At 69.4% G+C, this 112,241-nt stretch carries 103 protein-coding genes, 16 pseudogenes and 2 riboswitches (1 of these 121 running past the window's edge); of the genes and pseudogenes, 52 read left to right on the top strand and 67 right to left on the bottom strand.

Annotation, left to right across the window (positions count from 1 at the left end):
* A protein-coding gene (locus ACWDEN_RS31255; RefSeq protein ID WP_450861157.1) for a hypothetical protein crosses the window boundary here: on the top strand, window positions 1-100 show its 3' portion. The gene continues 23 nt to the left of window position 1, outside the view; the window shows 100 of its 123 coding nt (coding positions 24-123); its start codon lies beyond the left edge, outside the window; the stop codon is at window positions 98-100.
* Between the two features lie 229 nt (window positions 101-329).
* Here ACWDEN_RS31255 and ACWDEN_RS31250 read toward each other — a convergent pair whose 3' ends face one another.
* Window positions 330-566, bottom strand: a complete 237-nt coding sequence (locus tag ACWDEN_RS31250) for a chaplin (protein WP_450861155.1) — start codon at window positions 564-566, stop codon at window positions 330-332.
* A gap of 463 nt (window positions 567-1,029) precedes the next feature.
* On the opposite strand from ACWDEN_RS31250, the gene ACWDEN_RS31245 reads away from it, so the two are divergent.
* Window positions 1,030-2,208 (top strand): Cmx/CmrA family chloramphenicol efflux MFS transporter, encoded by a 1,179-nt coding sequence (locus ACWDEN_RS31245; protein WP_450861154.1) that lies wholly within the window; start codon window positions 1,030-1,032, stop codon window positions 2,206-2,208.
* A pseudogene (locus ACWDEN_RS31240) lies at window positions 2,205-3,214 on the top strand (IS481 family transposase). Before ACWDEN_RS31245 ends, ACWDEN_RS31240 begins: the two are co-directional and overlap by 4 nt.
* Before the next feature lie 568 nt (window positions 3,215-3,782).
* On the opposite strand, the gene ACWDEN_RS31235 reads toward ACWDEN_RS31240, so the two are convergent.
* Window positions 3,783-4,088, bottom strand: a complete 306-nt coding sequence (locus tag ACWDEN_RS31235; RefSeq protein ID WP_450861152.1) for a hypothetical protein — start codon at window positions 4,086-4,088, stop codon at window positions 3,783-3,785.
* Window positions 4,089-4,496: 408 nt separating this feature from the next.
* Window positions 4,497-4,715 (bottom strand): hypothetical protein, encoded by a 219-nt coding sequence (locus ACWDEN_RS31230; protein ID WP_351623371.1) that lies wholly within the window; start codon window positions 4,713-4,715, stop codon window positions 4,497-4,499.
* Between the two features lie 38 nt (window positions 4,716-4,753).
* Here ACWDEN_RS31230 and ACWDEN_RS31225 point away from each other — a divergent pair, with 38 nt between their 5' ends.
* Window positions 4,754-5,395: a carbonic anhydrase gene (locus ACWDEN_RS31225; RefSeq protein WP_351623370.1), complete on the top strand. Its 642-nt coding sequence runs from the start codon at window positions 4,754-4,756 to the stop codon at window positions 5,393-5,395.
* 115 nt (window positions 5,396-5,510) lie between these two features.
* On the top strand, window positions 5,511-5,711 hold the full coding sequence (locus ACWDEN_RS31220) for a hypothetical protein (protein WP_351623369.1): 201 nt from the start codon (window positions 5,511-5,513) through the stop codon (window positions 5,709-5,711).
* Between the two features lie 20 nt (window positions 5,712-5,731).
* Here the strand turns inward: ACWDEN_RS31220 and ACWDEN_RS31215 are convergent, their stop codons facing one another.
* Together ACWDEN_RS31215 and ACWDEN_RS31210 are read right to left on the bottom strand one after the other, a co-directional pair.
* The gene (locus tag ACWDEN_RS31215; protein ID WP_450861151.1) at window positions 5,732-6,706 is read right to left on the bottom strand and encodes an L-threonylcarbamoyladenylate synthase; all 975 of its coding nucleotides are present in this window, start codon (window positions 6,704-6,706) and stop codon (window positions 5,732-5,734) included.
* Between the two features lie 99 nt (window positions 6,707-6,805).
* Window positions 6,806-7,234, bottom strand: a complete 429-nt coding sequence (locus ACWDEN_RS31210) for an ATP-binding protein (protein ID WP_450861150.1) — start codon at window positions 7,232-7,234, stop codon at window positions 6,806-6,808.
* A 571-nt stretch (window positions 7,235-7,805) separates the two neighbouring features.
* On the opposite strand from ACWDEN_RS31210, the pseudogene ACWDEN_RS31205 reads away from it, so the two are divergent.
* Window positions 7,806-8,075, top strand: a pseudogene (locus tag ACWDEN_RS31205) (TIGR02391 family protein); the annotation flags it as partial.
* Between the two features lie 63 nt (window positions 8,076-8,138).
* Here the strand turns inward: ACWDEN_RS31205 and ACWDEN_RS31200 are convergent.
* Window positions 8,139-8,750: a hypothetical protein gene (locus ACWDEN_RS31200; RefSeq protein WP_450861149.1), complete on the bottom strand. Its 612-nt coding sequence runs from the start codon at window positions 8,748-8,750 to the stop codon at window positions 8,139-8,141.
* Between the two features lie 625 nt (window positions 8,751-9,375).
* Here ACWDEN_RS31200 and ACWDEN_RS31195 point away from each other — a divergent pair.
* Window positions 9,376-9,555 (top strand): hypothetical protein, encoded by a 180-nt coding sequence (locus ACWDEN_RS31195; RefSeq protein WP_450861148.1) that lies wholly within the window; start codon window positions 9,376-9,378, stop codon window positions 9,553-9,555.
* On the opposite strand, the gene ACWDEN_RS31190 is transcribed toward ACWDEN_RS31195, so the two are convergent.
* Complete coding sequence (locus ACWDEN_RS31190) at window positions 9,552-9,920, bottom strand: transposase (protein WP_450861191.1); 369 nt, start codon at window positions 9,918-9,920, stop codon at window positions 9,552-9,554. The two genes, ACWDEN_RS31195 and ACWDEN_RS31190, sit on opposite strands and share 4 nt — an antisense overlap.
* Before the next feature lie 92 nt (window positions 9,921-10,012).
* Between ACWDEN_RS31190 and ACWDEN_RS31185 the strand changes: the two genes are divergently transcribed.
* Window positions 10,013-10,558, top strand: a complete 546-nt coding sequence (locus ACWDEN_RS31185; protein ID WP_450861146.1) for a hypothetical protein — start codon at window positions 10,013-10,015, stop codon at window positions 10,556-10,558.
* 25 nt (window positions 10,559-10,583) lie between these two features.
* Here ACWDEN_RS31185 and ACWDEN_RS31180 read toward each other — a convergent pair whose 3' ends face one another.
* Window positions 10,584-11,021, bottom strand: coding sequence for a hypothetical protein (locus ACWDEN_RS31180; protein ID WP_450861144.1), 438 nt, complete (start codon window positions 11,019-11,021; stop codon window positions 10,584-10,586).
* 112 nt (window positions 11,022-11,133) lie between these two features.
* Between ACWDEN_RS31180 and ACWDEN_RS31175 the strand changes: the two genes are divergently transcribed.
* Both ACWDEN_RS31175 and ACWDEN_RS31170 read left to right on the top strand, forming a co-directional pair.
* Entirely contained in the window at window positions 11,134-11,793 is a 660-nt protein-coding gene (locus tag ACWDEN_RS31175) for a hypothetical protein (RefSeq protein ID WP_450861142.1), read from the top strand.
* A 60-nt stretch (window positions 11,794-11,853) separates the two neighbouring features.
* Window positions 11,854-12,138 (top strand): annotated as a pseudogene (locus ACWDEN_RS31170) (aminoglycoside adenylyltransferase domain-containing protein); the annotation flags it as partial.
* Window positions 12,139-12,405: 267 nt separating this feature from the next.
* On the opposite strand, the gene ACWDEN_RS31165 reads toward ACWDEN_RS31170, so the two are convergent.
* Entirely contained in the window at window positions 12,406-12,924 is a 519-nt protein-coding gene (locus ACWDEN_RS31165) for a transposase domain-containing protein (RefSeq protein WP_351622872.1), read from the bottom strand.
* Between the two features lie 192 nt (window positions 12,925-13,116).
* Window positions 13,117-13,695: a fasciclin domain-containing protein gene (locus ACWDEN_RS31160; protein ID WP_450861140.1), complete on the bottom strand. Its 579-nt coding sequence runs from the start codon at window positions 13,693-13,695 to the stop codon at window positions 13,117-13,119.
* A gap of 207 nt (window positions 13,696-13,902) precedes the next feature.
* Between ACWDEN_RS31160 and ACWDEN_RS31155 the strand changes: the two genes are divergently transcribed.
* Window positions 13,903-14,442: a sodium:solute symporter family transporter gene (locus ACWDEN_RS31155; protein WP_450861138.1), complete on the top strand. Its 540-nt coding sequence runs from the start codon at window positions 13,903-13,905 to the stop codon at window positions 14,440-14,442.
* A gap of 214 nt (window positions 14,443-14,656) precedes the next feature.
* Window positions 14,657-14,788, top strand: a pseudogene (locus ACWDEN_RS31150) (replication initiation protein); the annotation flags it as partial.
* Between the two features lie 431 nt (window positions 14,789-15,219).
* On the opposite strand, the gene ACWDEN_RS31145 reads toward ACWDEN_RS31150, so the two are convergent.
* From ACWDEN_RS31145 to ACWDEN_RS31135, 3 genes are all read right to left on the bottom strand, one after another.
* Entirely contained in the window at window positions 15,220-16,512 is a 1,293-nt protein-coding gene (locus tag ACWDEN_RS31145; protein ID WP_450861136.1) for an NRAMP family divalent metal transporter, read from the bottom strand.
* On the bottom strand, window positions 16,509-17,855 hold the full coding sequence (locus tag ACWDEN_RS31140; RefSeq protein ID WP_450861134.1) for a magnesium transporter MgtE N-terminal domain-containing protein: 1,347 nt from the start codon (window positions 17,853-17,855) through the stop codon (window positions 16,509-16,511). The genes ACWDEN_RS31145 and ACWDEN_RS31140 overlap by 4 nt, the downstream gene beginning before the upstream one ends.
* Before the next feature lie 343 nt (window positions 17,856-18,198).
* Window positions 18,199-18,371: riboswitch (M-box (ykoK) riboswitch) on the bottom strand.
* 109 nt (window positions 18,372-18,480) lie between these two features.
* Window positions 18,481-18,753, bottom strand: a complete 273-nt coding sequence (locus ACWDEN_RS31135; RefSeq protein WP_351620251.1) for a hypothetical protein — start codon at window positions 18,751-18,753, stop codon at window positions 18,481-18,483.
* A gap of 225 nt (window positions 18,754-18,978) precedes the next feature.
* Window positions 18,979-19,161, top strand: a riboswitch (M-box (ykoK) riboswitch).
* A gap of 310 nt (window positions 19,162-19,471) precedes the next feature.
* Here ACWDEN_RS31135 and ACWDEN_RS31130 point away from each other — a divergent pair.
* The 5 genes and pseudogenes from ACWDEN_RS31130 to ACWDEN_RS31110 all read left to right on the top strand — a co-directional run bounded on the left by ACWDEN_RS31130 (window position 19,472) and on the right by ACWDEN_RS31110 (window position 25,488).
* Complete coding sequence (locus tag ACWDEN_RS31130; protein ID WP_450861133.1) at window positions 19,472-21,112, top strand: NRAMP family divalent metal transporter; 1,641 nt, start codon at window positions 19,472-19,474, stop codon at window positions 21,110-21,112.
* A gap of 34 nt (window positions 21,113-21,146) precedes the next feature.
* Window positions 21,147-21,893, top strand: a complete 747-nt coding sequence (locus ACWDEN_RS31125) for an MgtC/SapB family protein (RefSeq protein WP_351620245.1) — start codon at window positions 21,147-21,149, stop codon at window positions 21,891-21,893.
* A gap of 85 nt (window positions 21,894-21,978) precedes the next feature.
* Window positions 21,979-22,425 carry a hypothetical protein gene (locus tag ACWDEN_RS31120; protein WP_351620242.1) on the top strand — a complete coding sequence of 149 codons (447 nt, stop codon included), beginning with the start codon at window positions 21,979-21,981 and terminating at the stop codon, window positions 22,423-22,425.
* Window positions 22,426-22,497: 72 nt separating this feature from the next.
* Window positions 22,498-23,537 (top strand): annotated as a pseudogene (locus ACWDEN_RS31115) (magnesium and cobalt transport protein CorA).
* A gap of 979 nt (window positions 23,538-24,516) precedes the next feature.
* A complete protein-coding gene (locus ACWDEN_RS31110) occupies window positions 24,517-25,488 on the top strand; it encodes a hypothetical protein (protein ID WP_450861131.1) in 972 nt (323 codons plus the stop codon).
* Between the two features lie 119 nt (window positions 25,489-25,607).
* On the opposite strand, the gene ACWDEN_RS31105 is transcribed toward ACWDEN_RS31110, so the two are convergent.
* Entirely contained in the window at window positions 25,608-25,946 is a 339-nt protein-coding gene (locus ACWDEN_RS31105; protein WP_450861189.1) for an ArsR/SmtB family transcription factor, read from the bottom strand.
* 119 nt (window positions 25,947-26,065) lie between these two features.
* Window positions 26,066-27,436, bottom strand: coding sequence for a trypsin-like serine protease (locus ACWDEN_RS31100; protein WP_351620237.1), 1,371 nt, complete (start codon window positions 27,434-27,436; stop codon window positions 26,066-26,068).
* A gap of 383 nt (window positions 27,437-27,819) precedes the next feature.
* Between ACWDEN_RS31100 and ACWDEN_RS31095 the strand changes: the two are divergent.
* Window positions 27,820-28,017: pseudogene (locus ACWDEN_RS31095) on the top strand (DUF2397 family protein); the annotation flags it as partial.
* Window positions 28,018-28,203: 186 nt separating this feature from the next.
* Here ACWDEN_RS31095 and ACWDEN_RS31090 read toward each other — a convergent pair.
* The 3 genes from ACWDEN_RS31090 to ACWDEN_RS31080 form a co-directional block, all read right to left on the bottom strand.
* Window positions 28,204-29,868: an alkaline phosphatase family protein gene (locus ACWDEN_RS31090; protein ID WP_351620234.1), complete on the bottom strand. Its 1,665-nt coding sequence runs from the start codon at window positions 29,866-29,868 to the stop codon at window positions 28,204-28,206.
* A gap of 663 nt (window positions 29,869-30,531) precedes the next feature.
* A complete protein-coding gene (locus ACWDEN_RS31085; RefSeq protein ID WP_450861128.1) occupies window positions 30,532-30,813 on the bottom strand; it encodes a hypothetical protein in 282 nt (93 codons plus the stop codon).
* Between the two features lie 11 nt (window positions 30,814-30,824).
* The gene (locus tag ACWDEN_RS31080) at window positions 30,825-32,042 is read right to left on the bottom strand and encodes a hypothetical protein (protein WP_450861126.1); all 1,218 of its coding nucleotides are present in this window, start codon (window positions 32,040-32,042) and stop codon (window positions 30,825-30,827) included.
* Between the two features lie 4 nt (window positions 32,043-32,046).
* Between ACWDEN_RS31080 and ACWDEN_RS31075 the strand changes: the two are divergent.
* The 3 genes and pseudogenes from ACWDEN_RS31075 to ACWDEN_RS31065 all read left to right on the top strand — a co-directional run.
* A pseudogene (locus ACWDEN_RS31075) lies at window positions 32,047-32,397 on the top strand (hypothetical protein); the annotation flags it as partial.
* A 91-nt stretch (window positions 32,398-32,488) separates the two neighbouring features.
* Window positions 32,489-32,614, top strand: coding sequence for a hypothetical protein (locus ACWDEN_RS31070; RefSeq protein WP_351620226.1), 126 nt, complete (start codon window positions 32,489-32,491; stop codon window positions 32,612-32,614).
* Between the two features lie 21 nt (window positions 32,615-32,635).
* Window positions 32,636-33,046 (top strand): undecaprenyl-diphosphate phosphatase, encoded by a 411-nt coding sequence (locus ACWDEN_RS31065; protein WP_450861187.1) that lies wholly within the window; start codon window positions 32,636-32,638, stop codon window positions 33,044-33,046.
* 314 nt (window positions 33,047-33,360) lie between these two features.
* On the opposite strand, the gene ACWDEN_RS31060 is transcribed toward ACWDEN_RS31065, so the two are convergent.
* A complete protein-coding gene (locus ACWDEN_RS31060; RefSeq protein ID WP_351620223.1) occupies window positions 33,361-33,813 on the bottom strand; it encodes a sec-independent translocase in 453 nt (150 codons plus the stop codon).
* A 37-nt stretch (window positions 33,814-33,850) separates the two neighbouring features.
* Window positions 33,851-35,278, bottom strand: a complete 1,428-nt coding sequence (locus ACWDEN_RS31055; RefSeq protein ID WP_351620220.1) for an FtsW/RodA/SpoVE family cell cycle protein — start codon at window positions 35,276-35,278, stop codon at window positions 33,851-33,853.
* A 122-nt stretch (window positions 35,279-35,400) separates the two neighbouring features.
* On the opposite strand from ACWDEN_RS31055, the gene ACWDEN_RS31050 reads away from it, so the two are divergent.
* Window positions 35,401-36,306, top strand: coding sequence for a heavy metal transporter (locus tag ACWDEN_RS31050; protein ID WP_450861123.1), 906 nt, complete (start codon window positions 35,401-35,403; stop codon window positions 36,304-36,306).
* A 257-nt stretch (window positions 36,307-36,563) separates the two neighbouring features.
* On the opposite strand, the gene ACWDEN_RS31045 is transcribed toward ACWDEN_RS31050, so the two are convergent.
* Window positions 36,564-37,670 (bottom strand): IS110 family transposase, encoded by a 1,107-nt coding sequence (locus ACWDEN_RS31045; RefSeq protein ID WP_450861121.1) that lies wholly within the window; start codon window positions 37,668-37,670, stop codon window positions 36,564-36,566.
* Window positions 37,671-37,889: 219 nt separating this feature from the next.
* On the bottom strand, window positions 37,890-38,567 hold the full coding sequence (locus tag ACWDEN_RS31040) for a hypothetical protein (RefSeq protein ID WP_450861119.1): 678 nt from the start codon (window positions 38,565-38,567) through the stop codon (window positions 37,890-37,892).
* Window positions 38,568-39,163: 596 nt separating this feature from the next.
* Between ACWDEN_RS31040 and ACWDEN_RS31035 the strand changes: the two genes are divergently transcribed.
* The 4 genes from ACWDEN_RS31035 to ACWDEN_RS31020 all read left to right on the top strand — a co-directional run bounded on the left by ACWDEN_RS31035 (window position 39,164) and on the right by ACWDEN_RS31020 (window position 42,135).
* Window positions 39,164-39,826 (top strand): peptidylprolyl isomerase, encoded by a 663-nt coding sequence (locus tag ACWDEN_RS31035; protein ID WP_450861117.1) that lies wholly within the window; start codon window positions 39,164-39,166, stop codon window positions 39,824-39,826.
* 7 nt (window positions 39,827-39,833) lie between these two features.
* Window positions 39,834-40,553 (top strand): MobF family relaxase, encoded by a 720-nt coding sequence (gene mobF, locus ACWDEN_RS31030; protein WP_450861185.1) that lies wholly within the window; start codon window positions 39,834-39,836, stop codon window positions 40,551-40,553.
* The gene (locus tag ACWDEN_RS31025; protein ID WP_450861115.1) at window positions 40,472-41,068 is read left to right on the top strand and encodes a nucleotidyltransferase family protein; all 597 of its coding nucleotides are present in this window, start codon (window positions 40,472-40,474) and stop codon (window positions 41,066-41,068) included. The genes mobF and ACWDEN_RS31025 overlap by 82 nt, the downstream gene beginning before the upstream one ends.
* Before the next feature lie 509 nt (window positions 41,069-41,577).
* Complete coding sequence (locus ACWDEN_RS31020; protein ID WP_450861113.1) at window positions 41,578-42,135, top strand: HEAT repeat domain-containing protein; 558 nt, start codon at window positions 41,578-41,580, stop codon at window positions 42,133-42,135.
* A gap of 230 nt (window positions 42,136-42,365) precedes the next feature.
* Here ACWDEN_RS31020 and ACWDEN_RS31015 read toward each other — a convergent pair whose 3' ends face one another.
* From ACWDEN_RS31015 to ACWDEN_RS31005, 3 genes are read right to left on the bottom strand one after another with little or no spacing between them, the layout of a single operon-like run.
* The gene (locus ACWDEN_RS31015; RefSeq protein WP_351623157.1) at window positions 42,366-42,686 is read right to left on the bottom strand and encodes a DUF4265 domain-containing protein; all 321 of its coding nucleotides are present in this window, start codon (window positions 42,684-42,686) and stop codon (window positions 42,366-42,368) included.
* Window positions 42,673-42,906, bottom strand: coding sequence for a helix-turn-helix transcriptional regulator (locus ACWDEN_RS31010; protein ID WP_351623155.1), 234 nt, complete (start codon window positions 42,904-42,906; stop codon window positions 42,673-42,675). Before ACWDEN_RS31010 ends, ACWDEN_RS31015 begins: the two co-directional genes overlap by 14 nt.
* 9 nt (window positions 42,907-42,915) lie before the next feature.
* Window positions 42,916-43,323, bottom strand: coding sequence for a hypothetical protein (locus ACWDEN_RS31005; RefSeq protein ID WP_351623153.1), 408 nt, complete (start codon window positions 43,321-43,323; stop codon window positions 42,916-42,918).
* 76 nt (window positions 43,324-43,399) lie between these two features.
* Here ACWDEN_RS31005 and ACWDEN_RS31000 point away from each other — a divergent pair, with 76 nt between their 5' ends.
* The 3 genes and pseudogenes from ACWDEN_RS31000 to ACWDEN_RS30990 all read left to right on the top strand — a co-directional run.
* Window positions 43,400-44,644, top strand: coding sequence for an alpha/beta hydrolase family protein (locus ACWDEN_RS31000; protein WP_450861110.1), 1,245 nt, complete (start codon window positions 43,400-43,402; stop codon window positions 44,642-44,644).
* A gap of 343 nt (window positions 44,645-44,987) precedes the next feature.
* Window positions 44,988-45,128 carry a hypothetical protein gene (locus ACWDEN_RS30995; RefSeq protein WP_450861108.1) on the top strand — a complete coding sequence of 47 codons (141 nt, stop codon included), beginning with the start codon at window positions 44,988-44,990 and terminating at the stop codon, window positions 45,126-45,128.
* A pseudogene (locus tag ACWDEN_RS30990) lies at window positions 45,107-45,235 on the top strand (transposase); the annotation flags it as partial. The gene ACWDEN_RS30995 and the pseudogene ACWDEN_RS30990, both read left to right, overlap by 22 nt.
* A gap of 92 nt (window positions 45,236-45,327) precedes the next feature.
* On the opposite strand, the gene ACWDEN_RS30985 reads toward ACWDEN_RS30990, so the two are convergent.
* From ACWDEN_RS30985 to ACWDEN_RS30975, 3 genes are read right to left on the bottom strand one after another with little or no spacing between them, the layout of a single operon-like run.
* A complete protein-coding gene (locus ACWDEN_RS30985) occupies window positions 45,328-46,389 on the bottom strand; it encodes a DNA-3-methyladenine glycosylase (RefSeq protein ID WP_450861106.1) in 1,062 nt (353 codons plus the stop codon).
* 26 nt (window positions 46,390-46,415) lie between these two features.
* Window positions 46,416-46,589: a hypothetical protein gene (locus tag ACWDEN_RS30980; RefSeq protein ID WP_351623145.1), complete on the bottom strand. Its 174-nt coding sequence runs from the start codon at window positions 46,587-46,589 to the stop codon at window positions 46,416-46,418.
* Between the two features lie 54 nt (window positions 46,590-46,643).
* Window positions 46,644-47,648, bottom strand: a complete 1,005-nt coding sequence (locus tag ACWDEN_RS30975) for a GlxA family transcriptional regulator (protein WP_107100545.1) — start codon at window positions 47,646-47,648, stop codon at window positions 46,644-46,646.
* Between the two features lie 568 nt (window positions 47,649-48,216).
* On the opposite strand from ACWDEN_RS30975, the gene ACWDEN_RS30970 reads away from it, so the two are divergent.
* Complete coding sequence (locus tag ACWDEN_RS30970) at window positions 48,217-49,296, top strand: TDT family transporter (RefSeq protein WP_351623141.1); 1,080 nt, start codon at window positions 48,217-48,219, stop codon at window positions 49,294-49,296.
* Between the two features lie 97 nt (window positions 49,297-49,393).
* Here the strand turns inward: ACWDEN_RS30970 and ACWDEN_RS30965 are convergent, their stop codons facing one another.
* The 3 genes and pseudogenes from ACWDEN_RS30965 to ACWDEN_RS30955 all read right to left on the bottom strand — a co-directional run bounded on the left by ACWDEN_RS30965 (window position 49,394) and on the right by ACWDEN_RS30955 (window position 55,765).
* A complete protein-coding gene (locus ACWDEN_RS30965; RefSeq protein ID WP_450861103.1) occupies window positions 49,394-50,926 on the bottom strand; it encodes an SLAC1 family transporter in 1,533 nt (510 codons plus the stop codon).
* A gap of 53 nt (window positions 50,927-50,979) precedes the next feature.
* Window positions 50,980-52,939, bottom strand: a pseudogene (dxs, locus tag ACWDEN_RS30960) (1-deoxy-D-xylulose-5-phosphate synthase).
* Window positions 52,940-53,020: 81 nt separating this feature from the next.
* Window positions 53,021-55,765, bottom strand: a complete 2,745-nt coding sequence (locus ACWDEN_RS30955) for a multifunctional oxoglutarate decarboxylase/oxoglutarate dehydrogenase thiamine pyrophosphate-binding subunit/dihydrolipoyllysine-residue succinyltransferase subunit (protein WP_450861101.1) — start codon at window positions 55,763-55,765, stop codon at window positions 53,021-53,023.
* A gap of 380 nt (window positions 55,766-56,145) precedes the next feature.
* Here ACWDEN_RS30955 and ACWDEN_RS30950 point away from each other — a divergent pair, with 380 nt between their 5' ends.
* Both ACWDEN_RS30950 and ACWDEN_RS30945 read left to right on the top strand, forming a co-directional pair.
* Window positions 56,146-56,562, top strand: a complete 417-nt coding sequence (locus ACWDEN_RS30950; protein WP_450861099.1) for a MarR family winged helix-turn-helix transcriptional regulator — start codon at window positions 56,146-56,148, stop codon at window positions 56,560-56,562.
* 110 nt (window positions 56,563-56,672) lie between these two features.
* Window positions 56,673-57,254, top strand: coding sequence for an SDR family oxidoreductase (locus ACWDEN_RS30945; RefSeq protein WP_450861098.1), 582 nt, complete (start codon window positions 56,673-56,675; stop codon window positions 57,252-57,254).
* Between the two features lie 181 nt (window positions 57,255-57,435).
* On the opposite strand, the gene ACWDEN_RS30940 is transcribed toward ACWDEN_RS30945, so the two are convergent.
* From ACWDEN_RS30940 to ACWDEN_RS30895, 10 genes are all read right to left on the bottom strand, one after another.
* A complete protein-coding gene (locus tag ACWDEN_RS30940) occupies window positions 57,436-58,311 on the bottom strand; it encodes an ABC transporter substrate-binding protein (RefSeq protein WP_450861096.1) in 876 nt (291 codons plus the stop codon).
* A gap of 58 nt (window positions 58,312-58,369) precedes the next feature.
* On the bottom strand, window positions 58,370-59,125 hold the full coding sequence (locus ACWDEN_RS30935) for an SDR family NAD(P)-dependent oxidoreductase (protein ID WP_450861094.1): 756 nt from the start codon (window positions 59,123-59,125) through the stop codon (window positions 58,370-58,372).
* Window positions 59,122-59,748 (bottom strand): TetR/AcrR family transcriptional regulator, encoded by a 627-nt coding sequence (locus ACWDEN_RS30930; RefSeq protein ID WP_351622397.1) that lies wholly within the window; start codon window positions 59,746-59,748, stop codon window positions 59,122-59,124. Before ACWDEN_RS30930 ends, ACWDEN_RS30935 begins: the two co-directional genes overlap by 4 nt.
* A 141-nt stretch (window positions 59,749-59,889) precedes the next feature.
* The gene (locus tag ACWDEN_RS30925) at window positions 59,890-62,067 is read right to left on the bottom strand and encodes a SpoIIE family protein phosphatase (protein ID WP_450861092.1); all 2,178 of its coding nucleotides are present in this window, start codon (window positions 62,065-62,067) and stop codon (window positions 59,890-59,892) included.
* Window positions 62,068-62,167: 100 nt separating this feature from the next.
* A complete protein-coding gene (locus ACWDEN_RS30920) occupies window positions 62,168-63,370 on the bottom strand; it encodes a thiolase family protein (protein WP_450861090.1) in 1,203 nt (400 codons plus the stop codon).
* A complete protein-coding gene (locus ACWDEN_RS30915; protein WP_351618988.1) occupies window positions 63,367-64,011 on the bottom strand; it encodes a CoA transferase subunit B in 645 nt (214 codons plus the stop codon). Before ACWDEN_RS30915 ends, ACWDEN_RS30920 begins: the two co-directional genes overlap by 4 nt.
* The gene (locus ACWDEN_RS30910; protein ID WP_055704909.1) at window positions 64,011-64,766 is read right to left on the bottom strand and encodes a CoA transferase subunit A; all 756 of its coding nucleotides are present in this window, start codon (window positions 64,764-64,766) and stop codon (window positions 64,011-64,013) included. Before ACWDEN_RS30910 ends, ACWDEN_RS30915 begins: the two co-directional genes overlap by 1 nt.
* A gap of 222 nt (window positions 64,767-64,988) precedes the next feature.
* Window positions 64,989-65,849, bottom strand: coding sequence for a DMT family transporter (locus ACWDEN_RS30905; protein WP_351620749.1), 861 nt, complete (start codon window positions 65,847-65,849; stop codon window positions 64,989-64,991).
* A gap of 57 nt (window positions 65,850-65,906) precedes the next feature.
* Window positions 65,907-66,332, bottom strand: coding sequence for an SsgA family sporulation/cell division regulator (locus ACWDEN_RS30900; RefSeq protein ID WP_450861088.1), 426 nt, complete (start codon window positions 66,330-66,332; stop codon window positions 65,907-65,909).
* A 75-nt stretch (window positions 66,333-66,407) separates the two neighbouring features.
* Window positions 66,408-67,181 carry a sigma-70 family RNA polymerase sigma factor gene (locus ACWDEN_RS30895; protein ID WP_450861086.1) on the bottom strand — a complete coding sequence of 258 codons (774 nt, stop codon included), beginning with the start codon at window positions 67,179-67,181 and terminating at the stop codon, window positions 66,408-66,410.
* Between the two features lie 417 nt (window positions 67,182-67,598).
* Here ACWDEN_RS30895 and ACWDEN_RS30890 point away from each other — a divergent pair, with 417 nt between their 5' ends.
* From ACWDEN_RS30890 to ACWDEN_RS30875, 4 genes are all read left to right on the top strand, one after another.
* Window positions 67,599-68,732 (top strand): maleylacetate reductase, encoded by a 1,134-nt coding sequence (locus ACWDEN_RS30890; protein WP_450861084.1) that lies wholly within the window; start codon window positions 67,599-67,601, stop codon window positions 68,730-68,732.
* Window positions 68,725-69,594, top strand: a complete 870-nt coding sequence (locus ACWDEN_RS30885; protein WP_450861083.1) for a dioxygenase family protein — start codon at window positions 68,725-68,727, stop codon at window positions 69,592-69,594. The genes ACWDEN_RS30890 and ACWDEN_RS30885 overlap by 8 nt, the downstream gene beginning before the upstream one ends.
* Window positions 69,595-69,700: 106 nt before the next feature.
* Entirely contained in the window at window positions 69,701-70,198 is a 498-nt protein-coding gene (locus ACWDEN_RS30880; protein WP_450861081.1) for a flavin reductase family protein, read from the top strand.
* A gap of 125 nt (window positions 70,199-70,323) precedes the next feature.
* A complete protein-coding gene (locus tag ACWDEN_RS30875; protein WP_450861079.1) occupies window positions 70,324-72,543 on the top strand; it encodes a LuxR C-terminal-related transcriptional regulator in 2,220 nt (739 codons plus the stop codon).
* Window positions 72,544-72,562: 19 nt separating this feature from the next.
* On the opposite strand, the gene ACWDEN_RS30870 is transcribed toward ACWDEN_RS30875, so the two are convergent.
* Window positions 72,563-74,098, bottom strand: a complete 1,536-nt coding sequence (locus ACWDEN_RS30870) for a 4-hydroxyphenylacetate 3-hydroxylase family protein (protein WP_351620777.1) — start codon at window positions 74,096-74,098, stop codon at window positions 72,563-72,565.
* A gap of 158 nt (window positions 74,099-74,256) precedes the next feature.
* Between ACWDEN_RS30870 and ACWDEN_RS30865 the strand changes: the two genes are divergently transcribed.
* From ACWDEN_RS30865 to ACWDEN_RS30855, 3 genes are all read left to right on the top strand, one after another.
* Entirely contained in the window at window positions 74,257-77,112 is a 2,856-nt protein-coding gene (locus ACWDEN_RS30865; protein WP_450861078.1) for a helix-turn-helix transcriptional regulator, read from the top strand.
* A gap of 321 nt (window positions 77,113-77,433) precedes the next feature.
* Window positions 77,434-77,814, top strand: coding sequence for a hypothetical protein (locus ACWDEN_RS30860; RefSeq protein WP_450861077.1), 381 nt, complete (start codon window positions 77,434-77,436; stop codon window positions 77,812-77,814).
* A 34-nt stretch (window positions 77,815-77,848) separates the two neighbouring features.
* Window positions 77,849-78,439, top strand: a complete 591-nt coding sequence (locus ACWDEN_RS30855) for a malonic semialdehyde reductase (protein WP_450861075.1) — start codon at window positions 77,849-77,851, stop codon at window positions 78,437-78,439.
* Window positions 78,440-78,477: 38 nt separating this feature from the next.
* Here the strand turns inward: ACWDEN_RS30855 and ACWDEN_RS30850 are convergent, their stop codons facing one another.
* Together ACWDEN_RS30850 and ACWDEN_RS30845 are read right to left on the bottom strand one after the other, a co-directional pair.
* On the bottom strand, window positions 78,478-78,993 hold the full coding sequence (locus ACWDEN_RS30850; RefSeq protein ID WP_450861073.1) for a hypothetical protein: 516 nt from the start codon (window positions 78,991-78,993) through the stop codon (window positions 78,478-78,480).
* A 141-nt stretch (window positions 78,994-79,134) separates the two neighbouring features.
* Window positions 79,135-79,413, bottom strand: coding sequence for a hypothetical protein (locus tag ACWDEN_RS30845; RefSeq protein WP_450861071.1), 279 nt, complete (start codon window positions 79,411-79,413; stop codon window positions 79,135-79,137).
* A 314-nt stretch (window positions 79,414-79,727) separates the two neighbouring features.
* Here ACWDEN_RS30845 and ACWDEN_RS30840 point away from each other — a divergent pair, with 314 nt between their 5' ends.
* The 3 genes and pseudogenes from ACWDEN_RS30840 to ACWDEN_RS30830 form a co-directional block, all read left to right on the top strand.
* The gene (locus tag ACWDEN_RS30840) at window positions 79,728-80,516 is read left to right on the top strand and encodes an alpha/beta hydrolase family protein (RefSeq protein WP_450861069.1); all 789 of its coding nucleotides are present in this window, start codon (window positions 79,728-79,730) and stop codon (window positions 80,514-80,516) included.
* 115 nt (window positions 80,517-80,631) lie between these two features.
* Window positions 80,632-82,206 (top strand): FMN-binding glutamate synthase family protein, encoded by a 1,575-nt coding sequence (locus tag ACWDEN_RS30835; RefSeq protein WP_450861183.1) that lies wholly within the window; start codon window positions 80,632-80,634, stop codon window positions 82,204-82,206.
* 37 nt (window positions 82,207-82,243) lie between these two features.
* Window positions 82,244-82,753: pseudogene (locus ACWDEN_RS30830) on the top strand (IS701 family transposase); the annotation flags it as partial.
* A gap of 1,127 nt (window positions 82,754-83,880) precedes the next feature.
* Here the strand turns inward: ACWDEN_RS30830 and ACWDEN_RS30825 are convergent.
* The 6 genes and pseudogenes from ACWDEN_RS30825 to ACWDEN_RS30800 all read right to left on the bottom strand — a co-directional run bounded on the left by ACWDEN_RS30825 (window position 83,881) and on the right by ACWDEN_RS30800 (window position 88,038).
* The gene (locus ACWDEN_RS30825; protein ID WP_450861067.1) at window positions 83,881-84,120 is read right to left on the bottom strand and encodes a glutamate synthase-related protein; all 240 of its coding nucleotides are present in this window, start codon (window positions 84,118-84,120) and stop codon (window positions 83,881-83,883) included.
* Between the two features lie 111 nt (window positions 84,121-84,231).
* Window positions 84,232-84,549 carry a hypothetical protein gene (locus tag ACWDEN_RS30820; protein WP_450861065.1) on the bottom strand — a complete coding sequence of 106 codons (318 nt, stop codon included), beginning with the start codon at window positions 84,547-84,549 and terminating at the stop codon, window positions 84,232-84,234.
* 835 nt (window positions 84,550-85,384) lie between these two features.
* Window positions 85,385-85,478: pseudogene (locus ACWDEN_RS30815) on the bottom strand (IS5/IS1182 family transposase); the annotation flags it as partial.
* A gap of 49 nt (window positions 85,479-85,527) precedes the next feature.
* On the bottom strand, window positions 85,528-86,124 hold the full coding sequence (locus ACWDEN_RS30810) for a hypothetical protein (RefSeq protein ID WP_450861063.1): 597 nt from the start codon (window positions 86,122-86,124) through the stop codon (window positions 85,528-85,530).
* Window positions 86,064-86,438, bottom strand: coding sequence for a hypothetical protein (locus tag ACWDEN_RS30805; RefSeq protein WP_450861062.1), 375 nt, complete (start codon window positions 86,436-86,438; stop codon window positions 86,064-86,066). Before ACWDEN_RS30805 ends, ACWDEN_RS30810 begins: the two co-directional genes overlap by 61 nt.
* Before the next feature lie 223 nt (window positions 86,439-86,661).
* Window positions 86,662-88,038, bottom strand: a complete 1,377-nt coding sequence (locus tag ACWDEN_RS30800) for a carboxypeptidase regulatory-like domain-containing protein (protein ID WP_450861060.1) — start codon at window positions 88,036-88,038, stop codon at window positions 86,662-86,664.
* 291 nt (window positions 88,039-88,329) lie between these two features.
* On the opposite strand from ACWDEN_RS30800, the gene ACWDEN_RS30795 reads away from it, so the two are divergent.
* On the top strand, window positions 88,330-88,899 hold the full coding sequence (locus ACWDEN_RS30795; RefSeq protein WP_450702664.1) for a TetR/AcrR family transcriptional regulator: 570 nt from the start codon (window positions 88,330-88,332) through the stop codon (window positions 88,897-88,899).
* Between the two features lie 389 nt (window positions 88,900-89,288).
* Here the strand turns inward: ACWDEN_RS30795 and ACWDEN_RS30790 are convergent.
* Window positions 89,289-89,560 (bottom strand): annotated as a pseudogene (locus tag ACWDEN_RS30790) (transposase); the annotation flags it as partial.
* A 228-nt stretch (window positions 89,561-89,788) separates the two neighbouring features.
* Between ACWDEN_RS30790 and ACWDEN_RS30785 the strand changes: the two are divergent.
* Both ACWDEN_RS30785 and ACWDEN_RS30780 read left to right on the top strand, forming a co-directional pair.
* Window positions 89,789-90,336, top strand: a pseudogene (locus tag ACWDEN_RS30785) (NADPH:quinone reductase); the annotation flags it as partial.
* Window positions 90,337-90,406: 70 nt separating this feature from the next.
* Window positions 90,407-91,232, top strand: a pseudogene (locus ACWDEN_RS30780) (IS5 family transposase).
* Here the strand turns inward: ACWDEN_RS30780 and ACWDEN_RS30775 are convergent.
* Window positions 91,229-92,785 carry an oxidoreductase gene (locus ACWDEN_RS30775; protein WP_399070124.1) on the bottom strand — a complete coding sequence of 519 codons (1,557 nt, stop codon included), beginning with the start codon at window positions 92,783-92,785 and terminating at the stop codon, window positions 91,229-91,231. The pseudogene ACWDEN_RS30780 and the gene ACWDEN_RS30775 sit on opposite strands and share 4 nt — an antisense overlap.
* Before the next feature lie 86 nt (window positions 92,786-92,871).
* Between ACWDEN_RS30775 and ACWDEN_RS30770 the strand changes: the two are divergent.
* The 4 genes and pseudogenes from ACWDEN_RS30770 to ACWDEN_RS30755 all read left to right on the top strand — a co-directional run.
* Window positions 92,872-93,159: pseudogene (locus ACWDEN_RS30770) on the top strand (zinc-binding dehydrogenase); the annotation flags it as partial.
* 241 nt (window positions 93,160-93,400) lie between these two features.
* A complete protein-coding gene (locus ACWDEN_RS30765; RefSeq protein ID WP_450861058.1) occupies window positions 93,401-93,577 on the top strand; it encodes an ester cyclase in 177 nt (58 codons plus the stop codon).
* Between the two features lie 696 nt (window positions 93,578-94,273).
* A complete protein-coding gene (locus tag ACWDEN_RS30760) occupies window positions 94,274-95,470 on the top strand; it encodes an epoxide hydrolase family protein (protein WP_450861056.1) in 1,197 nt (398 codons plus the stop codon).
* A gap of 378 nt (window positions 95,471-95,848) precedes the next feature.
* Window positions 95,849-96,187, top strand: coding sequence for a hypothetical protein (locus tag ACWDEN_RS30755; protein WP_450861054.1), 339 nt, complete (start codon window positions 95,849-95,851; stop codon window positions 96,185-96,187).
* A gap of 679 nt (window positions 96,188-96,866) precedes the next feature.
* Here ACWDEN_RS30755 and ACWDEN_RS30750 read toward each other — a convergent pair.
* The 15 genes and pseudogenes from ACWDEN_RS30750 to nhaA form a co-directional block, all read right to left on the bottom strand.
* The gene (locus tag ACWDEN_RS30750) at window positions 96,867-97,196 is read right to left on the bottom strand and encodes a hypothetical protein (RefSeq protein WP_450861052.1); all 330 of its coding nucleotides are present in this window, start codon (window positions 97,194-97,196) and stop codon (window positions 96,867-96,869) included.
* A 73-nt stretch (window positions 97,197-97,269) separates the two neighbouring features.
* The gene (locus ACWDEN_RS30745) at window positions 97,270-98,139 is read right to left on the bottom strand and encodes an IS5 family transposase (protein ID WP_450861181.1); all 870 of its coding nucleotides are present in this window, start codon (window positions 98,137-98,139) and stop codon (window positions 97,270-97,272) included.
* 331 nt (window positions 98,140-98,470) lie between these two features.
* Window positions 98,471-98,980, bottom strand: a complete 510-nt coding sequence (locus ACWDEN_RS30740) for an isochorismatase family protein (protein ID WP_450861050.1) — start codon at window positions 98,978-98,980, stop codon at window positions 98,471-98,473.
* Between the two features lie 277 nt (window positions 98,981-99,257).
* Complete coding sequence (locus tag ACWDEN_RS30735) at window positions 99,258-100,418, bottom strand: oxygenase MpaB family protein (RefSeq protein ID WP_450861048.1); 1,161 nt, start codon at window positions 100,416-100,418, stop codon at window positions 99,258-99,260.
* Window positions 100,419-100,515: 97 nt separating this feature from the next.
* Complete coding sequence (locus tag ACWDEN_RS30730) at window positions 100,516-101,571, bottom strand: polyprenyl synthetase family protein (RefSeq protein ID WP_450861179.1); 1,056 nt, start codon at window positions 101,569-101,571, stop codon at window positions 100,516-100,518.
* Window positions 101,561-101,839, bottom strand: coding sequence for a polyprenyl synthetase (locus ACWDEN_RS30725; RefSeq protein WP_450861046.1), 279 nt, complete (start codon window positions 101,837-101,839; stop codon window positions 101,561-101,563). Before ACWDEN_RS30725 ends, ACWDEN_RS30730 begins: the two co-directional genes overlap by 11 nt.
* Window positions 101,840-102,063: 224 nt before the next feature.
* Window positions 102,064-102,615, bottom strand: coding sequence for a hypothetical protein (locus ACWDEN_RS30720; protein ID WP_450861044.1), 552 nt, complete (start codon window positions 102,613-102,615; stop codon window positions 102,064-102,066).
* Between the two features lie 225 nt (window positions 102,616-102,840).
* A pseudogene (locus ACWDEN_RS30715) lies at window positions 102,841-103,134 on the bottom strand (IS5/IS1182 family transposase); the annotation flags it as partial.
* A gap of 103 nt (window positions 103,135-103,237) precedes the next feature.
* Entirely contained in the window at window positions 103,238-103,651 is a 414-nt protein-coding gene (locus tag ACWDEN_RS30710; protein ID WP_450861042.1) for a hypothetical protein, read from the bottom strand.
* Window positions 103,652-103,996 carry a hypothetical protein gene (locus ACWDEN_RS30705; RefSeq protein WP_450861040.1) on the bottom strand — a complete coding sequence of 115 codons (345 nt, stop codon included), beginning with the start codon at window positions 103,994-103,996 and terminating at the stop codon, window positions 103,652-103,654.
* An 84-nt stretch (window positions 103,997-104,080) separates the two neighbouring features.
* Window positions 104,081-104,479, bottom strand: coding sequence for a hypothetical protein (locus ACWDEN_RS30700; protein WP_351623419.1), 399 nt, complete (start codon window positions 104,477-104,479; stop codon window positions 104,081-104,083).
* A gap of 9 nt (window positions 104,480-104,488) precedes the next feature.
* A complete protein-coding gene (locus ACWDEN_RS30695) occupies window positions 104,489-104,668 on the bottom strand; it encodes a hypothetical protein (protein WP_450861192.1) in 180 nt (59 codons plus the stop codon).
* Between the two features lie 134 nt (window positions 104,669-104,802).
* Window positions 104,803-105,660 (bottom strand): hypothetical protein, encoded by an 858-nt coding sequence (locus ACWDEN_RS30690; protein ID WP_450861038.1) that lies wholly within the window; start codon window positions 105,658-105,660, stop codon window positions 104,803-104,805.
* A gap of 249 nt (window positions 105,661-105,909) precedes the next feature.
* The gene (locus ACWDEN_RS30685; RefSeq protein WP_450861036.1) at window positions 105,910-106,860 is read right to left on the bottom strand and encodes a site-specific integrase; all 951 of its coding nucleotides are present in this window, start codon (window positions 106,858-106,860) and stop codon (window positions 105,910-105,912) included.
* A 629-nt stretch (window positions 106,861-107,489) separates the two neighbouring features.
* Window positions 107,490-109,370, bottom strand: coding sequence for a Na+/H+ antiporter NhaA (gene nhaA / locus ACWDEN_RS30680; RefSeq protein WP_450861034.1), 1,881 nt, complete (start codon window positions 109,368-109,370; stop codon window positions 107,490-107,492).
* A gap of 431 nt (window positions 109,371-109,801) precedes the next feature.
* Between nhaA and ACWDEN_RS30675 the strand changes: the two genes are divergently transcribed.
* The 3 genes from ACWDEN_RS30675 (at window position 109,802) to ACWDEN_RS30665 (ending at window position 112,198) form a co-directional block, all read left to right on the top strand.
* The gene (locus ACWDEN_RS30675) at window positions 109,802-110,563 is read left to right on the top strand and encodes an enoyl-CoA hydratase/isomerase family protein (RefSeq protein ID WP_450861033.1); all 762 of its coding nucleotides are present in this window, start codon (window positions 109,802-109,804) and stop codon (window positions 110,561-110,563) included.
* Between the two features lie 10 nt (window positions 110,564-110,573).
* Window positions 110,574-111,383 (top strand): maleylpyruvate isomerase family mycothiol-dependent enzyme, encoded by an 810-nt coding sequence (locus ACWDEN_RS30670; RefSeq protein ID WP_450861031.1) that lies wholly within the window; start codon window positions 110,574-110,576, stop codon window positions 111,381-111,383.
* Window positions 111,384-111,490: 107 nt separating this feature from the next.
* A complete protein-coding gene (locus tag ACWDEN_RS30665; RefSeq protein ID WP_450861029.1) occupies window positions 111,491-112,198 on the top strand; it encodes an SDR family oxidoreductase in 708 nt (235 codons plus the stop codon).
* Window positions 112,199-112,241 lie beyond the last annotated feature (43 nt).

Here is a 112,241-nt window from a genome sequence, read left to right as displayed (position 1 = left end):
GCCGACCGCCACGAGCGAGCAGGATGAGCGCACCGGTGAGCCGGAGACCGCAGCAGACGGTGTGATTCCCGACCTTCCGGATCCCATCGAGTTCAGGTGACGTCTCAGGGATCTCCGTTTGAAGGGCTTCCGGCCTTGATGCTGGCTGAGCCCCTAAGGTGTGTCCGGTGGAGCGGGTACTTGCCCACCGGACACGCTCCAGCCCTGCGGAGCCGGACGGAGCTTCGGTTTGGCCACGCATCCGTCCGGTCCATCCAATGACCCGTTCGGCGGGCGACCCGATCCGCGCCGGGAGCGCCCGCCCCGAAGCGGCTCCGGGCGGTCCCGCGTCAGTCGATGACGCAGACGTTGCCGCTCGCCGGGTTCAGCAGGCCGACGATGGCGATGGTGTTGCCGCACACGTTGATCGGCACCTGGATCGGCACCTGGATCACATTGCCGGAGACGACGCCGGGCGAGCCCACCACTGCCCCTTTGGCCCCAGCGTCGGCGAAGGCAGCCCCGGAGCTTCCGAGGATGGCTGCCGCAGCCGGAGTGCAGGCGGCGACGGTCGTACGGATACGCATTCCCTCCCATGGATGGTGATCTCGAACCGGCGGAGCCAGTGGGCAGAACTGCCCGAGGAGCGCCGGCCGCACGGGAGAAGATCTCCGGCTCGGCCCGGTACAAACGGCTCAGGCACCCGGTCTCACCGAACCGTTGACAACCTCGATTCGCGCAGTACAAAGGCCAGTTGAGCAGTCGACCCACCGGACACCCTCTAGGTGTTGCGGGACATGACGTTGGTGGCACCGGTCGACGCCAGTGAAACCGGGGTGCCTCGGCAGGCTTCGGTCGGGTAGCGTGCGGACCATGTCGAGTCCTGAGTCAGACAGGTTGGGGGCTTTCGGTCACGCCGTCAGCCCCCTGAACCACTGAGCTCACAGCCTGTTATCGCGCCGCGTTCTGCGGTCGGACAAGTGCGCCCTTGGGGCTGGCCGCGGTGACGAGATGACCTTCTCGTGCCTCTCCTCACCTCGGAGCCACTCGATGCCTTTTCCGCTGTACCTGCTTGCCCTGGCGGTCTTCGCCATGGGCACCTCAGAGTTCATGCTCGCCGGCCTCCTGCCGGACATCGCCTCAGGCCTCGGCGTCACCGTCGGGACAGCGGGCACGCTCACCTCGGCGTACGCGATCGGCATGATCGTCGGTGCCCCGCTCATGGCCGCACTTGCCCGCAAGCTGCCCGGACGATCGAGCCTGCTCGGGTTCGTCCTCGTGTTCCTGTCAGCCCACGTCTTGGGCGCCGCCACCGATAGCTTCGCGGTCCTGTTCGCGACCCGGGTCATCGCGGCACTCGCGAACGCCGGGTTCCTCGCCGTCGCTCTGACGATCGCCGCCACACTGGTCCCTACGGACCAGAAGGGGCGCGCGCTCGCCGTGCTGCTGTCGGGCACCACGGTGGCCATGGTCGCCGGCGTCCCCGCGGGATCGGTGCTGGGCACCCAGCTCGGCTGGCGGGCCACGTTCTGGGCCGTCGCCGCGCTCTGCCTGCCCGCAGCCATCGGCGTCCTCACCGGCATCCCGGCGCGCCGTGGACAGAAGGGCGCAGCTGAGGGGCCGCCCCTGCGAGCGGAGCTCGCACAGCTTGGGGGTCTGCGGTTGCTCGTGGTCGTGCTGCTCGGCGCGCTGGTGAACGCGGCGACCTTCGCCGGCATCACGTTCCTTGCCCCGGTCGTGACCGGCACCGCCGGGCTGGGCGAGCTGTGGATCTCCGTCGCCCTGGTGCTTTTTGGCGTCGGCTCGTTCATCGGCGTCACCGTCGCCGGACGGCTGTCCGACCAGCACCCCGGCCTGGTCCTCGCCGCTGGCGGCCCGCTACTGCTCATCGGCTGGCCTGCCTTGGCGGTGCTGGCTGACCGGCCGGTCGCACTGCTCGTTCTCGTGTTCGTCCAGGGTGCGCTGTCGTTCGCGGTGGGCAGCACCCTGATCACGCGGATCCTCTACGAGGCGGCCGGGGCCCCCACCATGGCTGGCTCCTACGCGACCGCGGCACTCAACATCGGCGCCGCCGTCGGACCGCTCATCGCCGCAACCACCCTGACCACTGCGGTCGGGGACCTCGGGCCGTTGTGGGTGAGTGGGCTTCTCGTCGCGGTCGGGCTGCTCATCGCGGTCCCCTTGCGCACAGTAGTCGTGGCCGGCCGGGGCAGCGAGGTGCTCCGGTGACGCATGCAAACGCCCCATTGACCGTCGAGGGACGCCGCAGGCTCATCGAACGCTGCCGCACCCGTCCGATTGCTCACGTCGCCGCCGAGGCCAGCGTCTCCCGGGCCTGCCTGTCCAAGTGGCAGAACCGGTAAGCACCTACGGCGAGACAGGGCTGAGGGACCGCTCCAGTGTTCCGCACCCCTCACCGACCCAGACCCCGCCCGAGATCGTCGAACGGATCGAGCGACTGCGGCGGAATCACAAGTGGTCCGCTCGCAGGATCACGCTCGAACTCACGGGCCAGGGTGTGCGGATCAGCGAACGCACCGTGGGCCGGTGGCTGGAACGCCTGGGCATCAACCACCGCCGGTTCCTCGACCCCGACGGGTCTGCCAACCGGCGCCCACCCAAACGGATCGTGGCCCGCTACCCGGGCCACATGGTGCACCTGGACGTCAAGAAGGTCGGACGCATCCCCGACGGCGGCGGATGGCGGGCCCACGGCCGCGATTCCGAACAAGCCAGGGCCGCCCAGCGTGCGAAGACCGCCGGTGCCAGAGGCGGGTACGTCTACCTGCACTCCGCCGTCGACGGGTTCTCCCGCCTGGCCCATACGGAGCCCCTCCCCGACGAGAAGGCTGCCACCACCGCGGCGTTCCTCAGCCGCGCCTGCACGTTCTTCGCCGCCCACGGCATCCACCGGATCGTCCGTGTGGTCACCGACAACGGCGCCAACTACCGCGCCGCGGTCTTCACGCGCTCCCTGACCTCCCGAGCCTCCCACCACCAGCGGACCAGGCCCTACACGCCCCGGCACAACGGCAAGGTCGAGCGGTACCAGCGCATCCTCGCCGAAGAGCTGCTCTACGCCCGTCACTGGGTCTCGGAGGAGGAACGGGCCCGGGCGATCGCGGTCTGGAACGTCCATTACAACTACCACCAGCCCCACACCACAGCCGACAACCGTCCTCCAGCCTCACGCCTCCGCAGGAGCATTACCAACGTCATGGCCAGCAACATCTAGGCGCCGCGGGCTTTCGTCCGGAGCCAGGACCGTGCCCACTCGTCTGCGGGCGATCGCCCAACTCGGAGAGCGCGGGAAAGCCCGCCAGATCCTGGACCGGACAGATCACCTCAGCCTCAGACGCCTTCCACAACGCTGTCCATCGCCGCCCCCAGCCCGAGCCCGTATCCAGACGAGCAGCCGCCTCCGCATCGACGGCGTAGCAGGTGGCGAGGTCATCCAGAGTGCAGCTGTGCGACCACACCGGTGCCGACTCCGCAGCAGCCGTACGAACGGGAGCCTTCATGCACCCAGCACAGCCCGAGCAAGCAGCACCCCATACCACTTCCCGCAAATTCCCGCAGGTGGGAGAACCGACCGCTACCCTGCGGGCCAACAGCACCGCGCAGAAAGGCCAACTGACACCGCTCATGGGCCGGATGAAGCGCTCGTGAGCGCAGTGGGCAGAGCCTGCACCCGCGCCCGCCCGGCATCCAAGGGCGTGTCAGCGGACGCCGCGAGGCGTGAAGGCGGCGCCCGCTCGCCGTCACCACCACGCGCCGCAGCGCCCCGGCCATCTGCTGGTCACTCAACCTGACCCGCCGTCGCGTGGCGGGTGCGCAGAGGTCTCACGTGTTGGCAGAATGCTCTGGTGCAGCCTCTGCCGGTTCCCTGCCCCGCGCACCTCATCCCGGATGCCACCGGCACCGACGCCTTCCACGACGTCTACCGCGACGCCATGGCGCACAACGCCGTATTCGTCGCCATCGAATCCGAAAAGCGCCAGCGGTGGACCGTGAAGGCGGACACCCTCACCGCCGGCTCCGGCGACGCGGTCGCCGATACCGTCAACGAGGCAATCCGGGACGCGATCAGCCGCCTGATCCACAGCCATGAGGTCGACCTGGACGCCTACACAGGGCCGGTCTACTTCATGATGCACGGCGTCGTAGCGAAGAACGCGCCCGTGAACTCGCGGCCGCACTCCACGCCGCCCTCTACGGCAACCTGGAACCCCTGGCCCGCGCCGTCCCTCCCGCACCCTGACGCGCACGCAACCCCCACGGCCGGCACCTCTGCGCACGAGGCGCACGGGCACGGGGCGGCTGCACCGCTGGGAGAACGGTGCAGCCGGGCGGGCGGTCCCGCAGGATCCGCACACTCCGCGGGAGGTGCGGGCGCCGCCGGAGAATCGGTCCCGCCGCACCGCCCGTCCGGGTGGTCATCCCGCGGCCCATTCGGTGGCGGCCGGCTGCGGCACGCCAGCTGCGCACCATCGGTTCCCCGAACAGCTCATAGAGGCTCACCTGGGCAGGTCACGCACCACGACGGAGACCACCGCGAGGAGCACGGTGGCCACCGCGATGGCGACTATCACCGCCCGTCCGTTCCCCGACGCCAGCCGGTCCGTCGCGCGTTCATGCGCGCCGGCATCGTTGTGACGGTCCGGCCAGGGCGGGAGCCAGTACACCTCCAGCGAGGCCGCAAGGGGCTGCGCATCGCCGCCGTTGTGAGCATCCACGCACTGCCAACGAACGGTCCGGCTCGTAGGCTGCGGCCATGACAGAGATCCACACCCCGACGCCCCGCGACGCCTTCGAGCTGCTGCTGGCCGGCAACCGGCGCTTCGTCGCCGGTACCCCTGAGCACCCCAACCAGGACGCCGCCCGCCGCGCCGAGACCGCCCCGTCCCAGCAGCCCTTCGCCGTGCTGTTCGGGTGCTCCGACTCCCGGCTGGCCGCCGAGATCATCTTCGACCGCGGCCTGGGCGACCTGTTCGTGGTACGCACCGCAGGCCACGTCATGGGCCCGGAGGTGCTGGGCAGCATCGAGTTCGGCGTGGACGTGCTGGGCTGCCCGCTGGTCGTGGTCCTCGGCCACGACTCGTGCGGCGCGGTCGGCGCCGCGTGCGCTGCCCTGGAGAACGGCATGACACCGGCCGGGTACGTCCGGGACGTCGTGGAGCGGGTGACCCCCAGCGTGCTGGCCGCGCGGGCCGCCGGACAGGTCGAGCCCGATCAGATCCTCGCCGAGCACATAAGGCACACCGCCGACCTGCTCCTGGACCGCTCCCGGGTCCTCGCCGACAAGGTCGCCGCCGGGCAGGCCGCCGTGGTGGGCCTGCGCTACCGCCTGGCCGACGGCAGCGCGCAGCTCGTCGCCGCCCGCGGCCTCGACGCCACAGTCCCCGCCGCGTCCTGACCGCCCCGGCCGTGGCTGCTCAGCGTGAATTGCCGCGGCCGCAGGACACGCCTATATAAGTGGAGGAGGAACCCATCGGGTTCACCGCTTGATCATCCACGGGAGGGGGCGCCCGATGGCTCACGGAGCCGAATACGCGCCCGGCACCGTCCCCCGCGCCGACCTGGCGCGGGCCGCGGGCTGCGAGGTGTGCCGGGGATGGGGAACGGTCGTCACCGACGAGGGGCGGCACGAGCTGTGCCTGGACTGCCAGAGCGGTGGGCGCCCGGCCGACCCCGTCACGCATCCGCCCGGCCCCCGTCCCCGGGAGCAGTAAAGGCACGGCGTCGGTGCCGGTCACACGGTGGGCCGGGGCCCCGCGGCGCGGCGCAGCCGGTTGGCGATCGCCAGTCCCAGCCCCTCCTCCACCGGCAACGAGGCCACGATGAGGTCGCACCCCTGCTGGTCCAGCTCACGCAGGAACCCGTACAGCCCGCGGGCGTAGGCGCCCATCGAAGACGGGACCGTCACCACGGCGTGCGCCTTCACCGGGGTGCCGGCGAAGGAGGCAGGCAGAAAGACGCCCACCCGGTGCCCCAGCTCCTGCGCCCGCTCCGCCTCGGCGACGACATGCTCCGGCTCGACGAGGACGACCCGCGCACGCGGAGCGTAGTGCGACGGATGCTGCCCCGGCACCCGGACGCGGCTGGTGGCAGGGACAGTGACCGGGCGCCCCAGCACCGCTTCGAGGTCCTCGCGCGTCACCCCGCCCGGCCGGAGAATGCTCGGGATCTCGCCGGTGACGTCGACGATCGTCGACTCGACACCGACCTCGCAGGGGCCACCGTCCAGCACGAAGTCGACCCCATCGCCGAGCTCGGCACGGACATGGTCCGCCGTGGTCGGGCTGACCTGGCCGAAGCGGTTGGCGGAGGGGGCCGTGACACCGCCGCCGAAGGCCGCCAGCAGCGCCAGTGCGACGGGGTGGTCGGGCACGCGCACCGCCACCGTCTCCAAGCCGCCGGTCGCCTCCAGGGGCACCCGGCGACCGCGCTGCAGGACCAGCGTGAGCGGCCCCGGCCAGAAGTGCTCGGCCAGCAGGCGCGCCGCCTGGGGCACGTCCTTCACCCAGTCGTCCAGATGCTCCGCGCCGCCGATGTGGACGATCAGCGGGTGGGAGGGCGGACGTCCCTTGACCTGGAAGATGCGCGAGACCGCAGTGGGATTCTCGGCGTTGGCGCCCAGACCGTAGACGGTCTCGGTCGGGAGGGCCACCAGCCCTCCGGCGCGCAGCACCTCGGCCGCCTTCTCGATGTCATTGGTCCTTGCCATCACCCGGCCCATCCTAGGAGCACAACGGACCGGCGACGGCCATGATCGATCTCAGTGCCAACCACGGTTCCTCACCAGTCGTCGAGGCCGCTGACGGCCTCAGCGGTGGCGGCCCGAGATGTCACCGCCGGGGTCGTCGGCGAGCATCACCGACCCGACCGTGCGCTTACCGACCGGCTCCCGGTGCACCTCGATCTCCTGACACACGGCCACGACGATCTCCAGGCCGTGCTGGCCCACCCGGCCGGGATCGGCGGCCTGGGCCACCGGAGGCACCGGTTCACTGTCCCAGACCGTGATCTTGATGGTGCCGCCGTGCACTTCCAGATCGAGCAGGCACGGCCCGGGCGCGTGCTCGCAGGCGTTGGTGATCAGCTGCACCATGCCCATCGCCCGGCCGGAGACCGAAAGACCGTGCTCTGCCTGCACACGCGCCAGGAAGCCGCGGGCGAGGTGGCTGGCGGCGGCGATGTCGGCGGGGCCGCCCTCGTACGCCGCCGACGCGGTCACCAGCGGCCTGAGGACCACCGATGCGTGGTCTCGGTTCGGGCAGCCTCATCCATGGTCACCGCCCTCTGCCTGAGCGTATTGGCCGTACGCAACGCGCCTACCCCCAAACCCTCCGTGCAGGCACGCCGCGCGGCCCCTCACTGGACCGGCTCTATCGCACCCCACGCGGCCCTGTACGGGGACCTGGAGCCTTTGGCCCGTGCCCGTCCCTCCCCGCCCTGACGGGCATGCGCAACGCCCCGCCTGGACCCGTCGGCGGGTCGCCGTAGTAGGTCGTAGTTGGCGGCTCCGGAACCCGCCCGAGGCGCTCCACCTGCGGATACGCAGCTCACGTCATGGTCTCGGCGCTTCCGCCAGTAACCGTGCACATCCGCCAACTACCGCGCACGGTCACAGGTGGTGGAGATCAGATGCAGGGAGCGCTCGCCGACGGCGGCCTCTGTCCACAGGATCGCTCCGGTGGAGTGCTTCAGCCACGTGATCATTCTGGCCGTCCGGTGCTTCCCGGCACAGCAACGGGGCGACACATCACGACAGGGCGAACGTAGCTTGACGCGGCACTAGTAAGGTCGCGCGCCGGGACGCCACCGAGACCGCCCTGTTCCAGAGCGTGTTCTCCAAAGACGATCCCAAGCCGGGACAGCCGCGGCTGCGGCTGATGCCCGACGGCGGCAGCGACACCTTCCGCAGTGTTCAGCGCGGCGCCGCTGCCTTCGCCGAGGGTTGCTATACCGGCATCAGAAACCCCAACAGCAACGAGGGCGGCCTGCGGGAACTGCCCAAGCACGCGGCGCTGGAACAGCTCGCGGCATTCAGCGTGCTGGCCCGCTGGGTCGACACCGCCGCCCTCACCACCTGAGAGCGCGGCCCTCGATCTCTGCTGCACTGATCGGCCGCATCGGCCACCGCTGCGAGGCGCGCCTCAGTACAGGGGCCAGGCCGAACGCGGGGTGTGAAGTCGTGCCTGGGTGGCACCGGTGCGCTCGAGCTCTGCGACGAGGACGGTCAGGACGACGCGCGCAAGCATCGGCATGACCCCGTCCTTGGCGTCCAGGGTCAGTGTCAGCTTCGTCTCGTCGACCCAGGTGCAGTTCGCGTAGTAAGGCGCGGTGGCGATCTGGTCGGCGGCGGGTACGCGGCCGTCTTCGGTGGCTTGGCCGATCGAGGGGGCGGCGGCTCGCAGCGCCGCGACGGCCGCCTGCGGGTCGCAGTCGGTGACCGCGACGCACCATACCTGGTCGGCAAGGACCTCGTAGTCCTCGCATCTGATGGTGGTGATCGGCAGTGTGTCGGGGTCGACGGTGATGCCGCCGGGCTGGCTCAAGGAGGTCGCGGCTCGGCGCATCCACGCGGCGGTGCAGGTATCGTGCGCCTCAAGGTAGGCCTGCGCGATTCGCCAAGGCGCGTCCAGGGCGCCGAGTTCGGCTGCCTCGGCGAATCGCTCCTCTGCGCCGTCGCGGTCGCCCGCGGCCAGCAGTTCGCGGCCGTGCTGGAGGGCGGCCTCGCCGTCGGGGCCGAGCTGTTGATCATCCATAGCATCATCCCTACCAGTCAGCTCGGGCTGGTGGGCCGTTTCCCAGGGATGGACACCAGCAGTGGGTGAGCCGGTCGACGCCTACAGGTCAGTCTCACCGTGCGTCTCCGCCCCCTCCACGCGCGGTGGTGCTCGCGCCGGAGGGCTGGCCGGGCTCGTCTCCTCGTCGAGCTCGCCCTCGATGAGACCGCTGCCGGCACGAGCCTGACATCCCCCAGCCGCACCCCACCGCACATACGCCCGGCTCACTGTGGTTTGCCCCCGCCTGGTTGGCCTGTCGCTGTGTTCTGCTGCGCGGGCGAGTCTTCTGCCACGGCTGGCCGGCGCCCCATGGAAGCACTGCGCTCCGCTCCGGCGCCCGCCGGGCTGGGAAGCCGCGCCAGACGGACGATCACCCGCAAGAGGCGTACATCCGTTGACGCGAAGATCCCGTCGTAAGGGAGCGCGGGGCATGAGACTCTCGCAGTCGATGGGACGGTGCCCGGCACTCGGCGCTCGAGGCAAGGCCCGTCTGATTGCCTCGAAACTGACCGGCAGCTCGACCAGGCGTCCGGGCCGGAGAGGCTGGCGTTCTCGAACGGCTGCGCTGCCGCCGGAATGTCCGGCGCGGAACTGAGGGGCCTACATGACCGATGTGCTCACCCACCCCGAGGCGGCACAGCTCGTCGACGCGCTGGTGGCCGCCCAGGGAGGCCTCGTCGCCTACGGGCTCGGCGCGTCCGGCTGGCAGGTGGCCGTCGCTGCGGGCGCGCGCCTCGCGGCTGAGCTTGACTCTGTCGGGGATCTTGAAGCGGTGGAGGTCTAACTGCCCAGCGTTCGCCATGACTTCGACCGGGGGATGCCGTGCTGGTCCAGGAAGGTCTTGAAGGCGTTCGGAGGTCTCGGCGAAGAGGGTCCCTCAGTCGCGGGCTGACTGCTGAGGCGTTCGATGTTCACGGCGATGGCCCTGAGTACGTGTTGCAGATGGGCTTTCGGCTGTCCTCGGTAGCGGCAGTGGCGCATGCCGTGTCCGTGAGCGAACTCGTTGATGGTGCCCTCGACTCCGGAACGCACCGCGTAGCGGGCCTTCCAGTCAGGGGTCTGCTGCTCGGCGCGGACGCGGAGCTGCAGGTCGCGGAGTTCTCGTGGGGGAAGCCCACGGTCCGGGCGCTGTCGGCGGTGGTGGTGCACCGGGTGCGGACCGGGCAGGGGCGGCACTGGTTCTTGGTGAACCGGGCCACGATCAGCGGGGCGGCGGTGGGCGAGGACGTCGGGTAGGGGCCGTGCCAGCCGGCGCTGACCTGACCCTGGGGGCAGGTGACCTGCCGGCGGTCGAAGTCGATGTGGAAATCGTCGCGGTCGAAGCCGTCGTTCTTGCGGTGCTGGCGGGTGGGATTGCCCGGCAGTGGGCCGTTGAGGGTGATCTGCTGTTCGCGCTGGGCTCGTTCCAGGTGGACCAGGGAGGTGTAGCCGCCGTCGACCAGGTGCTCGGCAGGCAGCAGCCCCCGGCGCGCCAGGCGGGCGTGGATACCGGGCAGGGCCTGGCCGTCGTTCGTGGCGGCCGAGGTGGTGGCCACATCCGTGATCACGTTGACGCCGCCAGAGGCACACGTCTCGGTGACATGCGCGGCGAACCCCTTCCAGCTGATGATGTGCCCGTGGCGGACGTAGCGCGCCGTGGTGTCGTAAGGGGAGACGACCGCCGAGGAGGAGGGCGGCAGCCCACCGTCGTCGGCGGTGCGCCAGCGCAGGCGGCCTGCCGCGTCGCGGTAGTAGTTCTGCACGACGATCTGGCCCGCAGGGCCTCGGCCTGCGGGCCGGGCCGGTAGCCGGTTCCCTGCTGATGGAGGAGTTTCAGCAGTCGGCAGGCGTCGTCGCCGGCGGCCAGGCGCCCTGGAAGGGCCCTCCGACCTCCTCCACCTCTTCATCACCGTCGGCCAGTACAAGGCCCAGTGCCAGGACCAGCTCGGCGCCACGCACGAGGCCCAGATCCTGCAGCTCATCGCACAGGCTGCGGGCGTGGCCGCCACCGCGCAGAAGAACGCGGCCGAGGCGGGCAAGGCTGCAGCCGCCGCTGCCAAGGCCGCAGACGAAGCTGCCGGCTACGCCAAGCAGGCCGACCAGGCGGCCAAGGACGCCAAGAAGTACGCCACGCAGGCCGACGGCTATGCCACGCAGGCCGAACAGTCCGCCAAGGACGCAGCGGCCTCGGCCACCACTGCCCGCAACGCCCAGCAGGACGCCGAGAACGCAGCTGCCGCGGCCGTAACCTCCGCCGCCCAGGCCCAGCACTCGGCCCACCGCCGCACGCGGCTCCGCCGACTCGGCCTGGACATCCGCCCAGCAAGCCCGCACCTCAGCCCTGGCCGCCGGCAAGGACGCCACCGCCGCCGACCAGGCGGCAATGGAAGCGCAGCGCCCCGCAGTCACCAAACTGCAGCAAGAGCAGGCGCAGTTTCGGCAGTGGTTGGAGAAACACAAGAGCGATCAAAAGGCTGACGACGGCAGCTGGGTACCCAGCTGGCTGAAGGACACCGTCTACACGATCGGCGACTACGGGCAGGCGATCCTCAGTAATCCTGACATCTGGGCAGGTCTGATCCAGACCGGTGCCGACATCTGGGGAACGGGCCAGGGCGGCGAAGTCGTCTTCGGAGGCGCAGAACTCTGCCTGAGCGGCTTCGGCTGCCTGGTGGGCGCACCGGCCATCGCCGGAGGCATCGTGATAGCGGGCGCAGGGATTTACGAAATCACCGATGGCATCAGCCGATTCAACAACGGCCTCGGACAAGCCCTACGCGAGGCTGAGGAAAGAAGACCTGTTGAGGGCACGTGCCCCCAGTGCTTCGTCGCCGGCACCAAAGTGCACATGGCCGGCGCCTCCACGGAGAACATCGAGAACATCAGGGCAGGCGACAAGGTCGTCGCGACCAACGCACTCACCGGGAAGACCGCGCCGCACAAGGTCACCCGTCTGATCGTCACCGACGGCGACCGCGACTGGCAGCAGCCGGTGTGTGGACTGACCGCGCGGCGCTGCGTGCCTATTCCCACGGGAACCTGAGCGAGTACTGGCTCCCGTTGCTCGACAAGCTCCGCGCCGGAGGGCACGGTTGCCGCCTGGCCGAGTGAGCGGGCCGAGTGGGTAACCGAGTGGTTCGTGCTGGGTGTCTCGCGCCTGCATCATCTGCTGGCCAGCGATCGGCTCACGTCCAAGGGCGGCGCTGGACAGTACGCTCTGACCACGTTCGGTGAGCGCTGGCATCCGATCGTCAACGAAGCCCTGCACATCCGCACCGGCTCTGCGGTAACGTCCCCTGCCTACGACGCTGTGCCAGCCGCACGCGAGCGGCAGACCACCGCGTTCGCCGAGATGGTCGTCGAGGCAGGCTTGGGGATCAATCCCTAGCCGCCGACTGCGCGAGCTACTTCACGCCCCTGGCCGTGGTCAAGCTCAGGAGCCAGCAATGGGTGGCCGGCACTCGAGTTGGCCCGGGCCGAGTGAACGCGGCAGGCGGCCGACCAGGGTTACTTCCTTGGTGCGGCAGCCGGCGAGTTCTGCGTCCAGTACCGCATGGCTGCCCACCTCCACCAATGCAGCCATCCAACCTGCGGAAACGCGCTCCTGCCTGACCCGCGGCCGCTGCCCGGACGTCCGAAGGCGGCCGCGTTGGCTTCAGTGTCCGCGACGTCCCAGCGGGTCCCGTCCACCGCCAGCAGCCGCAACCCGCGCCAGAAAGCGCCGGGAGCCGCCTCGGTGGCCATCGGCTTGGCCGTCGCGGCGAACAGCACACGAAAGAAATGGTTCACGGCCCAGCCGCTGCCGGGCTCGAAACAACGAGGACTTCGCCGGCACATGCCAGCCGCCCAGCAGCCCCTGACCTCGCAGACCCTCCACCAGGTGCCGCATCACTTCCAGATACGGAGCCGGAGAGAACAGCGCCAGCCCCAGCACGAAATACACCACCAGCCGGGCCGGCAGCAGACGCCTACGGCGCTCCGCACGACCACAGGCGGCCACCACACGATCCACCAACCCCGGCGGATACACCCGGGTCAGCAGCCCTAACCCCGATAACTCACCGACATCCGTAGACACCCGAACCACCCCCGGGGCACCACACAGCAGCGTCCCCCCTGACACGACCCTGATTAACTCGCACAGGGTGATCCGGGCAAACAGCTCAACCAGCACGCCAAAGACGGCATGTCACACCGTCATACAAGGTGGCTCCCGATCACGTTGCCGGAAGCAGGCCGTCGCCCTCGACGACCGATACGTGAGCTGGCACGAAGAGATCACCGCCACGGGCGGGAAGCTGCGGGAGGGAACTCCCGTTCCCGAGTCCGCAACGGGTCGCCCCGCGCCGTGAACGAGAGCCGTGAGTCAGGACGGGGGCTGGAGAACTGTGTCAATGACGTAGATGGTGGCGTTCGCGGCCGCGATGTTGCCGCAGACGATGTTCGCCTTGCCGTTGACCTTGAAGTGGGTGCCTGAGCCCGACGTGGTCAGTTTGCTGCCTTCCATCGTCGTGAAGGAGCCGTTGGAGAGTTCGTTCGGGGTGATCTGCTTGTCGACGACGTGGTAGGTCAGCACCTTCTTCAGCTGCCCCTGATTGCTGAGGAGCGAGGCAAGCTGCGACACGGTCACCTTCTGGAAGGCCTTGTCGTTGGGAGCGAAGATGGTGACCTGGGGACTCCCGTCGAGGGTGCCGCTCAGCTTTGCTCTGACCGCGGCTGAGACCAGGTGACTGAGCTGTGGATATGCGGCCGCAGCCTCTACGACCTTGTCCTTGGCCGTGGTGGCCTTCTGGGAGAGCGCCGAACAGCCGGGACCGAACGTTCCCGACGGGCTGGGAGACGCATCCTGTGCGTGACTCTGCGACGCCAGACCTCCCAGCGCGAGAGGGATGGCGACCAGAGCTGCCGCGGTGGCCTTTGCCGTACGCATGCTGGTGAACCTCATCGCAACCTTCCTCCCACGGAGGCGTGAACACTGCAGAGGTTTGGAATGCGGACGTCTTCGTTTCCGCTGGGCCGGGTGGGGCGGCTGCTGCGCCACGGCCTTGGGCCATCGTCACCCGGCCACTCAGCGAGCGTATCCAGCCCGTGCCGGTGACCGCATCCCGAAGCCCGGACGCGGAGAACCCCGCCCTGCTGGACCTGCGCCGCCGTGCTGTGGACCGCTCATCCGCGCCACCGTCCCGGTCGCCTGCATCCGCAGCTCACCGTCGTGCTGGGCCTTGCCGTGATGCCGCACATGATCATGCAGATCAACTCCGGTGCCGACGGCGCGGCCGCTCGCCGTGCCACCCGGTACGTCATCACGGTGATCAGCGTCTTCTGCCTGCTCGTGGCGATCGCCGGGCTGGGCGCGGCCGCGGTGGTCGGCGACCGCACCATCACCGCGGTCGACCCGAAGGGACAGATGTCGCTGCTGCTGGCCGGCGGACTGGAAGGGGGCACCTCGAGCGCTGCGGGGAGCGCGCTGTTCACGGCTGTGGCGTGCGCGGTGTTCGTCGCCGTCCTCGGGGTGGTCGCCGGTGCCACGCTCTCGACGGCCGCTGCGTTGGCCCACGACGTCCACGTGCACACAGCACGCCGCGGCCGGCTCAGGGAAGTCAGCGAGGTCCGGTCGGCTCGCTGGTCCGGGGTGTCGGCGTCGGCGTCCTCAGCATCGTCCTCGCTGTCCTTTCGCAGGGCTACAACGTGAACTTCCTGTCCTCCCTCGCACTCGCTGTCGCGGCCTCCTCGGTACTGCCCGTCGTCGTCCACACCCTCTTCTGGCAGACCCCGGTACCCGCCCGCCCTGCAACGACCAGCTCAACCGCCTGCCCCTAGCAGACCAGCATGCAGCCCGGATGACCATGCCCAGTAATGCCGCCGGGTCGGGCGTGCCAGGTCGGCGGAGTGGTTTTGGATTGGAGTTGCTTCGGCGCGCCACCAAACGCGCCGAGATCGCGACGGGAGCACTCGACCGCTCCCTCAAGTTCGCCACCGAACTCGCCCAGTTCGACATCAGCGACCACGCCCGCCGCCTCATTCGAACCGCCTGGTCCCGGTTGGGCCACAGCAGCTGACGGGCCGCGCTGATCTATCAGCACATGACCAGCGAACGGGACCGGGCCATCGCCGACCGGCCCGGCGCCGTGTTTTGGGGCGGCGGGGGAGCGGCCTCAGCCTCGTCCGAGACGAACGTGCCGGCCCATAGTCGCACGCGTGTGGCACGACCCCTGGAACGCCGAAGGCCCAGCCTGGGAGGAAATCCCTCCTGAGCTGGCCCTTCTCTCTGTGCCCCCGGCAGGATTCGAACCTGCGACACCCGCTTTAGGAGTGGGATCGAATCCTTGCTGGGGAGTGCTCGACGCTGCTGGGCGATGCTATTTCCCCTGGTCAGCAGCGAAGCGGCTGCGTACTCGATCTCGCGCATGACACCCTGTGCCGGACAGTCCGTTCACGCATCGCGTACGCACGAAGCCCGCGTCGGGGGTCAGCCGAGGCCGAACCAGCCGAGGATGGTCTGGACGAGCAGGATGGTGGACATGCCCGCGACGCCGATGACCACGACGGTGGCGCCGATCCGGTAGCGGGGGCCGTTGGCCGCCGCGCCGAGCACCGAGCGGCGGTTGGTCAGGACCAGAAGGTAGACCAGCACGATGGGGCTGATCAGGCCCTGGAGGACCTGGGTGCCGATGAGCAGCTGGATGACGTTCACCGGGGTCATGGCGACGACCGCGCCGAGCACGATCTGGGCGGTGAACAGGCCCAGGAAGAGCGGTGCGTCGCGGAAGCTGCGGGAGACGGAGCGTTCCACTCCGGCGGCCTCGCCGACGGCGTAGCTGGCGGAGAGCGGGACGACGGCACCGGCGAGCGCGGAGGCACCGATCAGGCCCACGGCGAAGAGGAGTTCGGCGTTCTGGCCGGCGACCGGTTCGAGGGCTTGTGCAGCCTGGGCCGCTGAGTCCAGCGGGCCGGTGCCGCCTATCGCGGCGGCGGTGGCGATGATGATCGTCAGGCTGATGATGCAGGCGAACACCGCACCGATCACGGCGTCCAGCTTGATGAGCCGGTAGTCCTCGGGTTTGGCGCCCCGGTCGACGACGCCTGCGGCGGCGTAGAACTGCATGTACGGGCTGACGGTCGTGCCGATCAGGGCGACCGCGAGGAGGATGAAGCTCTTGTTGGGCTCGATGTGCGGGACGACGAGGTGCTTGCCGACCTCGCCCCATTGGGGGTGGCCCAGGATCATCGCGATGGGGTAGGCGAAGAACGCCAGCGACATGATGAGGAAGATGCGTTCTGCCCACCGGTAGGAGCCGAACAGGACCAGCGACCAGAGCAGGATCGCGGTCGGCGGGATGACCGCCCACTTTGGTACGCCGAGCAGTTCGAAGGCGGCACCGATGCCCGCGAACTCGCTGACGACCAGGCCCGTGTTGGCCAGCAGGAGACAGAACACCGCAAGTGCGGTCAGGCGGAGGCTGAACTGCTCGCGGATCAGCGCCCCGAGACCCTTGCCGGTGTGCGCGCCGAGGCGGACGGCCATCTCCTGGACCATGACCAGGGCGATGGTGACCAGCACCATGAAGAACAGCGTGCCGTAGGTGTATTGAGACCCGGCGGAGGCGTAGGTGGCGATGCCTGCGGCGTCGTTGCCGGCGTTCGCGGCGACCAGACCGGGACCGGCGATGGCAGCGATCATCGCGAGACGGCCCAGGCCCCGCCGCCGCGTGGCGAGGGCGGCGGGGGAGGTGGCCGTTGTGGTGTCCAGGTCGCTGGTCACTGCAGGAACCTCCGGAAGTGCAGACGCCCGCGCTCGGGCAGCAGGTAGTCGAGCAGGTCGTCGGCGAGGATCCGGCCGAGGGGCCGGTCGGTGTCGTCGACCACCAGAAGTGAGGTGGCGCGGGAGTCGACCAGCTGGTCGGCGGCCTCGCCGAGGGGGGTGTCGGGGCGGACGGTGGCTGGCGGGCCGAACTGGGATCGCCAGGTCACCAGGTCGGCCATCGGGGTGGTGTCCTCGGCGACGGCCAGGTCGAACAGGGGGAGGTCGCACAGCAGCCGGCCGTTGTCGTCCACGACGGCGATCGCGTCGATCTCGGTGCGGTGCTCGGCCTGTTCGGCCAGCTGTGCCCGCACTTTGGCGACGGTCTCGTCCGGGCGGGAGGTGATCAGCAGTGTGGTCATGGCGCCGCCGGAGGTGCCCTCGCGGTGGGTCAGCAGCCGTCGCAGCTCCGCGGCCTCGCCGCTCGGCATGCGGGACAGCAGGGCCTCGCGCTCCTCGCGGGTGAGGTCGCGCAGGGCATCGGTGGCCTCGTCGGGCTCCATCTCGTCGACGAGGCGGGCGGCGTGCTCCGGCTGGGCCTCGCGCAGCAGGTTCTCCAGCTCGTGCGGTTCCATCTCCTCCAGCGCGTCGGCGGCCTGCTCCGGTTCCAGCCAGCCCAGCAGCTGCTGGCGTTCGTTGCGGCCGAGGTCTTCGAGGATGTCGGCGAGGTCGGCCGGGCGCAGCCGCTGCAGGGCGGCCCGGGAGGCGCGCAGCCGGACCTCCGGCGGGCCCTCGGTGGCCTGTTCGGCGAAGGGTGCGACGGCCTGCCAGTCCAGGACCCGCTCCGGGGTCGGCCGGGCCTGCCGGCGGCGCGGGCCGAGCCGGCGCAGCAGAGTCGGCAGGGAGACGTCCACGCCGACCAGCACGATCTGGCCGACCAGGGGCGCGAGATACAGGTCGGCGGCCCGGGTGACCTGGACGCCGTCCACGTCGACGAGCTGGTGGTCAAGGATGTCCTTGGCCAGCAGCACCTCGCCGGGGCGGCGGGAGAAGTCGCGCAGGTCGACGCGGGCGGTGCGCAGCTGTACGTGACCTGCCTGCACCTTGCCGATCGCGTCCGCGGCCACGAAGGTCTGCCGGCGGCCGATGCGCAGGATCAGCCCGGTGACCGGGGGGTACGGCTCCGTGCCGTACAGCCGGGCGACCACGTCGACGACGCGGCCGACCTCCTCGCCCGCCTGGTTGGTGACCGGTCCGCCGATCAGGCCGGCCAGCGAGACGAGGGAGGTGCGGACGGCTTTGGTGGCGGTGGCACGGCGTTCGAGGTGGACCCGGCGGTTGCGGAACCGAGCCTTGGTGGACATGAGCAGAGTGTGGGCAGCCAAGGTGAACACCTCCTTGCCCCGTCACGACGGGGCAGCGGGCGGCCCTCGGCGGTGCTCTTCCTCCCCGTACCGGCCGGTGACAGGTACGCCAGGACATACGCAGGCACGCCTGGAACAAGCCGGTGCGCAGTCGGACCACCGGGTACGAGCCGGATGGGTCAGGGAAGAACGAGCTACCGCGGGCCGCGGAAGGACGGCGCGGACAACACGAAGAGGGGCCGACTATGGCCCGGACTACTGTCCATGTCGCCTCCTCCCGGTCACGGCCGCGCATGAGGTGTCGCGGTCCTGCGGCAAGGGGCAGCCGGGCACGCTCGGTGCCGGCACACCCCAACTCGTCAGAGCTTTGGCACTCCACGGCGTGATCCCCGTGCGGGGAAGCCACTTGGGGTCACCCCTTAGGCCGGGGAGACCTGTCCTGAACCTGGGCGTCTCTCGACGTCGTCGGGTCAGTGGCCTGTGTCCGTGAAGACGCCTCACCGAACGAGGTGTCTGTTCAAACCGCATAAAGACTACGCCCGCACCCGCCCGCCTCCCTAATCCATGACCGGTCCTTGACCGAGGGCTGTCGAAGACAGGCCGTCACCGGCGTTGTCCGCCACGGTCACCCGTCACCGGAGTGTCCTGGCGAGAACCTGGCCGCCACCCAACCATGTACGACGGCCACGGGCAGGCGCCCGTCCGCGGCGATGATGTCCTCGGGTATGCCCGTGATCCAGGCGGAGAGCGCGGCTCTGCGCAGGTCGGCGGTGCGGGTGGCGAGCCCGGCACGAAACGCGTCCGCGGAGCCCGCGGTCAGTTTCGGGGCGTCCTCGGCCAGCTGCCGGGCGGCATGGCGCACAGCGCGGCGCGCGTACCGGATGTCGAGGTCGCTCATGCCGCCGTAGTCTCCCTTTCCCCGACGAGGCACGTGTCGTCCAAGTGTCACTGTAGATCGCGCTCGGGCGGCCCTGACCGGCGAAGGAAGCACGCATACTCGCTGAAGCAGGCATCCTCGCTGGGGCATCGGCGCTTCGTGAGAATGCGGTCAGTGTGCCGTCAAGGCTCCGTAAATCGGGTGAGCGGCACCCTGGGCGCGGGCGTAGCCTTGTGGAGGTTTGAAGAGGCACCTCGTTCGGTGAGGCGTCTTCACGGACACAGGCCACTGACCCCACGACGTCGAGAGACGCCCAGGTTCAGGACACCTCTCCCCGGCCTAAGGGGTGAGGCCAAGTGGCTTCCCGCCCGGTTCAACGGTTGGGATTACGCCGTGGAGTGCCAAAGCTCTGACGAGTTGGGGTGTGCCGCCCGCTTGGGCCGGCCGCTCCTTGCCGAGTCGATGACGACGCCGTTCACGGGCGTCTCCGGCCGGAAGGAGGCGAGAGACATGGAATGCAGTAGTCCGGGCCGAAGTAGGCCCCGCACCCGCTTGTCCTCGCATTCTTCCGGCACGCGGTAACCACCACCTCCCCTGCGCGGCACCTCCGTCGCGCCATGTCCACGGGCACGGCTGTGCCCGGTGGTGATGCTGTCCTGCGCGCATTCGGCGTGCAGGGGGTGATGGCTGCTGCGTGCCCCCGACCTCCCCCGGACCGGGGGACCGGGGAGGCACCACCATGACCGACACCATCGTGACCACGGTCGCCGCACCCCGCGCGGCGGTACTCGACGACGCGCACATCGGCGACATCCACGGCGCGCTGGGCACCATCCGCCTGGACGACCACGGCGAGCGCCGGGGTCTGTCGGCGAAGCTGAAGACGCTGCTGGCGATCGTCGGCCCCGGCCTGATCGTGATGGTCGGCGACAACGACGCCGGCGCCTTCGCCACCTACGGCCAAGCCGGCCAGAACTACGGCACCCACCTGCTGTGGACCCTGCTCCTGCTGGTGCCCGTGCTGTACATCAACCAGGAGATGGTGCTCCGCCTCGGCGCGGTCACCGGTGTCGGCCACGCCCGGCTGATCCTGGAGCGGTTCGGGAAGTTCTGGGGCGCGTTCAGCGTCATCGACCTGTTCCTGCTCAACGCGCTCACCCTGGTGACCGAGTTCATCGGGATCACGCTGTCCGCCGGCTACCTGGGCCTGCCCAAGGCGGCGGCGGTGCTGCTGGCCGCCGTGATCATCATCGCGTCGGCGTTCACCGGATCCTTCCGCCGCTTCGAGCGGGTGGCGATGACGCTGTGCGCGGCCTCGCTGCTGCTGGTGCCTATCTACTTCATGGTCCACCCGCACGCCTCACGGATGGCCGCCGACTTCGTCACCCCGAACCTGCCGGGCGGCTCCGGGCAGCTGTCCACGGTGATGCTGCTGATCATCGGCATCGTCGGCACCACGGTCGCCCCCTGGCAGCTGTTCTTCCAGCAGTCGTACGTGATCGACAAGCGGATCACCCCGCGGTTCATGCGCTACGAAAAGGTCGACCTGTGGATCGGCATCGTGATCGTGGTCATCGGTGCTGCCGCGATGATGGGCTTCACAGCCGCCGCGTTCTCGGGGACGCACGGCTTCGGCCAGTTCACCGACACCGCCGGGGTCGCGCACGGCCTTGAAGCCAAGGCGGGCAAGCTGGCCGGGGTGCTGTTCGCGATCGCGCTGCTGGACGCCTCGATCATCGGCGCGTTCGCGGTGTCGCTGTCGACCGCGTACGCGATCGGTGACGTACTGGGCATGAAGCACTCCCTGCACCGGGGGGTGGGCGGCGCGAAGGGTTTCTATGCCGTCTACGCCGGGCTCGTTGCCGCCGCGGCCACCATCGTGCTGATCCCGGGCTCGCCGCTGGGCCTGCTGACCGAGGGCGTGCAGACCCTGGCCGGCGTGCTGCTGCCGTCCGCGAGCGTGTTCCTTCTGCTGCTGTGCAACGACAAGCAGGTTCTGGGGCCGTGGGTGAACGGCCCGAGGACCAACGCCTTCACCGCGGCGGTGGTGGGGGTGCTGGTCATGCTGTCGGTGATCCTGACCGCGTCGGTCCTGTTCCCGGACATCAGCGCGGACGCGATCGTCGACATCATGGCCGCCTGCGGGGGCGCCGGGGTGCTCGCCGCGGCGTACGCCTTCACTCGGCGGCGTACGGCCACCAAGGAGGACCCGATCGACCGCACCGGCCGGGACGCCTGGCGGATGCCGCCGCTGGGGAGCCTCACCCCGGCCGTGATGTCCAGCGGCAAGAAGATCGGCATGGGCGCGCTGCGCACCTACCTGCTGGTCTCCGTGATCCTCGTGGTCATCAAGATCGTGCAGGTCGTGGTCAGCCAGTGAGTCACCAACCGCCTCACCTTGAAGGAGGTGTGCCATGCACGCCCTGACCACAATGGACTTCCTGATCCGGCTCGCCACCGGTGCGGCCTGCGGCGCGCTCATCGGCGTCGAGCGGCAGTGGCGGGCACGTATGGCGGGCCTGCGTACCAACGCCCTGGTCGCCACCGGCGCCACGCTGTTCGTGCTGTACAGCGTGGCGGTGGGCGACACCGGCAGCCCGACGCGGGTGGCCTCCTACGTCGTGTCCGGGATCGGCTTCCTGGGCGGCGGGGTGATCCTGCGCGACGGCGCCGGCGTGCGCGGACTGAACACGGCTGCCACCCTGTGGTGCTCGGCGGCGGTCGGCGTCCTGGCCGCCTCCGGACGGCTCGCCCTGGCCGCACTCGGCACCCTGACCGTGCTCGGCATCCACGTGCTGCTGCGCCCGGCCGGACGCCTGCTGGACCGGGCCCCGGCCGCCGGCAGCGACCCGGACGCCCAGGTACGGGCCAGCGTGCACCTGCGCTGCGAGCGCGGGTCCGAGACCCATACCCGGGCCCTGCTCGCCCAGGCCCTGACCGCCTCCGGGCTGACCGCGACCGGTCTGCGGGCCCGCCGCGAGGGCGAGGACACCACCAGCGTCCGCGCCGCCGTCACCGTCAGCGGCGACGTGGCTGCCGCGCTGGAGCAGGTCATCTCCCGTCTCTCACTGGAGCCCGGGGTGCACGACCTGCACTGGCACCTGGACGACGAGGACGACGACGAACGGGCGCCCCGGTCAGGGCAGCGGGTGCTTGCCTGACACCCCGAGCAAAGGGCCTGACAGCCCCAGGACAGCAGTCCGCTTCGCACGACACGATGAAGAGGAAGACAGGGAGGTGTGCGTCATGCGGACGGTACCCCACCCCCGCACCGGGGAGGGCGCGGCGTTCCTCGGCGTGCTCACGCTCGTCGTACTGGAGACGGTCGCGGTCAACACCGCCCCCACGCGCGACAAGCCGGTGGTCGGCGGTGCGCTGATGGGTGCCGCGACCGCGGCGTTCATCCTGGTCGCGGCCATGTGGCACCACCACCGGCAGGCCGAGCAACGCCCTCACAGGGTCGTGCCGCAGGACCTGGGGGACGGGTTGTTCACCGCCCGGTCCCTGGAGTGCTTCCCGATGGAGACCGTCCGGCCCTTCCTGCTCGGCCCGGACGCCCCGAGCCTGAACAGCCTGTACACGGCGTGGCTCCTCGCCACCCACGGTCATGACTCGGCGTGGATCGCACACCACCTCGACCTGCCCCCCGAGGTGATCCATCTGCTGACTGACGCCGCCCGCCAGCGGCACTGACCACCGCCGTTCCCTCCTGACCGTTCACCGCCTCCTGGCACACCGTCCGGACCCGGCGAAGGAGAGTCCCGCATGTCGATGGTCGGCAACCTGCGCAAAGTCGCCCGCCTGACGCGGCGGAGCCGCGGCCGCGTGGACCTCAGCCACCCGGCCCGCTCCCCGCTCGGCTCGGCGATGGTCAACTGCGTCGTCTACCGCGACGGCGCCCGGCAGCCCGGCACCGACACCGTCGAGGAGGCCGTCCAGCAGGTAAGCAAGCACGGCCACGACTTCGTGTGGCTTGGCCTGCACGAGCCGACCGAGACGGAGTTCGCCGAGGTCGCCGAGCTCTTCTGCCTGCACCCGCTCGCCGTGGAGGACGCTGTACAGGCCCATCAGCGGCCCAAGTTGGAGAGTTACGGCGATGTCCTGTTCGCGGTGTTCAAGACCGTCACCTACGTCGAGCACGAGCAGCTGACCGCCACCAGCGAGGTCGTCGACACCGGCGAGATCATGGTCTTCGCCGGCCCCGACTTCGTCGTCACCGTCCGCCACGGAAGCCACGGCTCCCTGGGACCGTTGCGCGAGGACCTGGAGGCCAACCCCGAACAGCTGGCGAAGGGCCCGTCGGCCGTCCTGCACGCCATAGCCGACCATGTGGTCGACGACTACCTCACCGTCACCGACGCCATCCAGGACGACATCGACGAGGTCGAGACCGAGGTCTTCTCTCCGCACGGCTCCCAGACCGCGGACGCCGGCCGTATCTACCAGCTCAAGCGCGAACTCCTGGAGATGAAGCGGGCGGTGGTCCCCCTGGCCCGCCCGCTGGAGATCCTGTCCACCAAGCCGCTGCGCTCCGCCGACCCGGAGATACGGGCGTACTTCCGGGACGTCGCCGACCACCTCGCCCGCGTTACCGAGCAGATCACCGGCTTCGCCTCCCTGCTCGACTCCATCCTGCCTGGGCCGCGATCATCGCCGTACCCACGATGGTGTGCGTCGTGTACGGCATGAACTTCGACCACATGCCGGCACTGCGCTGGACCTTCGGCTACCCCCTTGTCCTCGGCGTCATCGCGACCGCCTGTTTCCTGCTCCACCGCAGCTTCAAGCGCAACGGCTGGCTATGAGCGGGCAGACGCGTTCGCGGTAGCGGTCGGCGTATGGCATCCCGGTATGGGTGAGGGCCCGTGGGTACTCGACTGGAGTGACTGGAGTGACTGGAGTGACTGGAGGTGCGGCCTCATTCCTGTCTCTGCTGGGCCGGATGCTGGGACTGACAGCGTCGACCGACCTGGCACGCGAAGTCGTTGAGACCATGACCCGGGCCGGAGCCGGCGGCGTCGAGGCGCTGGGTAGGTCGGCCGTCCACACCGCCGGGACCGTGGGGCCGGCGGCGGTCAAGACGGTCGGCGGACTGACAGCCGGGATGACCAGGGCTGGTCTGCGAGCTGCCGGAGGGACCGCGCGCGTCGCGGTGTCGGTCGCGCGGCAAGGGACCTCGACGGCCGCGGGGATATCCGGGCGGGCAGTGCGCGCGGGGTGTACTTTGGTCGATCTTCATCCGCGGCGGCACACGCGGCGCCTGTGGACCGGGCACGGACGTGCGCACATCGAGGTGCGGGGGCTCGAACGCGGTGGCCACAGGCGGGAGCGACTGGCCGGCGCCGTGACCACATCACTGCGCGGGCTGGACGGCGTGGGGTGGGCCGAGGTCAACGCTGTCACCGGCCAGGTCCTGCTGGCGTTCGACGAACGCAGGGTCGCCCTCGACCGGCTCATGGACACGGTGAAGGCGGTGGAAGAGGCACAGGGCGTGCAGGATGAGGACTTCGCCTGGGCACAGCCGGTCACTCCGGGCGATGACGCGCCCGTAGCTGCCGTGGTGACCGAGTTGCTGGTCGACTGCGCGGCGGTGGCCGCCGGGGTCGTCCAGCGGGTCCTTCGTCTGCCGCCGCTGCCGCGCGCGGTGCCCGCAGCGGTTGCCACGCTGGAACTGGAGCAGGAGCTGCGCCGCCGCCTGATGCGGCGCATCGGGCCGGTGCAGACCGACGTGCTGCTGTCGCTGGCCGGCGCCACCGTCAACGGACTGTGCGCCGGCATCGGCACATGCCCGCAGTCGACGCGGTCAACCGGCTGCTGCTGCTCGGCGAGATCCGCGCCCGGCACCAGGTGTGGGGGCGGCGCGAGAAGGACCTGTGCTCGGGCCCGGACTGCGTACCGCACACCCGGCCGACGCGACATCTGCGCGCCAGGGCCCGGCCGTCCGGCCCGGTGGAGCAGTGGGAGGAACGGTTGGCCCCGTTCGCCCCGCTCACCGCCGCCACGGTCCTCGCGCTGAGGGGCAGTCCTGGACGTGCGGCGGACGCGCTGCTCGCCACCGTACCCAGGGCCGCCCGCTACGGCCGGGAGGCTTTCGCCGCCACGACCGGACGCCAGCTGGCCCGCCGCGACGTCGTACCGCTCGACCCGTCGGTGCTGCGTCTCCTCGACACGGTCTCCGCCGTGGTGATCGACTCAGCGGTGCTGGACAGTCGGCAGGCGCCGCAGGGTGGGCGCCCGGATTCGCTCGCGGTGCCGCTGCTGGCCGCGGCACGCTCCACCGGGGCGCACGTGCTGCTCACCGACGCCGAGCACATCCACGACCTGCTGGCCCCGACCGACCAGGTCCTCGACCCGGGCGAACGCCTCGCCGACCGCGTGTGTGCGCTGCGAGACCAGGGCGAGGGCGTCCTGGTGGTCTCCGGGGCGGACGCGGAAGCGCTGGCCGCCGCCGACATCGCGGTCGCCATCCCCGACGCACCGGGCGCCGAGGCATCCTGGTCGGCGGACCTGGTCTGTCCGGACGGCCTGGAGGACGCCTGGCGCATCCTGCGCGCGGTACCCACGGCCCGCGCCGTCTCCGCACGCAGCGTCCAGCTGGCGCTGGCGGGATCCGCTGCCGGAACGCTGCTCGTCCTCGTCGGTCCGAAGCACGGCGTCTTCCATGCCCTGCCCCCCCCGTGCACGCCGCGAGCTTGCTCGCCCTGCTGTGGGCCGCTACGACCGCACACCGCACCACTCGGTCCGAGCCGTCAGTAGAGCCGTAGATCGGGATCTCACTGCGGTGGTGAGTCTGCGCTGTGCTGGTGGCCGCCAGGCTGCACCACGCCGGGCATCTCACGCCGGAGCCTGCCGTGTTGACCGTTCCGGGGTCAGATTCAGCGGACCCCTGCTGCCGCCTCGGTGGTGGCCGGGGTGTCGCGCGGGCCGAGGCGCAGGTGCTCGACGTGGTGGAGGGCCTGTTCCAGCAGGTCGGCGACATGGTTGTCGTAGAGGGCGTAGATGACCGAGCGGCCCCGGCGTTCGGTCGTGACCAGGCCGAGGTTGCGCAGCAGGCGCAGTTGGTGGGAGCAGGCGGACTGTTCCATGCCGACGGCGTCGGCGAGTTCCGTCGCCGCGCAGGGGCCCTCCTGGAGGCGGGCCAGGATCCGCAGGCGGAACGGTGTGGCGAGCGCCTGGAGCGTGGCGGCGACGTCGGCGGCGCCCACGGTCTCCAGGCGCTCGCGCGCGGCGGCGGTGGTCTTTGCGCCAGCTCCGTGGCCGCCGCTGGCCCGTAAGGCCCGCCCCCGCGGGCCGTAGAACGGGGCCTGGCCACCGACAACGAGGCACGAAGTGGTCACCCGGTGACCAGGGTCCAGTGCATGTCGTGGAGCGTCTGTCCAATGGGTACGTAGTAGACGCCGGCCAGGCACCAGGGTTTCCTGCGATGACCGTCGAGGACGGTGTCGGGGTTGTACGCAGGCGGGCAGGTGATGGTCCGGTCGAGGGCGGTGATGATTCCGCGTGCTTCATCGGCTGTGTGGTTGCGGACGCTGGCGAAGACCGGGCCGCCACTGTCGCCGTTGACGGCTGCGACACCGCCAGGCGTGGCCGAGGTGGCGTAGGCGAGATCGACATCGGGACGGTAGATGCCGTTGGGCCCGGTGACGCCGATGTCGGTCTGGGCTATGCGCACACCGCAGTGCACGCCGCCGTTGGCGCCGTCGGTGCACACGTAGTCGCCGACGTTGTTGTGCCCCCAGCCTATGACGGGTTTGGCGTAGCCGTCGGTGCGGCTTGCGGGGCCGTCGTAGAGCCGGCCGCTCACGCGCTGTGAGGGCAGCTTGATGCCGACCACGTCGTCCTGCGGGGAGCGCTGGGTGGCGTCGGTGGTGCCGATGGGGTCGCCGCCCCACCAGGTGGTCCACCGGCCTTCGGGGCCCGGGCCGCAATGGTAGGCCGACGTCAGCATGTACTGGCCCTGGGCGTTCTTCACGCCGTAAGAGCCGGAGCAGATGCCGCCGAGGGGGTTTTTCAACGCCGAAGCTCCGGTCCAGGGGGAGCTGTCATGCTGCCGGGAGGACAGATCCACGCTCTGCAATCGGTGGATCGCGGCGACGTGCACTCCCGCCAGTCGGCCGGCTGCCGTGGCGACCTGCTGCAACGTCTTGCTGTGTCCACTCGCCAGGAGCCTGCTCGCCGTACGGGTGGCGTTGTCGTAGCCGACCTCCAGGCCGCTGCCGTCCACTGCCGGTGCGATGCTGGTGATGCGGACAGGGGCCGTCGTCCCCTCGACTCGCAGCTTCATTGAGGCCAGGCTGTTCAGCAGCTTCATGCGGGCCGCGTGGAGTTCGGCCTTGGAATAGCGGGCGGAGTCGACCTCGGCGGTCACCCCGTGGGGGAGATGGGCGAGGATCTGCCTGACCCGCTGGGGTGGGGTGCCTTTCCAGTGCAGGCGCAGGTGGTTGTGGTCGGGGTCGACCTCGACCTCGGCGAAGCCGGGTATGTGCGCGCGGTCGGACTCGGAGAGCCCTTCGGTGATCCGGCCGGCGACGGCGTCGAGGACCTGCTGGCGTTCGTCGATCCGCCTGGCGGCGCGCGAGGCTGGCTGCGTGGCCGGCGCAGAAGAGGCGCCCGCGAGAGGCGGGATGACGAACGGTACCGCGGCGGCCAGAGCTGCGGCTGGCAGGGCGAACGCCAGCCATCTGGGCCGTGCAGCATGCTTCATGTGTCGCTGTCCTTCTGCTGAGCCGATGTGACGCGAACATGTTCGTACGGGACGGGTCCGCCGGACAAAACGATGATCCGATTTTTGCAGAAGCTTGCGAAGCGGTGGTCGCGGGGCCGCGGTGACAGCGCGTTCCGTGCCGCCCCAGGACCAAAGTCCATGCGTCGAGCGAAGTCCGTACGATCGATGGAGAGCCCGGCGTTGTGGCGATGATGCGGCCGGACGATCCGTGGCTTTCGCGTCGGTCGCGAACCGCGTGCGGTCCCGGAAGCGATGGCTGCCGCGATCCGGTGCCGCACCCGCCTGCCCGGGCTCCCGCCGTCACTGGGCGTGGGCGTTGATGCGGAGCAGGAGGGCCACCATGAGCCGGTCGGCGACCATGGAGGTGCCGCCCTTCACGAGGAGCCGCCAGCAACGACACAGTCGGCTGGCTGGAGAGCAGGCGGGGACGGTGGGCCGGCCGGCGTGCGTGGTTCCTGCCGGACGACGGGGCACGTCCGAGGATCGAGCAACTGCACGACATCGCCCGGCGGGCCATTGTCTCTCTCCTGCAGGGCCTTGAGCGGATCAACGAAGACCGCATTGGTGGTGGTGCCATCCGAGTGACTCCGTCAGCCACGGTGCACCCCTGGCGATACACCGCCTCTGCGGACGTGTCCTGCCGTCAGGTAGTCAGTTCATGCAGCACTTGACGGCACGCATGCACGGGTGGGCCGCACGCTGTTCTGCGTGCGGCCCACCCGTGCCGGGGTCACAGGTTGCCGGGGTCAGCGGACCGGCAGGACCTGGGTGTGGTCCATCTGGACGGCCTGCAGGTCGTGGGGGTTCAGGCCCAGGAGGGACAGGATCGTCGGGGCGATCTGGGTGGTCTCGACCTGAGCAGTCTTGGTCACGCCTTCGGGGGTTCCTGCGCCGGAGATGACGAGCGGGACGTTCAGGTCGTCGGCGTGGGCGCCGCCGTGCTCGGCGATCTTCTTGGTGCCGCCCGTGTAGACCACGCCGTACTCGGCGATGCCGAACAGGTCCGGGACCCGGGCGTCACCGGGCTTGACGCCGAAGTACGTGGCCGCTTCCTTGCCCGCGTAGACCCTGCTCAGCCCGCCCTTCGTGAAGGACTTGGTGGGCTTGCCGTTGATGTCGGTGCCCTTGCCGCTCTGCGAGAGCAGGTACTGCTTGGCGAACGAGGTGGCCTTGGCGGAGCGGTCGTTCAGCCACAGCAGCATGCCGTCGTCGTCCACGGAGTGCGCGACGAGATCGCCGGCGCCCGGGTGCTTCTTCTTCCAGGCGGCGTTGAGCCCGTCGAGCAGCGGACCGTCGTCGACGCGGGTCAGGGCCTTGGGGTCGATGGGAGACTGGCCGTGCTTGGCGGACAGAACGATGTCCGTGCTCGCGGCCAGGCCCTTGGTCTGGATCTCCTTGACCATCGCGCCGACCTCGGTGTTGACGTAGTCGAGGTTCTTCTGCAGCAGCGGGCCGGGGACGCCCTTGGAGGCGTAGCCGCCCTTGAGGCCCTCGGAGGAGGGCAGCTTCTGCGCGGTGGAGACCGACTGGAAGTTCATGCCGAAGACCGCCGGGATGCCGACCTTGTGGGTGCCGGAGTGGTCGTAGCCGTCGATCTCGTTGAGGACGGCCTTGACCTTGTACCCGTCGTACTGCTCGGTCGCCTTGTTGTCGGTGGTCCAGTCGTTCCCGGCCGCGTAGCCGCCTGCGTCGCTGTTGATCTCCGGGGAGAACTGGTCCTGGATGCCCGTGCCCGAAGGGCCGTTGAGGATGTCGTAGGCGATGTGTTTGTCCGACCAGGCGGTGCGCAGGCCGGCCTTGCGGGCCACGTTGAAGACGGTGTTCACCTGCAGATACGAGTGCGGGTAGACCGGCTTGCAGGACGTGGGGTCGACGGGCAGCTTGCTCGGGTCGAGCAGGCTCTGCGGCCGGCCCGTCATCTGCAGGACGCTGCCGGGCAGGTTCTTCAGCCCCTGGCCGGCATCGAGGGAGGCCTTGTTCTTGTCCATGTCCTCGGTCATGTCCACCTCTGCGCCGGGTTTGACGCCCTTGCAGTTGGTGGTGCCGGCCGGGAGCAGAGCGTGGTTGTACACGTCGTCGTAGTAGATGCCGGTGGTACCCGGGCCGCCGCCGGTGACCTGGGCGGTCATGCCGGGAAAGGAGTCCGAGGGGTTGGTGGTGTGCGCATTGGTGTAGTGCACGCCGCCGTTCACCAGCCTGGCCAGCGCGGAGCCGGGGTGTCGGGCGATGTACCAGGCCAGATCCGACTGGTGCAGACCGTCAACGGACAGCAGGAGGACGTGCTTGGCGGCTGCGGGCTTCCGCGGGGCGGCAGAGGAGCCGGTGAGCTCCGACGCCGCGGCGAGCGAGCCTCCGGCGAGGCTCACGGCGACACCGAGGGCGGCGGCCAGTCGTATGGATCGGCGGGTCACAACCAACTCCAGTTGCTACTGATGGCGCGGGCAACGATGCGGACATGAGTAGCCGCCAGTTCTGTCACGGCAACGGCCGGAATCTGAACATGTGACAAACCCGCCGTGTTTGCCCCTCCACGTAAGACCGGGGCCCGTGACGCCGGAGCGATGGAAGTGAAGCAGGCACTGGCCTCGACCAGCCTGCACGAGACGTCTGCCGAAGACGTTGAGAAGAGGTTGAGAAAACGTTGAACAGGGCGGGCGGCAACCCCGTCATGCACAGGCGCAACAGTGCCGTCGGCAGGCTCAGGCGGCGAAGAAGGGGCGCATGCCGGGGTGCTCGGGGCCCCCACACGCCGTCGGCCAGGAGGGCCCCGTCTGACCGCTACGGACGTGGTGACGGCGGCGGTCGCCTTCCTGGCCGGGACCCGCTGCTGTCCGATTCTCGGGCCTCCTTCCTCGAACCGGAGGTCCCGGGGATGAGGCACAGTGGAACCTTGGTTGGGGCTGAGTCGCTGAGGCGCGGGTGCACCGTCAGGCGTGAGCGGGATGGCGGGGCCGGGCGTTCGAGGTGGCCATTGAGGGCGGCGTGCAGTTCGGCGGCCGGTTCGCGGGCCTTGGCCTCGCTGACTACGTCGTGCAGCACGAGGTGGACGGGGCCGGCGGAGGAGCCGGCGCGGATCAGGTGGAGGACGGCCTCTCGTACGGCGTCGTACACCGGGCATCGACGTCGGACTGCGGGGCGCTGAGCACGTCGGCTTCGACCGTCCACCGCGGGCCTTGGCGTTCGACGGCGATGAACACGACTCGCGGCTTCTCGGCTGCCCTGCACACGCTGGTGACGGCGTCCAGACCGGTAGCGTCCGGGATCAGGTCGGCGGGGCAGGGAATCGAACCCCCTTCGGGCAGCACGTTCACGGCCGCCTGCAACGCGGTAGTTGCAGAGCCTGTGCCCTGGCTCATGTCAGTCATGCTCAGTGATGCACGGACGGCCTGCTCGCTTCCGCGTCGACCGAGTGGGCGACCCAAGGGCCTTGGAGAGGAGGTCGGGGGGCGCCGACGGCGACCTTGCTCGGTTTCGGCGCGACGCACCAGTCCCGTGGAGCCAGCAGGACGCTGAGGGTCACCGCGAGAATCAGCCAGAGTCGGAGGTCGCCCAGGACGTGCGCGTCGTTGGTCAGCCTTGGGGCGAGGTAGAGCGCGCTGAAGGAGACCAGCGACCAAACGGGCACGGGCCGACGCAGCCCCAGGGCCTCCCAGACCAAGGTGCCGAGCAGGAGTCCCGCCGAGTAGTAGTCGTAGACGCCGGGATCCAGCAGGAGTCGCGCGCCGATGCCGAGCAGCGGCACCGCCACCCAGCGCCCTCGGAGGATCGCGGCCGCCCCGAGCACGCAGCCGAGTACGAGTTGCGCCGGCCGGTCCCACGACGGCGTCCCCGCCGCCGACACCCCGAGCGCGCGGAGCGCCGAGGACGGTTCGTTGACGATGTGATACTGGGTCGCGCCCAGCGTCGCGGGGTCGGCGACGACGAAGGGCAGCCAGGCCAGCAGCACGGCGGCGACGGCGTAGAACGCGACATGCCGTCGTCGGGTGCGGGCCACGGCGAGAGCCAGCGGCAGGAAGACCAGTGCCCACGGCTTGGCGTCCACGGCCAGGCCCAGGCTCAGTCCCGCCAGTGCCGGGACGTCAGCGAGGACCGCCCGGATCGCCAGTGCCGCGAAGAGCAGCGCCAGCACGTCGTCGAGGTGGCTGTAGTGCACCGCAAGGGATGCCCAGACGATCAGGAACACCGCGCCGGCGGCCGCGACGGTCGTCCGCAGGGCCTGCGGGCGCGACCGCAGATCCGGCTGCCGGGCCAGTGCCGTCTGCTCGATCAGCCGCAGCACCAGAAGGCCGACGCTCATCATCGTCAGCTGGGCGGCGACGACCCCGCCGAGGTTCCCCAGAACCCAGGCGCAGAGGAAGGCCAGTGGTCCTATCTGTAGGTTCGGGTAGTTCGCATAGAGGTGCAGGCCCCCCGCCGGCGAGGCTCCGGAGCCGGAGAACAGCAAGGTGCTGCCGTTCGCGAAGTAGTGCCACGAGTAGCCGCCGCCGTGCAGGTCCGCCAGGAACCAGATCGCCGCCCAGGGGCCGAGGAACCACCAGTGCCAGGCGGCCCCGCCCCGCGCGGGGCGGCTGCTCTGATCAGCCATCCTCATGCCTCTCTGGTGGTCGCCCCCCCTGCCTGGAATGACTCCCCTGACCGCTCCCGGGTTCCTGCACAACCATGAGATTTGGGTATGGAGTGCCTGCCTACCCCGAAGCCGTGGGCGTCGGCCTGCTGCAAGGCGTCACCGAGCTGTTCCCCGTCTCCGGCATGGCGACAGCATCCTGATCCCGGCGCTGCTGGGCGGGCACTGTAAACATCACCTGGACGTCTCCGCCGACGGGTCCCGCTACCTCAACGAGCTGGTCGGCCTCCACCTGGCCACCGTGCTCGCGCTCGTCGTCTACTTCTGGCGGGACTGGGTTCGGGTGATCCGGGGCCTCGCGACGTCGGTCACCCAGCGCCGGATCGAGACCGTGGACCAGCGGCTCGCCTGGCTGATCGTCAGCGCGTGCATTCCGGGTCGCGGTCGCCGGCGTCGCGCTCGACAAGGTGTTCCGCACGACGCTTGGGAAGCCCGTCCCGACCGCGATCTTCCTGGCGCTCAACGGCATCGTGCTCTTCGTCACCGAGCGGCTGCGGCGCGGCGGCACCGGCCGCAGGCGGGCCGGGCCATGACCGCCCCCCGGGGAGGAGCATCTGTGGGCGGAGGAGCAGTCGGACCTGCGGATAACCCGGACGATCCGGCAGGCCGTGACGATCGGCGCGGCCCAGATCCTCGCCCTCTTGCCTGGCATCAGCCGGTCCGGCTCCACGATCAGCGTAGGGATCTTCAAGGACCTGGGCCACGAGGACTCCGCCCGCTCCGCCTTCCTGCTCGCCACGCCGGTGATCGGCGGCGCCGCACTGCTCAAGCTGCCCCCGCTGCTCGGTTCCCAGGGCGACGGCCTGCGCGGTCAGTTGCTGGCGGGCAGCGTCGCCGGCTTCGTGCCGGCCTACCTCGCCACCCGCTACCTCGTCCGCTACTTCGAGAACCGCACTCTCATCCCGTTCGCCATCTACTGCTCGGGGGCGGGCCTGGGCAGCCTCGCGTACTTCACGTTGGCGTAAGGGGTGTTGTCCGCTCAAGCTGAGCCGGGCGTCGGCTGGTTCACGCCAGGGTGAGGGGCGTCCGCCTCAGCCGGTGTGGCAGCGGCTGCCACGCGGGGCGAGGGGGCACGCTTTCCTCCTCGGGTCAGGGGCCGGTGCGTTTCCGTCCACCGTCGAGGGGCGGCCCGTTCGCCTTCGGGTGATGGGGCGGCGCACAGCCGTGTCCCTCGGGTGACGGGCCGGTCGTCCGCCGTATCCCGCAGGGGACAGGCCGGGCCTCCGCGGTGTCCCTGATCGCTCGGTGCAGCCCAGTCCGCCTGACCACTCGTCGTGGCTCAGGTGGCGTCGGGATCGTAGGCATGCGCGGGGGGCGGCTCCGGCGAGGCCGCTCCTCTCGACCCACCCCCGGCCCGCCCGGTCGGCTGGGTTCGCGCGGCCCGCTCGGTCGATTCGCCCGGCTCGCCGTTCACCGCGTCGGCCAGTTCCGCCAGCTCCGCCCTCGGATCCAGGGCGGAGCGGATCTCCTCGATCCCGAGGCCGTCGCCCTCGCCGCCGAGGAGGTGTTTGCGCACCAACGTCTTCGGGTGCAGGTCCTCCAGCTCGAGGTCCTTGAACTCCGGTCCCAGTTCCGAGCGGACGTCTTCCTTGGCGGCCTCGGAGAACTCGCGGACCTTGCGGAGGAACCCGGTCACTTTCTGTATGACCTCGGGCAGCTTGTCGGGGCCGAAGAGCAGGATGATCATGATTCCCAGGACGAGCAGGTCCGGGGGGCTCACGTCGAACAACATCGGTCCCTCCGCTCTGTCGCCGAAGAGGATGCCGGACTCACGGCCGTACGAACTGGGTCTCGGCGGCGCTGACGTCCGCTGCCGGTATTGGTGGCGGGCGGCGGGCGGTGTCGCTGACCTTGATCAGGATGGCGACCAGCAGCCAGTTGGCCACCATGGACGAGCCGCCCTGGGCGAGGAAGGGCAACGCCTTGCCGGTGAGCGGAATGAGCCCGGTGACACCACCCACGACGACGAAGACCTGGAGGACGAGCGCCGAGGCCAGGCCGCCGGCGAGCAGCTTGCCGAACGGGTCGGTGACGGTGAGGGCGGTACGCAGGCCGCGCTCGGCGAGCAGGGCGTAGAGCAGAATGACGACCGTGACCCCGGTCAGGCCGAGTTCCTCGCCGACCGTGGTCAGGATGAAGTCGCTGCGCCCGGCGAAACCGATGAGCTCGGGATGGCCTTCGCCGAGGCCGGTGCCGAGGATGCCGCCGGAGCCGAAGCTGAACAGGGCCTGGGCGGCTTGGTCCGAGACCAGGCCCGGTGGGCGCTTGTCGGGTGGCAGGAAGATGTCCATTGGGTGCAGCCAGGCGACGACGCGGCCGTGGACGTGCGGTTCGAAGGAACCGACGACGAAGGCGCCGACGGCGAACATGGCGACGCCGAACACGACCCAGCTGGTGCGCTCGGTGGCGACGTACAGCATGATGACGAAGAGGCCGAAGAAGATCAGCGAGGTGCCGAGGTCCCGCTCGAAGATCAGGACGAGCAGGCTGAGGATCCATACGGCCGCGACGGGGCCGAGCTGCCGCCCGCGCGGGAGATACATGCCGAGGAAACGCCGTCCGGCGAGCGCGAGGGCGTCCCTGCGGAGTGTCAGGTATCCCGCGAAGAAGACCACGATGACGATCTTCACGAACTCGCCGGGCTGGAAGGACAGCGGGCCGATGAAGATCCATCGCTTGGCGCCGTAGACGTCGCCGGGATAGAAGGCCGGCGCCATCAGCAGGACCAGCCCTGCGGTGATGGTGACGTACGGATAGCGCTGAAGCCTGCGGTGGTCCGTGAGCAGTGCCACCGCCGCGGCCAACACGGCCACCGCGATGCCGCACCACATCAGCTGGCCCGATGCCGCGGCCGTCGAGTGGTGGTAATGCGACGCGTAGGCGATGTCCAGGCGGTGGATCAGGACGAGACCCAGACCGCTGAGCAGGGTGGCCAGGGGCAGGATCAGCGGATCGGCGTGCGGCGCGAACCGGCGTACGGTGACATGGCACACCACGGGCATCACGGCCGCCGTCAGGCATGTCAGCGCCATACTCGGCGGCAGCTTGCCGCTGACGGCGAGGGCCGTCTCCGCATAGCCGTAGCAGCATACGAGGATGGCGCCGACCAGGAGGACCAGCTCCAGGTTCCGGTCGCTCAGGCGTCCCGGCCGGCCCGGCCGCACGGCCAGTTTCGCCGGTCCACGCCGACCAGTCATGTTTTCCCCCTCGATCGGGTCCACCCCCTCGACTCCCGCTCCGGGACTCGGCCAACAGGGTTATATGGTTGCGCAACAACGCAACTGAACTGTAGCCGAGGCCAGGTAAGAGGAGGGTCGGCGTGGCGGCACGCAGGAGGGGGCGCCGTAAGGCGTGGGCGGTACTGATCGGGGTGAGCGTGGTTCTGGCGCTCGTGAGCTATCTCGCCGTCCGGTTCATCCGCTCGGCGACTCCCGACGAGTGCACGGCGCATGGTCCGGACGGTACGACGGTCACGCTCGATCTGGACCAGGCGTCGCATGCCGCGACCATCGCGGCCGTGGCCCACGCGCACGGCCTGCCGGAACGTGCCGTCACCATCGCCCTGGCGACCGCGATCCAGGAGTCCAAACTCCACAACTTGACGTACGGGGACCGCGACTCCCTCGGCCTGTTCCAGCAGCGCCCGTCCCAGGGCTGGGGCAGTCCCGCCCAGATCCGCGACCCCGTCTACGCGTCGGGCAAGTTCTTCGACGCGCTGGTCAAGGTGCCCGACTATCTCGGCCTTCCGGTCACCGTCGCCGCGCAGCGAGTCCAGCACAGCGGCTACCCGGAGGCCTACGCATCACATGAGGCCATGGCGGCGACGCTGGCCGACGTGCTGACGGGGCGGGAGGGGCCGGCGCTGAACTGCACGGTGAGTGGGGCCGATCCGGCTCCCTCCGACACAGCAAGCAGCGCGGCGGGCGCCGTGAGCGAGGCCGGTGACGGCAGCGGTGTCGCGGCAGCCGTCCGGCGGGAGTTCGGCGACGCGCCGGTCGTCCTGCCCGCGACCGGCGGCGACAGCGTCAGCTTCCCGATTGCGACCGAGCAGGCTTCCACAGGCTGGTCCCTCGCCTTGTGGCTGCTCTGCCACGCCACCGCGCTGCACGCCACATCCGTGACATTCGACGGCCGGCGCTGGAGCAGTGCCGCCTCGGACCGAGGCTGGACGCACACCACACCCGATTCCCGGCAGACCGGGATGCTGGCGGTGGAGCTGGGTTAGCTGTACTGCCCAGGCAAGTTGGTCGAGTTTGTGCTCTGACACCGTCTGAATCGGGTGACGGGTGAAGGCCTCCGGTTGTGGAGTGGAGCTGCCGAGGAACCGCTCCGCCAATCAGGAGGCCGGGGCGGCCCGGTAGCCGGCGCCCTGGGCACGCACCAGTACCCCGGACTTCCTCGTTCCCAGATGCAGCAGGCCCTTGAGCGGCTGAGTCCGAGCACCCGGGCGATGGCGGCCTTCGGTTGATGCCCCTATGGATGTCAACTCACGGCTCCAGCGGAGACCGCGCGTTCAGCAGCTGTCCTTGTGGGGATGATCAGCCGATAGATTTCGCGCGCGACGTACCGCTTGAGGCACCTGATGATCTCCCGGCGGGCCTTGCCTTCGGTCAGCCGTCGTCGCAGGTAGTCCTGGGAGCGGTCGTCCCAGCGCAGGCGGCTGAGGACGATCCGGTAGAGGGCGGCCTTGGCCTGGGGGTCACCTCCGCGGTTGAAGCGGCGTCGCTGTGTCTTGCCGGAGGATGCCTCGACGGGGCTGGTGCCGCACCAGGCCGCGAAGGACGCCTCGTTAGTGAGGCGCTCGGGGTTGTCGCCAGCTGAGACCAGGAAGGCGGCGGCGCTGTCCGGGCCGACGCCTGGCACATCGAGCAGGCCGGGGACGCTCGCTTCGACGTCCTGGGCTATGCGCTTGTTCAGGTCGTCGATCTCCTCGGTCAGGTGCTGGATGCGGCGGGCCAGCAGTTTCAGGACGTGCCGGGCGGTGCCTGCCGGCCCCGCGGCCTCCGAGCCGCCCAGCTCGGCGCACCGCTTGAACAGGCGTGGGTTGCTCAGCCCGGCCAGCGACTCGCGCAGAATCGCATCGGCCGAGACCAGGACGCTCGTGAGCTGATTGAAGGCTTGGGTCCGGGACTTGATCGCAGAACCCTTCGCCGGCTTGAGCAGCCGTAACGTCTCCACTGGCCCGTCGCTCGCGGTCGCGGTCGCGCGGTCGGACAGCACTGCGCGGGCCGCCGCCTCGGCGTCGATGGCGTCGGTCTCGCCGCGAGGCCGGCGTACGGCCTTATCGGGCTGATTGACCTCGGTCACCTCGATGCCCTCGGCGCGCAAATGGCAGGCCAGCGCGGCGCCGTAGGATCCGATGCACTCCGCCCCGGCTCGTCGCACGGTGCCGAACGAGCCGGCCCAGGCGACGAGTTGGCGATACCCCTCGGTGGTTGCCGGGAAGGTGCGGCCGCCCAAGGTGACGCCGAGGACGGTAACTACAGCCGCCGCATGGACATCCTTGCGGGTGTCGACGCCGAGCAGGACCTCCTCCGCGGCGTAGGCCGGGAGGTGACACGGGGCAGCGGGCTGGCTGATGCTGGGCAAGGTCCTCTGTCTCCTGATCGCCTCGGAACCAGTGGCCGTCGCCGGGCCGGGGAGGTCAAGACTGTGACGGTGCCTGTCGCGAAGGCCCCTATCGGGACACATCCCCTACCCGGCGGCAGCTGGCGCCGCCCCGGGCAATGACCGACAGATCAACACTCAGGGCACGAGGCCAGTCGTAGCGCGAGTCGGGCCACCGCTCGGAGCGGCACCTGATCATCCTCACAGTCGTAGCGGACCTTTGCGGGGGACACCGCCCACCATCCGCAGGGTGTGCGCGTGCCCTTCGAAGAAGGCTTCCTGACCGCAGGAAGCGAAAACGCGGTGGACCGCCTTGCCCGAGTACGACAGCCGGAAGGAGAACAGGTAGCAGGTCACCAGCTCGCCGGCGAGCCGCACGCTGACGCCACCGAAGTCGAACTCGGCCTCCATGCCGGGTTGGTGGGTCTGCGGAACGAACGCTTCGATCGGAGCCTTGCCCGACTCCACCAGGATCTTCGGCTTCCGGTCCGCGACGTGGCGCCGGACCATCTGGTAGGAGACATCGGCGCAGTGCTCCTCGACGAGACGGTGGAAGATCCGCGTGACCGTGTGCCGCTGCTTGCGCGGCGCATCCAGGTCCGCCCGCAGGGCCCCGTCGATCACCGCCTTGTACGGATCCAGCGCCGGCGGTCGCGGCGGCAGCTTCACGAGATCTCCGCCCGGGTCGGCGACCTGCTCGACGAGGACCCGGCGGTGACCCTCGCAACGGTCCAGGAGTGCCTGGGCCTGTCCTACGCCGCGGCCGCGCGGGCCCTGCCCCGGCGGCGCGGGGAGCGGATCGCCGACCTGGTGCAGGCCGAACCGGACCCGACCCCCGAGGAGGCCGCCACCCGTCTCGGCTACCCGACCGCGGTGCAACCACCCCCCCTTGCCAGCGCCGCCACAGAACTGCGCGCCCGTCAGGTCCAGCCGTACCTGCAGCGCGTCGCCGACGTCCTGGTCGGCGCAGGCCTGGCCGAGGCGCTGGACGTCCGGGTGCAGCGCCTGGAGGGCGACGTGCTCGCCGCGGCCGTGACGCTGAGCGGATCCGGCGCGCCCGCCCTCGTATGGACGAGCGCTACGGCTGGCATACCGCCGTCAGCAGGCGTCACCCGATCGGCAAGGAGACCCGCACCCCGCCGGAGCGCGAAGGCATCCGCGTTGACCTCGGTGTGGAACACCTCGAATACTCAGCGAGCACCAGCAGCCCGAACCCTCCGAGCTGCTGGCCGCGCTCACCGACCACCGGCACGGCACCAGGCACCCCAAGACCGTCCACCCGGCCGGAGGCACGCTGCAGGGCTGAACCCGCCGACCGTTCCGGGCCCGGCCCTCCACCCGCGACCTGCGCCGCGAGCTGTTCCACGCGCTCGGCTTGCAGTGGCGTCCGCAGGGGTTTCACCCGGGCGACGGAGCGGGCAGGATGAGGCGTCCATGACATACCCATACGGTGCTGACCCGAAGGGAACCGTCTCGTGCTCCGTAAGCCAAGCGCGCTTCTCGCCGCCTCCGCCCTGCTCCTCCTCGGCACTGCGACGCAGGCCGCAGCCGGCAATCCGCCCTCTGCCGCGCCGTCGGCCGCCTGCACCTACACGCCGGCCGTTCCCGCAGACAACTTCAAGGGGATACCGGTCTTCGACCCGGTGAAGGCCGCCAAGCCGTACAGCGCGACGCTGCGCACCGGCCAGGGCGCGATCACCTTCCGGGCACTGACCGACAAGGCTCCCTGCACCACGTACTCCTTCAAGTTCCTCGCCCGGCGCGACTACTTCGACCGCTCACACTGCCACCGGCTCACCACCGCGCGCATCTACGTGCTCCAGTGCGGCGACCCGACCGGCACCGGGAGCGGCGGACCGGGCTACTCCTTCCCCGACGAGAACTTGACCGGGGCGACCTATCCCGCCGGGACGGTGGCGATGGCCAACGCTGGGCCCAACACCAACGGAAGCCAGTTCTTCTTCGTCTGGAAGGACACCAAACTCTCGCCCGCCTACACGCCGTTCGGCAAAGTCACCGCCGGCCTTGACGTGCTCCAGAAGATCGCGGCGGGCGGCGAGGACGACCAGAACGGGCCGGGAGACGGCTTTCCGAGGCTGCCGGTGAACATCAAGCGCGTACAGATCAAGAGCAGGTAGTACGGTCCTGCAACGGCCCAAGGGCGACTCCCCGAAGAAGGCGTTCAAGGCCGGCGCCCTGGTACGCCGGGTGACGGTGACCGGTGTCGACTTCGTCTTCCGGCCGCAGCCGACGATCTACCTGTTGTGGGCGCTGGGAGATGAGGAGACCCGGCGGGTGATCGAGGCCGCGCACGAGCGCGCGATCGAGCGGGTACTGGAGTGGATCGAGGACGAAGCGGCGGTGATCCGGTACGGCAAGGACGGCATCTACCGGGTGCGGCCGCCCGGCGGTCTGGTCGCCGCCCGCTTCCGCCACTGCGAGGCACGCTCCGGGCGACCCTTGCTCCATGACCATCTGCTTGTGTCCGTGAAGGGGCAGCGCCTGGACGGGAAGTGGGGCTCGATCCACACCACGGCCCTGCACGAGAACACCGTCGCCGCCTCCGCGCTCTACAACGAGATCGTGGCCGCTGAGGTCTGCGAGGCGCTGGGGCTGGCGACCGAGCCGCGCACCGTCACCCCGGGGCGCCGGCCGGAGCCTTCAGCCGGTATCTCGCGTTCCGGACCGCTCAGAACCCCTGACCTTGCTCGCCCTTCGGACTGGGGCGCCTGCTCGCGGCCAACGCGCCTTGTGAGAGCGACTGATCGTGATAAGGAGTGCGGATGCTTGGTCGACTCCCGCTCGTTGAGCAACTCGATGGCTTGCGGTCCGTTCTCTCCCAGAACGAGGTCCTGGCGGACGTAATGACCAGGGCGGCGACGTTGGAGCTGCCCGGCTGGTATGTGACGGCGGGCTGCCTGTTCCAGACGGTGTGGAACGTGGTCAACGGCAGGCCCCCGACCAGCGGCATCAAGGACTACGACATCTTCTACTTCGACGGCACCGACCTGTCCTGGAAGGCGGAGGACGCCGTGATCAAGGCAGGGCAGGAGGTGTTCGCCGGGCTACCGGCCGGGGTGGAGATCCGCAACGAGGCCCGCGTGCATCTTTGGTATGAGCGGAAGTTCGGGGTGCCCTGTCCGCCGCACGAGTCCACAGAGTCCGCGATCGACTGCTTCGCTGCGACGACGTGCTGTCTGGGCGTCCGGCTGGAACCCGATGCAGAATGGCGCGTCTATGCGCCTCACGGGCTCTCCGACGTGTTCAACCTTGTCGTTCGACCCAACCCGGTCCTTGCCCCGCGGGAGGTCTATGAGACCAAGGCGGACCGTTGGAAGAACGAGTGGCCGGAGCTCACAGTCCTTCCATGGCCAAACTGATGGCCTTCACGGAACTGCGGACAGAGCCCAGGAAAGGGACAGATATGCTCTCCGACATTCCCCACATCGCTGGCTCAGGTGGTGGCGGCGACGCCAGGAGGTTGCCCCGGGGGACTCGGCATCGCTGGGGAAGCTCATGAGGGGGACAGCGTGGAGGACCAGCGGTCGGCCAATGATCTCAGCGCGCTCCTTGACGACCTCGCGGTCGGCCTTGCAGATCCGGATTGCGATCTCGATGCCCTCCACGACATGGAAGAGCAGCTCGTAGCCGCGCAGCAGACAGCGCTGATTCCTCGCTTGGAGGCGCATCTGGAGGCTGCGTTGCAAGCGGGAAACTGGTACGGCCGCTGCGTGCTGGCCCGCATACTCGCCGCGACGGCCGGCCGCGTTGCTCTGGCCACCCTGTTGCGTGCCCACTCCCGCGACCTGGGTGAGACGACCAGGACGACCTCACGACAACGCTCTCCGTATTCGCACGAGAGGACCCCGTTGCTGCACGCTCCATCCTTGTGTCATGGGCTGAGGCGCCCGACAACGACCCGCGAAGGGCAGCCATTTGGCTGCTCGGGTACGTACCCGAGCCCGCCGATCTTCCGCTGCTGATGCAGGCAGCCCAGGACCCCGACGAGCGGACCCGGTCCACGGTCGTAGGCACGCTCGGCAGTCACGGTAAGAACCCGGTGGCCGTGGACGTGCTGGTTGGCCTGCTGGCTGATCCGTCCACTCAAGTACGTGTCTCCGCACTCAGTTCCCTCGGATTCCTCCGTCAACCTGGGGCCTTGCCAAAGATCTTTCGCCTTGCGGACGACAGCAACACCCGCATCCGCGCCTGGGTCGCCATAGCCCTAGGGCGCTACCACGCCGCAGAGCCTGCGATCCCGCCATCGCTGCTGTGCTCGACCGGCTCCAGGCGGACTCCGACCCATACGTCCGCGAACAGGCCGCCGCCGCACGGCGTACGTCACGCGGCAGCAGCTGAACACCGCAGGACAGACCGCCACATTGCGGACGTCAACCGGCTGGGGAACGAAGAGCCACCCTGGCCGTTTTCAGGGATCTGGCCGTAGCTTCATGAAGGCCCCGATGCGTGGCAGCTCAGTGGCACCGAAAATTGACGGATCGAGGGCTCTGTCCGTCGACATACGTCGAGCCACGTACCCCGTTGCCGAAGGAGCTACGTCAGTGGAGGAGCCAGGGTTTGCCATGCTTGCGACCGAGCCCGGGAAAGCGTGTCGACGGTCAGCCAATTCCCCACCCTCTCGCGTCCGGTTGCTGACGCGAGCAGTCAAGGCGGCGCTCAATCGTCCTCAGTGCCTGCACTGGCTCTCCAGGCGGCAGTGACACATCCTTCTTCCCAGTGCCACCAACCCTTCTCGTCGCCGTGTTCCAACAGCTTGCGGATCCGCTGGATGTCTGCTTCCGGCGGGATGTCCAGCGCGACCATCCGGAACTGCTCGATGCCCTCGCCCGTGGTGCCGAGCCGGTGGAAGGTCTCCAGCACGGTCTGTCGGGCCGCAGCGGAGCCTCCGTCCTTCAGCACGATCAATCGGATGGTGCAGTTCTCCGAAGCTTGAACGGTCTCCCCGGCCCAGAGCAGGCCGTCGTCATCGACGTCCACGCGGGGCCGGGTTGTCCGTCGTTTCGGTCCGATCGGGACGGAAGATTTCCTCGATGGTCAGGCCGAAGACGTCGGCGATGGTGAACGCCAGAGGCAGGCTGGGATCGTACCGCTCGGTTTCGATGGCGTTGATGGCCTGCCGAGAGACGTGGCACCGGTCGGCCAGGTCGGCCTGGCTCCACCGGCGAGCTGCCCGCAGTTCGCGTAGTCGGTTCTTCACAACGCGCCGTCACCGGTTCAGGCGGGTACGCAGGTCCGCGATTGTCATCCAGATTGCCACGCCGCCGAGGAGGATCAACTGCGCGAGCTGGTGGAGCTGGATGATGCCTGCGGCATCGAGCAGGGTGGCCACTTGCAGCCCCACGAGGACTGCGGCGAAGGCGATGGCCATGCTCTCCAACTGAATCCTGCGCAGGTATTCGTCCGCGCGCCGGAATGCCCGCAGCAGCACCCAGGCGATCGCGAGGGTGAAGACGGCGGTGGTCGCGATCCACCAGGCCTTCTGGGCGGTGCTCTGATGGGGGTTGCTGCCCAGCGCCAGGGCTATCACGCCCAAAGCGGACACCGGTATGCCGTCGATGAGTACAGCGCGGCGGGCCGCGCGCGTCACATGGTCCTGCTGTACCTGCTTTGCCATGCGAGGAATGTAAGGTCCCCTTTCCATGAAGTCAAGCAACCCTGTCTTGATGGAAAGGTCCCCTTACATTCTGGCCATGTTGAACGAGAGACGGCTCCTGACCCGCCGAGCACTGCTCGGTACCGCCGTGGCGTCAGCCATCGGCGCCGTCCCGATAGCCACGACGGCATCCGCCCAGCCGCGACCCGCCGCGAACTCGCCGGTCGCCGCCAACCCCACGCCGACTCCGGTGCGGCTTACCCTGCCCGCACCAACCGGTCCGCATCCCCTGGGTACGATCTCCCTGCACCTGGTCGACCGGGCGCGCGTCGACCCCTGGCAGGATTCCCGCCCGGCTCGGGAACTCATGATCCAGCTCTGGTACCCGGCACGCGCCGCCCATGGCCACCCGCCGGCGCCGTGGATGTCACCCGGCGCCGTCCCCTTCTTCGAGCGGGAACAGGGCATCCCGCCCGGCACGCTGCTGCCGCCGACCACGCACGCCCACCTGGCCGCACCGGTGGACCGTGTCCGGTGCGGGAGGCCGGTCGTCCTGTACTCACCGGGCCTGCGCAGCGACCGCAGCCTCGGCACTGTTCTGATCGAGGAACTGGCCAGCCACGGCTACCTGGTCGTGGCCATCGACCACACCCACGACGCCGACCAAGTCGAGTTTCCCGGCGGCCGGGTGGAAACCTTCGCCATCACCGGCGACATCGACGATGCCCTGATCGCCAAGGCCCTCGCTGTCCGCACCGCGGACACCCGGTTCGTGCTGGACCAGCTCACCGCGCTCAACGCCGGACACAACACCGACGCCGGACGGCGACCCCTGCCCCCCACCCTCGCCGGCGCGTTCGACCTGTCCCTCGTCGGCATGCTCGGCCACTCCCTCGGCGGCGCCACAGCCGCCGCAGCCATCCGCGCCGACCGGCGCCTGCGCGCCGGGGCCAACCTGGACGGCAGCCTCCTGCCACCCGTCACCGACGGCACCGACCGGCCATTCCTTCTCTTCGGCAGCGACCCCGGCCCAGGCCCGGAAGACCCCAGCTGGGATCAGTTCTGGACCAGCCAGTACGGCTGGAAACGCGAACTGGCTCTCATCGGCTCCACCCACACCTCGTTCACCGACCTGGAAACACTGCTACCCCAAGCCGCGCCCGCCCTCAGGTTGACGCCCAGCCAGGTGACGCAGGCAATCGGCACCCTCGACCCGCACCACGCCATCCACACCCAACGCGACTACGTACGAGCCTTCTTCGACCTTCATCTACGCCACCTCGACAACCACCTGCTCGAGCACCCCTCACCCCGCTACCCACAGATCCGGTTCCTCCGATGAGGCATCCGCCACCCCCTGCGCCATCGCAGCCCTTCAAGCCTGCGGTGATCCCGAGCCTACGAGCTCGTAACACGATCTTGCTCAGGGGCTGTCTGACGAATGCTCACTGAGCAGTAACGTGCATGCTCGGTCCAATCGCCTTGCGGTCCTGACGCTGGCCAGTGACTCTGGGCTGGTGCCAGGACAGGGGAAAAGAAGGCGGCGACAAGATGCCGAGAGGCAGTGGCAGGCTGCTCGCACCGCGCCGGACGTGGGGCGGTGGGAAGTGCTCTTTGAGACTCGGGACAAGGCGGAGCTGGGTACGCAGTTGCGCCGTCTTCGGGAGGCAGGAGTCGACGGGCCGATGATCCGGATCGACACGCTGTGCGGGCGCCTGGCGCTGCCGACCACCTACCGGCTGAGCCGGTTCGTGACGGACCCCGCGCGGGAGTCCGAGCACGAGCACCCTGATTCGTTGATCTTGTGGCAGGTCGAGGTGAGTTGACGGACGCGGCGTGGGAGCGAATAGAGCCCCTGTTGCCGCAGGTGGATGGGCGTGGTCGTCCGTGGCGTGATCACCGGCGGGTGGTCAACGGGAGGGTGTGCCGGCTCGCACATCCACTCTGGACGGTGGTGAGGATGCCCCAAACGGACGGAAGCCGTCGATCTCACGGCCGAGCGGCTGCGTCACCTCCAGGATGCGTTCACCCAGGCAGCCGACGACTCCCGCGCCCGCGCGGACAGCTACGCCGACCGGGACGATGCCGACGCAGCGCACCCGGTGCACGTGGACGACCAGCAGGCGCACCGGGTGCAGCAGCACGGCCCACCCCCGTCCGCGGCCCCCGACCGACCCGCGCGGACGAGACGCCCCCGGCGGGTTCCGCGAGGAACAACTCCGCCGCTGCGTCGCATGCTGACTGTCCGTCATGATGCAGATCGGCGATGCCCAACACTCGCGCGAGGTTGGCCGGGCCGCGCGCCAGATCGCGCGCCCGTACCCCAGGCCCCCGGCGTTCTTGCGCGACGTCTGGTCCCTCCACGACGGTGCCGGCGCGGAGCAGCACCGAAGCGGGACGCCGCCCGGGCCCGCAGACGGCGTTCAGGCACCGATGCACCGCGTGCGTCCGGTACACATAGAAGGTCCCCGGGGCCCCGAACTCCGCTCGATTGGTCCGGTTCGGGCCCCGGAACGCGTGCGAGGCCGGGTCATCGGGCCCCTCGTACGCCTCCACCTCGGTGATACGCACCGCCGTCACGCCGCGCTGCGAGCGCGAGACCACGAGAGCCCCCAGGAGTTCGGAAGCCACCTCGAGGGCAGGCCGGTCGAAGAAGTGCTCGCGCAAGGCGGACCGCCCTGCCGACGCAGCCCCCGGCTCATCGAACGCCCGCAACTGCTCGTGATCGGTCCCGGCCACGCCCGGGACCGTCCGGTTCTCTGCCAAGCCGCTGCCTCCTGTCGAGATTCCGGGGCGCCGGATCCGACGCCCCCACCGTCCCAGCGCTCTCCCTGCGTCGCCCCATGGCCCGAGAAACTGCCGTGAGGCACTCGGATACGGACCTTCGAGCCGAACGCCCACCAGGCCGTTGGAGGAAGGAACACGCTTCCGGACGAGGTGACATCGAGGGCGAGCACTCGATCCAGGCTGCGGACGCGATGCTGGACCATCGGCAGGCGGGCGAACGTTTCCGGGGCCGCGAGACAACGCGGCGGGTATCCGGCCGACCAGCGCTTCACCCTCCTGCGCGTCACCGGCCACGCGCATGTATGGGTGAGCGAATGCGTCACCGTCTACGACGGTGCGCCTTCGTACTCGGCGAGGTCATGGAATTCGCCGACCAGCAGGTCGTGCACGAGACGCAGTACTTCGCCGGTCGTTTCGGCGCGCCCGCGTGGCGGGCCGCGCTCGCAGAGCCGGTGCTTGGGACGGACTGCCGAGGAGGCCTGGCTGGCCTCGTCCGGCACGGCCGGCCTGTCGGACTTCGGCGATTGTCTGTGCTCGCCGTATACCTCCAGGGCTCAGGCGCCCTTGCCGTCGACTCCGGTGTGCGTGGTGCGGAAGCGTGCCCGGTAGGCTCCCGGCGTGATGCCGAGGTTGCGCGTGAAGGCTCGACGCAGGGACTCCGGTGACCCGAAGCCGGTGCGCCGGGCCACCGTGGCCATGGGGTCGTCGCTGTCTTCCAGCATCGCCTGGGCGGCCTCCATGCGGACCTGCTCGACGTAGCGGGCCGGGGTCGTGTGCATCTCGTCGTGGAACAGGCGTGTCATGTGGCGGGTGCTCACACCTGCCCGGCGCGCCATGGCGGCAAGGGTGTGCGGGGCGGACGGGTCCTCGGCGACCGCGTCCAGGACCCGGCGCAGCATCTCCTGTCTCGCGCGCGGGGTGTGGGTGCGGACACTGAACTGGGACTGGCCTCCCGGCCGCTGCATGAACACGACCATGTCCTTGGCCACGGCGCGGGCGACGTCGGCGCCGAGGTGCTCCTCGACCAGGGCGAGCGAGAGGTCGATGCCCGAGGTGACGCCTGCGGAGGTCATGATGTGGCCGTCGCGTACGAACAGGGCGTCCGCTTCCACGGTCACCTTCGGGTAGCGCAGGGCGAGCTGGTCGGCGAAGCGCCAGTGCGTGGTCGCCTTGCGTCCGTCGAGCAGTCCGGCCGCGGCGAGGAGGAAGGCGCCGGTGCAGATGGACGCCGTGCGGCAGCCGCGTGCGTCGAGCCCTCTCATGGCGTCCAGCAGCGCGTCGTCCTTGATGAGGGAGGGCCACTCCGGGCCGCCGGGGATGACGACCACATCGCTGGCCGCCTGTACCTGCGCGGCAGCGAGGTCGACGCGCAGTCCGGTGCCGGCTGCGGTGACCACGTCGGCGCCGTCGGGGGAGACCGTGCGTACGCGGTAGCGGCCGCCGAATTCGTTGGCTGTCGTGAACACCTCGATCGGTCCGGTCACGTCGAGCAGCCGTACGCCGGGGAAGACCAGCACGGTCACCAGGAGCGGCTTCCTGCCTGACGGCCTGTCCTTCATCGTGCGCCTCCCGGACGGACTGGGGCCCACATCGGTGGACACCATCATCCGCCCGGCGATGCTCTGCCGCTCCCGTGCCGATTGTCGTCCGCGTCCCTGCGGCATGCTGCTGCCTTCCGTGGTGTGGAACGAGGCATCGGGCTTCGGCGCCTCGCCCGTGTTCAGCGGTCGCTTGCCGTCTCGTCATGGCCACAGGTGTGGCCACAACACGCTCGGACAAGGACATCGGGGCATCGGGCCGGCACCCGGCAACGGGCCTGCACGGTGCTCGATGTCCTGGTGTGAGGGCGTCATGGCGCGTGCTGTTCTGTGGCGGGAGCCGCGCTTCGCCATAGCGTCGAGGGCGCCAATGGGCCGATGGTCTCGGCCGCGTCCCTGAGCTGCTGGGTGCGGCCCGGTCAGTCGGCCGGCCCGTCACCGTGGCTGGTCGTGGACGGTGACGAATCCGACACCCCAAGAGAAGGCACTCCGCGCCGTGACACCCCACCCCAGTACCAGCCGAGCGGTTCCGTCCCAGGTCGGCCCGGCCCCGAGAGCGTCCGCGGTCGGCTCGGCCCCGAGATCATCCGTGCTTGTACGCGATCAGCCGGACGAGGCGAACGGCAGGAAGCGTGGCCGGCTCGGTCCCGGCTGGTTCGCCGCCGTCATGGGCAGCGGGATCGTCGCCGTCGCGGCCGCCACCCTGCCGCGCGGTTTCCCCGGGCTCGGCGAGGCCGCCACGGTGGTCTGGGCGGGGACCGCGCTGCTGCTGATCGTGCTCGCCGTCAGCTATACCGGGCAGCGCGCGCTGCGGGTGCATGCCGGTGATCCGGTACTGGCCCAGTTCTTCGGGGCGCCGCCGATGGCTGTGCTCACCGTCGGGGCCGGGACGCTGCTGCTCGGCCGGCGGCTGATCGGGGAGCGTGCGGCGGTGGATGCGGACTGGGTGCTGTGGTCGGCCGGTACGGTACTGGGTCTTGCCACCGCCTGCACGGTGCCGTATCTCATGGTCACGCGGCACCGTTTCACGCCGGACGCGGCGTTCGGCGGCTGGCTGCTACCGGTGGTGCCGCCGCTGGTCTCCGCCGCGACGGGCGCGCTGCTCATCCCGCGGGCGCCGGCCGGGCAGGTGCGGCTGGCCCTGCTGCTGTGCTGCTACTCGATGCTCGGGCTCGGGTTGGTCGCGGTCCTGCTGGTGCTGGCCATGGTCTACAGCCGCCTGGTGCATCATGACGCGCCCGGCGGTGCGGTGGTGCCCACGATGTGGATCGGCGTGGGGGCGCTGGATCAGGCGGTGACGGCGCTGGGGACGCTGGCCACGGCGTCGCCGAGCGCGCTGCCTGCCCCGTACGCGCGCGGGAGTGGTGTCGTAGCGCTCCTGGGTGGGCTCGGGATCTGGGGCTTCGCCCTGCTGTGGCTGGTACTGGCCACGGCGCTGACCGTACGGGAAATCCGCAGAGGGCTGCCCTTCGCAGCCACCTGGTGGTCCTTCATCTTCCCCCTCGGTGCGTGCGTCACCGGCACGAGCGCGCTCGCTGCTCGTACCGGCTCGCAGCTGTTCGTCTGGATCGCCGTCGTCCTGTACGCCCTGCTCGTCGCCGCCTGGGCGGTGGTCGCCTGGCACTCCCTGCGCCATGCTGTCCGGCAGCGTGAGCGCGCCCGCCGCTGACAGGGCCCGTGTAACGCTCCGCATGACACGGACGCGTCGCGCGAACCCGGCTGTCTGCCGACGGGCAGCCGGGTTCGCGCCGCACCGCAACGCGTGCCTATGGCAGCGCCCCGGTTGCCGTCGAGGCTTTGCTCTGCGGGCGGGCCGTCTGCCGCGCACCGGCGGATCCGTGCGTGCTCGTGGGGCGGGCCCGGAGTCTGGCTGCCACCATGGCGGCGAACACGACAGCCCAGAACACCACGGCGATCCAGACCTCCCAGCGGCCCACGCTCGTCATCCACGAGGTTGCGGTCGCGCGTCCCAGCTCATGCGTGGTGACCGCATACATGCCGACCGGGAAGACGAGGTTCCACCAGCCGAGCTCGTAGCGCAGCGGGATACGGCGCAGCGCGTGCCGCCAAACGCCCAGAGCCAGCAGGAGCGGAATCAGCCAGCTTGAGAACGCCCACAGGACGACGGACGTCCCGATGACGAGCGGGCGCGACAACATCGCGGTGCCTGGATGGAGTGCGATCAGCCGGACTCCGGCGAGTACGGCGATCGCCGCCGCCCCCATGAAGATCCATACGGACGTCATGAGGCCTTCCGGCTGCACCGGCCGGGCCAGCAGCCGGGCCAGGACCAGCGCGGCGGTCAGCAGGTACTGCATCAGGCCGACGGCCCAGCACACCACTGCCAGGACGGCCAGTGCGTGTCCCGAGGTCACCCGGGCCAGCGATGCCGCCGCGACCGCCACCGACTCCGATCCCACCGACCACAGGAACCAGGTGCCGTTCACCTGGTCCAGCGAGGGGCCCCGCTTCAGCGTGGTGATGAGCGCGAGCGGGATGCCGTAGTCCAGCACCACCCACCCCAGCGTCCCGAACGCCAGGAACGCCCCGGCGACCGCGGTGTGTCCGGCCGGCACAAAGCGAGCAGCCAGCACGTTCGAGGAGATCGCGAGGGTGAGGAACGCGAAGGCACGCGGCCCGAGGAGATCCGCGACGAACCGCTCGCGCCGGCGCAGCAGCCGCCAGCCGTAGGCGGGCACCAGTACGGCATAACCGGCCAGGGCCACCCACAGCAGTACGGCGGAGGCGGTGTCGGCGCCGTTGACGTACAGGGCCGTGGAGACGATGCCGGTGCCCATCACGAACGCGAGTGCGCCCGCGTTGAGATTGGCCACCGCGGCGGAGACCGCCGCGCGATGTCCGGGCGGCCGGGAACCGGGAGCGGTGCGTCCGTGCTCGGGAAGGGCGGCATCCGGGCGCCGCTCATCGTGAGAGCCGGGTTCGGTGAGCCATTCGGCCAGGACCGCGGTATGGCTGTGGTCCATGTCCTGGGTGGAGGTCAGCAGGGTGAGGCTGCGGTGTTGGGCCAGGTCCCGAAGCCGGGCAGCTGCGTATTTGTGCCGTTGATCGCCCAGTTCGGTGAGATAGCGGCGGCGGAACTCATCGAACCGCTGGGGGTGGTGGCCGTACCAGCGCTGCAGCTCGATGGAGGGTGCGACCTCCCGCAGCCACTCGTCGAGCGGTGCGCCTTGCCGGCGCAGACCTTCCGGCCAGACCCGGTCGACCAGCACGCGCTCGCCGACCTCGCCGCCCTCCCTCGGCGTCTGCTCGTCGATTCTGCGGCAGATGATCTCGGACATGACGCATCCTCCGGCCGCTTTCGCAGTAGAAGCATTTTACTGGTATGCGACATTCATTGGCTTTTGGGTGCGGGGACGGTGCGGGGACCGGTGGGTACCGCGGTGACGGCCGCGCGGGCCAGGGTCTGGGTGACGGTGTGTGCGATCGCCTGGGCGGTCAGGCCTGCTTCCGCGAGGATCTCGGCCCGGGTGGCCTGCCGGGGAAACCCGTCCGCCACGCCCACGGCACGTACCGGGGTGCGGATGCCGGCCTCCTGCAGGCCCTGGGCCACCGCTGTGCCCACTCCTCCGGCGCGCAGGCCGTCCTCGACCGTGACGACCAGGGCGTGCTCGGCGGCGAGCGCGGGCAGATCGCCGGGGAGCGGCTTGACCCACAGTGGGTCCACTGCGGTGACCTCCACCCCCTGCTCGGCGCAGAGCCCCGCCGCTTCGAGAGCGACCGAGGCCGTCGTTCCGACAGCGACCAGCAGGACGCCGCGGCCGGGGGCCTCGCGCAGGACGTCGACCGCGCCGGCGCGGCCGACCGCCGGGATCGCCGGGCCGACCGTGCCTCTCGGGTAGCGCAGGACCGTCGGCGCGTCGGTGATCGACACGGCCTCCCGCAACTGCCGCCGCAGCGTGCGCGCATCGCGGGGAGCCCTGGTACGCAGGCCGGGGACAGCTTGGAGCATCGCAAGATTCCACAGCCCGTTGTGGCTGGGGCCGTCGTCACCGGTGACTCCGGACCGGTCGAGGACCAGGGTCGCACCGAGCCGGTGCAGCGCGAGGTCCATCAGCACCTGGTCGAGGGCGCGGTTCAGGAACGTGCCGTACAGGGCGATCACTGGATGCAGGGCCGCCACGGCCATCCCGGCGGCCGAGGCGACCGCATGCTGCTCGGCGTCCCGACGTCGAAGAACCGTGCCGGGTAGCGTGCGGCGAAGTCGTTGAGACCGACGGAGCCGGGCATGGCCGCGGTGATCGCGACGACGTCCGGGTGCGCGTCGGCCAGTTCGACCAGTTCCCGGCCGAACACTGCCGTCCAGGTCAGGCCAGCGGGCCGCAGAGGGTGCCCGGTCTGCGGGTCGAGGATGCCGATGCCGTGCAGGTGGTCCTCCTCGTTCTGCTCGGCCGGCGCGTATCCGAGTCCCTTGCGCGTGATGCAGTGGACGACGACCGGGGCGCCATGGACCTTGGCCCGTTCCAGGGCTGCTTCCAGGGCGGTGATGTCGTGGCCGTCCACGGGCCCGAGGTAGTGCAGTCCCAGCTCGCAGAAGAGCGAGTGCGGCATCACGGCCTCCGCGTTGCCCCCTGCGAAGCCCGCTTTCAGGCCCTCCTTGATGCCTTACTTGGCCGCGTGCAGGGTCCGGTGCAGCGCCCGCCCTGGCGCTCCGGCACCGACGAGCGCCTGTCTGCCCCAGCCGGCCAGACGCTCGTAGCCGGCGTGGGTGCGCAGGGCCGCCAGGTGCCGGGCGAGTCCGCCCACGGTCGGTGCGTACGAGCGTCCGTTGTCGTTGACGACGATCACCACCGGCCGGTCCGGTGCCGCCGCGATGTTGTTGAGGGCCTCCCAGGCCAGCCCTTCGGTGAGTGCTCCGTCGCCGACGACGGCGACGATGTGCCGGTCCGACTCTCCTGCGAGCTGTGCGGCCTTGGCCATGCCATCGGCGTACGACAGGGCTACCGATGCGTGGGAGTGCTCGATGTGGTCGTGCGTGGACTCCTCCCGGCTCGGGTATCCGGAAAGCCCGCCACGCTGCGCAGGCCGGAGAACTCACCGGCCCGACCCGTCACGATCTTGTGGACGTCCGCCTGGTGCCCGACGTCCCACAGCAGTCGGTCGCGCGGGCAGTCGAAGACCCGGTGCAGCGCCAGGGTCAGTTCCACGACGCCGAGGTTGGGCCCCAGATGGCCTCCCGTGGCCGCGACGTGGCGGACCAGGAAGTCGCGGATCTCCCCGGCCAGCCGGACCAGCTCTGGATGGCTCAGACCCCTCAAGTCCGCGGGCTGGTTGATGCGCGCCAGCAGGCTTATGCCGCTGCTCCTCCTCGATCCTGCCGTGGTGTCGACGGATACGCGCTGTGGGCAGCCGATGCGCACCGCGCGAGCCGCTGATCACTGGAAGGCCGATGTCACGAGAGCCTTCTGCTCCACGCCGTGCCGGCGGGCCGAGCCGGCCGCGGGCGCGGGCGACTCGGGCCGGCTCACGCACTCCACGGCGCGCCGGGTGAGCCGGTGCAGACGCGGCGCGAGGAACGACCACGCACCCTGGTTCTCCGGCTCCTCCTGCACCCACCGCACGTCCGCGGCCGCGGGGAAGCGGGCGAGTTCCGCCGCGAGTTCCTCGTCGGGGAACGGGTAGAGGCGCTCCACGCGGACGATCGCCGTGTCGGCCGAGCCCGCGGCGTGCCGGTGGGCGTCGAGGTCGTAGCAGACCTTGCCCGAGCACAGCAGCACGCGCGAGACACGGGCCGGGTCCGTCGTGTCGTCCGGCAGGACCGGACGGAAGCCGCCCTGGGTGAACTCGGCCAGGGCGGAGACGGCCGCCTTCGACCGCAGCATCGACTTCGGGGTGAAGACCACCAGTGGCCTGCGGCCGTCCAGCGCCTGCTGCCTGAGCAGATGGAAGTAGTTGCCCGGCAGGGAGGGCATGGCCACGGTCATGTTGTCCTGCGCGCACAATTGCAGGAAGCGTTCGATCCGGGCGGAGGAGTGGTCGGGGCCCTGGCCCTCCAGGCCGTGGGGCAGCAACATGGTCACTGCGGAGCGCTGGCCCCACTTCTGCTCGGACGAGGCGATGTACTCGTCGACGACCGTCTGCGCGCCGTTGGCGAAGTCACCGAACTGGGCCTCCCACAGCACCAGGGCTTCCGGACGGGCCTGCGCATAGCCGTACTCGAAGGCCAGCGCTGCCAGTTCGGACAGCATCGAGTCGTACGGTGCGAAGCTCGCGGCCTGCGGGCCGAGGGAGTTCAGCGGCGTGTGCTCCGCGCCGGTGCGCCGGTCGGTCAGTACGGCGTGGCGCTGGCCGAAGGTGCCGCGCCGGGAGTCCTGTCCGGCCAGCCGTACCGGGACGCCGTCCAGCAGCAGCGAACCGATCGCCAGTGTCTCCGCGGTGGCCCAGTCGACGGTGCCGGTGTCGAGCGTCGCCGTGCGCCGGTGGAGCTGCGGCAGGACACGCGGGTGCACGGTGAAGCCCTGCGGCAGGTCGGTCTGCGATGCGATGACCTGACGGGCCCTCGCCTCGTCGATCGCGGTCGCCGTGCGCTGGGTGGCCGCCTGTCCGGCGTCGGCGCAAGGAAGGTCTTCGGCCGGTGCGGGAGCGGGCAGCGCCCGGGTCTCGGCGAAGGCCCGTTCGAGGTGATCCTGGTAGTTGCGGCGGGCACTGTCCACCTGCCGCTCGCCGATGTCCCCGCGGCGTATGAGGGCCGCGGCGTACAGCGTGCGCACCGAAGCCTTGGCGTCGATGCGTTCGTACATCATCGGCTGCGTGATGGACGGGTCGTCGACCTCGCTGTGCCCGTGGCGCCGGTAGCAGACCAGATCGACCACGACGTCCTTGTGGAACGTCTGGCGATAGTCGAAGGCCATCCGTGCGACGCGGTCGACGGCTTCCGGGTCGTCGCCGTTGACGTGGAAGATCGGGGCCTCCACCATCCGTGCCACATGGGTGGCGTACGTGCTCGAACGGCCGTTGGCGGGCAGGGTGGTGAAGCCGACCTGGTTGTTGACGACCACGTGGACCGTCCCGCCCGTGCGGTAGCCCGGCAGTTGCGACATGTTCAGGGTCTCGGCGACCACGCCCTGGCCGGCGAAGGCCGCGTCGCCGTGGAGGACGACCGGCAGTACGGGGAAGGGCTCGCCCTGGTCCTCGGCCAGGTCCTGCTTGGCCCGCACCACGCCCTGGGTCACCGGCCCCACGATCTCCAGGTGCGAGGGGTTCGCCACGACCGAGACGGCGATGGTGCCGCCGTCCAGGGCACGGTAGACGCCCTCCGCGCCGAGGTGGTACTTCACGTCCCCCGAGCCCTGGACCGACCGGATGTCCACCGCGTCCTCGAACTCGTCGAATATCTGGCCGTAGGACTTGCCGATGATGCTGGCCAGGACGTTCAGCCGGCCGCGGTGCGCCATCCCGATGACGGCTTCTTGGACACCGTCTTCGATGGCGCGGAGCAACAGGGCGTCGAGCAGCACGATGGCCGACTCGCCGCCTTCGAGCGAGTACCGCTTCTGGCCCACGTACTTGGTCTGCAGGAACGTCTCGAAGGCCTCCGCGGCCCCCAACCGGTAGAGGATCCGCAGCTGTCCGGCACGGTCCGGGCGGCGCTGCGGGCCCTCGACGCGCTGCTGGATCCAGCGGCGTTCCGGGGCGTCCTGGATGTGCATGTACTCGAACCCGGCGGTGCGGCAGTAGAACTCCCGCAATGCGCCCAGCACTTCGTCGAGTGTCATCGTGGCGCGCCCGGCGAACCCGTCCACGGCGAAGTCCTCCGCCCGGTCCGAGTCGTCAAGTCCGAACGCGGCGATGTCGAGCTCCGGATGTGCTGCGGCCGGCCGGGCCATGAGCGGGTCCGTTCCGGCCATCAGATGCCCGCGCACGCGATACGCGTGGATGAGCGCCGCGACCCGGACCGCCTTGAGCGCCGCCTCGTCGGTGCCCTCGTGGTGTTGGGCTGAGGCGGTCAGGGAGGCCGCGGCGGCCGGGGACACCAGAGTGGCGAAGAAGTTCCTCCACGTCTCATCGACCGAGCCGGGGTCGTGGAGGTAACGCCGTCGCTGCTCGTCCACGACCCATTCGTTGAGCCCGAAGTCCAGCCCGTGAGACGCTGCTCGAGCGGTGTCTGATTGCGACGCCATGGCGCGAACGCCTTCTTTCCTCTGCGAAGCCTTGGGATGGCGGACGCGGCTACGGCGGTCGTCCGCCTGCGTGTCAGGTGTTCGAGGACTTCGCAACCGTTGCGGAGCCCGACCCGTTCGACCGCGTCGCACTGACGACGCTAGGACGCCGGGAGTGCGGAGACGGATGGCCGGGCGCGCCACGGCGGCCTCACATCAGGACATCGGACGGGTGACGGCCCGCTGCCTGCCGTCGTCGCATATTCGGACTGCGGGCGGGTGACGCCGTCCTGATCCGAGGGCTTCGTGTCCGTCCGGCCCGGGATCGGCGTCGTACGGAATCTGGTTGTGATGCTGCGGCCACGGGCTTGCGGCCGGAGAACCGACCCCTGGGAAGGAATATGATCGACTACGATTGGTCGGACACCACGCGGTGGCAGTTTCCAGGGGTCCTGCGGACCTTGGGTCTCGTGCACGGTGAATTGCGGGTGCGGCACGGACTGTCGCTCCATGACTACCTCATTCTCGGCGCGCTCGCCGAGGCCGCGAGCGGATCTGTGCCCGTAGCCAAGCTGGCGGCGTTCCTCCAGGAATCCGGGGACCGGATGTCCTACCTCCTCAGGGGGCTGCAGGCTGCCGGACTGATTGATCGCCATCGTCGTGCCGGAGACCGCAGGACGGTCGAGGCCACCCTGACCGACGCAGGACGCTCCAGGTTCGCCGCCGCCGAGACGACCGCGCAGGCGCTGATGCGCCAGCACCTCGGTCCGGGACTGGACACCCAGGAGCCGTCCGGCCGATCGTGTGACGTCACTTGATCTGCTCGTTTTCCACGCCACCGGCTGTGGTCGGCGGACGGCACCTGGGCGCGGCTTCTGCGGCGCATCCAGCCCGTGGCCTACAGCGGGCGAGATCGACTGCGACGTCCTTGATCAGCGTTTCCCATTCCATTCAGCGGCATCTGCCGGCTCCGTGTCAGGCTCCACGAACGGGCATTCAAACCGCCCATCTGCTCACGCCGGGCATTGAGGGAGCCGGCGGCTGCTTCGATGCCCTGTCCCTGTCCCTGTCCGGCGCCGGTACCGCGCTGGTGATCGGCGAAGTCGCCGGACACGGCATCCACGCGTACGCCTCCCAGGGCATCCGCGTCAACACCGTGGCGCTCGGTGTCATCCGCACCCCGATGCACCCGGTCGAAACCCACGAAGCCCTGGCCGGCATGCGCCCGCTCGGGCGCATGGGCGAGATCGACGACGTCGTCGAAGCGATCGTCTATCTCGAGCAGGCCCTTTTGGTCACCGGCGAGATCCTGCATGTCGACGGCGGTCAGAGCGCCGGACACCGAGCACCGCTGCCGCCGTGCGCCGCCTGCGCCGGACAAGACGTTCCGCAACACGCCCACAGGCGACGGCGCGGTCTACGGCAGCTGGGTGTGACACCTGGACCTGGTGCGTTCCGGGCCAGTTTCCGCACGACCGGCGTGGGCACTTCCGAGGCGGGCTCGGCGTAGTCCGTGACGGTTGTGCTGGTCGCCGGTGGAAGACCGCGGAGGCGGGAGGACCCTGATGGACGGCGGCCCGGAGGGAGGAAGCCCATACCTGAGAAGAACCACGCCGCGGTCGCGGTCACCGGAGTGACACCATCGGCCCGCGGGCCCAGGGCTTCGCACGCTACGACTCGACTCCTGATGCCTAGGCTGTGGCCGCGGTGCGGTAGAACTCGGCCGCGGTGACGGTGGCAGGGACGCCGAGTTCGGCGGCGACCGCGGTGATCGCCTTGTCGCCGACAGCGAGATCGGCCTGGCCGTCCGTGGTGAAGTACGGCGCGATGAACGTGTCGTAGTGGGCTCGGGCCTCTTCCGCGGTCTGTCCGCCGAGGAACGTCTGCATGTGGCGCACCGTGGTGTCGGGGTCGTCGTGGATCACCTGAAGGGCGCGGCGGTGGGCTCGTACGACGGCCTGGACCGCAGGGTCGTCCGGAGAGATGTAGGTGGGGTCGACGGCCACGCCCACGGTGGGGATCTGGAAGTGGTCGCCGACCCAGGCCAGCACCTGCCAGCTGTGCTCGGCGGCCACCGCCTCCGGTGCCATGGTGCTGCCGACGTAGGCGGCGTCGATGCTGCCGTCGTTGAGCCGGCGCAGATCCATGCCGTAGTCGCCGGGCGAGCGGACGATGGTCTTCACGTCACGGTCCGGGTCAAGGCCGGCCTTTCGCAGCACGATCCGGGCGAATGCGCCGGGCGGGGTGTGCGGGGCGTGGACCGCCAGCCGTCGCCCGGCCAGGTCTGCCAGGGAGGTCAGGCCGGGGCGGGCGAGGAACCAGAACAGCGGGCGGTGGGTGTTGACACTGAGTGCGACCCACGGGGTGCCGTCAGTCAGTCGTGACAGCAGTGCCCGGCCGAGCCCGATGGTGGCGCAGCGGCGCAGCCGTTCCACGTCCCAGGTGCAGCCGTCGCGCAGCGCGACGTGGACACCCTCCTCGGCGTAGTAGTCCTGCTGGTCGGCGATGTACGCGGCCAGCTCCTCGTGCAGGCCTCGTCCGACGTAGGCCAGGTCGATCGTGTGCATGAACGTCTTTCCTTGATCGTTGAAGGGCTCGGCCGCGTGTGCGGAGGTCAGCGGGGCGTCAGTACATGGCCAAGCCGCCGTTGACCGCGGCCGTGGTACCGGTCATGAAGGAGTTGTCCTCGGCGGCGTAGAAGGCGACCGCCTGGGCGACATCGGCCGGGTAGGCCAGGCGGCCCAAGGGGGTGGCGGCCACCTGCCGCTGCCTCGTCGCGTCGTCGAGCACGGCATCGGCGGTGCGGGACTCCACCGGGCCGGGCGAGACGACGTTGACCGTGATGCCCTGCGGGCCGAGTTCCTGGGCGAGATACCGGGCGAACTGCTCGAGTGCGGCCTTGGAAACGCCCAGCGCGATCATGCCCGCCCGAGGCAGGCGGCTGAGTCCGGTGCCGATGTAGATGAGGCGTCCCCACCCTCGATCGGTCATCGTGGGCAGTACGGCTTTGGTGACCGCGAACGCCGCGTGCATCTCGGCGTCGATCTTGCCGCCCAGTTCTTCCCACGTCATGTCCTGGAACGGCTTGACCGCATATGGGATGAGCGCGTTGTGCACGAGCACGTCGATGCCGCCCCAAGCCGCCTGGACCTGTCCGACCATGCTCTCGACGGCCGCCTCCTCGCGTACGTCGGCCTGCATGGCCATGGCCTGGCCGCCTGCGGCCTCGATGTCGGCCACGACCTCCTCGGCCGCCTTGGTGTTGCGGAGGTAGTTGACCACCACGCGCATTCCTCGCGCTGCCAGAAGTTGCGCTGTGGCCGCGCCGATTCCGCTGCTGGCCCCCGTCACCAATGCCACCCTGTCGGTTGTCCCGGTCATGGGTCCACCTCCTTCTCGTCGTCGCGGGCCGTCGGGATGACCGCCCGGGGTTGTTCGTCGTCGATGCCCTGGCCTGTCGGGCGGATCGCCCCGTACAGCACGGTGTCGACGGTCGCCCGCAGCAGATCGGCCGCGGTCCAGTCCAGATCGCGCGGCAACTCCGACATGAGCAGCCGCTCCAACGCGCCGCGGGTGATCTCACTCAGCAGCTCGGGCGGCGCCGGCAGCAAGCCCTGCCGGTGTCCCTCCCGGAACAGCTCGTCGAGCCGCTGGTAGACCACCGCGTCCACACGCTGCTCCACGTACTGGCGCAGCATCGCGTCGCCCCGCCCCGTCGCGAGCTGAGGCGCGCCGATCCGCCCGAGCTCACTGCCCGCCGCGATCAGGAACCGCTGCACCCGCACACCGAACGGCTGCCCTTCCGCGTCCTCGGTCGCCGCCACCAGCGTGCGCTCCACCGCGGCGAACTGGCGGTCCAGCACCGCGGCCAGCAGGCTGCGCTTGTCCGGGAAATGACGGTAGATCGTCTTCTTGCTCATCCCGAGCTCACGAGCGAGATCGTCCATGCTCACCCGCGCGAAACCCGACCCGAAGAACAGCCGGCCGGCCGCCTCCACGATCACGTCCGCACGCCGCTCGTCACTGGTGGAAACTCGAGAAACTGGATTAGTTTCCATAGTTCCCATCGTTGCCCTCCGTCTCTTCGCTGTCAAGGCATGCCGTACGTCCCAAGTGCCTGCCGGCGAGGTCTGGCCGGGGGCGCGCTACCCGGCGGTGGCGAGCCCGATGAGCAGCAGGGCGATGTCGTCCGTCCGGGGCGCGGTCTGCCGTGCATGGTCGATCAGGGTCGTGGCGAGCCGGTCCATGGGCTGGGTCGAGGCCCGGGCGAGCTGGGCGGCGAGCCCGGACATGGCGTCGTCCATGTCGACCCCGGGAGTCTCGACGAGGCCGTCGGTGTACAGGGCGAGGACGGTGCCGGGTGTCAGCGGGATCTCGGTGGGGGGATAGTCCGCGTCGGGGTCGATGCCGAGCAGCACGCCGGGTCGGAGCGAAAGGACCTCGGCGTGGCCGTCCGGGTGACGCAGAACGGGCGGGGGATGGCCGGCGGTGGCGAGGACGGCCCGGCGGCGTGCGAGGTCGAGCTGGGCGTACAGGCAACTGACGAAGCGGCCCGGGTCCATGGCGACCAGCTGGCGGTTGGCCTGCGCGAGGACCTGTGGAGGCGTGGCCCCCGAGGCGGCGTGGGAGCGGATGGCGGGGCGCACCCGGCCCATGAGCGCGGCGGCGGTGACGTTGTGGCCCTGGACGTCGCCGATGACCGCGGCTGCGGTGGTGTCGTCGACCCGGACCAGGTCGTAGAAGTCGCCGCCGATGTCCATGCCGCGGACGCTGGGCAGATAGCGGGCCGCCACATCCAGTCCAGGAAGGTCGGGCAGCGAGTCGGGGAGCAGGGCCGCCTGCAGGGTCTTGGCGAGTTCGTTGCTGGTGTCGTACAGGCGGGCCCGTTCCAGCGCCTGCGCGATCAGTCCCGCGAGCGCGATGAAGACGACCCGCTGCTGGTCGGGAAAGGGGTGGGGCCGGTCGAAGGCGAACACGCACGAGCCCACCGGACGCCCGGAGGCGATCAGCGGCAGAAACGCCCAGGCATGCAGACCCTTCTGATGCGGGGCGGGCGGGTAGGCCCGGGACAGCTCGTCGAAGGAGGCGAAGAAGCTGGGCACGCCGGTGGCGAGGACCCGGACCGCGGGTGCCGGGTGGGTCAGCGGCACGCCGTCGAAGTGTTCGAGCAGCGAGGGGTTGTAGCCGCTGCGGCCGATGACCCGCATTCTGCCGTTCTCGGCCGCGAGCAGGGCGACGGTCCGGGCTCCGAACGCCGGCAGCATCTCCTCGGTGACCAGATCGACCACGTCTGAGACGCCCACGGTTTCCGAGAGGGCGGCGGCCAGGTGCAGCACCCGGTAGATCTCGCCCAAGCGGATCGGCTCGCCCCGGAACGTCTCCGTCATGGTGGGCCCCGGCTGCGAGTCCCCGCCCGGACCGGTCGGCGATATGCGGACGCTCACCCCCGAGCCGTCGGGATAGAGCTCGAACGCGAGCCACTGGTCCGGCGGGCGCATGGCGGTGTAGTAGCCGGGCTTCCGGCTGACCACGGTGGCGCGGAAGTGGTCCTCGAAGGCTGGGTCGGTGTGCCAGGGCAAGGACTGCCAGGGACGCGTGCCGATCAGGTCGTCGGGGCTGCTCGCGCCCAGTAGGGCGGCGGCGGTGGCGCTGACGTAGGTGAACCTGCCCTGGAGGTCGAGGGAGCAACTGCCCCAGGGCAGCCGCTCGACGAGGTCGGCCGCGGCGAGTGCCTCGGCCGGCCCCCGCTTGCCGGCCGGCGGCTGCACCAGGGTGCGGGGTGTGGGTCCCGGGCCGACGGCGTGGCCGGTGCCGGCGGCGTCGCGCAGGAACCGCGCCAGACGCCGACCGGCGGCACGGACCCGTTCAGGGCTCGGGCCGTCGGTACTGGTGGCGCCGGCGCCGGGCCAGAACAGCAGCAGTGCGCCCCAGACCGTGGTTCCGGTGAGGAGCGGTGCCGCGACCACCGCATGGTGGTAGGGCAGGGCGATCGCCGTGCGCGGATAGCGACGGGCGAGGTCCTCCGGGTCGCCGAGCCAGATGAGCCGCCGCTCGCGCACCGCATCGGTCACCGGAAAGCGGCTCGACAGCGGGACCCCGAACCAGGGCGCGAGATACTCCGCCGGCATGCCTGCGGTCACCTCCAGCCGCAGGGTCTGGCCGTCGGACGCCAGGAGGAAGACCGCTCCCGCGTGCACGCCCGTGTCGCGCACGGCGAGCTCCAGCAGCCGGTCCAGCTCTGCCCGGCGCAGTGACCCGGCGGTGGGTGGAGGGGAGCGGGGCCCGTGGGGCTGCGCCGCGCCGCCTTCCCGCATGGCGCACATATCAGTACCGTACGTCCGCACCCGCCGACCCCGCGCGGAGGCCGCTGCCGATTCCCGTCCCGGACGCTGTTCCCCACGACGGTCTGCTCGCCCGTTCGTGTCAGCGTTCGAGGACGAGGGCGAGGCCCTGGCCCACGCCGATGCAGAGGGTGGCGACGCCCGTGCCGGAGCCGCGGCGGGCGAGCTGGTGGGCGACGGTGCCGGCGAGGCGGGCGCCGGAGGCGCCGAGGGGGTGGCCGAGCGCGATGGCGCCGCCCTGCGGGTTGAGGATCGCCGGGTCGAACTCTGGCCATTCGGCGAGGCAGCCGAGGACCTGGGCGGCGAAGGCCTCGTTCAGCTCCAGTACGTCGAGATCGGCGAAGGTCCGGGCGGCCTTGGCCAGGGCCCGGTCGACGGCCTCGACGGGGGCGAGGCCGAAGTAGTCGGGGTCGATCGCGGAGACTCCGGTCGCGCAGACGCGTGCCAGCGGCTCGCGGCCGATGGCCTTCACACCCTCCTCGTCGGCCAGCAGCAGGGCGGCGGCGCCGTCGTTGAGGGGGGAGGCGTTGCCGGCGGTGACCGTGCCCTGCTTGGTACGGAAGGACGGCTTGAGCCTTGCCATCGCCGCGAGGGAGGCGTTCGGGCGTACGCACTCGTCGGCCGCGAACAGCTGGGGGTCGCCGTTGCGCTGCGGGACCGGGACGGGCACCAACTCGGCGTCGAACAGGCCCTGTTCCTGGGCGGCTGCGGCCTTCTGGTGGCTGTGCAGGGCGAACTCGTCCTGCTGCTCACGGCCGATCTCGTGCTTCTCGGCGATCAGCTCGGCCGACTCCCCGAGAGGGATGGTCCATTGCGGGTTCATCGCCGGGTTCACCATGCGCCAGCCCAGCGTGGTGGAGTACAGCTCGGCGTGGGCGGCCGGGAACGGTCTGTCGTTCTTGGGCAGGACGTAGGGGGCGCGGGTCATGGACTCCACGCCGCCGGCGATGGCGACGGAGGCGTCGCCGACAGCGATGGCGCGGGCGGCCTGGATGACGGCTTCGAGTCCGGAGGCGCACAGCCGGTTGACCGTCGCCCCGGGCACGCTGGTGGGCAGGCCGGCGAGCAGGGCGGCCATGCGGGCCACGTTGCGGTTCTCCTCGCCGGCGCCGTTGGCGTTGCCGAGGTACACGTCCTCGATGCGCGCGGGGTCCAACCGGGGTATGCGGGAGAGGAGTTCGCGGATGGCGTGGGCAGCCAGGTCGTCGGGGCGCACCGAGGCCAGGCCGCCGTTGTAGCGCCCGATCGGCGTGCGCACGGCGTCGACGATGTAGACGGGGTTCACAGCAGGCCCTCCGTGACGGTCAGCTTGGCGTCGGTCTTGGCGATGATCTCCTCGACGTCGACGGAAGGTGCGCACTCGACCAGCACAAGCCCCTCGTCGGTGACGTCGAGGACACCGAGATCGGTGATGATCCGGTTCACGCAGTGCTTCCCGGTCAGCGGCAGCGTGCACTCGGTGCGGATCTTCGGCGAGCCGTCCTTGGCTGTGTGCGTCATGACGACAATGACTGTGCGGGCGCCGTGGACCAGGTCCATCGCACCGCCGATCCCCGTGATCATCTTTCCGGGGATCGCCCAGTTCGCCAGGTCCCCCTGCTCGGAGACCTGCATGGCACCCAGCACCGCGACGTCGATGTGCCCGCCGCGGATCATCGCGAAGGACAGTGCGGAGTCGAAGAAGGAGGCGCCGGGCAGAACCGTGACGGTCTCCTTGCCGGCGTTGATCAGGTCCGGGTCGACCTCGTCCGCACCCGGGTAGGGGCCGGTGCCCAGGATGCCGTTCTCCGACTCGAGGATCACCTCCACCCCTGGCGGCAGGTAGGTGGGGATCAGCGTGGGCAGGCCGATGCCGAGATTGACGTACTGGCCGTCGCGCAGCTCACGCGCGGAGCGGGCGGCCATCTCCTCACGAGTCCAGGCCATCAGCTGGTCACCGTCCGCCGCTCGATCTTCTTGTCCGCCGCCTGCTGCGGTGTGAGGGCCAACACCCGCTGGACGAAGATGCCGGGCAGGTGCACCGCGTCCGGATCGATCTCGCCGGGCTCGACCAGCTCCTCCACCTCCGCGATCGTGAGCCTGCCGGCCATGGCCGCGAGGGGGTTGAAGTTGCGGGCGGACTTGCTGAACACCAGGTTTCCGTGCCGGTCGCCCTGCGCCGCCCGCACCAGCGCGAAGTCGGTGCGGATGCCGCGTTCGAGCACGTACTCCGTGCCGTCGAAGACCCGCACCTCCTTGGCCGGCGAGGCCAGAGCGACCCCGCCGGAGCCGTCGTAGCGCCAGGGCAGACCGCCCTCGGCGACCTGCGTGCCCACCCCCGCCGGGGTGTAAAAGGCGGGGATGCCCGCGCCGCCGGCGCGCAGCCGTTCGGCGAGCGTGCCCTGCGGGATCAGCTCCACCTCCAGCTCACCGGACAGGTACTGCCGCGCGAACTCCTTGTTCGCCCCGACATACGATCCCGTCACCCGTCCGATCCGGCCCGCCGAGAGCAGTACCGCCAAGCCCGAATCCATTGCCCCGCAGTTGTTCGAGACGACCGACAGCCCGCCGACGCCCCGCTCGAACAGGGCCTGGATCAGCACGTTCGGCACACCGCTCAATCCGAACCCGCCCACGGCCAACGACGCTCCATCCGGCACATCCGCCACAGCCTCCAGGGCCGTATTGACCAATTTCCCCATATTTTTCGGATCTCCAGATGCTCGCGTGAATTCTGTGTCCATCGCGGAATGTTTTACGCCGCCGACATGTCCGCCCGATGTGCATTCAGCCTGCCGGGGCCGTCCGCTGAGACCTGGTTCCACGGTCCGATGCCACGGCGCGCTTGGCCATCCCGCAGATCGGCGATATTGGCTGCGATTCAAGGGTTGTGCTGTCGGCTGCTCTCGCACGAATCGGGTATTTCACATTCCGGCGGGAACGAGATGCTGACGTGACAGGCGGGCGACCCCGTACGCCACCAGCGCGAGCCCGAGCACCTGGAGGGTCAGCCACCAGCCACCACGCAGTCTTTCCCCGTAGAGGGTGACGCCGAGCGCCAGGCTCACCAGGGTGTCCCCGAGGGTCAGGGCAGGCTGGGAGGCGACCAGCGGTCCGGACTGCATGGCGTTCTCCAGCAGGAACAGGGCGCACACGCCGAGGGCTGCGAACGCATAGGTCTGCCATGTGGTGAAGAAGGCACCCATACCCCGGCGGCCGAGGGCGGCGGTCGAGGACTTCATGAGCGCGGCAGTGAGGGAGTAGGAGACGGCGGCGGCCAGGCCCATGCACGCGGCGCGCGCCGCGCCGTTGGGCAGCCTGACCGCGACGCTGCACAGCACCACCACGGCGAGCAGGCAGCAGGTCAGTACCGCTGTCCACCGGGCCGCGGGGATCCCGAGAGTGCCACCGGTCGGCGCGGCCGCGAACAACGCCAGGCCCAGGCCGCCCCCGATACTGCCGACGGGCACCCAGCCGGCCCGGGGCAACGGGCGCCCGAAGACGATGCTCGCGAGCAGCAGCACGAACGGCAACTCCAGCATGAAGAGCGGCTGTACGACCGCCAGGGCGCCGGTGGCCAGCGCGGCGCCCTGGAAGATCGCCGAGAGGGCGACCCCACCTATGCCGAGCAGCCAGACCGGTGTGCGCAGCAGGTCCCACATCAGGCCGATGCGCAGACCGCTGGACTGCGGGACGACGGTGGCGGCCCGGCGCTGCATCACGGTTCCCAGTGCGTTGGTTGCCGCTGCGAGCAGTGCGAAGATCGGCGACAGCACGGTCAACATCGTGGTCTCCTGTCCCGAGATCACTGTGATCGATGATCGATCGATCGTGGGTGTGGGTCAGTGCTCTGCGAGAAGATGCATCAGCTGGGCGTCCAGGTCGACATGCACGTGCTCGGTGCCGGGTGACACCACCGCATCGGTGCGTTGCAGGAACTCCGTCACCACCGGCCAGGGGAACATGAGGTCCGCCCGTCCTGCGGGCGCCGTGAGGACGATCTGCACCATGTGCTGTCCCTGGTGCCAAGCAGGGCGCAGGCGGACGTCGCCGATACCGACTGGCTGGAGCAGCCCCTCTCTCAGGAGCTCACGGGCGAAGAACCACTCGACCGCCCGGTCACCGCCGAGGCGGAAGGTCGCACGGACCGCGTAGGGATCGTCGGGACGATAGCCCAGTCGCGTGGACACGGGCACCGCCGAGCCGTCCGGCATGACGAGGAGTGCACATAGCTCGGCATCGACGGCACCGGTGCTGGGTCTCGGCATCTCTTCCTCACTCATTTGGTATGGGAGTCGAGCCCTCCGGCCCGGGGCTGTCCCGGACACCGGGCCGGAGGGCTGTCAAGGGTGTTCCATGCGCTCTTGGAACACCGTTGCCCCCTGCATGCATCCCGCCTTCCGCCGCCGTCCCGGGTGACCTCGCTCACCAGCCCGTGGTGCGGACCCACTGCCTCGAACGTGGCCCGCCGGGACGAGACGGTGCTCCTGCGCATAGCCCTCCAGCAGCGAGCGCAGCCGTCGGTGACCTCGGTGCAGTCGGGACAGCACGGTGCCGACGGGAGTCTGCATGATGTCGGCGATCTCACGGGTGGTGAAGCCCTCGACGTCGAAGAGGTACACCGCCGTCCGGAAGCATTCCGGGACGGCTTGCAGCGCCGCCTTGACGTCCGAGTCGGGCAGGTTGTCGAGCGCCTCGGCCTCGGCGGAGCGCAGTCCCGACGAGGTGTGCGAGGCCGCGCGGGCGATCTGCCAGTCCTCGATCGCCGTCGTGTCGTCGCGTTGCGGCCGCCTGCGTTGACTGCGTCGGTAGTTGAGGAACGTGGTGGTGAGGATGCGGTACAGCCAGGCCCTGAGATTCGTGCCCTCGCGGAACTGGTGGAACGAGGCGTAGGCCCGGGCGTACGTCTCCTGGAGCAGGTCCTCGGCGTCGGTCGGACTGCCGGTCATCCGCACGGCGGCCGCGAAAAGCCGGTCACGGTGTACCAGTGCCGGTTCGAAGCGGGCCTGCATGTCGTGGTCCGCCAGGGCCTTCGCGTCCTCATCGGTCGTCCCCGTCGCCGCCGGACTCAGCGGGGTGTCGGGGTCGGCCTCGCAGTCGGGTCCGGTTCCGGTCATGGTGCCTCCTGGGGTGGGGACGACGGCCGGATCTCAGCCGTCGATCAGGTGCGCGCCGGACCGGTCCGCACCTGGTCCGGGAGACGCACGGACAGCGGCCGTATTCCTGGGTTCGGCACCCCCCGACCTGAACCCTCGCCGCTCGTGAATGCGGACCCCTCGGACGCCGTTCCGGTGACCTCGACCGGCATCTCCGCCTGACAGAGGTCGGGATCCACGATCCAGCCCATGGACACCCACCGCATCGCGCAGACGAGTGATGTCCGTCGAGAGCCGGAGGCCCCGGGCGCGGAGCCTGTCGCACGAACAAGGTATTTCAACGCCGGTGCCCGTTATCCCTCGCGGATTACGTTGACCCCCGTCATTCAGGCATCGAAAGTCTTGGTTCCAAGCAGACGGCGGGACTGGGGAATTCTCATGAAGACATTCGTGCATCGGGGACAGATCACCAAGGTGGTCTTCGGCAGCGGTACGCGCAGCCGTATCCCTGAAGAGGCTGATGCCCTCGGATGCCGTCGGGTGCTCATCCTGTGCACACCCGGTCAAGCGGGCCAGGCAGCGGAGGTACACGACGTACTGGTTACGGCGGCGGTGGGAACCTTCACGGAAGCGGCTCCGCACACCCCCGTCGAGGTCACGGAGAAGGCGGTCGCGTATGCCAGAACCGTGGGAGCGGACTCGGTGCTCGCCATCGGCGGTGGCTCGACGATCGGCCTCGGCAAGGCGATCGCTGTGCGGACCGGGCTGCCACAGCTGGCGTTGCCCACCACCTACGCCGGCTCGGAGATGACGCCGATCCTCGGAGAGACCGAAGGGCGCCGGAAGACGACCCGCCGGCTGCCGGAAGTGCTGCCGAAGACCGTGGTGTACGACGTCGACCTGACGTTCACGTTTCCCGCGGCGGCATCGGTGGTCAGCGGCATCAACGCGATGGCGCACGCGGTGGAGGCCCTCTACGCACAGGACCGGGACCCGCTCGCCTTCCTGATGGCCGGTGAAGCGCTCGAATCCCTCATCCGCTCCCTCCCGGTCGTCGCACAACGTCCGGACGACGGCGAGGCGCGGGCCGATGCCCTGTACGGGGCGTGGCTGGCGGGCACGTGCCTCGGCACGGTCGGCATGGCCCTGCACCACAAGGTGTGCCACGTCCTGGGCGGCACGTTCGGGCTTCCGCACGCCGAAACCCACACGGTCGTGCTGCCGCACGTGGTCGCCTACAACGCACCGGCGGCGCCCGAGGCCATGGCACGCATCGCAAGGGCGCTGTCGGCGGCCGACGCCGCGAAGGGACTCTTCGACTTCGCGGGACGGCTCGCCGCCCCCAGGGCGCTGCGGGACCTCGGCATGCCGGAATCGGGCATCGAGCAGGCGGCCGAACTCATCGTGCGGGACGGCTACTGGAACCCGCGACCAGTCGAACGGACGGCGGTACGCGCCCTCTTGGCCCGCGCCTGGGCCGGACAGCCGCCGTGCACATCACCCGGCGACGGACATCCCCGGACCGAGTCCGCGACCCACCACCCCACCACCACGGGAGCGCGTCATGCGTGATCTGACCAGCGACACCATCACCGAGGCCGTGATCTCGACCATGCGGGGCACCAAGGACTCCCGCGTCGCAGAGATCCTGGAATCACTGGTGCGGCACCTGCACGCCTTCGTCCGCGACGTCGAACTGACGCAGGACGAATGGGCCCGGGGAGTCGACTTCCTGACGCGCACCGGGCAGACGTGCACCCCGACGCGTCAGGAGTTCATCCTGCTGTCCGACGTGCTCGGAGTCACCATGCTGGTCGACGCCCTGACCAACCGACGCCCCAGCCAGGCCACGCAGAACAGCGTGCTGGGCCCGTACTTCAGGGAGGACAGGCCGCAGCAGGCCGACGCCGCCGACATCTCCGGGGGTCTGTCCGGTACCCCGCTGTTCTTCGAGGGACGGGTCGTGGACCACGAGGGAGCGCCGGTGGCCGACGCGGCGGTGGACGTCTGGCACAGCGACTCGGAAGGCCACTACGACACGGAGGTGCCCGGCCTGGACGAGCCGGCCATGCGCGCGCTGTTCCGCACCGACGAGACGGGGCACTTCGCTTTCCGTTCCATCCGCCCGTCCAGCTACCCGATACCCGGTGACGGCCCGGTCGGCGAACTCATGAGCGCGACCAGCAGGTCGCTCATGCGTCCCGCCCATGTGCACCTGCTGATCGAAGCACCGGGATTCCAGCGCGTGACCACCATGCTCTTCCCCTCGGACGACCCACACCTGGACACCGATCCGGTGTTCGGCGTCAAGGAGTCGCTGGTCGACCGCTACGACACCTACCCGGCCGACGCCGGGCCCTGCCGGGGCATGACCGACGTGCCGTACACCCTGCTGCGCCACACCTTCGTCCTCGAACCCTGCGTCACGGACTGATCCTCACGGCGTCACCACGACGGGAGCCGGTCATCCACGAGGACGGCCGATGTCGAACACTTCATCACACCGCGGGGTTCAGCCCCGAATTCACGGAGGTCCTCAAATGAGTGAAACCCTTGATGTCGTCTTCGGGTTCCGAGCCACGATGAGCCGGCTCGCCACGGGTGTCAGCGTGATCACCACATGCTCGGGCAGCACGCCCATCGGCATGACGGCGAGCGCCGTCTCCGCGCTGTCCCTCGAGCCGCTCCAACTGCTCGTGTGCATCGGCAACCAGCTCTACACGCGAACCGCGATCGCGGAGCACGGCCGCTTCGCCGTCAACGTCCTCGGCGAGGACAGCGAGCACCTCGCGCGGAACTTCGCCGTTTCCAAGCCGGACAAGTTCGCGGGTGTGGAGACCATCGACGACCACGGCGTGCCGGTGCTGAAGGACGCCATCGCGGCTGTCGTGTGCGACGTCGCCGCGGCGCTGCCCGGCGGCGATCACACCATATTCGTGGGCGACGTCCGCCACTTCGAACACCGGCTGGAAGGCCGGCCGCTGCTCCACTTCGGCGGAGACTTCGGCACGCTCAGGCCCCCCTGCAAGCGCGGGTGACAGCGGCCCGACGGAGGCTGCCGTATCCCTGCCCCGGTCCACTACGGCCCCCGGCGTCCGACTCCTGCAGGCGAGCCACGGACGCCGGGGGCTCCACCAGTCCTGACGACTCCACCGAAGGTGCCATGACCAGTTCCGTGCCGTCCTTCAAGCTGCGTCCTGGGGACCAGCCCCCGCACCTCCTGACCCGCCCCCGGCTGCTGCGCCGGCTGGACGCGTCGACCGAGCCCGTGGTGGTGGTCTCCGCGCCCGCCGGCGCCGGAAAGACGGTGCTCCTGACCGAGTGGTCGCGAAGCCTCGCAACTCGTGGCGCGTGCGCCTGGCTCAGCCTGGACGCGTACGACAACGCCCCGGGCCGGCTCTGGGCCGGCATCCTGCGGGCGTTGCAGCACGTACGGCCGGAACTGCCCGTCCGCCCCCACAGCGGCGAGTGGACACTCGACGCGTGGCTCGAGGAGATCCTGCCGAGCCTCGTGAGCGGACTGGACGGACAGGGACCGCTCGCGCTGATCCTCGACGGAGTGGAATCGATCACGGACGTCGATGCGGTCCGCAGCCTTTCGGATTTCCTGACAAGGCTTCCGCAGGGCTTTCGCGTCGTTCTGTCGACCCGTCACGTTCCGGGTGGACCCGTACCCACCCTGCGCGCCCGGGGCGCGATCGCCGAACTCGACCGGCACGACCTGGCCTTCACCCCCGAGGAGGCACAGGCCGTGCTCACCGATCTGCTCGGGTCCGCTCCGGCCCCGGACACGTTGAGCGCGGTGTACGAGACCACCGAGGGGTGGGCGGCGGCGCTGTGCATCATGGGCCGAACCCTCGCTCGCTCGTCCAACGACGCCGACACGGCGGCCGACCTGGCCCGCGGCAGGCGAGCGGTCACCGAGTACCTGGCCACCGAGGTGCTCCACCGGCTCACCACCGAGCAGCGCGAGTTCCTGCTCCGTACCAGTGTGCTCGACGAGTTGAGTGCCGGGCCGTGCCGAGCCCTCGCCGGGGACCGGGCGGGCGTACTGCTGCGCGAGCTCGCACGAACCGTCCAACTGCTCGTACCGGTAGCGGCCGATCCCTCGGCATACCGGCGTCACCGCGCACTGTCCGCGCTGCTCTGCGACCTTCTCGGATCCGAAGGGCGCGAGACCGCCGTGTCGCTGCACAGGACGGCGGCTCGGTGGTACTCACGGCAGGGCGAGACGACCGCGGCCGTACGGCACTGGGTGCGCGGCGGTGACGAGGCCGCCGCCGTCGCGTCGATACTCCACGACTGGGAACAGGCGATCTCGGCAGGCCGCGGTCGGGAGGTCAGGCAATGGCTGGAGCTCTTGCCGCTCCGCACGGTCGCCGCCGACGCAAGACTGTGCGTCGTGGCGGCGATGGCGGCCCTGTCGGCGGGTGCTCCGGAAACGGCCCGGCGCTGGCTGGACATGGTCCGGCTCAGGGGGCCGGGAGCGGAGACGGTCGGCGAAGGCAGCACGGTGTCCGATGCGGCGGCTGTCGCCCGGGCCGTGGCCTGCTGGCTGCAGGGGGAGGTCCTGACCGGCGACCGTCTCGCCGAAACCGTCTTCGCCGGCACCGCCCCGTTGACTTCCTGGCGTGCCCTGGCCTGTACGGCCCGCGGTACCGCTCTGCTGTGGACCTCCCGGTACGAGGAGGCCGAGGCGCTGCTCGGCGAGGCGACCCGTGACGCGCATGCCGCCGGGCACGGCCTGACGCTCGTCCGCGCGCTGGGGCTGCGGGCGCTGTGCGCCCTGCTGGCCGGACGCCATGAGCCGGCGCGCATGCTGAGCGACGAAGCCCTGGACGCGGCCGGGACGGCCGGGCTGGAGCGGCACTTCGTCGCGGCGCCCGCCTACATCGGCAGGGCCGGCCTGCTCCTCGATGAGGGACGGGCCGACGAGGCCGAACGGGCCCTGGCCGATGCGGAAGCGGCGCTGGCGGACTCGTCCAGGACAGGAAGCGAACCCCAGATGCACGCCTTGTATCACGGCACACGGGCACGACTTGCCACTGCGCGACGCGACGCGGACGCCGCGCGGGAAGCCCGTGGGGCGGCCGAGCGGGCAGCGGCCCGGTGCGAGTCACCAGGAGTGCTCACGGATCTGCTCGGGGGAGTCGGGGAGGACACCGTCGTGCCGCTCGTCGTGTCCGGCCCCCAGGAGCTGTCGCTCGGCGAGCGCCGGGTGCTCCGCGCCCTGTGCGGTCCGCTGACACTGCGTGAGATCGCCGCCGAGTTCTATGTGTCCCACAACACCGTCAAGACACAGGTACGGGCGGTCTTCCGCAAACTCGGTGCGCACGACCGGAGCGCAGCGGTCGCCAGGGCCCGGGAGTGCGGCATGCTCTGACCCGGGCCCCGGCATCCTGCTACGAGGCGTTCTGACGAGAGGCGTCCTGGCGTCGGGCGTAGTCCGCCTGGGCCAGGTACGCGGTCTCCTGCTCCCCGTCGTTGCTCACGCTCTCGATGCCGCAGACCTTGCGCGCGAGGTCCGCCATGCTGCCGGTGGGGGACATCTCGGCACGTTTCATGGTGAGGCTTCGGATGGCCAGCAGGGGCGTGCCGTTGAAGTTCTCGAAGGTGCTGATGCGGTCGCCCCAGTCGGACAGGAACATGTCGCGGATCACCCGGCTGATCTTCAGCCGGTCGTGCGGCCTGCCGACCGGTCCGGTCTGCAGCGCCGTCAGCCACGGCCGCAGTTCGGGCCGCTCCCACTGCCCCTCGGTTGGATAGATGAGCGCGGCACGACCGGACAGGTCGATGAGCTCGTGGGTCAGGTCGGTGATGTGCTCGATGTAGTACGCCCGCCCGAAGTCGAACATCAGGACGTTCGGCTTGTAGATGCCGCCGGGAGTGAAGAAGCCTTCGTCCTCCGAGGCGATCACATGCGCCTTGAGCGTCTGGAGGAAGCCGGCGAACCGGGCGATCCGCGCCTGGACGGGCGGCAGTTGGTAGGTGCCGATGTGCTCGGTGATCAGCAGGGCCAGACCGAGCATCAGCTCGGCCTTGACCATGGCACGCACCAGCGAGTGGTAGTGCAACCAGTCGAAGACGCGCTGCGGGTACAGCGAGGCGTGCTGGGGGTTGCCGATGTGGAAGACCCGGTTCCAGGGGATGAGCACGTCCTCGAACACGATGATGCTGTCCAGCTCGTCACCCTGCGAGGCGAGCGGGTGCTCCACCTCCTCGCCGTCGCGGACGTTGCTCTCGCGGCAGATGATGGTGACCCCGGGGGTGTTGGGCTTCACCGCCCCGTAGATGATCTGCTCCGACACGATGCCGGGGCGGTAGAAGACGCCGATGTGGATCCAGTCCCCGAAGGCCGCGCCGGTGCTGATCGACTTCACACCCCGCACGGTGATGCCCTCGTCCGAGGTGGCGACCACCCGCAGTGCGGGGGAGATGGCCTGTGCCGAATCGCGCGAGCGGTCCGCCTGCGGGTCGACGAAGGCCGGCGTCGCGTTGAGGTCGCCGTCCCGCATCACGTTCCAGAAGTCGAGGATCCCACCGGTGAGGTCCCGCCCGTCGGTCCCGACGGACTGGCTGCTCCAGGGCTCGGGGTCGTCGACGTAGGTCAGCAGGACGTAGTTGTTGACGTCCGGCGTGCGCGGGATCGCACCGCCGCCCAGTTCCCGCTGCACCGTCTCCAGGTAGCGCCGCTTGCGCAGCAGGTCCTCCTTGGAGCGGTGCTGGAACCACGTCATGGACCGCCGGACACCGTCCTCGTCCAGGAACGTCATGACGTCCTGGAGGTCGGGACGGTGGTGCAGGTCGTAGAAGTCCGCGATGCTCCGGGCGTACGCCCTGGTCTTGGGGTGCGTGGACACGTCGTCGACGAGTTCGTCACCCACCCACACCGTGCGGCCGTCGTTCAGTGCCGCGAGGTATTCCTTGCCTGTACGCACGTCGTGCTCCTCTCGGGGGGCAAGAGATCTGGACGCGTCGAAGGATGTGTCGTGGCGGGGTGAGCGGACGGCACGGAACCGGCAATCACCCGGGTGAAAGCGCCGGGCACACATGAACCGGCGTTGAGGGCGATGTGGCCGTGCGGCATGCTGGCCCCATGCGCAGCACAGACCCCGTGGGTGACCGGCCCGGTGGGCGTGGGCACCGGGCCGTGAACGGCCTGCGCCTCAGGGGACGGGGCCGCGAGATGGCGGCTGTCCGTGAGGCCCTGGACGCGGTGCGTGGCGGGCGGGGTGCCTGCGTCGTCGTGGAAGGCGCACCCGGCGTCGGCAAGAGCCGGCTGCTGGCGGAGCTGGACGAGATGGCACGGCGGTCCGGGTTCGACGTGGTGTCCGTACGGGCCGACGAGCTCGACCAGTACGCCGCCGGAGCCGCCCTGCAGTCCGCCCTGCAGTTCTCCGACGGTTCCGAACGAGCGGCCGCGGCCACCGACGATCAGCGGCTGTGGCTGCTGGACAGCATCACGGACGCTCTCGAGGAGCGTGCCCAGCGCGCCCCGGTGGCCGTGCTGGTGGACGATGCGCAGTGGGCGGATCCGGCCACGCTCCTGGTGCTGCGCACCCTGCCCCGGCGACTGGCGGGTTCGCGGATCCTGTGGGTGCTGGCGGTACGATCGGAGACCGAGCGGCCGACCGTTGCCAGGGTGCGGGAGGACCTCGAACGCCTCGGAGCCCGGTGGCTGACCCTCGGTCCCCTGCCGCAGCAGGAGCTGCAGCACATCGCGGCCGACGTCCTCGGGGCGAAACCGTCACCCGGTCTGGCCCGGCTCCTGCGGGGCGTCGGGGGCAATCCGTTTCTGGCGATCGAACTGGTGCGCGCCTTCGTCGACACGGACGCCGTCAAAGTGGAGGCGGGCGTGGCGAGCCTGCCGCACGACGGCATCCCCGTCGGTTTCCGGCGGAGCGTCGCCGCGCGTCTGGACCGGCTCCCGGAGGATGCCGTGCGCCTCCTCCAGATCGGGTCCGTCCTCGGCCGGGAGTTCGACCTCGGTACGGCCGCCCGCATGCTCGGCAGGCAGGTCGGCAGCCTGCTGTCGGGCGTCGAGGCGGCCCTGAACGCCGGTCTGCTCTCCGGCGACGGGCCGCGACTGGCGTTCCGCCACGACCTCATGCGGCAGGCCGTCCACGAGAATCTGGCGCCGGCCGTACGGACCGCTCTGCACCGGGAGGCCGCCGACATTCTGCGGGGCATCGGGGCACGATCGGCCGAGGTGGCCTGGCACGTCGTCCTGTCGGGCGGCCCGGTCGACGACGACGCCGTGACCACATTGACCACCGCGGTACGGGAACTGTCCTCGTCGGCCCCTGACGCGGCTGCGGACCTGGCTCAGCAGATCGCCGGACTGCTGCCCCTGCACGACCGGCGGCGCATCGCCCTGCTGACCGACGCCGCGGAGTACCTCGGCCGGACCCGCCGGGTGCACCAGGCGCTCGACCTGGTCGACGCGACCCTGTCGGACCGGCTGGAGCCGGTGCAGGAGGCGCGTCTGCGCCTGGTGGCTGCCGAGATCCACCAGGCCGCGGGCGACGATGCCGCAGCGATGACACACCTCCAGCAGGCTCTGGTCCTTCCCGGGCTGCCGACTGACCTGCGAATCAGGCTGCTGAAGACCAAGGCGACGGGCCACGTGTACCTCGGGGACATCACCGCTGCCGAGCAGACCGACATCGGACTGGTCGAGGCCTCCTACCGCAGCGAGGACCCGGCCGTCGTCGTCAGCGCCATGGTGTTCCAGTCGCAGACGTTCTTCTACCGCGGGCGCCTGGCCCGCGCCCTTGAGCTCGCCGAGGAGGCCACGGCACGCGCCGCCGGCACGGAGTCCGGCGTACTCTACCTGCGGCCTCCGCGGATTCCCGCGCTGTGGCTGGCCACGGTGCTGACCGCCACCGACCGGCTCGCGGACACCGAGCGGGTGCTGCGGGAGGGGCAGCGCGAAGCGGAGACGCTGGGCCTGGGCTGGTCGCTTCCCCACTGGCATGCGAGCCGTGCCTGCGCGCTGTTCGAACAGGGGGCGCTGGACGACGCGGCCGTGGAGGCCGAGTCCAGTCTGATGGTGGCCGACGAACTCGAGATCACCCAGCCGAATCCGCAGGCCCGCTCCGTCCTGGCATTGGTGGAGATCAGACGCGGTGACCTCGCCAAAGCCAGGGACCATCTCCGCGCCGCCGAAGCCGGATACGGCACGAGCACCCAGCGGTTCGGCCTGTGGGTGTCGCTCGCACGCGCCTGCCTGGCCGACGCGGAGGGCCGGGACACCGCAGCGGCAGCGGCGATGGGCGGCAGCTTCACGGACGCCGAGCCGGCACGCCTGCTTGCGGTGCCGCCGTCTCACTGGCCCGGGATCGTGCGCATGGCGCTCCGCGGCGAGGACCCCTCGCTCGCGCAGGCCGTGTCCGGCGCATTGCGCACCCTGGCCGCACAGGACGGCGGCCAGCAGATCGTCGGGACAGTCCGTGCCCATGTGGACGGCCTGCTCCACCACGACCAGGGCGCACTGGCGTCCGCCGTCACCGGTTACCGGAGCACCGGCAGGCGGCTGGCCCTGGCCGCGGTCTGCGAGGACCTCGGGGACCGCGTGGCCGCGTCGGGCGACAGCACATCGGCGATCCCGTATTTCGAGGAGGCGGGTGAGCTGGCGTCGGCATGCGGAGCCCTGCGCGATCACGAACGGATCATGCGGCGCCTCAGGCAGTTCGGCGTGCGCACAGCTGCCCCACGGCACCACACGACCGGCGCAGCGGGATGGGAGAGCCTGACCGAATCCGAGCGGAAGCTCATCCCGCTCGTCGTGGAGGGCCTCACCAACCGGGCCATCGCCGACCGGCTCTACGTGTCCGTGCACACCGTCAACACGCATATGAAGCACATCTTCACCAAGCTCGGCATCAACACACGAGTCGAACTGACCCGGCTGGCGATCGAACGGGGCGGCATCGCCGACGGGGCGGACTGAGCGACGCCTGCGGCGGCGGGGCCCGGCGGCGAGGATCCCGTGAATGGGCGATGCAGGCGGCTGACGCACGGGTGATCCTGGTCGCGACGGCGCCACAGGCACGGTGCCGTCAGCGATCCGATCACATGCGGACGGCTGAGCCCGGAGACCGACCGGGTCGTTCCCCTGGCGCAGACCGGGCCGCGTACCAGGCGCTCGAGAAGGAGTACCGGCGTGGGAGGACTTTCCCCCGTGTCGCGGACGGATGGTCAACCGCGGCCCGGGTCGGTCGGCACCGGCGCGGTCGCCGGACGCGGATACCGCGGCCAGCTCCGTGCAGCCGTGGCCGCGAGCGCGGCCCCGCACGGATACACCCTGGCGCTGTGGACCGCCACCGCCGTGACGTCGTCCGATCGGGGCGCCCCAGGGACGGCCGAAGTCCTGGCACTCCTCGCCGGTGCGACGCTCGCCTTCGTCGGGCTGGGTGCCGTCGCGTACGGCGGCTCCCCCATGAAGCCGGAGAGGTCCGCCCCGGCCGGCACGTGGATATGGGCCGCCTTCCATCTGCCCATGGCGGCTCTCGCTGCGCTGGTCAGCCTGTTGCTCGCATGGTGCTGTTCCGGTCCCCTCCTGTGGGGGCTCGTCGGGACGACCACGACGGCTGTCTATCTGCTTGCTGTCAGCGCCCAGTTCCTCTGTTTCCCAGTTCGCCGAATCACCTAGATGCCAAAGCCGCACACCCAGTAAGAGGTTCACCATGTCACTCGCACTCGACCCCGCAGCCCAGGACCTTCTGTTCCGGGAGGCTCGTACCGCCAACACCTTCACCGACGACCCGGTGACGGACGACCAGGTGAAGGCGATCTACGAACTGGTCAAGTACGGTCCCACCAGCATGAACCAGCAGCCGCTGCGGATCGTGCTGGTTCGTTCCGCCGAGGCGCGTGAACGCCTGACCGGACACCTGTCCGAGGGAAACCGTAAGAAGACCGCGGTCGCCCCTCTCGTCGCCATCCTCGCCGCGGACAATGAGTTCCACGAGGAACTGCCGAGCCAGTTCCCCCACTTCCCGCAGGCAAGGGATCTCTGCGCCGAGCGTGCGGTGCGTGAGCGTTCCGCAAGGCTCAACGCGCTCCTCCAGGTCGGCTACTTCATCATCGGCGTCCGCGCGGCCGGCCTGGCCGCGGGACCGATGACCGGCTTCGACGCCGAGGGCATCGACAAGGAGTTCTTCAGCGACGGCGAGCATTCGGTTCTCGCCGTCGTCAACATCGGCAGGCCGGGCGAGAATGCCTGGTTCCCGCGCTCCCCACGCCTGACGTACGCGCAAGTGGTCACGACCGTCTGATCCACTGCCAGGCATCTGAGCTCCGAAACCCCCTCCGGTCATCCACGCGTCCGCAGGCCCGGGGGGAGGGTCTCCCCCTCCGGGACCGGTTCCGTCCGGCTCCCGGCGGTGTCGCCGATGGCGGTGTGCGCGGGCGGCCATGGCAACAGGGCGATCAGGGAGTGTGCCCGGTGGATGAGGAAGGCGGCGAGTGGCAGTTCGGTAGCCAGGGCAAGGCCCCCCGCCATCCAGACGTCCTCAGTTCCGACATCGAGCGAGATGTCGAACCAGGTGTCGCAGATCAGCAGGACTGCTGTGGCGTGCGCGTACAGAATGACCGAACGGCTGCGCCGCCAGGCCAGGAACGCCGTGGACGCCAACGCCATGATGAGCAGCACGTCGAATCCGACCCAGGTCAGGCGCCACTCGTGCACGTGGTGGGACGACGGCAGCGTCAGACCCAGCATCACGGTCCAGGGTATGAGACAGGCGGCGCATGTGGCGAGCAGCTCAGCGGTGTGCCTCCTGCGGCGGTCCGGCGCGAGGCCGCGGTGGCCGGTATGTTCCTTGATCACTTGCGGTCCGTCCTCGCGCACTTCCTCCGACACCGGCAGGTTTCCCGGATCCCACATGGGCACAGCCGTATACGTCGTTCCGGATATTCCCGCGGTGTGCCACCGAACCTCTCGGGCCGCGGGCGATGCCGGTGTCACCCACTACGGGCGTGCCAACCCGAACGTCTTCAGCTGCTCCCAGATCCACGGGTAGAAGCGGTCGTACCTGGAACAGTCCCAGACGTGTCCGCGATGTCCGTCGTGGTGGCCACCGACGGTTCCCGTCTCGGCCACCGCACCCGCTCGCGCAGGGACGCGCGCGTCGGCCGGAAGAGCAGCCGCGTTCGCGGAACCCCCGGCGACGAGGAGGGTGCCTCCGGCGAATGCCAGAGCGGCGGCGGTGGTCGCTATACGCCGTACGAGCTTGTTCTTGGTACGCAAAACAATCATTCCCTGGTTTCCGGAGAGTAGAAACTGCCAACGCGGCCAGTTTCGATCAGGAAGGTGCGTAGTGCATCGCATGATCTGGTGATTGACTGCTGCCCAGGTGGCGCCATGCTGCAGGTATGTATTGTGGGCTTGCGTCGAGACCTGATAGTCACATGAATCGCTAGATTGTGCGATGTTCTCAGTTCCTTTCCGGTCCACTCTGCCCAGAGAGCTGATACCGCTCGAGTTTTCTTGACTCGGCGGTCGTCTGCCGAAGAAAAGTGGCACACGAAACCAGATCGGGGTCGGGAGCGTGGAGGGCCGGGATGTCCAGGCGCAGTAGCAAAATCGAGTTCGTAGGCTCGCAGGGCGTCCCGCTCGTGGCGCGCCTGGATCTGCCGGAGGGGACGCCTTGGGCGTACGCCGTGTTCGCCCCCTGCTTCACATGCGGCAAGGACTGGTTGGCGGCCGCTCGGATCTGCCGGGAGCTGGCCGAACGCGGAATCGCGGTCCTCAGTGTGGACTTCACCGGCATCGGTGAGTCCGGGGGTGACTTCGCCGACAGTACATTCAGCTCCGATGTGGACGATCTCGTGCGCGCCGCCGACCACTTGCGTGAGAACTTCACGGCACCGTCGCTCCTCATCGGGCATTCGCTGGGCGGCGCAGCCGTGCTGGCCGCCGCGCACCGGATACCCGAGACAGCGGCGGTGGCCACGATCGGTGCACCTGCGGAGCCGGAGCACGTCGTACACACGTTCGGCGGCAGGCGGGAGGAGATCGAGCGGAACGGGGAGGCCGAGGTGAGTCTCGGAGGCCGCGTATTCCACATCCGTCGGGAGTTCCTCGACGACATCTCCGCGCAGCCTCAGGCCGAGCGCATCCGCCGACTGCGTCACGCGCTCCTGGTGTTGCACTCGCCGATCGACGAGACGGTAGGTGTGGAGAACGCCCAGCGGATCCTCGACGCAGCACGGCACCCCAAGTCCTTTGTCGCGATCGATGGCGCCGACCATCTGCTCACCGATCGTGCCGACGCCCGCTATGTCGCGACGCTGCTGGCCGCATGGGCCGGCCGATACGCGCGCGGTTCGGTCCAGGCCGGGCCGGCGTGACGGAATTCGCATACCCCGAGCCGATAGGACTTCCGTGCGCCGAATGTGCCGTATATCGCATCATACAGACATTGTGACGCTACTGGGACAGGAGTAGGTTTCGCACGTGATTAGAATTGCATCGATCGTATTTATTGGAGTCCTCGCAGTCGCATTCGGATCCTTCGCGGCGACCGTGTCTCCCTGGTGGTGGCCGGCCGCCGTGCTGTGCGCGGCGTTGGCGGGCGTGGGTACCTACGATCTCCTCCAAAAGCGCCACTCGGTGCTGCGCAACTACCCTGTGCTGGGACATGTGCGCTTCATGCTGGAGTCGATCCGGCCGGAGTTGCAGCAGTATTTCATTGAGCGCAATTACGACGGCCGTCCCTACGACCGGGATGTGCGCAGTCTCGTCTATCAGCGCGCCAAGGGCTTGGAAGCGGAGCAAGCGTTCGGGACCGAACGGAACGTCTATGCCGAAGGATATGAGTACTTCGAGTCGTCGATGAGGCCACGCCCGGTGCCGGCGGAGCAGCCGAGGGTCCGCATCGGTGGTCCGGACTGCGCCAAGCCCTACGACATGGCCCTGTTCAATGTCTCGGCGATGAGTTTCGGCTCGCTGTCCGCCAACGCCATCCTCGCCCTGAACCAGGGCGCCGCCCTCGGAGGCTTCGCACACGACACGGGTGAGGGCGGCCTGTCGGAATACCATCTGCGGCACGGTGGCGACCTGGTGTGGGAGATCGGTACCGGATACTTCGGCTGCCGCACCGAGGACGGCCGTTTCGACCGGGCGCGGTTCGCGGAAAAGGCTGCTCACGACAGCGTGAAGTGCGTGTCGCTGAAGCTGTCCCAGGGAGCCAAACCCGGCATCGGAGGAGTGCTGCCCGGGGAGAAGGTCACCGCCGAGATAGCCCGGGTACGCGAAGTCCCCGAGGGGCGGACCGTCATCTCGCCCCCGTACCACGAGGTTTTCAGTACCCCACGGGAACTGATCCGGTTCATCGCCGAGATGCGCGAGCTGTCCGGGGGCAAGCCGGTCGGCTTCAAGCTCTGTGTGGGCTCCCGGCGTGAGTTCCTGGCGGTGTGCAAGGCCATGATCGAGGAGGGCACCGCGCCCGATTTCATCATCGTCGACGGAGCGGAGGGCGGCACCGGAGCCGCCCCGCCGGAGTTCGCCGACCATCTGGGCAGCCCCCTCACCGAGGGCCTCATCACGGTCCACAACGCTCTGGTCGGCGCCGGCCTGCGGGACCGGATCAGGATCGGCGCCAGCGGCAAGGTGGCCACCGGAGCCGACATCGTCAAGCGCATGGTGCAGGGCGCCGACTTCACCAATGCGGCTCGCGCCATGATGTTCGCGATCGGCTGCATCCAGGCGCAGAGCTGCCACACCAACACCTGCCCCGCCGGAGTCGCCACACAAGACCCGCGCCGCGCCCGCGCGTTGCACGTCGACGACAAGTCGGTCCGGGTGCAGCGCTTCCAGTCCGCCACGGTGAACAGCTCCCTGAAGATCATCGCCTCGCTGGGCGTGAACGGACCGGCCGAGCTGCGCCCGCACATGCTGCGCCGGCGCGTGGATCCGGTCACGGTCCGCTCCTACGCGGAGCTCTATGAATGGCTGGACCCGGGGCAGTTGCTGATCGAGCCGCCGGAGTCCTGGGCGGTGGACTGGAAGGCCGCCGACCCTGATCGTTTCGCCGCTTGACTGGTCTCGCCGCGGTGAGCGGGCGGGGTGCGCCATCGACGCCGGCACCCCGCCGCTCTTCGCCGTGCCCAAGTCGCGGCCCGTGCACGGCCCGCGCATCGACCACGTCCTCGCCCAGGCCCCGCCCGAGGCATGGCAGCATCTGTCGGCGGGTGCGGGAGCCATGGGCGAACGGTTCTACGACTGGGCAGCCGCCCGCTTGCCCGCAGTGTGTGGGAGTTCGACGGCGACGAGCCGACCCGGCAGCGGCGGATGCTGGCCCGCCGCAGCATGAGCGAGCCCGACGAAATCGCGTACTACCTCGCCTGCGCCCCGCTGGCGGCCACTGTCGTAGAAGTACGAGGTCCGCGGCTACATGGGATGGTGCCGGCACATCACGCTCACCATGCTCGCCCATGCGTTCCTCACGGTGAGAGCCGTCCAGAAGTGAGAATATGGGGTGACCCGACCGACGCACCCGACCTCGTGGACCTCACACCGGCTGAAATCCGTCGTCTGCCGGCAGCTGAAGCCCGCCACACTCCTGCATGCCGCGACCACGCGGTGAACTGGTCCGGATGGTGGCGTCGCCACCAAGTACGCGCCCGCCGCTGTCACTAGATGCGGCGCGGACACACGTTGGTGGGACAGCCCGTCCAAGACCGTCCCACCCATGCCAGACCCTCGCTACGCTCCCCAGCTCTGACTGACTCACCGCTACTACACCATGCCCGGCTTGGCGCTTCCATGGTGGGCCGTGGCGGACGACGTTCAGCGGGAATCCTCCGCGAGCTCAAATTTCCATCTGCCGATGGAGTCACAGTGCAGGCACCGTATTTCGGTCCAAGCCTGGTCTAGAATGAGGTGCTTGCGTCGTCCTCGTTCGGCGGGTGTCTCTGCCCGTTCGGCGGCGATCCGCCGAGCCTCTTGCTGGTCCCTGGCGTTGTCGACCAGGTAGAAGCACCGAATTATACGATCGGGGGCAACGTGGTAGCGGAATCCGATCAACCAGATGACGGTGTCAGTCATTGTCGGCTCATCAGCTTCAACGAGGGGATGGGTGAATGGCATTTCATGTCAGTGATTCTCCTGGCCGACTGCCAGCCACGCTGAAAGCCAGGGCTCCAGTCCGCCTGTGAATGTTTGGCCTGGCTCATACTTCGGAGAGTCGAGATCGGTGGTGGCGCACTCCGGGATGCGCGTGTGACAAGACGAGGAAGGTTGGGACTCAGCTGGCGTAGAGCTCAGGGCACTGTCAATACCGCTCATCGTGCAAAACACCCCCGGCCTCTATCAGGAACTAAATACCAACACCATCAGTGTTCGCTGTGCATCGCATAATCTAGTGAGCGGTCCTTGCGCAGTCAGCACTCCTGGCACGGGGCTCTTTGTGGGCATCGCGACAGATCTAATGACGCAGGGTGATGCTCTCACTAATTAGTCGTCAAGTCCGTGTGCCGAGGATCATCAAGTCGTGAGCTGGGCTTTCTCCCTGGTGTATCGCGTCGAGTTCGCGCAGTACGCGGTAGGCGTGGATGAGGCGCTTGCGGCCTCACCGCAAGCTGGTGGCGCTCCTCCAGCCTCAATGACGGGGGCGAGGTTCTGGCCACGATGAGACTCCCTCTCCTCCGCATGGGACTGGGCAGTGGCCAGGTCTACACGCCGGCACAGCGTGCGCCGGCACAATCAGCGGGTTCACATGCGGCCGGCGAAGCGATGATCTTGCGCCGTGGCGGACTGGAAGCGGTGGACTCGAGCCGATGTTTCGTGGACGTTCGATGCGCTGGCGCGACGCGGGTCCTGGGTGGCGAGGCCGACGGGGCAGGTGTTGGTGTGGCAGATATGCGCTGGATGCGTTCGACGGCGAGGGATGGAGTAGGTCAGACTGGGACAGGGCCACCGTGCACCTCCCTGGTTGAACTGGCCGTTTACCAAGGAGAGTTGCAGGTGGCCCGCCTGCTGGGCAGGGAGCGGAATCCCTGTCAGTGCACGCCCCAGGCGTACGCCCCACCCTTGATCGGCTACACCACGAAGCGGGACGCCATCTCAGTTGACGTGTCCGAGCTCCGTGAGCTGGTCCCAGACCCAGGGGTAGAAGCGGTCGAAGCGGTCGTAGGCGTAGTGGCCGCAGTGCCCGTCCGAGGGCTTCCCGTGGTGGCGGTGGCCCTCACTCCTGACTCCGCCGTACCCGCCGTGGTTCGAGCCGGTGGCTCCCGTCCCCGCAACCACACCTGATTGGGCGGGGGTGGGCGTGTCCGCCGGGAAAGCGGCCGCACTCGCCGAACCGCTGGAAGCGAAGAGAGCACCTGCGGCGACTGCAAGAGACGCAGTCGCGATCGCGATGCGACGTGCGAGCTTTTCCATAATCATTTCTCCTTGTTTTATCGATCGCTAACAGGAATCACTATGGATCGGAAAAGGGCGGGGAGCATCGCACGATCGAGTGATTGGTCGGCGTGCGACTCGCCGCCCTTCTTCGAGGCGTCCCTTTCGGGCTTGACCGCAGAAAGATCGACTCAGGGCGATCTCTGTGTGCGCCGTCGAGTATCTCGTCGCCAACGCACGGTCACCAGTAAGGAGGAGTTACTCGCGACAGGGGAGGGAACGGTCGGACCGATCACCAGATCATGTGATGCGCCTCAGCTCCTTGCCGTGCCATTCTGACCCGGCAGAAAACCAGTAGCCACGTTCCCCTCGCCCGCGCGGATGTCGGGTGTGTCCGGCAGGTCTTGCGGGCCTGCAGTGCGGGCGACGGCCGGCTCGCTGTCCGGGCCGTCAAGGACTTCGAGTCGCCGGTAGGAACCGAGCCCTCCGCACGAATGAACGGCCGCAGATGAGCGATCAGACGAAAGTGATGGTCCTGGGAGTGATCGCACTCGTCCTCGGTGTCAGCCTTGTTCTCGTACTGCAGCATGCCTGCACGCACTGATGGACAGCGCTCCCGAGGCTCGCCTGGGCCTTTCCTGAGGGGACGCCTTGGGCGTACGCCGTATTCGCCCCTGCTTTTTACGTGCGGCAGGGACTGGTTGGCGGCCGCCCGGATCCGCCGGGAGCCGGCCGGACACGGAATCGCGGTCCTCAATGCGAATCTCGCCGGCATCGGGGAGCCCGAGGCGACTTCGCCGGCAGCAGGTTCAGCTCCGACGATCTCGTGCGCGCCGCCGACCACCTGCGTGAGCACTTCGCGGCACCGTCGATTGTCGTGCGTCCCGCCACCCTGAGGGCCGCACCTTCGACCGCGGCATCAGCGGCTTTGCGATGCCCAATAGACCGTCCGGCACAACCCAACTCACCCCGCTTCATGCACAGCCGAACGACCGCCTCACCACACAGGGCACCGCCTTAGCTTCGCTTCCGCCTCAACTCAGCGGTACCCCGGGCGGTGTTCGGCGCGGGCCACCAGGCTGCGTTCGAGATCGGGGTCGCCGGTGAGCCGGTGAGTCGAGGAACCACGTCGGTGACCACGGAAACCTCGCCCCTCTGGATCGCCTGATACCACGAGATCCGGGTCTCGATCTGTTCCCCGCTCATGCCCAGTCGCCATCGCCGTGCGAAGGCTTCCTCGAGGGTCTCGGGTTCGTAGCGGTAGGGCCGACCGGTGGCTGCGGCGATCCGGGTGACAGCTTCGTCGAGAGTCAGGGCCTCGGGCCCGGTGATCTCCAGGGTCGCGCCGTCGTGCTCGGAGCGGGGACCGTCCTCGATGGCGCCGGCCGTGATCACGTCGGCGATGTCCTCGTGGGTGACGAAGGCGGCCCGGCCTGTCGGCGCAGGGCCGCTTACGACAAGTTCCTCGTTGGCGAGGGCGGCAGGCGTCGCCGCGTAGAAGCCCGCCCGGAGCACTGTGTGGCGGATCCCGGTCCCTGCCAGGAACTGTTCGGTCAGCCACTGGTCACGGGCGTTGAGGTAGGTGGCGGTGGGCGCCGCGCTGACGAGGGACACATACAGGACCCGCCCACGCCGACTGCGATCGCGGCCTCGATCGCGGTGGCGTGTTCTTCCAGCCGGCGACCCGTACGGTGTCCGGAGACCAGGATGAGGGTCGACGCGCCCTCGAGCGCCCTGCGCATGTCTGCGGCGTCGGCGTAGGCGGCCGGACCGCGTCGCTGGGCGCCTGGCAGTTCGGGCATGCGGTCGGGACCACGTCCGACGAGGAGTTGCGGGACGCCGTGGCCGGCGAGTCGGGCCGCGATCCGGCTGCCGAGCGCACCGGTCACCCCGGTGACCGCCACCGTGGCGTGATTGTTGTCAGACATGTGTTTCCCTCTTGCCCGGGCCGCTGCCGATCCCGGCGTTCTTGTTTCCGCTTACGTCCAGCAAAGAGAGCGATGGTTTCGGCCGCATCCTCCAGCCGTGCGATGGCGCCGGGGGCCACCGACACGCGGCGCGGCGGCTTCCCGGGAAACCGAGATCGTCGCGGTGTGCATCGAGCAGGGCACATCGACCTCGTCGGCCCCGGCCGGCGCCATCCGTGTGGTCTCAGGATCCGTGTCTCGCGTGTCCGAGGTCGAGGCGTTGAGCGCCCGCGCGGACTGACGTGCCGTTGCGCCGGTCGTGCAGGGTGAAGTCGGCCCGGACGGCCACACCGGACTGCAGCAGCTTCTGGTGGACCAGGGGGTCTCGGCCGGGGTGCGAGACGACGACGCTGATGTATCCCTCGGGCAGTCCGGTCACGGCGTACTCGCCGCGCGCGTTCGTCGTGGTGCGCACCAACTGCCGGCCGCCGGTGTCCATGACGGTCACCGCGGCATGGCGGACGGGCTGCTGTTCGCCGTCGTGGACGGTGCCCTCCAGCATCGGCAACGGCTCGCCGAAGTGGTGGGGGTGGACCGGTAGCGCGGTGGGTGTGGGCGTCTCCAGGGAGGGGTCCTCCACCGGCGGTTCGGGAATGTCCTGCGGCTCGTCCTGGGCTCCCCGTCGTACGGCCATGCGGTGGTGGTGCCAGGCGTCGAGGCCCAACAGCACCCAACCCGCGGTGATCCACCCGCACAGGACGAGGACCGGCTTCAGCACCCCGGCGCCGTCGAAGTACAGCACTCCTCTCAGGGCGTCGACCGCGTTGCCCAGCGGCATGACGGCGTGCAGGGCCTGGAAGAACCCCGGCAGCAGCTGGACGGGGACCAGGCCGCTGGAGGGAACGCTCAGCACGACGTACAGGCCCAGACCCGCCAGGGGGAAGAAGTGCTTGACGAAGGGCGCCATGCCGAGGGAGAACGTGGCCACGGCCGTGGTGAGCAGGAAGGCGATCGCCAGGGCCGCGGGGTCGTTGGGGAAGAGGCCCAGTCCCACGCCGACGAGGAAACCCACGGCGCTGAAGAGGCCGGCGACGCCCGCGACCGTGATGAGCTTGTTGCGCCGGTTGAAGGTCACCGCCCGCAGCAGGGTCGTGGCGAGTATGTAGCCGGGGACGTTCCAGGCGATCCCGAAGTAGACCAGGGTCGTGCCGGACCCGTCCTTGCTGACCGTGGGGGCTACGTCCGTGACGGTGAGCTTCTGGTGGTTGTGCGCCGCAAGCTGGGTGAAGCCCTTGGTCAGCGCCTGCTCGAGGGACGCGCCGTTGGCCTTGGCCACGTAGAGCACGGCGGCATGTCTGCCCGTGGCGGCGAAGCCTGCCGCGGCGTCCCGGTCCACCACCGCCCGGCGGGCTGCCCGGGCGTCCGGGACGGCGGTGACGTCGAACCCGCCGGGATGCTGCCGCTGGAGTGCGGTCTCGACCCTGTATTCCACCGCGGGATCGGCGATCACGAGCTGGGCGTGGTGGGGCTGAGGCTGGTGGAAGGCCATGGGGAAGCTGAACAGCAGGCCGAGGAAGAGTACTGCCGGGATCGTGAGGGTCTCGACGAGGACTCTGGCCACGGATATGCCCCGGGGACGCGCGATCCGGTGTTTCACAGGACCACCCCCTGGCGGCCACGGCGGGCCATGCCGCAGAGACCGCGGCACACTCGGCCAACCGGATCCCCGGTCACCACTTGGCCGCCTCTCCGGTACCGGCGGTCCCTCACTGTTCGTGATCCAACCAGTTTCACGGCGCCTCCCTCGGCTGTGCCGCGCCTGACCGTCGCCATGGCGCCACCTCGATTAACGTACCGATCGGCACATTTACGTCTGCTGGACCTTACGCGTACCGGTCGGTACAGTCAAAGCGTGCCTCGCCCCGTCAACGCCGAGAAGCGCGCCGAGCTGCTGAAGCAGGTGGTGAACCACCTCCAGCACCACGGCGTCGCGCAGATGTCGCTGAGTCCGCTCGCCGAGTCGATCGGCACAACCAAGCGCATGCTTCTGTACTACTTCGGCAGCCGTGAAAACCTGCTGGCCCAGGCGCTGGCCGCTTGCCGTCCCGACGCGCACGCGATGTTCGACGACGTCCGCGACAGCGCGGGGCTGCGCAAGGCGGCTCATACCCTGTGGGAGGCGATGACCGTCGGGGAGCAGTCTGGGCCGGTCCGCATGCTGCTGCAGCTGCTCAGCCTGGCCGCCACCGATCCCGAGCAGTACGGCGACATCGCGGCCGAGACCGTCGAGGTCATGATCGGCCCCATCGCCGCGGCCTACGTCCGGCTGGGTCACCCGCCACAGCAGGCGCGGACAGCGGCCACGCTCCTCGTCTCCGGCCTGCGCGGTCTGTGCCAGGACCGCTTGGTGACCCATGACGTCGCCCGTACCGACGCGGCCGCCCGCCGCCTCATCAGGGACGCGGTCACGACGGCCGACTGAGCCTGCGCCCCCGACCACTTCGGGGTCTCGGTATCACCCCGGCACTCGCGAAGCAGGGCTGGTAGTCCGGTCCTGCGGGTTAGTCCATGGATGGCTCCCCGCTTGGTGGCGCAGCCGATCAAGACCAGGGCGTACGACCTGCAGGCCACCGCCTTGGCTGACCTGAGTCAAGGGAATTCGACAAGCCCCAGCCACCCCCGCCTCCTCTGCAACCCTCTCCGGCCTCCTGGCCGGCTTTCTCATCCTGTCCGCAGGGGCCGGCGCCCACGCTGCCAGCAGCCAAATGCAGGCGAGTGGCCTGTACGTGGCTACTAACGGGCAGTGACAGCAACGCGGAAACCCTGACGGCGTCGCTGAAGACGATCCAGCGCGCTGTGGACCTGGCTCAGCCGGGTACCACGATCATCGACCCTGCGGTCGTTCACCGGGGCGCGGAGACCTCGACCGGACCGGCCGCCGTGACGACAATCCGGGGCCGGTGGCGGCCGTTGCGGACCACCAGGCGTCGGCCGTGCCCGTCGGTCTCAGCGGCCAACTCGGCTATGTACTGGTTGACTTCCGCCTCCAGAGCGGCGGCCAACATCCGGCGGGCGCCCTCGCGCACAATCTCGTCGATCAAGGCGCCGGACTGGGTGGAACCGTCGTCAGCGACTACGCTCAGGGGCGTGCCTTCCCGACCCGCGCGCCAACGCGGGCCTACTCGGTGGCAATCACAGGATCAATCGGGAAGGTACGCCCTCCGCGTCCCTCCGGGAACCGATCCACAGGTCCTGAGCATTGCTCACGTGTCTCTCGGCGCGAGAGGACTGGCACTCAGAGCTTTTCGACCTGGCCATGATCCTGGCGGACGTGCCGGACGCCCTGGCCCAAACCGGCGATGACCTGTACGCCGTCATCCTTCGTGCCCGGTTACGACATGGTCGGCACCGTGCTGGCGGCCGGGGACGGAGTCGGTGCCGGTCTCGTCGGTACCCGGGTGGCCGCGCTGCTCAAGGTGGGCGGCTCGGCCAGTCACGTGGTCGTCGACGCCGCCGACGTGGTGCCGGTCCCGGACGGTGTCGGCGCGGCGGAGGCGGAGACCGTGGTGATCAACGGGCATCAAGGCGTGGCAGATGCTGCATCGCAAGGCCCGCGTCCATGCCGGGCAGACCATCCTGGTGCATGGCGCCAACGGGGGAGTGGGGTCGGCCCTGGTCCAACTCGCCGAAGGCGATCGGCACGGCTTCCGAGCGCCACCACGCCGCCTTGCGGGAGCGGGGGGTGAGCCCGATCGACTACCGCACCGAGGACATCCCCGCCCGCGTCCGCGAGCCCGACCCGCGCGGTGTGGACACCGTCTTCGACCACGTCGGCGGCCGTGGCATCGTCGACTCCTGGCGCCTGCTCGCGCCCGGCGCCCCGCTCGTCTCCTTCGGCAGCGCCTCCACCCGCGACGACTAAGAACTCCTAACGAAATGATCTTCGCGGTAGTTGGATTGCTCCGGGCTTGGTGATCTGGGGGTGCGGGGTGGCGCGGCCGAAGCCATGGGAAGTCGACGACAAGCTGTGGGCGGTGATCGAGCCGGTGCTGCCCAGGGTCGAGCGTCGGCCCCGGCACCCCGGGCGCAGGCGGCATCCGGACCGGCTGGTGTTCCAGGGCATCCTGTTCGTCCTGCACACCGGGATCGCCTGGGAACACCTGCCACAGGAACTCGGTTTCGGTTCCGGCATGACCTGCTGGCGGAGCCTGGCCGAGTGGACCGAAGCTGACGTATGGCCCCGGCTGCACGAGGTCTTCCTCGCCAAGCTCCGCAGCGCGAACGCCCTTGACTTCTCCTGGGCGGCCGTCGACGGCTCACACATCCGGGCGCTAAAGGGGGGCTCCAAGACCGGACGAAGCCCCGTCGACCGGGGCGGAACAGGCAGCAAACACCACCTCATCACCGACGCCACCGGCATCCCGCTCGCCGTTACCTTGACCGGCGGCAACCGCAACGACGTCACCCAGCTGATCCCACTGCTTGAAGCGGTGCCGCCGGTGCGGGGCAAGCGCGGCCGGCCGGCCCCGCCGTCGCCCGGACGTGGTGCTGGGCGACCGCGGCTACGACCACGACAAGTACCGCCGTTTGGTCTGGGATCTCGGCGTGAAGCCGCTGATCGCCCGCCGGGGCGCCGAGCACGGCTCCGGACTCGGCACCCACCGCTGGGTCGTGGAGCGCGCGTTCGCCCACCTGCACTGGTTCCGCCGCCTGCGGATCCGCTGGGAGATACGCGACGACATCCACGAAGCCTTCCTCACCCTCGGCTGCGCGCTGATCTGCTGGCGACGCCTGAACGCAGGTGTCGCTCGCTAGTTTTTCTGCAGGGCGCGCGTGACACCCGCGATGACGGCGGTCGTCAGCACCCAGCCGAAGGCGATCAGCAGGTAGGCCAGCCATTGGAGGCTGTCGTTCGGCCAGAACCAGGCCGTGCGCTGGCCCAGACCGCCGATGGGGATCAAGAGGTCGAGTGTGTAGACGAGGGGCTGGAACGGGGCGCCTTGGCCTCGTTGGACCGGGTCGGGGGAGTGAGTACCGAAGGACAGCGTGCCCAGCAAGGTCAGCGCGAGGAGCCAGACGCCGGCCAGCCAGGGGCGGTAGCCATAGCCGACAGTCGCGTCGAGCAGGTGCCCCCACACGCGCGCGGCCGGGTGAAGAGTTTGACGCCGATGGCGCTGCTTGGCCAGGAGTACACGGCGGGCGTCGTCGTCGTGGCCGGCCTTCCGATACCAGCTCGCCAACTGCTCATAGGGCTGGGGGTTGTAGCCCGGGCTGCGTCGTATCCACGCCACACGGTGGGCCACGGAATCCCGCCGCCCCACTGCCTCCCGCCGCTCGCCGGCCTCGTCCACCTTGATGGAGCCGTAGACAAAGCCGTCCAGCTCCACCACGTCCGGCCAGCTGTGCTCGCTGTCGTGGAGGTAGGACACCTGCGCACCCCGCAGGTCCACGATGCCGGACGGTGGCCGGGCGAGGATGAAGTCGAAGTCGACGGCCTGCATCAACAGGGCGACCAAAGAGGGGCCGCTGCCGTCGGGCGGCCCGTTCAGGACGGCCCCTTCGAAGGTCAGATTGTCCGAGATCCGGACACCCCGCAGCCGTACGGTCCCGTTCGCGGTGAACCCGCCGGAGAGGTTGATCGACGAGGCCACGGCGTTGTCCAGGGCGAGGGCCACTCCGCGCGGGCCGGGCTGTTCCAAGCGCGCGCCCTGCATGAACAGCCCACCCGGCAACTGTGCCCCCAGCAGGCGCACTTCACCTCGCGCGACAAACCCGCCCTTGCAGAAGACGCCTCCTTCCATAACCAGGCCACCGGCGGCCACGGCCCACCCTCCGGGCGCGTTGATCTCAGCCTTGTTGAGGACCACGCCGCCGGTCACGCGGGCGTTGGTGAGCGACAAAGCGGTAATGTCGTGGTGGAAAGGTCCGGGAGCGCCGCTCTCCACGAGCGAGCGCCGCAGGTCGAGGTTTCCCTCGATGCGGGCCGACCCGGCTTCGATGCCGGGCACCCGGCTGCCCGTGATCACGAGCGTCTGCGTCGACGCCCCGAGAAGGTTCACCGGCTCATCGAACCAGCAGTCCTCGATCCATAGGGAGTGACCGATCTGTGCGCCGGCCAGGTTGAGGTGGCCCGATATCCGGGCCCCGGTGAGCCTCAGGCATGCCACGGCGCCCGGTTGCGTGGTGTTCGCGCCCAGGAGGAGCGCCACGATCACGGCAGCCCGAACCGCCCGCCCGGGGCCCCATTGCCCACCCGCGGCGACACGATCGTCCTCGGGCGCACCCGTGCGCAAGTCCACGCGGCGTCCCTCGGGGAACGCGTCCCACAACTCACGCTCCGAGGAAGTCAACTCGTCGTATGAAAGCACTCCTGCAGAGTAGTGATCTACCTTCGTGCTCGCCTTGACTCACCCCGCGCGGCTTGGAGGGCGGTCCATTCTGTTAGGAGTTCTAAGGCTCCAAGCAGTGGCTCGTGCTCAAGTTGCTGGGCCGGGTATGGCTGTGGAACACCCTGTCCAACCGCCGCCGCGCCTATTTCTTCAACGTCTGGGTCGGCCGCGCCCTGAACCGCGGCCGTTTCCGGGCCCGGTTGCGCGCCGACCTCACCGAGGTCTTCGAAGCGCTCCGGCGCGGTGAGATCACCGCCCAGATCGCCGCCGAACTGCCCCTGACTCAGGCTGCCGAGGCGATGCGGCTGGCCGAGTCCGGCACCGTCGCCGGAAAGGTCGTCCTGCGCGCCTGACGCATCACGCGCAAGCCGGCACACATCCGTCTCCGGCGATCACAGCGTTCGCGTGCCAGGCGCGCCCGCACCCGGATCCGCCTGCTTCTGCCCGCCGCCGTGGCCGCCCTGGGCGTCAGCGCGACAACGGCCGCAGCATCCACCTCGTCCGCCGCCCCGGCCATTCACTCGGTCACCTCGCCGGGCCACCAGGCGCCCGCCAAGAACTCCAAGGCGATGCTCGACGCCTGGCTGCGCCTGTGTGCGCTGGACGGCCACCGGCACCTACGCCGGCGGCTTCCCAGGCGCCAAGGCCCAGCCCGGCACGACCGTCACTTTCACCGGTACCGACACCCTGCGCGTCAATGACGGCAAGTTTGTCGAGTACTGGCTCAACTCCGACACCCTCCAGCTCCTCACCCAGCTCCACGCACTGTAAGCACCAGCCTTCCGCTGCTCCGCCGCCCTCCCAGCCGCACGGCAACGAGGGCGGCTGTGCGATGAGTTCCAGCTTGCCCGCGCGGGCGGCGGCGAGAGCCTGGCCGCGCTCGGGGAACTGGAGCTGCAGGTCGGTGATGCGCCGAGCGGTCCGGGACGCGAGATAGCGGCTGAAGGCTTCGTGGCTGTCGGGAGCGAAGCGCCACGCGATCTTCCGCAGCGCGGTACGGCCGACGTCGTCTAGGACAGGCGTCGACTTGGTGGTGCGGCTGCGGGCGATGGTCGCCATGACACGGGCTCGGTGAGCGGCGGCCAAGGCGGCGGGCGGAATGGACAGTCCCGGCGGACGTGTCGTAGCGGGCGGCATCGTCCGGTGGTCGGGAGCCGCGTCGAGCCGAGTTGCGTGTATACGGAGAGGTACATACCGTTGCAGTAAGTTCATGACGGTGTCCACGGACGAGGGTTCGCACTGCCCGCGGCGCACACACCGAGGCGTGTGAGTATCGCGCCGGATCCCCGATGCACCTATCGCAACCACTCTCGGAAGAGAGAGGTACGACCTGAGGAGATCCACGTGCCGGTCTTTTCCCGGGAGTGCTCTCGGCGAAGGTTCATCGTCGCTTCCAGCGCCGCGGTGACCGCGGTGACCGTGGCGGCTGCGGGAGACCTCGGTTCTTCCGTCCGGAATCCGGCCGCGGTGAACGAGCGCGTCGCTGTCCGCCCCTTCCGCATCAGTGTCCCGGAGCAGGTCCTGACCGATCTGCGACGGCGCATCACCGAGACGCGGTGGCCCGACCGTGAGACCGTCACGGACCAGTCTCAGGGTGTGCAGTTGGCGACGTTGAAGGAACTCGCGCACTATTGGAGGACCGCCTACAACTGGCGGAGGACCGAGGCCAGGCTGAACTCCCTGCCGCAGTTCCTCACCGAGATCGACGGTCTCGACATTCACTTCCTCCACGTCCGCTCGCGGCATCCGAACGCTCTGCCGATGATCCTTACGCATGGCTGGCCCGGCTCGGTCCTCGAATTCCTCAAGGTGATCGATCCGCTCACCGACCCGACGGCCCACGGAGGGCGCGCGGAGGACGCCTTCCATCTCGTCATCCCATCGATGCCCGGTTACGGCTTCTCCGAGAGACCGACCACCACCGGATGGGGCCCCGACCGGATCGCGCGCGCCTGGGCCGTACTTATGGAGCGCCTGGGATACGACTACTATGTTTCCCAGGGCGGCGACTGGGGAGCGGTCGTGTCGGACAAGATGGCGGTGCAACGACCCGCGGGCCTGCTCGGCATCCATGTCAACTTTCCGGCCACCGTGCCCGCGGACATCGCGAAGAGACTCGCTTGTGGCGATCCGGCTCCGAAGACGCTGTCCGTCGACGAGAGAGCGGCGTACGACAAGCTCGCTGCCTTCTACAAGACAGGTTCCGGCTACTCCGCCATGATGGTGACCCGCCCTCAGAGCGTGGGATACGGGCTGTCGGACTCGCCGGTCGGGCTGGCCGCTTGGATGTACGACAAGTTCGCCGCTTGGACGTACAGCGGAGGCGAGCCCCAACGGGTGCTCACCAAGGACGAGATGCTCGACGACATCACGCTGTACTGGGTGACGAACACGGCTGTCTCCTCCGCCCGCCTTTACTGGGAGAACAACGCAAACAACTTCAATGCCGTGTCAGTCTCCATACCGGCCGCGATCACCGTGTTCCCCGGTGAGATCTACCAGGCGCCGCGAAGTTGGGCCGAGCGTAGCTACCACGACCTCATCTACTTCAACAGAGCCCGCAGCGGGGGGCACTTCGCGGCCTGGGAAGTACCGGGGATCTTCAGCGAGGAGCTCAGGGCTGCCTTCCGGCAGCTGCGCCCCCGAGTCTCCGTCGGAAAGTAAGGGCCACACACCTGTGTCGTCCGCGTGGCGGCCACTGGTCACGGGGGGCGTGCGCACCCGTCGAACAGGGCAGTTGCGTAGCGGAGTTGCACCGAACTGTTCGGGCCACGGGGGTGCTCCTCGGTGCCGACTCGCCCACGGCTGCGGTCAAGAACGGACGGCGAGGTGCACCAGGCCGGTGCCTCCTCAGCGCCGTGGGGGTGTGTCAAATTAACGGCTCTGGCCCGTAGTCGGTGGTGGCGCCGAGTAGCGGTCAGGGCAGAAGGATGCGGTGGCGGAGGAGATCATCGGGTCCGGGGGCCGGATGCCCTCTGCGGCCGGGCGCGGCCGGCGCCCGGCAGGTGGCCGCGCGCGACGGGCGAGGCAGGGGCGGTGCCGATGGCGTGGAAGCGGAAGACGAACCCGGCGGGGTCGACGAACAACCTGCGCGGCGACGTGCTGCGCGTGATTGGTGTGCTTGAAGGTCGCTACCGTCGAACAGATCCAGCAGATGGCGCCCCGCACATGAGCTACCGGCACACCGACAAGGCCAAGCCCTCGGAGCGGAAGCAGGCCCGCACCGCTGCGCATCTCGGGGCGATCTCCGATCTGCGCAAGCACGGCCTGGTGGAGAACGGCGGGAAGACCTCGGGCGGGGACACCCTGCGCAACCTCACGCCCATTGTGACGTCGCGGCGTAGTTGGCAAATGAAGAAGTCGGCGGATGGTGGCCAGTGAAGTGTGACGCGCCGTAGTGGCACGGATGTCGCAGGCCTGTTGGCAAGTTGCCGTCACGGGGGGTGACTGACGTGCATGTCAACTGCAGCCGGTCAGTCTCCGGCGGGGCAGAGACTCGCTCAGGCGGAAGTAGACGTCTCCATGGCCGGGTATGTCCCGCACCGGATGAGGATCAGTTGCTGGCCTGTGTCGGAGCGTGCGCTGTCCACGCTGGCGCCGCCGTGGCGCCAGCGCAGAGTCTCACATCTGGTTGAGGGTGACCGGGAAGCCCTGGAGTTCAACGGGGGCGCTGTTCAGGTCGGTTCCGGGCGGGCCGAGAGGCACGGGCCTCAAGAGATTGAAGAGCAGGTTCTGCGGGAGGAACTGCGGAACGTCGGGTGCGAGCAGTTGGGCGGGCTGCGGCGTGGATACGACCAGTGGTCCGCCGCCTCCGGGCGCGTTGCTGAGGGTGAGGGTGTGAAGTCCAGGAAGACCAGCATCTGCGGCGTGGGCGGGGAGGCTGGGCCCATCCGCAGGACGCTGAGCGGGGTCACCTCGGTGTTCAATCGTTCCATGGTGACGGTACCGAGCTCCGGGCTGTTTGCCGTCATCGTGAGGCCGGTAACCGAGAGCGTGAGTCCATCGTGGTTGGAGGTTACGACGCGGAAGCGGAGCCCGCCCTTGAAATCTAGGGCGTGTTTTAGAAGTCGGTGACCTGTCTGGTTGGCCGTCCGGGGAAGTCGCGGGCGGCCATCCAGATGGTGAGGTCGCGGGCGATGTCGTTGATGCTCGTCGCCGTGGTGACCTCGTGCTCGCTGCGGGAGGTGTCACGGCGGACGATCTCGTAGCCGCCTTCGTCCAGGACGGCCACTGAGGCGAACCACACTGGATCGTCCTCTTCGGGCTGGACGACCACGAAGGTGTTGTCGGAGTTGTTGAGGTCACTGATCATCATGAACAGCGCGTCCTCTGAGGGGTCGTCGATGCGGTCGCCGTTTTCGCTGTCGGCGCCGTAGTACTGAGCCCCCATCGTTGTCTCTCCCTCGCCCGGTTCACTCTGGTCGCGGTCAGCATGGCACGTGGAACCGACAGCTCAGGGCCGGTCATAACCATTCGTCGATCGCGGCGATCAGGACGGTGGCTTCGAAGCGGACGGCGAGTTTGTCGAACCGGGTGGCGACCGCCCGGTTGCGCTTGAGCCGGTTGATCCCGCATTCGACCGCGTGCCGGGCCTTGTAATCCTCGCGGTCGAACGCCGGAGGCCGCCCGCCGGCCTTCCCGCGCCGTTTGCGGTTGGCTGCCTGGCCGGCGGGTTCAGGGATCGTGCACCGGATTCCCCGCTTGCGCAGGTAAGCCCGGTTGGCGCGGGAGGAGTACGCCTTGTCGCCTCGCACTCGCAGTGGGCGGACGCGGGGACGGCCGGGTCCGGTGCGGGGAACTCGGATGCCTTCCAGGACGGTAGCGAACTGAGGACTATCACCACGCTGACCTGCGGTGACCAGCAAAGACAGCGGCCGTTGGCCTTGCTCGCAGGCCAGATGGATCTTGGTGGTGAAGCCTCCCCGGGATCGGCCCAGACCGTGGTCGTCGGGCTCCATGCGGCTTCCGCCCGGCAGTTCCTTCTGGGCCTGGCCGTCGCGACGGGCGCCTGCGGCGTGCTGGTGGGCCCGGCAGATCGTGGAGTCGACGTTGACCTCCCACTTGATCAGCCCTGCCGCATCCGCCCGAGCCTGCAGTCCGGTCAGCAGCACAGGCCAGGTGCCGTCACGTTGCCAGCGGCGGAAGAGTCCGTAGACCGTCTGCCACGGCCCGTATTCCGACGGCAGATCCCTCCACGGAGCACCAGTCCGCACCCGCCACCGGATCCCGTCTATCAGCTTCCGCCGACCCAGCGACGGCCGGCCCGACACCGCGACCGGCAACAACGGCTCCAGCACGGCCCACTGCTCGTCAGAAAGATCCCCTCGCCCCACATCGAGATCATCACGGCACGGGACGAGGAACGGAGCCGACTTTGAAAACACGCGCCAGGCGCCAAAACTACTCAGCAGACAGGCGCACAACTCCGTCCGGAAGCGTGACACTTCCGCGAACGCATCCCGTAGGACACTCTGCTGCAGCAGACTCACGACTACGGCCTTCGCGGAAGTCCCGTCGACGGCCACCCAATGGGCGGCGGATCACCGGATGCCTGAACTGGCAGGGCCGTGCAGGGCTCCCGTTGCACGCGATCGGCCCCGGCCGTTTTCTTGAACCTGCGTCGCCGGAGCGGGAGCGACACTCACTTGGGGATGCCCGCAGGCGTCATCCGTCGAGGACGACGGGTTCGCCGGTGAGTGCGACGCCGGCTTTCGCGCCGTCCAGCGCGGTGGCCTTCACACAGTGGTCGGTGGCGATACCGACGACGTCGACATCGCTGACGCTGCGCGCGTGAAGCCAGTCGGCCAGGGCTGTGCCGTCCTTGGTCGAGCCTTCGAAGCCGCTCTTCGAGGCGGAGTGCGCACCCTTGTAGAAGACCTCGTCGACGGCACCGGAAGCCGCGGTAGGCGCGAAGTGCGGGTGGAAGGTGCTTCCCTCGCTGCCGGCCACGCAGTGCACGGGGAAGGAGTTTTGGTAGTCGGGGTGGTCGGAGAAGTGGCCGCCCGGATCGATGTGGTGGTCGCGGGTGGCGACGATGTGCGCGTACTTGCCGCCGGCGGAGCGTTTGACCATCTCGGCGATGGCGCGGGCTCGGTCGGCGCCGCCCTTCACCGGGACGCTGCCGCCCTCGCAGAAGTCCTTCTGCACATCGACGACGATCAGAGCACGGCGCACAGCGCAATCCCTTCCTCGCAGGAACCGTGCTCGTATGCCTGCCCGTCCGCTGGGAACGGACGCACCGCGGGCCCGTGATGCACCCCAACGGCCCAACGCGCACGTGCCCGGCCTTCGTGTCAGGCGAGTGCTGTCGGTTCGAGGCGGCTTCTCTTGTGAGGACGACCAGCGGTGGGGAGCCCCGGCCACCACTCCATGCTCGGCATCGCCCGCCTCCGCAACCTCACCCTCGCCGGCTCACCCCGAACGTGCCAGCGAAGGTTGAGCGACGTGGCGGTCAAGAGACTGTGGCGGCTGGTGGGGTCCATCGGCGGGTGCGGGGCATCGCGCTGGAGATGCCGTAGTCCTTCTTGAGCTGTTCGGGGATGGCGTAGTGCATGACGCGTCCGCGGGTGAGAGAGGACAGCTCGAAGACGGTCGTGAGGTGGCCGAGACGGTCCAGGGCCCAGGCTCCGAGGGGGGAGCGGTCCTCGATGGTCTCCAGGATGCCGAGGAGGTGGGGCACGGCCTTGACGACGGTGTCCCACGGGGTATGCGGCACGTTGAGCCAGTCGGCGCAGGTGTCGCCGATGAGGTAGCGGATGAGAGCCGAGACGATCGGGTCGAAGAAGGTGCCGGGCACGATCTCCTCGTAGAGGTCGATGAGCTGCCGGGTCAGTTGCGTGCCCTCTTCGGAGGGCCCCATGTGCCGGATCATGTACTGGTCGAGGAAGTGGCGGGCCTCGTCGAGCGTCTTGGGAACGGCCCTCTGGTCGACGCCGAGCATGGCACCGACCACCCGCCATGCGTAGTAGTAGGCTTCCGCGCCTTCCTGCGACATGTGGATGCCGAGGCGGTGCAGGCTGTCCAGCACGAGCAGGGAGAAGAACATCTGCCCGCCGATCATGTCCTCCTGACAGATCGGCACTCCCAGCGCGTCGGCGTCCCAGCGGTTCTCGCGCTTGAGGTGGTGGCGGATGGAGGCGTGCAGGAGGCGGACCTTCTGGGCGGCGGGGACGAAGCGGCTGCCGGCTTCGAAGGCGTCGGGCTGCATCAGGTAGACGGTGAACTGGCCCGTCTCTGCCATGCGTTTGGAGGGGTACTTGAGCCCGTGGGTGGCCGACAGCAGCTTCGCCACGTGCGGTACGACGTAGCAGGCGGGCATGGAGGCGAAGGACAGCGCCGTGGAGATGTGCACGTTGTTGTCGATGAAGAACAGCCGGGCCTTCTCCATTTCCGACCAGTCCACCCAGGACGGCGGGATACGGGTGGCCTCGAGGTACTCGCGTGCCACGTCCGGCAGACCCTCTGGAAGGGGAGCGCCGGCGGTGGAGACGTAGCGCATCAGGGTGTTGAACGTGCCCACCTGGCCGCGTTCGAACAGTGCGGCGACGGTGGCGTCGGCGAGTTCGTCACCGGCCTGCCGCAGGGCGTCCATCGATGCCTCGGTGCATGTCATGGCGGGGCTCCTTGTCTTCCACGGGATCGTCCATGAGCGGCGGGAGGGGCAGGGGCCGGAGATGGCAGCGGGGTTGCGCCACCTCGGGTGCACCGGGTCAACAGAGGCGGTCCGCCGCCGACTGCGCCAGCGCGGTCAGGGCAGCGGCGGCGTGCGCGGGGGCATCCAGCTCGTGAAGGGCGCCGAGCGCCTCCTCGACTCGTGTGCTGATCATGGCCTCGATGCGGTCGGGTGCCTTCAGTCTGCGCATCACCTCGCGGACCGCGTTCAGAGCATCCGCGTTAAGGCGGCGACGGCCCAGCAGGGCGTCCAGCCTCTTACGGTCGTCGTCGCCGGCGAGGCGCCAGGTCTCTGCCAGCAGCGCGGTGGGCCGGTGGCCGCGTAGGTCGTCGGTGTTGGCTTTGCCGGTGCGTTCCGGGTCTCCGAACAGGCCGAGCAGATCGTCCCGCAGCTGGAACGCCTCGCCCAGCGGCAGCCCGTACGCGGAGTAGCCCTCACGCAGCCGCGCGCCGGCCCCGGCCAGAGCACCGCCGATCAGCAGGGGCTGCTCGACGGTGTATTTGGCGGTCTTGTAGCGGACCACCTTCAGTGACGCCTCGGTGTCCGGGCCGGCTCCGGTGCGCAGGATCTCCAGGCACTCGCCCGCGACCAGTTCGCGGGCCATCACCGACCACAGGGGGCGGGCGCGGGCGAGGTAAACGGCGGGCAGGCCGCTGGTGGCGAACAACTGCCCAGCCAGTGCCATCAGCAGGTCACCCGCCAGCATCGCCAGCGACCTCGCGGCTGCCTCACCTCGCGGACGACGCCGTACAGCGCCGCGTAGAGCGGCATGGGCCGTGGGCCGCCCGTGCCGCAGCGGGCTGTCGTCGATGAGGTCGTCGTGCACGACCGCGGCGGCGTGCACCAGCTCCATGGACGCCGCCGCCCGCACCAGCGCGTCGCTGTCCGGCTGCCCGGCCGCGCGCCAGCCCCAGTAGCAGAACGCCGCGCGCAGCCGTTTGCCGTCCGCGACCGCGGCCTCCAGCTGCTCGGCCACCGGGGCAAGGAGCGGATCGATCGCGGCGAACCGGTCGGCCTCCTGGGCGACGATACGGCGCACCACCTCATCGATACGGATCTTGAACGCGGCCAGCTCCCACCGGTCAGTCATCAGCAGCGGTCTTCCGGGCAAGGGCATGCCGGGCCAGGACCTCCAGGTGAGCCGGCGGGACGGCCGCGTACCGGTCCAGCACCAGGCGCCCACGCGCCGCGAGGTCGTGCTCGGCCTGCGCCGCCAGCTCAGCAGCGTCCGAGCGGCGCAGCAGCCTTCGCACCGCCCCCATGGCCGAACCCAGTGTGCTCACCGCCAGATCGGCCAGCCCGGCCACCAGCAGCACCGCCTGCTCGTCCAAGCCCCCGCGCCGTCCCACGTCTCGCGTCATGCTCTTCCCCCACCCACAGCACACCCCTGCGGCACCGGTCACGCGCCGTCCGCTCGAGCATCGCGTCACCCCAGGCGCGAACACGGAAGAATTCACGATCGAGTGATCACATCGATCGGCCGTACGGATCATCCCTGCTGCAGTCCCGCGCCCCATGCCAAGCAACGACCAAATGCTTGAGCTCTAGGGTCCGTCTTCAATGATCATCGCGCGGTGGATCACGGTCAGGTGATACGTCGCCATGAACTCACCGACCAGGATTGGGAGTTACTCGCTCCGCTGATACCACGAGCCGACACGCTCGTGGCTGCGCCAAAGATCTCTTCAAGCGGTTCCGGGGTCAGGCGCAGCTTTTGCCGGCACGAGGCGATGCTGCTCAGCGCCCATGCTCTGACGGCGTCCCTGTCTCGCACCATTCCCACCAGTTCTCGCGCGGTCTGCTGTGCGGCGTCCATCCAAGGGGCGAGGGGGTCCTCGTCGAGGACCGCAGCGAACCATTGCTGCGCGAGTGAAACGTCCCCAACGAGCGCCGCCGCGACCCCGGCGTTCCACGGATCCCACAACCACCCACGCCTGACTGGCTGAGCAGCCAAGTTGCTCGCCACCGATTCAAGGTCGGGGAACTGAGCTCGGAGCTTTTGCACATGGGTTTGCGCACGGAGTGCGAGCTCATCTGCCACCGGCGAGAACTGCTCATCACTGCGGTAGTCCTCGGTTCCACTCAGCTGATCACTGACATTGAACGCGAAGTGATCAAGGTCCTGCCACAGCCACATGGCTCCGACCTGCAGACCGCTGCCCTGGCTCCACCTGGGCGAAGGGAACTCGACAAGCCCCAGCCACCAGCCATGATCGTCCAGCCAGAGGCGAGACTGGCCACGCTGACGGAGACCCAAGGGGCGGATCCGGGTCCTGGCGGCCGCTGCTACCAGCCGCGACGCAGGAGAAGTAGGAGCCATGACGGCATTCTCCTCCAGCCACCATCGTGGCCTACGGGCACCTGATCGCGCCCCCGGTTTGACGACAGACCCTAGCGGAGTGCCGTGCCGGTCGACGATTACATGGTGCTTGGAGCCTGGACGCGCACGGTCGACAGGTGAGGGTCCGACATGGTCTCCCCCTTTCAGGGCGCGGACGTGGGAGCCGTCCACCGCCGCGTCGTCCATCGCGAGCAGTCCCAACGCCCGCAATTCACCGAGGAGAGCGTTGTGGAGGCGGGGCCAGACACCGGCCTCGGTCCAGTCCCGAAGCCGACGCCAACTGGTCACCCCTGAGCAGCCGACGACCTGAGAAGGTCATCAGGAACAAGATCGGCAGACACTCCGCAGATCCTGCCCCGATGCACCATCAGCCGGTAGTCGATACATCGACCGGTGCCTGAGACGGTTCACTCGCCCCTCAGTTCCCGAAAGCCGGATACCCCGGCAGCGGGGCCACCTCCCAGCCTCCGGCGACCTGACGCAGCAGCAACTGCATTGTGTCCGCGAGGGCTGGGAACTCCTCCAGCCTGCTCGCCATCTCCCAGCGATGCCTCAGCACCTGGCGCCTCGTCGGGGCCGGACGTCGAGTCCGATGGAGCAACCCATCCTCAACGGTGCGAGGCAGTAGACGCACCGTCGCCTCCACCGTCCAGACCGCTATGGCCTGCCGCATGCCGGCTTGCCACACCTCATCCTCGGCCAGTGCCGGGTACACGCCGACGACCTCCTTGCGATACGCCTGCTCGATCTCCCCGGCCATCCTGGCCGGCAGGTTGAAGACGCACCAGCAGCTGGAGAACGGCATCCGGCAGTACGCGGCCGTCAGGAACACCTACTGGTAGCAGGCCGCCTCGAAGTCGATCAGCCGTAGCCCATGAGAGGTGAGCAGGTTGTTGTCAGGACAGGTGTCGCCCGGGGTAAAGGCTGGATACTCCTCCCCACCTGCTGTCCCGATCCGAGCCACCTCCTCGGAAAGACCCGGAGGAGCTGCGATTCCGGCGCCGTCGAGCAGCGTGAGCAGAGTAGTGGCGTTGTGCGCGATCCACGGCTCGTCCTCCCAGGACAGCAAGCCCTTGTCGTACCGGGACCACAGCCGCTTGAAATCGGCGCGCCGGTGCAACGATTCGGCGGCCAGCCTCCCCAGCCCGCGGGCCCAGAACCCGAGTTTCGACAGCACCGGGCCGACTGGGGACGTTCCCCCTTGACCAAGGACTCGGAGACGGTAAGAGCCCGCAGCCAGGCAGGGGCGCGCCGTGCTGGACTACGTACGGACCTGCCACCACCGGTCTGCCTCAGCGCGAGTCACTTCGGCGTCGTACTGGCTGGCGTCAAAGTGGAACTCCGGCGGCGGGGAGGCGGGGGCGTGCGGAACCTCCCAGTCCGACCACTGCACGATGTCCCCGAACCGTTGCACGACGACGGACAGGAAACCGCAGCAACTGCCGGTGCACTCCGGTTCCCCCAACTCCAGACGGCGTGCCTCGCTGGTCGCCCGCAGGAGGCTGGGCCGGCCAGCAGGCAGCATGTCAGCCGCGAATGGCCCATGGCCGCCCTCGTCGACCGCCCCTTCGATCACGTCCTCGCCGTTGACCCGGAACCGCAACTGGGCAGCGAACCGGGGTCCCGGCGGCACCACGCGGATCTCCAACCGATCGAACATCAGACCACCTTATGGGGCGCGCTGAAGTCGGCCCAACTCGTCTATTGCGAGAAGGTCCACGTGGCCGTAGCGGGCAATGGTCTTGGTCAGCCGGGCAATGGTCTTGGTCAGCTGCTTCTCGTCGGCGGCTTCGACGAGTTCGTTGACGAGCTTGGTGGCCAGGACGTACTTGACCCGGAACCTGGCCATCGCGGCCTCGGGAGAGCGCCGAGCCGGATTTCTCCCGGCCGATGGCGGTGAGAAACGAGAGCGGCTCGTGCGGGCGTGTCGGCCGTTCACCCCATCCGGCTCTCTGTGGCGGTCGGACAGCCCCAGGAAGCCGTTCAGCCGCCGGTGAAGTACGACGGCGTGCGGACTCGCATGGTGCTGGCGAGCTTTCGAAGAACGGCGCTGCTCACTGGGGGAGTGCGGGCTTGGAGGACTGCGACACCGTCGCCGACCCGGGTGAAGTACTCGACGTACTCGTGGTTCGACCACCGCCACACTCCAGGAGCCACCGGGGTGCAGGCGGGTGACGGCACGGGGTAGACGCTGGTGAGCGCGGCGCAGTGGGAGGGTGGGGTGAAACCCGGCTGTACGGGGCCGACGGTCACCTGGATCTCCTGGTGGAGCTCGTCCATGGTGTTCGCGCCCCTGCCCAGGCTGTCGGGTGAGAATCGGTAGTAGAAGGTGGCCTCGTCTCCGGCTGTCGACCCGTTGGTGCCAACGCCGTTCAGGTGGTAGCCCGTGGGCAGTTGTGGCCCGAGCAGGGGGACACGGGCATCGGCCAGTTCCTTGTCCTGCTCGCTCCGGGCGAGCTGTGTGGTGGCAAGTGAGTCGAGTGGCATCAGCAGGACCAGGGCGAGGGCCGCGGCTGCTCGCGGCCACAGCGGCCTGCGCGACTGGGTGAACCAGGCCGCGAGGGCGAACGCAGCCGCGCATAAGGCGGGTTGGATGTACTGCGTGCCACCAGGGAGCGACCGGACCACGTTGATGCTCCGGACCAGATACCAGCCGATGCCGGTGCCGAGCAGAGCGGTGAGCCAGGCCGGCCGGATTGCGAGGATGCGCAAGGCTGCCCAGGTGAGGAGGAAGGTCAGGAAGGGCACGAGGTAGGACCACAGGACGGCGAAGCCGAGGCAGCCATAGCCCGGCGCGTTTTGGCAGGCGCTGGAATCCAGCAACAGCCACGTCGCAAGCACGGAACTGGCCACCGCGGCAAGCCCGACCCCTGCAGCCTGTGCCGCACGCTTCACATGCCGCGACCGCTTCACAGCCACCGGTTCGACCAGCGCAGTGCCCATCCTGTCCTCCCCCGACCTGTACCAGAGCGTAGTGGACCATCAGCCGCCGTGGCAGCCGGCCACCTCGTCGCGCGCAACACGGCCAGAGTGGAAGACCCAGCAGTGCCGGGGCAGCACCGGGGCTGCCCCCGTGCTCGCTCCACTGCTTCATCCGCTTCCACGCCCGCCAGCGGTGCGGTCCCAGCCCGAGCCGGTGAGCAGTCGGCCGCCCTGGCCGATGAACAGCGCCGGCGGATCCAGGCCGTCGCCCGTCTCCACTACGGTAATCCGGCGCAGGCCCGGCTTCATGTCCTTGATCACCCGGGTGGCCGTGACGCCCTCCAGGACCCCGCGGACCCGGGTGCCGTCCCCCTCGATCCGCTGGACCACGAACAGGTCGCGCACCTGGCGCCGCAGCGTGCGCTGCGCCGTCGCCACGATCTCCGGCCGCTCGAGCAGCAGATAGGGCTCCAGCAGTTCCATCGCGTCCCGGGGCACGTAGACCGTCCGCGGCCGTCCGTACTCCGCGCACGCCGCCAAGTCGACGTCCGCGACCGCGGACCGGCGGCCGCCTGACAGGCCGAGCTCGGGCAGCAGCAGGGTCGACCACTCCTGGATCCGCATCCCCGTCATCAGCGCCAGCTCCAACGCCGAGCGGTTGCGGTGCGGCCGCCATCCCCGGAAGCCCAAGTCCAGGCCGCCGCCCGGCTCCAGGCCGCCGAACCCGACGTCCCGGAAGAACAGGTACTGGTCAAGCTCCATGTGCCGGACCCGCGGATCCCGGCTCACCCCGCTGCCCAGGGACGCCCCGCGTCCCGTCGCCCGCCAGGGCCGCCCGCTCACGTAGCCGACCTGGGCCAAGTAGTCGTAGAGCCCGCCGATCGCGGCGGCGTCCCGATCCCAGGTGGCCTCGCCGACCGTCTCCTCGGCGTCCTCGCGCCGCCACCGCCGGAACTCCAGCATGTCGTTCTCGGTCGCCAGCCGCAGGTCCAGGCCCCGTGCTGCAAGGAAGTTGAGCAGCATCAAGACGGTGTAGGCATACGCCCGCATTGTCTTCACGTCCAGGCCCTGCTGGCTGATCACCCGGAACCAGCTCGACAGCGGCTCTACCGGGCGCATCGCCTCGTCCAGAGGAATCGGCGTGCCCGTCGGAACCCGTCGCCGTTCAAACAGCTCGCTCAGCTCGGCAGGGCGAACGCCGGCCACGTCCCCCACCCTCCAGACCTTCCGCCGGTCCGTGAAGAACAGCTGCACCGAGCCCCCAGAGCCAAGGCACCTCTCTGGATCGAGGAACCATTCAGCCGCCCTGCCTGACCAGCGCGGCAGCGGCCACACTCGGCTCTCAACGTCACCCGAAGGAGCGCTGAGATCACCCATGGACGACCGTGCCGTCCCGCACGATCGTCAACGTGTGCGGACCAGCCTCCATCCGCGTCCCGAGGAACGGGTTGTCCGGCCTCCACTGGACGGCCGGAGCGCAACGGACCACCGGGCCCCGCTCACCCAACGCGAGCGCGGCCCGCTCGCGTCTTCCTCGGAGTCCCTCCAACTCACGCGCTCACCCGCCGGCTGGAGTGCTCAGCCACAGCCGATCACATCACGACTGTGGCTGTTCACGTTAGTTGGCAGGTGCGGTGGGTGGTTTCTGCAGGTCGCCGTGATCCAGTTGGCGGGTCCTGTTCATGTTGGATGGCGGCTTGTGATCTGTGTCAGCCCGAGTTGCGGCGAGGTCCCTCTGCCGTGGTTCGTCAGGCAGTGACGGAGGCGCGTTCGCGGGCGGCGCGGACAGCGGCGGTGAGGCTGGTGAGGTCGTAGGCGCCGTGGTGTCTGCGGCCATTGATGAAGAAGGTGGGGGTTCCGGCCACGCTGCTGAGGTCGGCCGATTCGACGTTCTGGGCGATGCGGGCTGCACCGGTGTGGGCGCGCATGTCTCGTTCGAAGCGCTCGGTGTCCAGTCCGATGGCGGCAGCGTGGGCGTGCAGGTCTTCGATGCGGAGGGCTTCCTGGTCGCTGAGCAGCAGGTCGTGCATGTCCCAGAAGCGGCCCTGGCGTGCAGCTGCCTCGGAGGCTTCGGCGGCGAGTTGTGCGTGGATGTGCACGTCGGTGAGGGGCAGGTGGCGCCATACGTAGCGCAGGTCTCCGAAGTCGGTGAGGAGTTCACGGACGACGGGCTCGGCCTGTCCGCAGTACGGGCATTCGTAGTCTCCGTACTCCACGACGGTCACAGAGGCGTTGTGTGGGCCTCGGATGTGATCGTGGTCGGGGTCGACAGGCACGGCCAGGTCGGTGATCGTCTCCGCCTTCCCGAACAGGGTCCGGAGCCGCAACGGAGGTGGTAGAAGGCCGATTGCCGCGGTGACGAGCCTGGCTGTCAGGAAGGAGCAGACCAGTGTGGCGAGGATGCCGAGCTTGGCCTGGTCGAGGCGTGCACCGTGGAAGGCGAGGGTTGCGATGAGCAGGGAGACGGTGAACCCGACTCCGCACAGCGCGCCGCCGGCGGTTGCCGCTCCCCAGCCGACGGGGAGGCGCAGCCGCCCGTGGGAGGCGAGCGTGGTGAGCGCACAGGCCCCGACGATGCCCAGTGGTTTGCCGAGGACGTAGGCGATGAGAATGCCCAGGGTGACACGAGAGGTGAAGGCTCGTGCCAATTGGTCGCCGCTGATCTCGATGCCGGCGTTGGCCAGGGCGAACAGCGGGACGACCAGGTAGCTGGTCCAGGGGTGGTAGAGGCGTTGCAGGCGGTCGTTGGGGGAGATGGCCGAGGCGATGCCGGCGCGGACGGACCGCTCCAGCTCTGGGGTGGGTTGCTCGCGGAACAGCCGGAACAGGCCGCTCGCGTGTTCCAGGTCGGCGCGCGAGGCGGGGTAGGCGTAGGTGAGCAGCCCCAGGGCGAGACCGATCACGACCGGGTCCACACCCGACGCGAGCAGGGCGACCCAGGCGACAACGCCCAGCAGCGCGTACACGCTGCCGTGGCGTACGCCGAGCCGTCGAACGAGCAGGACGAGTGCGAGGGCGCCGATGGCGGCGATGAGTGCGGGCACGGTGATGCGGCCGCTGTAGACGAATGCGATGACGCCGAGGGCGAGAAGGTCATCGACCACGGTCAGCAAGAGGATGAAGACCCGCAGTCCGGGCGGCATGCCGCGGCCCACGACGGCCAGCACGCCCAGGGCGAACGCGGTGTCGGTGGACATGGCCGCACCCCAGCCCTGCTCGCTGCCGTGGCCGGCGTTGATGGCGAGGTAGAGGGCGATGGGCACGATCATGCCGCTGAGCCCCGCGACGAGCGGCAGCGCGAGCCGCTTGCGCTCGCGTAGTTCCCCCATGTCGAACTCACGGCGGGCCTCCAGACCGACGACGAAGAAGAAGAGCGTCATCAGGCCGCTGTTGACCCACGCGCGCAGGCCGAGCGAGATCCCGTACGTTCCGAAGCGGACAGACAGGCGGGTGTCCCAGAACGACGTGTATGCCGAGGGTGCCGCGTTGGCCCAGACGAGTGCGGCGAGCGCCGCGGCGACCAGGACGGCGGCGCCGCCGGTCTCGGTGTGCAAGAAGGCGCGCAGCGGGGAACGCGATCCGCTGCCGCACACCGTCTGGCCTGTGTAAGCGTCTGATTCACGGGACACGGGCCAGATTCTCATTCCAGGCGTGGCTACACGCCTGCGGACGGAGAGCCGGTGTGTCGGCCGGCGCGTGTAGCAGTCAGGCAGGCTCTGGTTCATGGCAGCGGCAACGGCCGGGGGCGCGGGGGCATCACGGGCTTGGCCCAGGCACTGGACGAGCGGCCCGGCATACCCCGCGCGCAGCACTCGTCCGGTGCATCCGCCACGAGGTGCCGACTGGAACGAGGGAAGATCGCTTGCGCCGGTCACCCAGTCCACCACCGTGTAGAAGCAAGCGTCGCCTGATCGAAGTCCGGCCTCACCAGAAAAGTCACTTATGGCCGTCCTCGGCAGAGGGTCTGGCCACCGGGTACAGATCGGGCAGGCAGGGAGGTTGTCTGGGCACAAGGACGCAACGCCCACGGACGCGTCCACGGACCAAGGAGTAGACCGTGATGAGCGGAACCCCTGCCTATTTCACCGCCTTCCCCGCCCTGGCGATGAGCCGGACCCCCTCCGGGGTGCTCACCCTGCGATTCCATACCGATCAGGGCCCCGCGACCTTCACCGGTCGGCTGCACACCGACTTCCCCCGCGCGCTGTACGAGATCGGTGAGGACCGGGACAACCGGGTGCTGGTGATCACCGGTACCGGTGACCGCTTCATGACCGATATCGACGGCGCGAGCCTGGGTGACATCACCAAGCCCGCCGAGTGGGACCGCACCCTCAGTGAGGGCCGCCGCGTCATGCAGCGGCTGGCGGACCTGGAGATGCCGATCGTCGCCGCCGTGAACGGCCCTGCCTCGGTACACAGCGAGTACGCCCTGCTCGCCGACATCGTCGTGGCCGCCGACACCACCCTCTTCAGCGATTTCCCGCACCTGACCTTCGGGATCGTTCCCGGCGACGGCATCCACATCGTCTGGGAGGATGCGCTGGGTCTGAACCGCGCCCGCCATCTCGCCCTCACCCAGGGCTCCTTCACCGCCGAACAGGCCGAACGTTGGGGCGCGGTGGCCGAGGTGCTGCCTTTGGACAAGGTCCTTCCCCGCGCCCAGGAGCTGGCCGAGACCCTGGCCGCCCGGCCGCAGCTGTTGACTCGCTACCTGGCTGTCACCCTGCGTCAGCGCATCAGCCGCCGGATCGCGGAAGGCACCCAGCTCGGCATGGCCCTGGAGGGCCTGACCGCGGCCGATCTCGCCCACCAGGGCTGAGAGGCCGGCCATGACGACTGAAGCGACCATGCAGCACACGACTCCCCTGGAACACTGGCTGGCGGCACTGCACGCCAGCTCGGACCGGCTCAACACCGCTGTCGGGAACCTGTCCGACGAGGACCTGTCCCGACCGTCCTTCGCCGACGGATGGAGCATCGCCCAGGTCCTGTCCCACCTGGGCAGCGCCGCCGAGATCTGCACCACCCTGGTGGAACGCGGCCTCAAGGGCGACACGAGGGGCCCGCAGCGCGAAGACCTCCTGCCCGTATGGGATCGCTGGGACGCCCTGCCCGGGCCGGCACAGCGTGCAGCCTGGCAGGAAACCGACGCGCGCCATCTGCACCTGCTGGACGGGCTCACCACCGACCAACGCGAGAGTCTTCGCGTGCCGTACTTCAGCGGACTGCTCGGCCTCGCCGACTATGCCGGATACCGGCTCTCCGAACAGTCCTTGCACGCCTGGGACATCACGGTGGCCCTGACCCCGACCTCGACGATTCCCGCGCAGGAGGTGGAACTCCTGTGGCAGCGTGTCGACCTGGTGGCCACCCGCTTCCGGGACGCGGAAAGCCTGTCCCGGCTCGGCCCCCGCCAGTTCGCGGTGGAAGTCACCGATCCGCAGCGCATGTTGCTGCTCGATCTGGACACCGAACTGCACATCTACCCGTGCGAGCCCGCCGAACCGGCCGGAACCGTGTCGGGGACCGCCGAGGCGGTGCTTCGGCTGGTCTACGGCCGCAATAGGCCACAGGACGGTGTCACGGTCACCGGCGCCGCCACGCTCGACGATCTTCGATCGCTGTTCCCCGGATACTGAACCCGTCCACACAGCCCCGCCAAGGCGCCGCCGGGAAGCAGATCCCCGGCGGCGCCGATCGGCGTGAGGCCATGCGCCCCGCACACGCCTTGAGGAGACCCGAAGCCGTGATTTCCAGAAGAGTGCTGATCTCCGGCGCTTCACGAGGCATCGGCCGCGCGCTGGCCGACCGCCTGGACGCCGCCGGCCACCGCCCCGTCGGGCTGGCCCGCTCGGCCCCACCGGACTTCCCCGGCGACTTCCACACCGTCGACCTCGCCGACCGCGCTGCCACCGCGCGCACCCTCGACGCCGTCCTGCTTGGCGGGGCCGTCGATGCCGTGGTCAACAACGTCGGGATCGTCCGCCCCGCCCCGCTGCCCGCCGTCGGTCTGGACGACCTGCAGGCCGTGTACGACCTGACGGTCCGCACCGCCGTGCAGCTGACCCAGGCGGTGCTGCCCGGCATGACCGCGCAACGCTGGGGACGGATCATCAACGTCACCAGCCTGGTCACCGTCGGCCTGCCCGAGCGCACCTCGTACGGCGCCGCCAAGGCCGCGCTGGACTTCTGCACGCGTGCCTGGGCGGGCGAGCTCGCCGGCGCGGGGATCACCGTCAATTCGGTTGCCCCCGGGCCGACCGAAACCGAGCTGTTCCGTGAGAACAACCCGCCCGGATCGCCCGGTGAGGCCCGCTACCTCGCCGGTGTCCCGGCCGGTCGGCTGGCCCAGCCCCGGGAACTCGCCGCCGCCGTCTGCTTCCTGCTCTCCGATGACGCCGGGTTCATCACCGGCCAGATCTTGCGCGTCGACGGCGGCGCGAGCGTGGGATGACTGATCCGACGGCGAAGCGCCCCGCGTCCTGGACGACCAGGAC

The sequence above is a fragment of the Streptomyces sp. NPDC001153 genome, from assembly GCF_053598315.1.
Note: the sequence above shows the minus strand (reverse complement) of the source record. Positions and strands in the feature narration are given on the sequence as shown.

Bases quoted from the DNA above. Each gene is read 5' to 3' on its own strand.
- ACWDEN_RS31250 (WP_450861155.1), bottom strand. From the start codon at position 566: ATGCGTATCCGTACGACCGTCGCCGCCTGCACTCCGGCTGCGGCAGCC.
- ACWDEN_RS31245 (WP_450861154.1), top strand. From the start codon at position 1,030: ATGCCTTTTCCGCTGTACCTGCTTGCCCTGGCGGTCTTCGCCATGGGC.
- ACWDEN_RS31235 (WP_450861152.1), bottom strand. From the start codon at position 4,088: ATGGCTGTGGATCAGGCGGCTGATCGCGTCCCGGATTGCCTCGTTGAC.
- ACWDEN_RS31225 (WP_351623370.1), top strand. From the start codon at position 4,754: ATGACAGAGATCCACACCCCGACGCCCCGCGACGCCTTCGAGCTGCTG.
- ACWDEN_RS31220 (WP_351623369.1), top strand. From the start codon at position 5,511: ATGGCTCACGGAGCCGAATACGCGCCCGGCACCGTCCCCCGCGCCGAC.
- ACWDEN_RS31215 (WP_450861151.1), bottom strand. From the start codon at position 6,706: ATGGCAAGGACCAATGACATCGAGAAGGCGGCCGAGGTGCTGCGCGCC.
- ACWDEN_RS31200 (WP_450861149.1), bottom strand. From the start codon at position 8,750: ATGGATGATCAACAGCTCGGCCCCGACGGCGAGGCCGCCCTCCAGCAC.
- ACWDEN_RS31195 (WP_450861148.1), top strand. From the start codon at position 9,376: ATGACCGATGTGCTCACCCACCCCGAGGCGGCACAGCTCGTCGACGCG.
- ACWDEN_RS31175 (WP_450861142.1), top strand. From the start codon at position 11,134: ATGGAAGCGCAGCGCCCCGCAGTCACCAAACTGCAGCAAGAGCAGGCG.
- ACWDEN_RS31160 (WP_450861140.1), bottom strand. From the start codon at position 13,695: ATGAGGTTCACCAGCATGCGTACGGCAAAGGCCACCGCGGCAGCTCTG.
- ACWDEN_RS31140 (WP_450861134.1), bottom strand. From the start codon at position 17,855: ATGTCCACCAAGGCTCGGTTCCGCAACCGCCGGGTCCACCTCGAACGC.
- ACWDEN_RS31135 (WP_351620251.1), bottom strand. From the start codon at position 18,753: ATGAGCGACCTCGACATCCGGTACGCGCGCCGCGCTGTGCGCCATGCC.
- ACWDEN_RS31130 (WP_450861133.1), top strand. From the start codon at position 19,472: ATGACCGACACCATCGTGACCACGGTCGCCGCACCCCGCGCGGCGGTA.
- ACWDEN_RS31125 (WP_351620245.1), top strand. From the start codon at position 21,147: ATGCACGCCCTGACCACAATGGACTTCCTGATCCGGCTCGCCACCGGT.
- ACWDEN_RS31120 (WP_351620242.1), top strand. From the start codon at position 21,979: ATGCGGACGGTACCCCACCCCCGCACCGGGGAGGGCGCGGCGTTCCTC.
- ACWDEN_RS31110 (WP_450861131.1), top strand. From the start codon at position 24,517: ATGCCCGCAGTCGACGCGGTCAACCGGCTGCTGCTGCTCGGCGAGATC.
- ACWDEN_RS31100 (WP_351620237.1), bottom strand. From the start codon at position 27,436: ATGAAGCATGCTGCACGGCCCAGATGGCTGGCGTTCGCCCTGCCAGCC.
- ACWDEN_RS31085 (WP_450861128.1), bottom strand. From the start codon at position 30,813: ATGAGCCAGGGCACAGGCTCTGCAACTACCGCGTTGCAGGCGGCCGTG.
- ACWDEN_RS31080 (WP_450861126.1), bottom strand. From the start codon at position 32,042: ATGGCTGATCAGAGCAGCCGCCCCGCGCGGGGCGGGGCCGCCTGGCAC.
- ACWDEN_RS31060 (WP_351620223.1), bottom strand. From the start codon at position 33,813: ATGTTGTTCGACGTGAGCCCCCCGGACCTGCTCGTCCTGGGAATCATG.
- ACWDEN_RS31055 (WP_351620220.1), bottom strand. From the start codon at position 35,278: ATGACTGGTCGGCGTGGACCGGCGAAACTGGCCGTGCGGCCGGGCCGG.
- ACWDEN_RS31025 (WP_450861115.1), top strand. From the start codon at position 40,472: ATGCTTGGTCGACTCCCGCTCGTTGAGCAACTCGATGGCTTGCGGTCC.
- ACWDEN_RS31005 (WP_351623153.1), bottom strand. From the start codon at position 43,323: ATGGCAAAGCAGGTACAGCAGGACCATGTGACGCGCGCGGCCCGCCGC.
- ACWDEN_RS31000 (WP_450861110.1), top strand. From the start codon at position 43,400: ATGTTGAACGAGAGACGGCTCCTGACCCGCCGAGCACTGCTCGGTACC.
- ACWDEN_RS30995 (WP_450861108.1), top strand. From the start codon at position 44,988: ATGATCCGGATCGACACGCTGTGCGGGCGCCTGGCGCTGCCGACCACC.
- ACWDEN_RS30985 (WP_450861106.1), bottom strand. From the start codon at position 46,389: ATGCGCGTGGCCGGTGACGCGCAGGAGGGTGAAGCGCTGGTCGGCCGG.
- ACWDEN_RS30975 (WP_107100545.1), bottom strand. From the start codon at position 47,648: ATGAAGGACAGGCCGTCAGGCAGGAAGCCGCTCCTGGTGACCGTGCTG.
- ACWDEN_RS30965 (WP_450861103.1), bottom strand. From the start codon at position 50,926: ATGTCCGAGATCATCTGCCGCAGAATCGACGAGCAGACGCCGAGGGAG.
- ACWDEN_RS30955 (WP_450861101.1), bottom strand. From the start codon at position 55,765: ATGGCGTCGCAATCAGACACCGCTCGAGCAGCGTCTCACGGGCTGGAC.
- ACWDEN_RS30950 (WP_450861099.1), top strand. From the start codon at position 56,146: ATGATCGACTACGATTGGTCGGACACCACGCGGTGGCAGTTTCCAGGG.
- ACWDEN_RS30940 (WP_450861096.1), bottom strand. From the start codon at position 58,311: ATGCACACGATCGACCTGGCCTACGTCGGACGAGGCCTGCACGAGGAG.
- ACWDEN_RS30935 (WP_450861094.1), bottom strand. From the start codon at position 59,125: ATGACCGGGACAACCGACAGGGTGGCATTGGTGACGGGGGCCAGCAGC.
- ACWDEN_RS30925 (WP_450861092.1), bottom strand. From the start codon at position 62,067: ATGTGCGCCATGCGGGAAGGCGGCGCGGCGCAGCCCCACGGGCCCCGC.
- ACWDEN_RS30915 (WP_351618988.1), bottom strand. From the start codon at position 64,011: ATGGCCTGGACTCGTGAGGAGATGGCCGCCCGCTCCGCGCGTGAGCTG.
- ACWDEN_RS30910 (WP_055704909.1), bottom strand. From the start codon at position 64,766: ATGGGGAAATTGGTCAATACGGCCCTGGAGGCTGTGGCGGATGTGCCG.
- ACWDEN_RS30905 (WP_351620749.1), bottom strand. From the start codon at position 65,849: ATGTTGACCGTGCTGTCGCCGATCTTCGCACTGCTCGCAGCGGCAACC.
- ACWDEN_RS30900 (WP_450861088.1), bottom strand. From the start codon at position 66,332: ATGCCGAGACCCAGCACCGGTGCCGTCGATGCCGAGCTATGTGCACTC.
- ACWDEN_RS30895 (WP_450861086.1), bottom strand. From the start codon at position 67,181: ATGACCGGAACCGGACCCGACTGCGAGGCCGACCCCGACACCCCGCTG.
- ACWDEN_RS30890 (WP_450861084.1), top strand. From the start codon at position 67,599: ATGAAGACATTCGTGCATCGGGGACAGATCACCAAGGTGGTCTTCGGC.
- ACWDEN_RS30885 (WP_450861083.1), top strand. From the start codon at position 68,725: ATGCGTGATCTGACCAGCGACACCATCACCGAGGCCGTGATCTCGACC.
- ACWDEN_RS30880 (WP_450861081.1), top strand. From the start codon at position 69,701: ATGAGTGAAACCCTTGATGTCGTCTTCGGGTTCCGAGCCACGATGAGC.
- ACWDEN_RS30875 (WP_450861079.1), top strand. From the start codon at position 70,324: ATGACCAGTTCCGTGCCGTCCTTCAAGCTGCGTCCTGGGGACCAGCCC.
- ACWDEN_RS30865 (WP_450861078.1), top strand. From the start codon at position 74,257: ATGCGCAGCACAGACCCCGTGGGTGACCGGCCCGGTGGGCGTGGGCAC.
- ACWDEN_RS30855 (WP_450861075.1), top strand. From the start codon at position 77,849: ATGTCACTCGCACTCGACCCCGCAGCCCAGGACCTTCTGTTCCGGGAG.
- ACWDEN_RS30840 (WP_450861069.1), top strand. From the start codon at position 79,728: ATGTCCAGGCGCAGTAGCAAAATCGAGTTCGTAGGCTCGCAGGGCGTC.
- ACWDEN_RS30820 (WP_450861065.1), bottom strand. From the start codon at position 84,549: ATGGAAAAGCTCGCACGTCGCATCGCGATCGCGACTGCGTCTCTTGCA.
- ACWDEN_RS30805 (WP_450861062.1), bottom strand. From the start codon at position 86,438: ATGTCTGACAACAATCACGCCACGGTGGCGGTCACCGGGGTGACCGGT.
- ACWDEN_RS30755 (WP_450861054.1), top strand. From the start codon at position 95,849: ATGGCGTGGAAGCGGAAGACGAACCCGGCGGGGTCGACGAACAACCTG.
- ACWDEN_RS30750 (WP_450861052.1), bottom strand. From the start codon at position 97,196: ATGGGGGCTCAGTACTACGGCGCCGACAGCGAAAACGGCGACCGCATC.
- ACWDEN_RS30735 (WP_450861048.1), bottom strand. From the start codon at position 100,418: ATGACATGCACCGAGGCATCGATGGACGCCCTGCGGCAGGCCGGTGAC.
- ACWDEN_RS30725 (WP_450861046.1), bottom strand. From the start codon at position 101,839: ATGACGCGAGACGTGGGACGGCGCGGGGGCTTGGACGAGCAGGCGGTG.
- ACWDEN_RS30720 (WP_450861044.1), bottom strand. From the start codon at position 102,615: ATGTGGCTGTGGCAGGACCTTGATCACTTCGCGTTCAATGTCAGTGAT.
- ACWDEN_RS30700 (WP_351623419.1), bottom strand. From the start codon at position 104,479: ATGTTCGATCGGTTGGAGATCCGCGTGGTGCCGCCGGGACCCCGGTTC.
- ACWDEN_RS30695 (WP_450861192.1), bottom strand. From the start codon at position 104,668: ATGGCCAGGTTCCGGGTCAAGTACGTCCTGGCCACCAAGCTCGTCAAC.
- ACWDEN_RS30685 (WP_450861036.1), bottom strand. From the start codon at position 106,860: ATGCGCCCGGTAGAGCCGCTGTCGAGCTGGTTCCGGGTGATCAGCCAG.
- ACWDEN_RS30675 (WP_450861033.1), top strand. From the start codon at position 109,802: ATGAGCGGAACCCCTGCCTATTTCACCGCCTTCCCCGCCCTGGCGATG.
- ACWDEN_RS30670 (WP_450861031.1), top strand. From the start codon at position 110,574: ATGACGACTGAAGCGACCATGCAGCACACGACTCCCCTGGAACACTGG.